Source organism: Brucella sp. RRSP16 (assembly GCF_052246815.1).
In the GTDB taxonomy this organism is placed as follows: Bacteria; Pseudomonadota; Alphaproteobacteria; order Rhizobiales; family Rhizobiaceae; genus Brucella; species Brucella intermedia.
Genome location: NZ_JBQQAM010000004.1, coordinates 1 through 110,079, shown reverse-complemented (window position 1 = coordinate 110,079; position 110,079 = coordinate 1). Strand labels below are relative to the sequence as shown.

Genomic DNA, 110,079 nt, shown 5'->3' with positions numbered 1-110,079 from the left:
TGCACACCAGCCGCCTTACGCAATTTCAGCGCCTGCACAATCAGACCGAAGACGGTGTTCGGTTGATTTGGATGGGCGGCATCCGCCACAATATCGGGGTGGGCAGGATCAAAGGTCTGACTTGCCGGATCGATGTAATAACCACCTTCGGTGATCGTCATGGAAACGATGCGAGTATCAGGTGATGTAAGGTAGGCCATCAAAGCCTTTCGCCCCTCCTCTGTCGATAGGGTTACATAATCGACCATGGAAGCGGTAATCCTTGCCCCCGCATAATCAGCTTCTTGTTCGACAACTGTGGTAAGCCAGTCTTGCGCCATGAGCGTATCACGCATGGCGTCGTCACTGCCACGCACCCCGGCCCCGACCAACGCCCAGTCGTACCCCTCGCCCATTCCAAACAGATCATCCAGGTAGACAGCCTGATGGGCACGGTGAAAATTCCCCACACCGAAATGCACGATGCCCGGTTTCAAACAAGTTGGGTCGTAGCCGGGTTTATGGACATTATCAAAGCCCTGAAGCGTTACGCGGGACAGCTTTGTCATGACGATTTCCTTCAATTCAATCGGGTACGAACTGGACTTTCATCGTGGCTGGATCACCGCCATGTTTGGTGAAGTGAGGCAGCATCTCCCTAAGGGGCAGCTGGTGCGATACAAGGCGTGCCATTTCGCCTTGGTCCTGCTTCAGGATTTCCAGGGCCTGCGGAATGTTGCGATTGAGCGAATGTGACCCTGCAATTCGAATCTGACGGCGGAAGATTTCAAAAGGCGCGACCGAAATCCGGGCCTCCGGTGCACAAACGCCAAACATCAGAACCGTCCCGCCATCAGCCGCGTAGCTCACCATGCTTTCAACGACCTGGGTAATACCGGTGGCATCCGCGACAAAATCAAAGCTGCGTTTAGGCTTATCCAGCATTTCCGAGCCCGAAACGACTGGCTCAAGCCCCAGGCCCTCCGCAAATGCCAGCCGGTGTTCGTTGATATCGGCTACAGCAACGTGCTTTACACCTCGTGCCTTCAGCGACAACGCAAGCAACAATCCTATAGGCCCGGCACCGAAGACGAGCGCGGTTTCGGTTCCGTATGGACCAGTCTTGAGATCTGCTGCGCCAAGTCCGTTGAGGACACAGGCAAGCGGTTCCGCGAGGGCCGCTACATTGAAAGGCAGATCCCCGATGGAATGGAGATGGCTTGCCTCGACAAGACTCATACTCGCAAAGCCACCATTGTGCGTTACGCCATAAGCTTTCAAATCCGAACAGAGATTGGTCAGCCCCTTGAGGCAGGCACGGCAATAACCGCATGGAATATTCGGATCGACCGCAACGCGGTCGCCCACCTTCACATTGGTTACGTCTTCTGCCACGGCGACCACAATGCCCGCATATTCGTGACCCGGCACCAACGGAAATGCGCTGGAACCGTAGCGGCCATGCAGGACATCAATGTCGGTATGACAGAGACCTGACGCCTTGACGTCGATCAAGGCGTGCCCAGGCTGCAATGCCGGTTCCGGTAAGTCGGTCAGGCCTGCTTCGCCGTGGCCGGTAAAATAGATCGCTTTCATTTTATGTCTCGGCCCCACCGCCTCATGCCATCCAGTTGCCGCCATCAACACCGAAAGTCTGGGCTAAGATATAGTCGCTGTCAGATGACGCGAGGAACACCGCCATGCCAGTAATATCTTCAGGCGTCGCAAACCGACCGATCGGCACAGATTTTGCCACCGCAGCCTTTTTCTCACCCGGTTTCAAACCTTCCCATTTCGCAAAGTTCGCATCCACCACATCCCAGTGCTCGCCATCGACCACGCCGGGGGCAATCGCATTCACGTTGATACCGTATTTGACCAGAGCAAGAGCGGCCGACTGCGTAGCGGAAATGATGGCCGCCTTCGATGCGCAATAGAGCGTCACGAGCGCCTCGCCGCGACGCCCTGCCTGGCTGGCCATATTGATGATCTTGCCGCCGCGTCCGCGCTTGATCATCACATTTGAAACCGCTTTCATCATGAAAAGCGGTCCCTTGAGGTTGATACCCAACACACGCTCGTAGCTGTCTTCGGTCAATTCGTTGACGGGAGCCATGTCGAAGATCGCGGCATTGTTGACCAGAATATCGATACCGCCATAATCCGCGTCGATTTTCGCGACCACATCGTCGATCTGGCGAAGGTCAGTCACATCAAGCTTTACCGCCTTGACCGATGTACCGATACTGCGCGCGGCTTCTTCCGCCCGGTCAATGTTGATGTCGGCGATGACGACCTTCGCGCCCTCGCGCGCGTAGGCTTCGGCAAATCCAAGCCCAATACCGCGCGCCGCACCAGTGATGAGGGCCACCTTGTCTTTCAGTCTCATGGGGATACTCCGGGATATTGCAGCCTGCTCCTACAGGTGCGTTTTCTTTTCCGTCAGCAATAATGGATGCCGTTCAAAGCGCTCCAGAGCCTTGCCGTCAGGTGTAAACAAATGCGCATCGGTCGGGTCAAAACCCAGCTTGGCCGTTTCGTGTGCACGTGCCTCGCTGCCCCCGCCTGCCTCCGCAACAACCAGTCCGGTTGCGCTTTCATTTTGTACATAGAGATAAGTCTCACCGCCAAGGCGTTCTACAACCATGATCTCTCCCTCGAGAATACCATCAGAGGTCGGGTGAAGATGTTCCGGACGAATGCCGAGAACCAAGGGCGCACCCGCGTTTACTCCTACGCCTTTGACGGGCGCTTTGACCGAACGGCCATTGGCGAGTTGGACTGTGACCCCATCGGCATCGACTATGCTGGCGTTGACTTCGATGAAGTTCATGGTCGGTGAACCGATAAAGCCGGCCACAAACCGATTGACCGGATGGTGGTAAAGCTCCAGCGGCGATCCCACCTGCTCCACCTTGCCATCACGGAGAACCACGATCTTGTGCGCAAGCGTCATGGCTTCCACCTGATCGTGCGTGACATAGATCATTGTTGCATTGAGGCGGTCGTGCAGACGCGCCAACTCGATACGCATCTGCACGCGCAGCGCTGCATCGAGATTGGACAGCGGCTCGTCGAACAGGAATATCTTCGGTTCGCGCACCATCGCGCGTCCGATGGCAACGCGCTGGCGCTGCCCCCCCGAAAGCTGTTTCGGCTTGCGGTCGAGCAACTGATCGAGTTGCAGCGTTTTTGCAACTTCTTCAACCTTGCTCTCACGTTCAGCCTTGGCGACACCGGCGAGTTTCAGCGCAAAACCCATATTGTCGCGAACGTTCATATGCGGGTAGAGCGCATAGGTCTGGAAAACCATGGCAAGACCGCGCTCGTCCGGCGGCGTATCGTTGATACGCTGCCCGTCAATGGTGAGATCACCTCCAGTAATTTCCTCGAGCCCGGCGATCATGCGCAGAAGCGTTGACTTGCCCGAACCGGACGGCCCAACGAAAACCACAAATTCACGGTCGGCAATATCCAGATCGACCCCTTTGATAACATCAATATTGCCGAAGGACTTGGTGGCGTTTTTAAATGAAAGTGTAGCCATTTCATTTCCTCTATTTCACGGCGCCGAAGGTGAGGCCGCGCACCAACTGGCGCTGCGTGATCCACCCGAAGACAAGTATCGGCGCGATGGCGAGCGTGGACGCTGCCGAGAGTTTTGCCCAGAACAATCCTTCCGGGGATGAGAAGGAGGCGATGAAGGCGGTGAGCGGGCCCGCTTGCGAAGCCGTAAGGTTGAGGCTCCAGAACGCTTCGTTCCAGCATAGAATGATGGAAAGAAGCGCGGTCGACGCTATACCCGGAAGGCTTAGTGGTAAAAGCAGATAGCGTATCTGCTGGCCGACTTTCGCCCCGTCCATGCGGCTTGCTTCCAGGATTTCTCCCGGCACTTCCTTGAAAAAGGAATAGAGCATCCAGACGACAATCGGCAGATTGGACAGGGTGAAGATGATGATAAGGCCCGTGCGCGTATCGAGAAGTCCGCTATCACGCGCGAGAAGATAGATTGGCACCAATACGCCGACGGCGGGCAGCATCTTGGTGGAAAGCATCCACAAGAGAAGGTCTTTAGTGCGCTTGCCGGGGAAGAATGCCGCGGCATAAGCGGCTGGCACCGCGATAATAAGCGAGAGAATGGTCGCACCAAGACTTTCAACGATGCTGTTCATGGCATAGCGGAAATAATCGGCTCGCTGATTGACCGCTACGAAATTCTCCAGTGTCGGCTCAAAGAATAGTCTTGGGGGCGCCACCGCGTCGATTTCCGTCTTGAATGCAGCGAGCAGCATCCAGAGAATCGGGAAGAACATCAGTAGCGCCACAATCCAGCCGATAACCCCAGCCGAGACCGCGGCCTTGTTGATCCTGCGTTTTGCAGCCATCGGTCAGCCCCCTAACTATCCAGATTTCGTGCAACGGTCCGGATCAGGAACGCTGCAACGATGTTGGCCAGGATGATTGCGATAACGCCAGCTGCGGAAGCGCCGCCGATATCCCACTGAAGAAGTGCTTTAAGATAGATGAAATAGGTAAGCGTCGTTGTGGCGATACCCGGCCCCCCTGAAGTGGTGACGAGAATTTCCGCGAAGACTGAAAGAAGGAAAATCGTCTGGATCATTATGACGACCGAAATCGGGCGCAGCAGGTGCGGCAACACGATGTAAAAAAACATGACCGGCCCCTTGGCACCGTCAAGTCGCGCGGCCTCCATCTGTTCCCGATCAAGGGACTGCATTGCCGTCATCAGGATCAGCGTCGCAAACGGCACCCATTGCCAGGACACGATCAAGACGATGGATGCCATTGGAAACTGTGAAAACCAGTCGATGACCGGCAATCCGAAACTGCGCGAGATGAAGGCGAACAGCCCATTCACCGGATGCATCAACAGGTTTTTCCAGATGAGCGCCGACACGGTCGGCATAACGAAGAACGGTGCGATGACCAGAAGCCTCGCTATGTTTTTTCCCCAGAATTCCTGATCGAAGATGACGGCGAAGAGTACGCCGCAAACGACAGATATCACCAGAACAGAAACAACGAGAATAAGCGTCTTGGCGATCGCCGACCAAAGCGTGGGATCGGACAGCAGGAAGGAATAGTTCGAGAAACCGGCAAAGCCGGTAATGAACGGGTTGATAAGATTGTAGTACTGGAACGAGAACCACAGTGTCATCGACAGCGGGACGATCATCCAGAGCAGAAGCAGTATGACTGCCGGAGCGAGCAGTGGTCCCGTGCGGACACTGCGACGCGACTTGACGGCAAAGCGTGACTTTGTGCCTGCGGCCAACGTTTGGTTTGCTGGCATTCGAACCAATCCTCCCCTTCCCGTTTCGGATTCGCCACGGCGAACGTCTACGAAAATCAGACCAGTCGTTTCTCCTCCTACCGAAGACGACAGGCCGCTAGAGCATCTCCAGCAAAAGCATGAACGATTTTGCGTACGGGAAATGCGCAAAGCAAACAGTCAGAGCGGTTCCAACGGATAACGTCAGAACCGCTCTTTTGGCCGTTACTTGATGTAACCCGCTTGCGTCATGATCTGTTCGACCTGACGCTGCGCGCCATCGAGCGCTGCATCCACGCTCTGCTGACCGGCGACAGCCGACGAAATCGCCTGACCAACCAATGTCCCGATTGCCTGAAATTCAGGAATGGCTACGAACTGGATGCCGGTATAGGGAACCGGGTCCTTGGTCGGCTTGGTCGGATCGGCAGATTCGATAGCTTTCAGTACTGTGTCCGCAAACGGAGCTGCCTTCTTGTATTCCTCATTGGCATAGGTGGACTGGCGCGTGCCCGGAGGAACGGCAACCCAACCTTCGGACTTGCCTACGAGCTCAACGTACTCTTTCGACGTCGCCCATTTCAGGAACGATTTTGCAGCATCGACCTTCTTGCTCGATGCCGGAATTGCAAGGTTCCAGGACCAAGCCCAGGACGAACCATTCGGCGTTGCCTCTACCGGTGCCTTGGTGAAGGCAACCTTGTCCGCAACCTGGCTCTGCTTAGGATCATAAATCCGGCCTGCCGCCGAAGTGGCGTCAATCCACATGGCGCAATGGCCAGTCGAGAAAAGCGCCTGATTTTCATTGAAACCGTTCGAGGTAATTCCGGGAGGTCCAGCTTCCTTCATCAGGTCGACATAGAAGTTGATTGCCTTCTTCCATTCGTCTGAATTGATCTGTGGCTTCCAGTTTTCATCGAACCATCGGCCTCCGAAAGTGTTGATCAGCGTACCGAGATAGGCCATGTTTTCGCCCCAGCCCGGCTTTCCGCGCAGGCAGAGACCATATTGTTCTTTCGACTTGTCAGTAAGCTTGGTCGCGAAGTCTTTTATTTCCGCATAGGTTGGCGCATCGGGCATCTTGAGCCCAGCCGCATCGAACAGGTCCTTGCGGTATAGCGTAAACGAACTTTCGGCGTAGAACGGAACCGCGTAGAGCTTGCCATCAACCGTCAGACCGGCGCGAACCGGCTTGATGAGATCGTCATAACCGTAATCCTCGCCAAGATCGTCGACCGATAGGAGCCATCCCGCCTTGCCCCAGATCGGGGTTTCGTAGCCGCCAATGGTCAGGATATCGAACTGGCCGCTCTTGGTAGCAATATCGGTCGTCACGCGCTGACGCAGCACGTTTTCCTCAAGAACAACCCAGTTGATTTTATTGCCGGTCGCTTTCTCCCACTCCGGCGACAGTTTCTGCATGATGATCATATCACCATTATTGACTGTGGCCACGGTGAGCTCTTCCGCCCACGCAGTTCCAGCCATAAGTGCGACCCCTGCAGCAGACGCGATAAGCCCTGCAACATAAGATTTGGTCCGCATTTCGTCTCCTCCTTTACGAATGCATAGCAAAATTCTTACATATGTAAAATTTATGGCGCGAGCTTTCACGCCTTGTCAAGCACGGTTTTCAATTTTGCGTTGTGAGGAGAAACGACCGCGGTGTGAAGAGGGGGCTAAGGCTGAAAAAGCGGACATTTCACCTACCAAATTCACGAGTTACTGTTTTAGCATACTGGAATAGCCATGGCATCATTCTCGGCAAAGACATTTGTCGGCTTGACGTTTTGCCCTGCCTTTGACAGTTTGACCGGATATCGCCTGAGCGAGAATGAAGGCGAACAGAGCTGGAGGAACATCCTGAAATCGTTGATGAAGCAGCAATCAGGATCAGATTCTGTCCTGAGAAATCAGCGCGTTCCATTTGCATTGCCGCTTCGCCAAAAGCAGCCTTGCCGCATGCAGCCAAACCTACGACGATTGACGAACAGGACATAGAGACGTGCGCAAGACGATACGCACCATGGAAGATTTTTCGGAATTCGTAGGGCTTTCGCGTCCGACGGTGTCGAAATACTTCAGCGATCCATCGTCCGTTCGACCCAAGACCCGGGAGCTGATAGAAGCGGCAATCAAACAATCGGGTTTTCGTCCCAATCTTTTCGCAGTGAACCTCAATCGGCGTCGCACGACAATTCTGGGTATAATCATCCCCAACCAGCTCGACCATTTCTACATGGCGATGACAAAACGGTTGCAATCCCTCGCGGAACAACGCGGCTATCTGGCAATTGTTCTCTCTTCCGATGGCAAGCCCGAACTTGAGAAGCAGGCGATCGAAACCTTGCGATCTCTGAATGTCGCCGGCGCCATTATTGCGCCGCTCGGTGAAGCATCGCAGCATTCAACGTTGGCGCGCCTCGCCGAAGATGTTCCGATTGTATATGTCGACTCTCCGCTCGACAGCACCTCACCCTTTGTTGGGACCGATAATCTCAAATCCTTCCACCTAATTGTCGATTACCTTTGCCGCTCGGGCAGCGAGCCGTGTTATTTTTCCATGCCCATGGTCAATAATAATGCTGTCAAGCGGCAGGAAGCCTATCGTCTGGCAATGGAAAAGCTCGGTTATGAGCCGCGCATCATCGATCTGGAGGAAAGCCGCAGCTGGGATTTCGAACGTTATGCATTCGAGCAGACCGCAAGAATTCTGCGCGAAAAGGGCAGACTTCCGACCAGCACCGTTCTGTGCTCAAACGACCGCATCGCCTTCGGCGTAACTAGCGGCCTCTGGCAGGCCGGCCTTAAAATCGGCAGGCTCAAGGATTGTGACGTTCGCGTCGCGGGTCACGATAACAATCCGCTGTCGGAATATACCTGCCCTCCACTCACAACGGTGGCTCAGGACTATAACGAGATCGGACGTCTGGCGATTGAACTCTTGTTTCGGACGCTGGGCGAAACAACAGATGACCGGCTGGAACTGCCGGAAACCCAGCGCGTCCTGCTGAATGCAGAAATCAAGCTGCGCATGAGCGCATGAAATGGCGGGTTACCCCGCCATTTCAATTCTCTATTCTCAATTCAGGCCGAGCGTGCCGCGCAGGGTGGAGAGATCTTCGGCAAGCGTTGTTACCGGACCAGCCAACGCCTTCCGATCATCTTCCGACAGCTTGTCGTAGGACTCGTAGCCGTCGCCCTTCTTGTACTTGGCGAGAATGTCATCGACCGTCTTGAAGTTGATTTCCACCTTCTTCACGAGGTCCGGATTTTCCTTTTCCAGCAATGGCTTGAAAAGCTCGACAATCTTTTGGGCACCGTCGACATTGGCCTTGAAATCCCAGAGGTCGGTGTGACTGTAACGATCCTCCTCACCGGAGATCTTGGTTGCCGCCACTTCTTCGAGCAAGGCAGCAGCACCGCCAACCACCTTCTCTGGCGGCACGGTGAGGTCTTTCACCCGCTTCTGAAGTTCCAGCACATCAGCATAGAGCTTGTCTGCAATGGGCGCGAGATCTTCGGTCGAATTCTGCGCGAACAGGCCGTATTCGATACGGTGGAATCCGGTGAAGTCTTCCGACTTCTCACCATTTTCATGGTCATCCGCACGACTGTCGATCGAAGCGTCGAGATCAGCGAAGAGTTCGGCAATCGGTTCGATCTTTTCGTAGGAGACACGGGTGGAGGGATAAAGCGCCTTAGCCTTTTCCAGATCGCCTGCCTTGACCGCATCGGTAAACGCCTTGGTGTCCTTGACCAGAACGTCGAGGTTTTCCTGCACATAGACCTTGTAATCAGCGATCGGCTGAACGAGGTCCAGCGGTGAAACTTCGGCCTTCGCAGCGCCGAAGCTGAGCGTAAGGGCAACGGCACATGCCGATGCAAGCAATGGCAGACGATACTTCATATTTTGCCTCTCCACGTGGACGCATTTCAAAAAATGCGCGTAAAATCAAAATGTTCTGGTAGTTTCCTTACCCGCGGGCATTTTGCGGACCGCTGGCCTCCAAAAGTGCGCGCGCGTAGTAGTCCTTGTGATCCTCAACACCTGGCAGCGCGAAGAAATACCCACCCCCGATCGGCTTCAGATATTCTTCCAGCGGCTCACCGTTGAGCCGGTTCTGAACCGTGATGAAGCCCTTTTCCAGATCGGCCTGATAGGCGATGAAAAGCAGACCCATATCAAGCTGGCCCGATTTGCTGACGCCATTGGAATAGTTGAACGGACGACGCAGAATGAGGTGCTGCTCGGCATTTGCATCGCGCGGATTTGCCAGGCGGATATGCGAGTCGAGCGGCGTGATTTTGCCGTCGGCGTCCTTCGCATAATTGGGAACATCGGTTTCGGTTTTTCCGTCGAATGGCGCTCCGCTATCCTTGCGCCGTCCGAAAATCGCTTCCTGTTCCTGTAGCGGCGTACGATCCCAGCGTTCGACAAAGTTCCGTATGATGCGCACCGCCATATAGCTGCCATTGGTTGCCCAATCCGGCTCCGCATTTTTTTCGCCCACCCAGACGATGCGGTTCATCAATGCCTCATCAGATGGATCGGGATTGGCAGACCCGTCGCGGAAGCCCAGGAAATTCCGCGCACTTTCTTTCGCCTTCGGCGAATGCGGCGGCTGCACAGGAACCGTCCCTTCCTGTTTCCAGCGCACCAACAAAAGGTCGGGCATGTTCTTCATGATGTCGCGCAGGGCGTGAATGTTCGTGTCCGGCGTATTTGAACAGAACTGAATTACGAGGTCCCCGTGGCAAATGTCCTTTTGCAGGGCATCGTTGGGAAAACTCGTCATGCGCTGCAGAAGTTTCGGCTTCAACGGTTTCAGGCCAAAACGGTCATCGAACAGAGACGAACCAAGCGCAACCGTAACAGTGAGATTGTCGGGTGTGACGACCGGGCCAAGAATGCCGGAATCGGAGGGCGGAAATTTTGCATCGAGTTCCGGCGGCGTCCCGCCTTTCATCAGAAATTCGGTCCTCTCGGTGAGCAGCCGGAACATGCGCTCAAGTTCGGAGCGGTCCCGTGCCAAAACGTCGAAAGAAGCAACGAGCCCGGCCGCGGGACGCGGCGTGACGATGCCTGGCTGGTGCTTTCCGTAAAAAGCCTGGCTTTCGTGAAGCTTCTCGCTCTCAGGCGCATTGGTCACGTTCTCAGAAGAAAGCGCTTGTGCTGCCTGAGGTGCAAGCACGCTTCCAACAGTTCCGGCAACACCGGCGGCTCCCGCACCCAGCAGCAATGCGCGCCGAGCGGACGAAACAGGTTCTTCAGACGTTATCGTATCGTTTTTAAAAAATTTTCTGGTCATCAATCTACTCCCAGCTGATCGCGGAGTTTCGTAAATTGCGCAGCAAGTTGTGCCGCGCCGTCCTTGAATTTCGCCTTTTCATCAGGCGACAGTGCGTCATACGCCTTGAAACCATTGCCCTGAGCGTCCGCACCGAGCAGCGACTTGATCGAAGCAGCGTCCTTGTCGATGCCTTCGAATGCCTTTTGATCAACCTTTTCGACAATGGGGCGCAGGACATTGGCAGTCTTGGCGGCGCCTTCGAGAAGGCCCGACAAAGCCTGCAGATCAGTATGTGCATAGCGGTCCTCACCTTCATCCGACGCTGTTGAAGCGAAACGGTTAAGGGCGGAAGCAGTGCCCGCCATCATGCGGTCCGGTGAAATGCGAAGTCCGCGAATGCGTTCTTTCAAGACGGTGGCGTCCTGCTCAAGCTTGCCAGCCACAGCTGCCAGTCCATCGACGGATTTCTGTTCGAACAGACCATATTCGACACGGTGCAAACCACCGAAGCCTGCGTCCTTCTCGCGCTTTTCGAAATAATCGGCACGGGCATTAATGGCCGTATCGAGATCGGAAAATGCTTCCGAGACGGGCGCAATGCGCGCATAGGCGGCGCGCGCCGGACCATAGGCGGCTTGTGCGGCTTCCAGATTACCGCTCGCTATTGCGGCGGAAAGCGCCGCAACAGCTTTCTGGAATTCAGCAACCTCGGTTGTGAGATAAATCTGATATTCAGCCAGTGCACCGATAAAAGCTGTAAGGGGCAGTTTGCTCTTTTCCGCTTCGCTGGCAGCGGTCGCAGTTACGGTCAGCTTGCCCCGAGGATTGGAAAGAAGCCCGCAGGTAATCTGGTATTCGCCTGGCGCCAGCTTCGCTGTGATTGTCTGCTTGAAGCCCGGCGCAATATTCTCGCGCTCTTCGAGAACCATCACACCATCGAGGATTTCCCACTCGACCGTGCGATCCGACTTGTTGATGATTTCAAAAACCGAGCGCCCGGCCGGGACGGTCAATTCGTTCGGCTCGCAGCTTTTTGCATTGATCGCGACTTGTATCTTGTCGCCAGCTCCTGCATGCCGCGCTTTGTCCGATACACGGGATGCATAATAAAATGCCCCACCGGCAGCGAGCAGCAGCAGCACGGCGACGGCCAGTCCTATGCGGACCAGATTGCGCGACATCGGTTCTGTAGGCTTCGGGTTCGTCATGAAAATCTCTTTTATTGTGCGCTTGTCTTGATCTGGCTTGCGGCCACTGATCCGCTCGCTGGCATGAGGAACAGGATGAGTGCCGGAACGAGGAAAGCCACATAGGCGACCACTTCGCTGACAGTCGGCGTTGCGATATATCCGAAAACCCCAGCCAGAACTGAGCCGAGCGTACTGTCTAGCGGGAGAATGTCGCTCGCGTCGAAAACGACTGCCTGGAAGTGGTTCCAGATACCTGCCTCATGCAGCGCCATGACAGAATTGGCCAGAATGCCCGCCGCGATGATCAGGATGAAAACGCCCGTCCAGCGAAAGAAGCGGCGGAGGTTCAACTTCAAGCCGCCTTTAAAGATGCCGTATCCAACCGCCGCTGCAAGCAAAACGCCGAGCAGCGCGCCCACAGGCGCCGCCGGGCCTTCGCTCTGCTGGAAAGCAGCCAGCAAAAAGAAAACGGATTCAAGCCCTTCACGCGCCACCGCAAAGAAGACCATGAGAATAAGACCAAAGCCCTTGTGCGTCGGGGTTTGGAACGCCGCATCGATGGAATGATGCAGTTCCACCTTGATGGAGCGCGCCGCCTTGCGCATCCAGAACACCATTGAAGTGAGGACGAAAACCGCAATCAGACCAATAATGGCCTCGAAAAGCTCCTGCGCTTTCTGAGGAAATTCCGCGCTCAGAAGCTGCAGGATAGCGCCAACAGTCAGCGACATGGCCAAAGCCAGCAGAATGCCAATCCAGACCACAGGCATCCAGGCGCTACGCCCGGTTTGATGGAGATAAGTGGCAATAATCCCGACGATCAGCGCAGCTTCCACGCCTTCGCGGAACATGATGAGAAAAGGTACAAGCATTCCGACTATCCAAAAGACAGAGAAATCGGCCTGTCCGATGGTCGCTTCTCTTCAAACCCGGCATGAAGCCTTCGTCATTTGGTCATCTTTTATATCCGCACTGCCAGCCCTGCAAGTTAAATGAAGTTGACCAGCGCAGGAATGTTTTAGAATTATTCTAACCATTTCAGAAGCTTATAACTGTGACTGGATGATAGAATTGTATAAGGCATTGAAAATGCACCTAAGTCATCTCCGCGTAACCGGATAGCAGATGCAGTGGGCAGAGATAAACTGGCCTCGATCCGGAGCAGGCCACGGATCACGACTTCCTCTCTCCCTTTCGCCCAACCTTTATCTCTTCGAGATTGAGATTGGTATCGTCGTCGTTTTTGCGATCCCGGTGGTAATTCGCGTCGAGATGAAGCGATGCTATCGTTTGTTGTGTGATCGCTCCCAAGAAGCTTCGAGCCTCGGAATCGATCTTGGAGTCGAGCGAGACCACCACGACGAAAGATTGTTTCGATTTGAAGCACGACTTGTCCGTTGAGGAACACAAATATTGACCAATGACCCGCTGGGAACGGTCAAAATGGGAAAAGTTTCAGAATTTTCCGAAATGGTCAAAAATTTCGTGTTTCAGGGGTTGAAGATTGGAGCAAGGTGATACATATCACAGTCACTTACCGCTGTGCCTCCTCCCATTGCGCGCGGTAAGTGTTCCCCTCTGGAGGTTTGCCTATAAGGCACCTTCATAACTTAGCCGGACTTCCCAGTCCGGCTCTTTTTTTGCCTGAAATCCGGCTAGCGTCTCATTTCACCGCATAGATGCAACCAGCACATCTTTCTGTTTTAAAAGAACAATCCGGGAGAGACGCCTCGACCCGAGCGGCTTTCCAAGCAGATTAACTGAAATCCAGTTAATCAATAAATTCTGCCTGTCCATGCGCAAAAAAAGCGCCGCGTTTCCGCGGCGCTTCTTGTCGGCAAAACTGCGCTTCAACTTATCCGTAGGCAGCTACAGGCGGGCATGAGCAGATGAGATTTCTGTCACCGCCCACATTATCCACGCGGCTGACCGGTGGCCAATATTTTGCTGTCGCGTCGAAATCGCCATTGATAGCGCTTGCCGGGAACACTGCTTCCTCACGGGTGTAAGGATGTGTCCATTCGCTCGCCAGCGTATCGCCTGCCGTGTGCGGTGCATTGGCAAGAGGATTGTCGTCCGCAGGCCAGACACCATCGGCAACCTTTTTCGCCTCAGTTGCAATGGCAATCATCGCATCGCAAAGACGGTCGATTTCCGACTTCGGTTCAGACTCGGTCGGCTCGATCATCAGCGTACCGGCAACCGGCCAGGACATGGTCGGCGCATGGAAACCGTAGTCGATGAGGCGCTTGGCCACGTCTTCCACAGTCACGCCAGCGCTATCCTTCAGAACTCGCGTATCAACAATGCACTCATGCGCCACACGATCATGTGCGCCGGTATAAAGGATCGGATAAGCGTCCTTCAAACGATGCGCAATGTAGTTGGCATTGAGGATCGCAGCCTCGGTCGCCTTCTTGAGACCAGCGCCGCCCATCATGCGGATATACATCCACGTGATGACCAGAATGGATGCGCTACCGAAAGGCGCCGCCGAAACAGCGTGCTTGGAACCGATATCCACATGGCCCGGCAAATAAGGCACCAGATGCTTGGCAACGCCAATCGGGCCAACGCCCGGACCGCCACCGCCATGCGGGATGCAGAAGGTCTTGTGCAGGTTCATGTGACAGACGTCAGCGCCAATGTCGCAAGGACGGGCGAGCCCAACCAGCGCATTGAGGTTCGCACCGTCGAAATAGACCTGACCGCCATTTTCATGGACGATTTCGCAGAACGCCTTGATGCCTTCTTCGAACACGCCATAGGTCGAAGGATAGGTGATCATGAAGGCAGCGAGATTATCACGATGCTTCTCGGCCTTGGCTTTCAGATCGTCGATGTCGATATCGCCATCTGGACGGCAATTGACCACGACAACGCTCATGCCAGCCATCGAGGCGCTGGCCGGATTGGTGCCATGTGCAGACGATGGAATAAGGCAGATGTTGCGATGACCTTCGCCCCGCGACTGGTGATAGTGGCGAATTGCCAGCAGACCAGCATATTCGCCCTGGCTACCTGCATTTGGCTGTAGCGAAACGCCAGCAAAGCCGGTGACTTCACAAAGCCAAGCTTCGACATCCGCCGTCATCCTGGCATAGCCTTCGGTCTGTGCCGCAGGCGCAAACGGATGCAGATTAGCAACCGTGTTCCAGCTCACCGGCATCATTTCTGCTGCCGCATTGAGCTTCATGGTGCATGAGCCAAGCGGGATCATTGCGCGGTCAAGCGCCAGATCCTTGTCGGCCAGACGACGCAGGAAGCGCATCATCTCGGTTTCGGAACGATGCGAATGGAATACTTCCTGCGTGAGGAAGCCTTCACCGCGTCCCTTGCCGGGCACGAGAACCTTGTCACCGTCGACCAGCTTGGCACCAAACAGAACGGCAAGCGCTGCAAGATCTTCCTCGGTCGAGGTTTCATCGAAGGTTACGCCGACCGTGTCCGCATCGATGACACGAAGCAGACGACCGCCCTTGTCAGCTTCGTCAGCAATGGCCTTCGCCTTTCCGGCAACCTTGATGCTGACCGTATCGAACAGGCTATCGCCTGCGATTTCGACACCCGCGGCCTTGAGGCCGGAAGCAAAGCGGGCAGCAAGACCGGCAACGCGGGTGGCAATCGCCTGCAAGCCTGCCGGGCCATGCCAGATCGCGAAGGATGCGGCCATATTGGCAAGCAGGGCCTGCGCAGTGCAGATGTTGGAGGTCGCCTTGTCGCGACGGATATGCTGCTCACGGGTCTGGAGCGCCAGACGATAGGCCGCACGGCCATGCGCATCGACCGACTGGCCGACGATGCGGCCGGGAATGATGCGAGTCAGAGGTTCCGACACAGCCAGATATGCTGCATGTGGGCCCCCAAAGCCCATCGGTACGCCGTAACGCTGCATGGAGCCAACAGCCATGTCCGCGCCCCACGTCGCAGGCGCTTCCATGATCGTCAGCGCCAGCGGATCGGCAACGGCAATAACGAGTGCGCCCTTGGCCTTCGCATCGGCAATCACCTTGCTGAAGTCGCCGTAGACGCCGCGTGTATCCGGCCACGGCACGACGATGGCAGCAGTATTTTCATCGAGAGTGCTGCCGGTTTCGATCTGCCAGCCGAGCGGTTCAGCGCGGGTGTTCACCACATCAACCGTCTGCGGATGCAGTTCGCCTGCAAGCAGGATACGGCTTCGCTTGTCGCGGTGATGACGGCAGGCAACGCCAATGGCTTCAGCAACCGCAGTTGCTTCATCGAGAAGCGAGGCGCAGGCGACCGGCAGGCCGGTCAGTTCTGCAACCAGCGTCTGGAAGTGGAACAGAAGCTCAAGACGACCCTGGCTGATTTCCGACTGGTACGGCGTATAGGCGGTGTACCAGGCAGGGTTTTCAAACAGATTGCGCTGGATGACCGGCGGCGTATGCACACCATGATAGCCCGCGCCGATGAAGCTCTTCTTCACCACGTTGCGGCCCATGATGGCGTTCAGCTCTGCAAGCGCATCGGATTCACTGAGCGGCGCCGGCAGATCAAGCGCACGGTTCAGACGGATAGACGCCGGAACCGCCTGGGTGATGAGGGTTTCCATGGAAGGAAGGCCGAGCGCCGCAAGCATTGCGCGCTCGTCTTCCAGTCTCGGCCCGATATGGCGGGCAACAAAGGGAAGAACCTGCTGGGTCATCGCGTTATCCTACCAGTTTGTCGTAACCGGCCTTGTCGAGGAGACCGGAAAGCTGGCTTTCATCCGAAAGCTTCAGCTTGAACAGCCAGCCCTCGCCTTCCGCAGCCTGATTGATAAGAGCCGGATCGCTTGCAACGGCTTCGTTGACTTCGACCACTTCGCCATCGACCGGTGCATAAACATCGGAAGCGGCCTTGACCGATTCCACAACCACGATGCCTTCGCCCTTGGTCGCCGTGCGGCCGACGTCCGGCAGCTCGACGAAAACGAGGTCACCCAGTTGTTCCTGTGCGTGGATCGTAATGCCGACAGTGGCAACGCCGTTTTCGACGCTGATCCACTCGTGATCTTCGGTGAACAGGATATTGGCCATGGAAATCATCCTTTGCGATAGCGATGCGGAGTAAAGGGAAGTGCCGAAACGTCAACGGGCACCTTGTTGCCGCGAACGTCAGCGAAGACACGTGTGCCGGGGGTAGCGAGGCTTGCCTCTACATAACCCATGGCGACCGGGAAACCTGCCGATGGGCCAAACCCACCGGAAGTAACGGTGCCGATCTGGCGACCGGATTCATCAAAAAGATCGGCGCCAGCGCGGACCGGCTGACGGCCTTCCGGCTTTAGGCCCACACGCTTGGCAGCAGCGCCCTTGGCAATGGCGTCCAGAACGGCCTTTGCGCCGTTGAATGCAGCTTTTTCCCGCACAGGCTTGGTGATCGCCCAAGTGAGGCCGGCCGAAACCGGATCGGTTTCCGGCGTGATATCCTGACCGTGCAGGCAGAGACCGGCTTCAAGTCGAAGGCTGTCGCGTGCGGCAAGGCCGATCCATTCGACGCGCTCGTCGGCAAGCAGCCTGGTTGCAAGCGCGCGGGCCTCATCGGCTGGCAGGCCAATCTCGAAACCATCTTCGCCGGTATAGCCCGAACGGGTCATGAACCAGCCTTGCTTCGGCTCGAAACCGCTCATAAAGGCAAGCTCCGCACCTTTGAGACCGGCATCATTAATGACGCTTTCAGCTTCGGGCCCCTGAAGGGCGAGAAATACCCGGTCAAGCGGATTGACGGTTACGTTCTTGCCGGAAGCAGCTTCGTTCAGATGCTCGATATCGGCATCGGCATTGCCAGCATTGGCAACGACCATGAAACGGTCTTCACCAAGGCGCGTGACGATCAGGTCATCCAGCACGCCGCCATTTTCGTTGAGGAAGAACGTATATTTAGACTGGCCTTCCTTCAGCACAGTCGGGTCAAGCGGACAGGTTTCAGCAAGAAGTGCGGCAGCGTCCGCGCCCGAAACCTCGATCAGCTTCATATGAGAAATGTCGAAAAGGCCCGCATGTTCACGCGTATGAAGATGTTCCTTCATGACGCCCAGCGGATAGGTTATCGGCATGTTCCAGCCGGCAAATCCGCCGAAGCGCGCGCCAGCCTGTTCATGCAGATCCTGCAAAGGCAGGGTATTCAAATGTGCGGTATCGCCCATAACAACTCCAGAGTCGCACGTGTGCCTCCGCAAAATGCGGTTGCTTCGTGCCCCTCTGTCTCAGGCCTGAGAGACTCGCATGGCTAAAGCCATACTTACACCTTCGGCGCAGGGTTGCCCCCGACTTTCCAGAGTTGTCTTACCGGTCTGCGGTTCCTTGTACCTGAGAGATTTCGGGCGATTTCCCCTTCGGCGGCCAATTGGCGCTCTCCCGCAGACAGACAGTGCAAGAACGTCATACGATATGGCATCCCGACACCCGACAAAACTCCCTTAACCCAATCCGGGGCGCAAGTCATGTGGAATTGTTGTCTCTAACCGACGATTTCCCGGACTTTTGCGACAAAATTCGAAGCCTCCGGGATACCCGGATCTATACTTCATTATACAAGGCTGTCACGACACGAAGGACATCGCGCAATTAGGCGCGTGAGACGAATTAACAGACAGTTGCGCCGCTACAATTTGTGGGAGCAACTTTCTGGACGGTAAATTTTTAAAGAATTTTTAACCGGTTAGCCGCCGAAGCAGCCTGAATCGAGCCGATTTCCCCAATTCGGCATGAGATTGTGATCGCATGATGACCGAGCTGCGCAAAAGACGTGCAACTGACAAGCTTAAACGCATTGCAGCTATGCAAATCTGTCTCTCCAATTCGAAATGCTTCGAGCCTATATGCTGGTTGCAACAAAGAGATAAGATTTTTACTAGGTGAGAGAAATGAACCTGATCCGCTCGTACAACAACTGGCGCCGTTACCGTAACACTGTAAACGAACTGAGCCGCCTGAGCCCACGTGAACTGAACGACCTCGGCATCCTGCCTTCGGAAATCCCGTTCGTCGCACGCAAGGCCGCTGCTCGCTAATAGCGCACCGGAAGGCATTGGCCTTCTTCAAGGATCGCGAGTCCCCATAATTGCGCGGTCCTACAGTTTCCAGAATATCGCCGGGGTGTTTTCTCCTCCTCCCATTCCCTCGGTGATACAAGACCGGATATCCTCCTCCCAAGTCCGGTCTTCCCCATAAAACACCCGTCGCTTCCTCCCGCGACGGGTGTTTTCGTTTGGCGATTACCGCGCCGCGACCACCTCTATCTCGACCTTGAACTCCTCACGCGTGAAACCGGAAACGATCATCAGTGTCGAGGCTGGCGCGGGCTGCGGGAACAGCCGGTCGCGAACATCCATATATGGGTGCATATAGGCTCGGTCGGTGACATAGGCATTGATACGCACCACATTGGATAGGTCCATGCCTCCATCGCGCAGGATGCGGCTTATATTTTCAAAGCAGAGTTCTGCCTGAGCGCCGGCGTCTTCCGGTACATTTCCGTCCGGCGCGATGCCGAGCTGACCGGAACAGAAAACCATTTCTGCACCGGCTTTTAACTTCACGCCATGGCTGTAGGCGGCAAAAGGTGCGGCCATGTCGGCGGGTAGCAGATGTTTCAAAGTGCTCATCGTATATCCTCAAGCTTTCGGCGCAGCGGCCAGCATTTCTTTCAACCTTGCCGCCCCGGCAGCAACATCTGCTTCGCTCGGACTAATGCCCGCGGCCAGGAGCCGACGCGCGATCATATGATCTGCCGGGCGATTGATGGAATCGACAGCGACAAGCCTGTCACCGGCAAAGTGAAAGATGGAGAATGCATTTTCTTCCGGGTTTCCCGAAAGGATATGCCGGTCGGCATCAAAGGACAGGCCTGCCGTCTGCAACTTCATATCGCCCTGATCCGACCAGAACCATGCAATTTCCCTAAACGGCGCCTCGCGGCCCACAATGGTACGAGCGACATGCTTTGCCTGATCTGTCGCATTTTGCACCGATTCAAGCCGCACCCGACGACCGGCCTGAAAATGATCATAGCTTACGCAATCGCCGATAGCGTAGACGTGGCCCGCAGACGTGCGCAGGTTCTCATCCACAACAATGCCGTTGTCGATCGCAAGCCCAGCCATAACAGCAAGCTCCACGTTTGGCACCGCACCCGTACCGATCACAACCATATCGGCCGGGAATTTGGTTCCGTCTGCAGCTTCCACGCCTGTCACGCGACCATTTTCACCCTCAATGGCCGTCACGCCGAGACCCGTCAAAACTGTGATACTGGCGGCGCGGCTCCGCGCTTCCACGTGGGCGGAGATGTGCGTTGCAACCGAACGCCCCAGCACACGAGGTGCTGCCTCGATCAGAACCGTTTTTTTGCCAAGCGCGATCGCGCTATGAGCCATTTCCAGACCAATAAAGCCGCCGCCAATAATGACCACATTCTCAACACTGGGCATTGCTGCCGCGATGCGGCGGGCATCCTCCATCCGGCGGAGCGTGAAAACACCGTCAAGCTCGACACCTGACAAATTGGGAATGCGAGCACGCGCACCGGTCGCGAAGATCAGTTCCGACCAGCTCAGGACTCGCCCGTCATCAAGTGTGACCGTCTTGTCTGCAATAGATACGGCATCGACGCGATGGCCAAACATCATCTCGATATTATTGTCGCGATAGGCCGATTCCGGACGCAGAACCAGACCGCCCCCTTCCGGCGCTTTCAGATAGGATTTCGACAGTGGGGGCTTATGATAGGGAATATCGGTTTCGTCATTGATGAGAATGATTTCGCCTGCATAGCCTTCCTGCCGAAGACTGATCGCAGCCTGCGAGCCAGCATGGCCAGCCCCAATGATAATGCATCTTTCGTCCATAGGACCTCCGGAACTTTCCGCACATCATAAACCTGTCGCGGCCCGTCACGTGACCAAATAGCCACGGATTCACACCTTAATTGCACGCAATCCGTATATTTAAAACATTTAGTTTGACCGATCGGTCAGATTGTTTAGTAGGATGCACTCAAATCTGGTTTGACGCGCATCTTGTTCCGAAAACCGTTTCACACTTTTCGGGATGCGCTCTAACGCCCTTGGCCCGAGCGTGTAGGAGTTGCAGTCTTGAAACGATATTGGTCCGATTATACGAGCGAGGCATTCTCCCGCCTCGAGCGTGAGAAGCTCGTGGCGGTTCTGCCGGTTGGTGCAATCGAGCAGCACGGACCACACCTTCCGCTGGCCGTCGACGCTGCCATCGTTGACGGCATGGTCAAGGAAACCATCGCCCGCCTGCCTGAAACAAGCCACGCGCTTTTCCTGCCGACGCAAGCCATCGGCAAGAGCAATGAGCACAGCCGTTACCCTGGCACATTGACGTTTTCAGCCGAGACCATCATTCGCATGTGGTGCGAGATCGGCGCTTGCGTGGCAGGAAGCGGTGTCCGCAAGATGGCGCTGCTCAATAGCCATGGCGGCCAGATCAGTGTCATGGATATCGTAGCGCGGGAGCTTCGCATCCGTCACAACATGCTTGTTGTAAGCATCAACTGGTTCGGCCTTGGAATGCCGGAAGGTGTATACAGCGATCACGACCTGAAGCACGGCATTCATGCCGGCGACATGGAAACCTCAGTGATGCTGGAGATGCATCCCGATCTCGTCGATATGTCGAAAGTACAGGATTTCCGAACGCTTACGGAAACTTTTGCAAGTGATTTCCAACATCTTTCGCTGAGCGGCGGCGCCAAGCCTGCCTGGCAGATTCAGGATATCAATCCTTATGGCGCTGCTGGTGATGCGACGCTCGCGACCGCGGAGAAAGGTCGAGCGACGATCGATTTTGCCGCCGAGCGCCTGGTAGAGGTTCTGGCGGAAATTGAACGAGCGCCGCTCTCCTGGCTCGACAACAAAACAGCCTGGTAAGGACAATGAGCGTGGCCCCCAACTCGCAAGCTCCATCCTCCCTGATCGAGATAGACGGCGTCTACAAGCAATATGGTACCGGCGTGATGGCCGTGAGCGACATGTCGCTCAGGATCGAACAAGGCCAGTTCGTCAGCTTTCTCGGCCCCTCTGGCTGCGGCAAGAGCACGGCGTTGCGCATGATCGCCGGCCTGGAATCGATTTCAGCCGGAAATATCCGTATCAACGGCCACGCTCCCGGCAAGGGGCCTATCGGCGCGCAGGATATCGGTTTCGTATTTCAGGAGCCGACGCTGATGCCGTGGGCCAGCGTCTTCGACAATGTTTATTTGCCGTTGCGACTGTCCGGCATTGCCCGCAAGGAAGCAACCCCGCGCGTCGAAGAAGCGCTGGCACAAGTGGGCCTGTCCCGCTTTGCCACGGCATTTCCGAGGGAACTGTCCGGCGGAATGAAAATGCGCGTTTCCATCGCTCGTGCTCTGGTTACGCGTCCGCGTCTTCTGTTGATGGACGAGCCATTTGCGGCGCTGGATGAGATGACGCGCTTCAAGCTCAACAATGACGTTCTGCGACTTTGGCAGGAACACGGTCTGACCGTGATTTTCGTAACCCACAGCGTTTATGAGTCGGTTTATCTGTCCAACCGGGTAGTGGTGATGGCTGCCCGACCGGGCCGCGTTGTGGCCGACATACCGATCATCGGCCCCTACCCACGTGCCGAAAACTACCGCACAACCGATGCCTACGCGAGATATTGCGCCAAGGTGTCCGACGCGCTGACCGCGACACTTTCCTCCGAAGATATCGATCATTGAGGACAGGACGATGAATCCGATACAAACCGAACTGCCTGTCCTGAATGTCGAACAGGATCGCCTCGCCCGGCGCGAACGCACCTTGCGCATTGTCATGCCGACGCTGGCGATCATAATCGCCCTTGGCATATGGGAAGGTCTCGTCCGTTACTATCAGGTGCCGCATTACCTGATCCCTGCACCTTCGCTGGTTGCTCAGACGCTTATAAAGGACGGGCCATCGCTGATGGCATCCATGTGGTTTACGGTCAAGCTGACCCTGATCTCGCTCGGCTGTGCAATTATCGGCGGCATTCTGCTCGGCATGATTTTCGCCCTCTCCCGCCCGATAGAAATGGCGTTCTTTCCATTCGCCGTTATCCTTCAGGTAACGCCGGTCATCGCTATCGCGCCGCTGATCCTCATCTATGTGCGTGATACTTTTTCAGCCCTGCTGATCTGTGCATGGATCGTGGCGTTCTTCCCGATCCTGTCCAACACGGTGATTGGATTGCGCAGCGCCGACCACAACCTCCGGGATCTTTTCCGGCTCTACCGTGCTTCGCCATGGCAGCGCCTGCGCTATCTGCTGGCGCCAAGCGCATTGCCTTATTTCATGGCGGCGCTGAAAATCGCCGGCGGCCTGTCACTGATCGGCGCAGTTGTCGCTGAGTTTGTTGCCGGTACGGCAGGTCAGAGCACAGGGCTCGCCTCACGCATTCTGGAATCGAGCTTCCGCAACGAAATTCCGCGCATGTTTGCGGCACTTTTCCTCGTATCGCTGCTCGGCATCGTGATCTTCCTCGTGACAAGTTGGCTGTCGCGCCTTGTGCTCGGACGCTGGCATGAAAGCGAGATCCGTCGTGAGCGCTAGAATGTTGCAAGGGGTAGCCATAGCCGGTCGCACCGGGCACTACGACATCCAGATCGAAGGCACCCGTATCGCCTCGCTTGTGCCGTCCCAGGCGAGGGGTGGTGGTTTGGTCACGCCGCTTTTCGCAGATGTCCATGTCCATCTGGACAAGACATTTACGATCCGGCGCATTGCTGAAAATGGCGGCGCCAAGGTGGATTGCCTGTTCGACGCAATCGACCTGATGAACGCTGACCGGAAGAACTGGAGCGAGGCGGATATTCGCGCCCGCGCGACCCGAGGCCTTGAAGCCGCGTTTGAACAAGGCGTCGGCGCAATGCGCAGCCATGTTGACTGGACGACACCGGAAGCGCCCACTGCCTGGCCCGTTCTCAACGAACTGCGTCAGGAATGGAAAGACCGTCTCGACCTTCAGCTTGCAGCGCTCGTCCATGGCGATCTTGTGCTTGATGCCGGTTCGCAAATCGCGGCCCGCGTTGCAAAAGATAGCGGCGTGTTTGGCGCTTTCTTCTATCGCAATGCCGATCTTGAAGCCAAAGTTGAGGAGATGTTCCGTGTTGCCGTGCAGCATGACCTCAACCTCGACTTTCATGTCGATGAAGGGCTGGAGGTAGAAGCGGACGGCTTCTCGCTGATCGTATCGGCCACCGTGCGCCATGGCATGGCTGGTCGGGTGTTGTGTGGCCATGCCTGTTCACTATCGCTGCGCGGGCCGGACGAACTGCAGCGGATTCTTGATGCCGCCGCCAATGCAGGCACCGCGCTCGTTTCCCTGCCAACGTCCAATCTCTATCTACAGGATCGGATCGAAGGGAAATCTCCGCGCCTGCGCGGTGTCGCGGCTCTCAAGGAAGCGCGAGCAGCGGGCATGGATGTCATGCTCGGCTCTGACAATGTCGGTGATGCATTCTACCCTTATGGCAATTATGACCCACTCGCCATACTGCGTCTTGCAGCGCCGGTCTGCCATGTCGAACCGCAGGAATGGCTCGACAGCATCACTACCCTGCCCGCCCGACTTATTGGCAGCCAGCGCATACAGCCCCTTCAGGTGGACGGCTTGGCCAGCTTCATATGGCACGATGCCGAAGACCTTACCGATCTCATCAGCCGTCCGCAGGCCCGCCGCGTTGTCTGGCGCGACGGTACAAAAATTTAATCGGAGAACCCCATGAATTCTGCCGCACCACAGCGCATCTATGACTGGGCCGCATTCCGGGCCGAAATCGACGGAATCCGCATCTACGATGACCCGAAGCAGGTCGAACTGCGCTCTCGGGATTATTTCTGGTACAGCCCCATCCTCACCGAGGATATCGGCCATTATGTCGGCGATCTCGTCGTCATTCCGAAGGATCAGGACGAAGTACGCCGCGTTGCTGCTGCTGCCGCGAAACTTCGCATCCCGATCACCGTTCGCGGCGGCGGCACCGGCAATTACGGCCAGTGCGTTCCGCTTGAAGGCGGCATCATCCTGGACATGACCAAGATCGACCGCATCATCTCCATCGAACCCGGCAGGGTTCGTGTTGAAGGCGGGGCTCGCATTTCGCGTCTTGACGATGCCGTGCGCGAGACCGGACAGGAATTGCTGATGTATCCGTCCACCCGTCGCATCGCCACGATTGGCGGCTTTTTCTCCGGCGGTTCAGGCGGCATCGGTTCACTGCGCCACGGCATGCTGCGCGACGATGGCAACGTTTATTCCGTCAAGGTCCTGACCGTCGAACCGGAGCCAAAAATCATCGAATTGACGGGACCCGACATCCATAAAGTCCAGCATGCCTATGGGACCAACGGTATCATTCTGGAACTGGAAATCGGCCTCACCAAATCGACCGACTGGATACATACCGCAGCGTTGTTCGACAGTTACGAGGCAACGCTCAACTTCTGCCTCAAGGCACTGGAAGCCAATCTGGACTGCTATCTTCTAACGACAGTAGATCGTCGTTTTGCGCGCTTCTACACCAAGTTCGGCGAACTCTTCCCTTCCGACAAGGATGCGGTTTTCGCCATGATCGCACCGGAAGAGATGGCCCGTTTCGAGGCGCTCGCCACGGAATTTGGCGGGAAGATTTCCTTCGCCATGACGCTGGACGAATTGCACAAGAACGGTCTCCAGCCCGCTTACGAATGCGGCTGGAACCATACGACCTTGCAGGCGCTGAAGGCCGAAGAAGGCTGGACCTACCTTCAGGTCGCCTATCCGCGCCCATTCGACGTTGATGTGGTGACCCGCCAGATCGCGCGCTACGGCGAAACACAATATATGCATCACGAAATGGCCCGGCTCGAGGGTGAAGTACAGATTTTCGCACTTCCGCTTGTCCGCTTCGAAGGCCGTGACGAGATGTATCGCCTGATCAAGGAACTGGAGCAGGTCGACGGCTGCGACATCTACGATCCTCATGCCTACACTATCGAGGATGGCGGCATGAAGGAGATCGACAGCGTTCAGATCGAGTTCAAGAAACTCGCCGACCCGTACGGCCTGCTCAATCCGGGTAAAACACGCGGCTGGACCGCCGACATGGCTTTGACTGATTAAAACAAGGGGAACCAATATGAAAAAAACTCTGATTGCGGCGCTGGCCGCGCTCTCCGTGGGCCTTTCCGCACAAATGGCCCATGCGTTCGACAAGGTGACGCTTGGCACCAACTGGTTGGCGCAAGCCGGTCACGGCGGCTTTTATCAGGCCGTAGCCGATGGCACTTACGAGAAATACGGCCTCGATGTGCAGATTGACATGGGCGGGCCACAGGTCAACAACCGCCCGATGCTGGCCGCGGGCCGTCTCGACTTCCTGCTGACCGGCAACCTGCTTCTGTCGTTCAACAATGTCGCCAATGGCGTGCCGACAACGGTTGTAGCCGCCTTCTACCAGAAGGACCCGCAGGCACTGATGGTGCATGAAGGTCAGTACAAGGATTTCAAGGACCTCGCCAATGCGCCGACCGTGCTGATGGGCAAGGATGCGCAGTTTTCCTTCTGGCCGTGGCTGGTGAAGGAGTTCGGCTTCAAGGACGAGCAGCTTCGTCCCTATAATTACAGCCTCGCCCAGTTTCTTAACGACCAGAAGGTCGTGCAGCAGGCTTATGCTACCGCGGAACCGATCTATGCCGAAAAAGAAGGTGCGAAGGTCACGACCTACCTCCTCGCCGATTATGGCTACAGCACTTACGGCAACACGATCGAAACCCGGCAGGACCTGATCGAAAAGAACCCCGACCTCGTACAGCGTTTCGTCAGCGCTTCCATTGAGGGCTGGACCAATTTTCTCTATGGCGACCGCAGCAAGGCCTATGAATTGATCCTGAAAGATAATCCGGACATGAGCAAGGAAACGCTCGATGCGGAACTGGAGCGGATCAAGAACCTCCAGCTCATCGACAGCGGAGACACGCTCGAAAAGGGAATCGGCGCTATTTCGATGGATCGCGTCAAGGCGTTTTATGAACTTGCTCGCAAGGCAGGAATTGTCAGCGGTGACGAACTCGACATGAGCAAGGTTGCGACCGACGCCTTCGTTAACAAGGGCGTAGGGCTCGACATCAAGAAAAAGCTGGGCCTATAAGCCCCTTATCAATCGCGGCAGGTATGGATGAATAACAGCGACGAGAATGAAGACACCGAACTGACCGGACGGGACAAGGTCCTCGGCCGCAGGCGGCGCATTCTCGGCGCAATACGGGCTGCCGCGATCGATGAGTTCGCCGAGAAAGGCCTAGCGGGGGCATCCACGCAAGGCATTGCGCACCGCGCCGGTCTCACCAAGCCGCAATTGCACTATTACATTTCCAGCAAGGAAGAACTCTACGAGGATATCATCGTCTATATCCTCGATGAGTGGGAAGAAATATTCCTCGGCGCCAATACCGAAGACGATCCTGCCAAGGTGATCCGGCAATATATTCGCGCCAAGCTCGAATACAGCCAGAAGAATCCCAAGGCTTCTCGCCTTTTCACCACCGAAATTGCCAATGGTGCGCCCTATCTCGGACGCCACTGGGCCAAACATCAGTCAGCGACCCAAAACGCTGTCCGCCTCATCCAGTCATGGGTGGACGATGGGCGCATCAGGCCTGTCGACCCGCTGCTGTTTCAGATGCATATCTGGGCCGTGACCCAGCATTATGCCGATTTCGAAGCGCAGGTGCGCAGCATGATGGAGCTCGACAAGGACGAACCGCTGGATCTCGAACGGATCGAGAAGGAAGTTTCTGCACTCTTTCTGCGCGCCTGTGGGCTGGAATAGGACATTCCTGAACGAGTTTCGTCAGCGTAGCCCTTCAAGTTCCGCAATGCGGGCGGCACTGTCCTTTTCCAGCATTCGGGTCATTTCGCGAATGACCGTTTCCGCCAGCACAAAGAGCGCAGCCGAAGAATCCCATGCGGACGGCACGGCTGTGCGCCCCGCCAGAACATGACGGGCCACGCGTGCTATCGGCGAAAGCCACTGGTCGGTGACGAGAACGACCTCGACACCGCGTGACCGCGCCTTTTCGGCAAGCTGCAAAAGACTGTCCTGATAACGGCGAATATCGAAGACCACCAGAACGTCGCGCTTTCCCATATCGAGAAGGCGGTCACGCCAGACGCTCTCCTGCCCGCCAAGATGAAAGACATGGGGACGAATGATCGTTAAATGTGCGGCCATATATTGCGCGATGGGATCGGTGAAGCGGCCGCCGATCAGGTAGATGTTTCCCTTGGCGTCGGTCAAGGCCGAAACAGCCTGCCTCAGCTGCTTTTCGCCTAGATGCCGGAAGCTTTCACGGATATTTTCCAGCGTATGCTCCACCGCCGGATAGGCCGTATCCGGCCCGGCTCCCGGCTGTTCATTGCGATGATGCGGAGACTGTAACTGGGCAGCGAGTTCGTCCTGCAACCGCGCCTGGAAATCGGGATAATTCTGAAACCCGAGCCTGTTTACAAAGCGAAGGATCGTTGGGGAACTGACACCGGCCAGAGCGGAAAATTCCGCGACGGTTTTCAGCCCCAGCATTGGATAATTGGCGATCAGCGTCTGCGCGGCGCTTCGCTCGCCTGCTGGCATCGTATCGATCCGCTCGTTGATCAGTTCCGCAACGCTTGCATACACAGACAGAGTACTTCCCTTAGCGACTGCCCTTTTCAAATTTGGGCGAAATTGTGTTTGACAAATAATCATAGGACGTATCAAATAATCCGCAATAGCGCATAATTGGAAAAAACGTAACATAAGTTACAGCGCGGGGAACGAACAGAATGACGGACGAGCGAGAACATCGCACGGCTTCGTGCGAGCCTGTTTCTGTCTTCAACAAGGAGGGGGAAAGTCCCTATCTTCTTGTCTGCGAACATGCGTCCAATTTCATTCCAGAGACTTTCGACGGACTTGGACTGGATGCCGATGCCTTGCGGGCACATATCGCCTGGGACCCCGGCGCGGTGGAAGTTGCCAGACGTCTGGCTTCGTCTCTTAACGCGCCGCTTGTCGAAAGCCAGCTTTCGCGCTTGCTGATCGACTGCAACCGACCGCTCGACGCCCATGATCTTATTCCGGAAATCAGCGAGACGACCGTGGTTCCCGGAAACCATGCACTCAACTCCATGGAGCGTATGGCACGTATCGATCTTTCGCATCGTCCATTCCACACTGCTGTTGAACAGATCATTTCAAGGCGTGCGCAACGCGGGCTTCCATCATGGATCGTGACGATCCATTCCTTCACACCCATTTATCGGGATGTACCCCGCCCCTGGCAGATCGGCATCATCCACGATGAAGACGACCGGATCGGCAAGCCACTGATTGAGGCCCTGCGCAAGGACGATACCCTCCATGTGGGCGTAAACGAGCCCTATTCGCCAGCGGATCGTGTCTATTACACATTGGAGCGGCACGCCCGGCCGCGCAATGCACCCTGCGTGATGATCGAACTGCGCAACAACGAGATTGCCGATGGTTCGGCGCAGACCGCCTGGGCCGAAAAACTCGCGACCATATTGGAGGACATAGCAAAAGCAATTGGTCCTCAAGACACTGAACAGGGAGCCTGAAGGAGCCGGAAATGCCGAAGCCGATCAGACTGTTCGTCAAATATGTTGATGCAATGAATTATTATACCGGGCGTTTTGCGATGTATCTGTTCTTCGCACTTGGCGCCTGCCTCCTTTATTCCACTTTTTCCCGTGTGTTTCTGGGCGTACCGGTGAATTGGGTACTGGAGATGTCCCAGTTCCTCCTCTCCGCCTATTATCTGCTCGGCGGCGCCTATGCCATGCAGCAAGGCGCGCATGTGCGCATGGATCTTTTCTTCGACCGCCTTTCTCCGCGAAGAAAAATGATCACGGACATGATCAGCATCCTGTTCATCATCTTCTATCTGGGCGTGATGGTTGCGGGCGGAATTTCAGCGACCAATTACGCCATCGTTTACAACCAGAAGAACTATACCGCCTGGGCGCCGCTTCTCTGGCCGATCAAGCTCATCATGACCGTCGGTATTTTCCTGCTGCTGCTGCAATGCGTCTCCAATTTCTTCAAGGACTGGGCCTCCCTGCGCGGAAAGCCGATCAGCACGATTGCGGGTCCTGCCATTGAGGAAGGACATCACATATGAGCTCTGAATTCATTACGCTCTTCATGTTTGCAACCATGATGGTGCTGCTGATGACCGGGCAGCGCGTATTTGGCGTGATCGGTTTCGTCGGTTCGCTCGCGGCACTCCTGCTTTGGGGCAAAGGCTCGTTCGAGATGCCCTATAATGCCACCTTTGCAGTACTGAACTGGTATCCGCTCATCACGGTGCCGTTCTTCGTCTTCATGGGTTATATGCTCTCGGAATCGGGCATTGCCAGCAATCTCTACCGGATGTTCCACGTCTGGTTCGGCGGCATTCGCGGCGGTCTCGCGCTGGGCACGATTGGCCTGATGGTCATCATTTCCTGCATGAACGGCCTCAGCGTCGCGGGCATGGCAATCGGCGCCACCGTGGCGCTGCCCGAACTGCTGAAACGCGGCTACAACAAGGTGATGGTTACGGGTGTCATCCAGGCGGGCAGCTCGCTCGGCATCCTCATTCCACCGAGCGTCGTGCTCGTTCTTTATGCGATGATCGCCCGGCAGCCGGTTTTGCAGCTGTGGCTCGCAGGCATCGGCCCTGGCCTTCTCATGGCAGCGCTCTTTGCGATCTACATTTATATCCGCTGCCGTATCCAGCCCGAACTCGGACCAACATTGCCCAGAGAAGAGCTGGATAAGATCACGTGGCGTGACCGTTTCGTCACCCTGCGCGCAGGCATCTTGCCGCTTGTGGTCTTCGGCGCGATGATGGGCCTGTTCCTCACCGGCGTTACCAGCCTTGTCGAAAGTTCCGCCGTCGGCGCCTTACTTGCAACGCTTGCCGCACTTTTTACCGGACGCCTGAACAAGGCGGTATGGGAAACCACGACACGCAACAGTCTCACCGTCACCTGCATGTTCCTCTGGATCATTCTGGCGGCGCTGTGCTTTTCGTCGGTCTATGACGGTCTCGGCGCGGTGAAAGCCATTGAAAAGATCTTGCTCAACACCTTCGATCTTTCGCCGTGGACAATCCTGGTACTAATGCTGTTTTCATTCATCATACTGGGCATGTTCCTTGATGATACGGCCATGCTGGTCATCGTAGCGCCGCTTTACATACCGCTGGTCAAGAGCCTCGGCTTTAACGCCATCTGGTTCGGCGTGCTCTACACCATCACTTGCCAGATCGCGTATATCACGCCGCCCTTCGGCTACAATCTCTTCATGATGCGAGCCTTGGCGCCGAAGGAAGTCACGCTGATAGATATCTATCGATCGATCGTGCCGTTCTTCTTCCTCATGGTGCTGACCATCATCATCCTGATGATTTTTCCGGAGATCGCGATGTGGTTGCCCAACTGGTACACAGGACGATGACGACAATTACGGGAGAATGCGCATAACCGGTAACAAGAGCCCCAATGGCCAGACCGGAACAAATAAAGGGTGAACTCAAACAAGAGTGGGAGAATGGGCATGAATGAGAATAGCAAGCTTAACAAACGCGATTTTCTCAAGAAGGCCGGGCTGACGTCTGTAGGTGCCTTGGGGGCAAGCACACTTGCAACGCCTTACGTCAGGGCACAGAGCCCGATCAAATGGAGGTTGCAGACCTATGCAGGCCCGGCCCTTGCCGAGCACGTCATCAAGCCCTCGATTGACGCGTTCAACAAGGCTGCCAATGGCGAAATGGTGATCGAACTTTACACGGCCGACCAGCTTGTGCCGCAAGGTGAGTTGTTCCGTGCCGTTCAGTCCGGCACGATCGACGCCGCGCAAAGCGACGACGACTCCATGGCGTCGCCGGTCGACGTTGCGGTGTTTGGGGCCTATTTCCCCTTCGCATCGCGCTACAGCCTTGATGTGCCCGCCTTGTTCAACTGGTATGGGCTCAACGAAATCTGGGAAGAAGCATATAAGGAAATTCCGGGTGTAACGTGGCTTAGTGCCGGGTCCTGGGACCCCTGCAATTTTGCTACAACCAAGCCGATCCGCAGTCTGCAGGATCTGCAAGGATTGCGTGTCTTTACCTTCCCGACCGGGGGACGTTTCCTGACCAAATTCGGCGTCGTTCCGGTGACTTTGCCATGGGAGGATATTGAAGTAGCCATCCAGACCGGCGAACTGGACGGTGTGTGCTGGTCCGGTGCGACGGAAGTATATACGGTCGGCTGGGCCGACATTAACAAATACTACCTCACCAACAATATCAGCGGCGCTTGGGCAGGCTCCTATTTTGCCAATACGGAAAAATGGAATGCCGTGCCGGATCACCTCAAGCAGCTGTTCAAGCTGGCCATGGATTCATCGCATTACTACCGCCAGCATTGGTATTGGTGGGGCGAAGCGCATTATCGCACCACAGGAGGGAAGCTGGAACTGACCAGCATTCCCGAAGCTGAATGGAAGCAGGTGGAAGATGCAGCCATGCAGTTCTGGGATGAGATTGCGGCCAAGAGTGCACGAACCGCGAAAGTGGTCAAAATCCTCAAGAAATACCAGAAGACCATGCGCGATGCAGGCGCACCGTACCGTTATGCCTGACGAACAAGGGCGCCGTGCTTTCGCGCGGCGCCTCTCACTTCATTCCGTGGGAGCACAGCAAACTAAATGGCCGGACAACTGACATTCGATGCATTGAAAAAGGCAGTCGCGGAAGATGAAATCGATACGGTTCTTGCGTGTTTTGTGGACATGCAGGGACGCCTGATCGGCAAGCGCTTCTACGGGCAGTTCTTCGTGGAGTCCGGTTACGACGAGACCCACGGCTGCAATTATCTTCTCGCAGACGATATCGATATGGAGCCGGTCCCGGGCTATGAGGCCGCCGGATGGGATAAGGGCTATGGCGATTTTGTCATCAAGCCGGACCTTTCGACCTTGCGGGTCGCCACATGGCTGGAAAAGACAGCCATCGTGCTTTGCGACGTGCTCGATCATCACGACCACCAGGATCTGGCGCATTCTCCGCGCGCCATCCTCAAGAAGCAACTCGCCCGCCTGCACGAGCGCGGCTATCGCGCCTATTTTGCATCCGAGCTCGAATTCTATCTGTTCGATGAGACCTACAAGACGGCCCGCGCCAAGCACTGGCAGGACATGGAAACGGCTTCGCCTTATGTGCAGGATTATGTCATCCACCTGACCACCAAGGAAGAACCGGTTCTTCGCGCAATGCGCAATCAACTAGCGGCGGCGGGCATTCCGGTCGAAAACTCGAAGGGTGAATGGGGCCCGGGGCAGGAAGAGCTGAATGTGCGCTACGCCGAAGCGCTCGAAATGGCGGATCGCCATGTCATCATGAAAAACGCGATGAAGGAAATCGCCGAGGCGCAGGGCAAATGCATCACCTTCATGGCCAAGTATGATTACAGCAAGGCGGGAAGCTCGAGCCACGTGCACAACTCCATCTGGAGCGCCGACGGCAAGGAGCCGCTCTTCTTCGATCCGAAAGCGCCTTACACCATGACCCCGCTGATGCGTTCATGGGTAGCTGGGCAACTCAAATACGCCACCGATTACACCTATTTCCTGGCGCCCTATATCAATTCCTACAAGCGTTTTCAGGCTGGCACTTTTGCGCCAACGAAGATCATGTGGAGCCAGGATAATCGTACGGCAGGGTTTCGCCTGTGCGGCGAAGGCACGAAGGGCATTCGCATCGAGTGTCGCATCGGCGGTGCCGATCTCAATCCATATCTGGCCTTTGCAGCCCTTATCGCAGCAGGTTTGAAAGGAATAGACGAGCAGCTGGAACTTGAAGAACCTTTCGTCGGCGACGCCTATAGTGCCGTGAAACTCAAGGAAATTCCCTATACGCTTCGCGAAGCCGCTCAGGCTCTCAAGAACTCCGCGTTTCTCAAGGAGGCGCTCGGTGAGGCCGTGGTCAACCATTATGTGCATACCGCCCATTGGGAGCAGATCGAATACGACCGGCGCGTGACCGACTGGGAGCTGCACCGCGGTTTCGAGCGCTACTGACCCCGACATAATGCCAGACTTCAAAGGAAACTACAGATGAGCGGCACAGCCAAAATCATCTCCCCGATAGACGGCTCTGTATATGCCGAACGTCCTTTCTTGAACGAGACCGCAATCGCCTCGGCCGTCGCCGCTGCCCGCGACGCGCAGGCCGGATGGGTTCAATTGAGCATAGCGGAACGCGCACGTTATTGCCGGTCAGCCCTTGATGCCCTCGCCGGAATGCAGGACGAGATCGTGCCTGAAATCGCATGGCAGATGGGACGGCCAACGCGCTACGGCGGCGAAAATGGCGGCGTTCAGGAACGCGGCCAATATATGATCGACATCGCCGAGGAGTCCCTCAAGGCCTATGTGCCAGCGCAGAAGGACGGCTTTCGTCGGTATGTCAAACATGTACCGCTCGGCGTCGTGATGGTAATCGCGCCATGGAATTATCCTTACCTCACCGCAGTCAACACGATCATCCCCGCGCTGATGGCCGGAAACACGGTGATCTTAAAACATGCGACGCAGACGCTTCTGGCAGGTGAACGCTTTGCAAAAGCGTTCGAGAAGGCCGGGCTGCCCAAGGGCGTGTTCCAGAACGTCGTCCTTGATCACGCGTCAACGGAAAAGCTGCTTGCATCCGGCGCAATCGACCATGTGAATTTCACCGGGTCGGTCGGCGGCGGGCGGGCCATTGAGAGGGCTGCTGCAGGCACCTTCATGACGCTTGGGCTGGAGCTTGGCGGCAAGGACCCGGCCTATGTGCTCCCCGACGTCAATCTGGATCATGCCGTCGCCAACCTTGTGGATGGCGCGTTCTTCAATTCCGGCCAGTGCTGCTGCGGAATTGAGCGCATCTATGTTCATGAAGCCATCTATGACCGCTTCGTTGACGGTTTCATTGACCTGACGAAGCAATATGTGGTCGGCAACCCTCTCGACGGTTCAACGACGCTTGGCCCGATGGCGCAGGCGCGTTTCGCCGATCTCATCCGCGAGCAGAAAGCCGAAGCCTTGCGCAAGGGCGCAAAGGCCCACATCGATATGAGCGTCGAAAATGATCGCGCTGGTTCCCCTTACGTCGCGCCGGAAGTGCTTACCAATGTGGACCACCAGATGAGCGTCATGCGTGAGGAAAGTTTCGGCCCCATCGTCGGCATCATGAAAGTGCGCAACGATGAGGAAGCCCTAGCACTCATGAACGACAGCATCTATGGCCTTACGGCTTCGCTCTGGACTGCCGATACGGACCACGCAACAGCCCTCGGCGATCGCATCGAAACGGGTACGGTTTTCATGAACCGCTGCGATTATCTCGATCCTGCACTTGTCTGGACCGGGGTGAAAGACACCGGCAAGGGCGCCGCACTGTCGCCCATCGGCTACGGCAATCTCACGCGACCGAAATCCTTCCACCTGCGCGAGAAAATCTGACCTGATTTGAGTTCTGGAAAGCAATCGACATGACCACTTTGACTGCCAAATGGAATTTCCCCACCACCGTGCTTTTCGGCCCTGGCCGCATCAAGGAACTGCCTGCGGTCCTCAAGGGTGCTGGCATTGAGAACCCGCTCTTTGTGACCGATCCTGGGATGGCAAAGCTTCCCGTGGTGGCCTCAACACTCGCTATTCTGGACGAAGCTGGCGTCAAATACGGAGTGTTTTCCGATGTGAAACCCAACCCGGTCGAAAGCAATCTCTACGCGGGTGTCGAGGTTTTCAAGAGCGGCAAGCATGATGGCGTCATCGCATTTGGTGGCGGTTCGGCGCTGGACCTTGGCAAGCTGATTGCCTTTCAGGCAGGACAGACACGGCCGGTCTGGGATTTTGAAGACATAGGCGACTGGTGGACCCGTGCGGACAGCAAGGCCATTGCCCCAATCATCGCCGTGCCAACCACTGCGGGCACCGGATCGGAAGTTGGCCGTGCAGGCGTTCTGACCAACGAAACGACCCACACCAAGAAAGTCATCTTTCACCCCAAGATGCTTCCGGTCACGGTCATTGCCGATCCTGAACTTTCAATGGGGATGCCGCCTTTCATTACGGCGGGCACAGGCATGGATGCGCTGGCGCACTGTCTTGAAGCCTATTGCGCACCGGGCTTTCACCCCATGGCAGATGGTATCGCGGTCGAGGGCATCCGTCTCGTTTTTGAAAACCTTCCAAAGGCTTACGCCGACGGCAAGAATGTCGAAGCCCGCGCCAACATGATGGCGGCTGCGGCCATGGGTGCGACAGCCTTCCAGAAGGGTCTGGGCGCAATCCACTCCCTCTCCCATCCGATCGGCGCTCTCTACGATACACATCACGGCATGACCAATGCGGTTTTCATGCCTTATGTTCTGATTCAGAACCGGTCGGCCATCGAAACGCGCATCGAAAGGCTCGCCGATTATCTTGGTATCGAGGGCGGGTTCGACGGGTTTCTGACGGCCATCATGAAACTGCGCAGCGACCTCGGTGTCCCCAATGCACTGCCTGAATTCATCAAGGGTCTCAGCATGGACAATGCCCGCAAAGATCTGATCGCTGAGATGGCAATAGTAGATCCTACTGCCGGCGGCAATCCGATTGAATTGACAAAGGAACGCGCGTTGAAGTTGCTAAACGCCGCTATCGAAGGTAAGGTTTGAAACACTAAGTTCGGGATAAAATCCATCCTGCAACAGTGCGAAGCGATTTGCGCAGGATACTGCGCAAAAACAAAATGGATAAAGGTAAGCATCGCACCACCTACGGCGGGGGGCGATGCATTGGGGAGCAGGTTCTTGGGGAGGAGCCTGCTCCCTTTCCTTTGCAAAAGTCAGCCATGCAAGAATCCAGACCCGACTTTTAACCGGACGAAAAATGGGAACAAAGGAATAGTTTCAATCGTTCAACCTCGTTATATTAACAAGGAGGGTTGCACATGAATATATTCAAGCAGACCTGTGTCGGGGCCTTCGCCGTGATTTTCGGAGCGACATCGGTTGTACCGACAATGGCGGCACCCATGAATCTGGAGCGCCCTGTCATCAACGACAATGTGGAGCAAGTGCGCGATCATCGCCGACCGCCGCGCCATTTCCGGGGCCATCGGCACAATCGACCCGGCCACTGGAACGGTCACCGGGGTTATCGGCATCATCGCCACGGCTATCGTCGCCATAGCGATGGGTGGTGGTATCCGCTGGCGGCTTTTGGCGCAGGCGCCATTGTTGGCGGCGCATTAAGCCAGCCGCGCCACGTCTACCGGGCACCAAGAATGTCAAACGCGCATGTTCGTTGGTGCTATAACCGCTTCCGGTCCTATCGCTCCTGGGACAATACGTTCCAGCCCTATAATGGGCCACGTAGACAGTGCTTTTCGCCCTACTATCGTGGATAATCGCAAAGCGCCCTCCGGGGCGCTTTTTCATGCAATCCGCAATACGCCGAAGCGGATTGGGACGGAATTTTCCGAATTTTGCTTCGGCCACCGCTGGACGTCTCATTCAAACAGGAATAAGCAAGCCTGCGTCATATCAACGTCGCGAGGAAATTTTTCTTCGTTACATTCTTTCGCGGCGAGAAGGACAATATTCAGAACACCGATCTTGGAAGAAATGTGCTGATTTTCTCCAAGACCAGTTCAGTCCCAGCCGACGGCCACTCTTTAGCCGCGTGCATTGCGCGGGCAGGTTGATTTCGGCGCAAATTCGAGTTTGAAAATGTCGCATACTACCGCCGCAAGCCCTGCACCTTCCAACGCACAACGCGTCGCGATGACAGCCCTCATCGTTGGCGGCATCGCTATCGGCAGTTCGCCGATATTTGTGCGCCTTTCCGAGGTGGGGCCGCTGGCAACAGGCTTTTGGCGTCTAGCACTTGCAGTTTTACCGCTGCTGTTCATGGATGGTCGCGAACGGCGCGACGAAAAGGATGCGGCACCGCTCACACCAACCGACTGCCTGCGCCTCGCCCTGCCCGGCCTGTTCATCGCTTTCGACCTCGGCGCGTGGCACTTGTCGCTGCACATGACATCCGTTGCAAATGCCACGTTGCTCGCCAATATGGCGCCGATTTTCGTGACACTCGGCGCATGGCTGCTTTTCAAGTCGCGCGTGAGCACATCCTTCATGATCGGCCTTGCCGTCGCTGTCATTGGCGTCATCGTGCTAAAGGGCGGGCCGGGCGAGCTTCTCCAATCGCGATCGTCCGGCGATGCGATGGCGCTTCTGGCCGCAGTCTTCTATGCTGGCTACATCCTTTCGGTGGGTCGCTTGCGCAGCCGCTTTTCTACCATGCGCATCATGCTATGGAGCAGCGCGATTGCCGCCGTATTTTCATTGCCGATCGCCTATTTCATGGAAGGCCAGATACTGCCTGCGACGCTCTATGGATGGCTTATCCTCGCGGGCCTTGCATGGGTGACCCACGCCGCAGGCCAGAGCATGATCGCCTATGCGCTTGCCTATCTTCCCGCGTCGTTCTCGTCACTCACCTTGCTTCTACAACCGGTCGTCGCGGCGTTTCTTGCCTGGACTATCCTGTCGGAACCTATCGGCATGTTGCAGGCTCTGGGCGGTATCATCGTGATATCGGGTATTCTGATTGCTCGAAGAGGATAGGATATGAAAAAGCCCCGGAGAACCGGGGCTTTCTTACTGAGCTGATTATTCAGCCAGCCATTCCTTGATGCGGTCCGGATGATCCGCGATATATTTGTCGACGGCCTTTTCATAGGATGTTTCCTGCGCGTCGAACATTGCAGCCTCAAGCTCGCTGATCGGAAGACTCATCTTGGTGAGCAGCGAGGCAACTTTCGGATTTTCTTCCTTGAAGCCCTTGCGCGCAATTGCGTCGATATGTTCCGCACCACCAAGTGCACCTTCGGGATCAGCAATGTAACGCAGCTTGTACTTGCCAAACATCCAGTGCGGGCTCCACGACGTTGCCACGAACCAGCCGTCGGAACGTGTGGCGCGGTCGACTGTGGTCAGCATGGCCGCTTCACTGGAAATATTGAGCTTGTAGTCCAGCCCATATTTCTTGATCGCCTCCTGCGACAGGCGCGTAAGGCCGGCGCCCGGATCGATGCCCTGAATTTCGCCCTTCAGCTTTTCGCGAACTTCCGGCTTCTTCAGGTCCTCGATGGAACTGATCTCGCTTTCGGGAATGTAAGCCGGAACGATCCAGCCAAGCTTGGCACCTTCATAGAGCGGCCCGAGATTTTCGACCTTGCCTTCAATGCGCTTGTAGTAATCGGCGTGGGTTTCCGGCAGCCATGCCATCATCATGGCATCGATATCGCCACGGCTCACGCCCTGATAGAGTGGGGCCACGTCTGTCTGAACCAGTTCGACCTTCTGGCCGAGATTGTCTTCGATCAGCTTCTTGGCAAGTTTTGTGACGAATTCAGCATCCGACCATGGCGCCCAGCCGATTTTAACCGGCTTGCTGTCCTGCGCAAACGCTGCGCCCATGGTCATCGTTCCCGCCACAACTGCCGCCAGACCGAATTTGGTTAGTTTGCCTAACATAGCTTCTCCTTTTCGATTGGTATCAGTTCCCGTTGTTATTCTTGGTTATTATTGCTTGCGTCATGCTTCCTGCTTGCGAAAGGATGAGGCGGACTGGGTGTCCGCCGCCTTCCTTAAAGATGCAAGCCGTTTGAAAAACCCGGTGCCACCCTTGCCGAAGCTCTGGGTAATGCGGTCGAGAATGACTGCCAGGATGACCACTGCCAGACCGCCTTCGAAGCCGAGCCCCACATTGAGGCGCTGAATACCGGTCAGAACAGTATTGCCGAGACCGCCTGCGCCGATCATCGATGCGATAACCACCATTGAAAGCGACAGCATGATCGTCTGGTTGATGCCGGCCATGATCGAGGGCATGGCGTTCGGAAGCTGCACCTTGAACAGGAGTTGCCGCGACGTGCAGCCGAAGGCCAGCCCCGCTTCGACAAACTCCGAATGCACCTGCCGAATACCGAGATTGGTCAGACGCACGACCGGCGGCATGGCAAAAATCACCGTCGCAATCGTTCCGGGCACGGCACCAAGACCGAAAAACATGGCAGCCGGAATGAGATAGACGAAAGCAGGCATCGTCTGCATGAGGTCAAGAACCGGGCGGACGATCGAAGCAATCGTGTCGCTGCGCGCCATCGCGATACCAAGCGGGATGCCGATTACGACAGCAATAACTGTCGAGGCCAGCACCAGAGAAAGGCTTTCCATCGTGCCGGTCCACAAATCCATGTGGATGATGAGCCCCAGCGCAAGAGCGGTGAAAATCGCAAATTTCCACCCCACGCGCCACAGCGATAGCAGTGCTAGCACTGCAACCCCGCCGACAGGCGGCACAGCAAGCAAAGCATTCTGGATACTATCGGTAACAAAACCGATAGTGGCTGCGATCATATCGAGCGCGGGCGTAAAGTGGTCAAGTATGTAGTTGACCACAACATCCGCCCATTCGCCGACACTGAAATTCAAATCCATATTTTACCGTCCATTTCCGTATTTCTTCTGGATTGGACCCATTCTGCCCCTGTCAGGCAAAAGTCCGTTGGCGTGCAGGTATCAACCCGCGCGGCCAAGCGTTTCGAGCAATGCCGATTTACTGATGGCACCGACATAGCGGTTCTGGCGATCCGTAACGGGGACCGGCCATGGGCTTTCGGCCACCTGCGTCAACAACCCGGAAAGCGGCGCTTCGGCTTCGATGGCAGAGACGCCTTCCAGCCTCTCCCCACCTTGCGCTGCAACACCCTTCGCCAGCGCGTCACGGCTGACCATACCGCGATAGGTGCGGTCGGCGTCGATCAGCACGCCGAATGTCTTCCCGCTGGCATCGAACCTTTCAAGCGCTGTCGCCAGCTGCTCAGGTTCGAAGACGATCAGTTCGTCCTCGCGCGCCACATCAGCGGCCTTGAAAACGCGGGATACATCGACATTGCGGAAGAACGAACGGACGTAATCGTTAGCCGGTGCAGACACGATTTCATTGGGCGTTCCAACCTGCACCACCTTGCCGTGCTGCATGATGCAGATACGGTCGCCGATGCGCATGGCTTCATCCAGATCGTGGCTGACGAAAATGATCGTCCGGCTGTGCTCCGCCTGAAGGCGCTTCAATTCGTCCTGCATTTCGGTGCGGATCAGCGGGTCAAGTGCGGAAAACGCCTCGTCCATCAGAAGAATGGTCGGCTCGCTGGCAAGGGCCCGCGCCAGTCCGACGCGCTGTTTCATGCCGCCGGAAAGCTGGTCCGGCATGCTGTGAGCATAGGGCTCCAGCCCGACGGCTGCGAGTGCCTTCAGTGCTTTCTGGTGACGTTCCGCCTCACCCATCCCGGCTACTTCAAGACCGAAGGAGGCATTGTTCAGGACCGTGCGATTGGGCAGAAGCGCGAAGGATTGAAACACCATGCTCATGTCGCGGCGGCGAAGATCAATCAGCTCGCGCTTTGTCATTTTGACGACATCGCGGCCATCGACTTCGATGGAACCCGCAGTCGGTTCGATCAGGCGATTGAGCAGACGCAGAAGCGTGGATTTGCCCGAGCCCGAAAGGCCCATAATAACGAATACTTCGCCTTCATAAATATCGAAGGTCGCGTTATCGACGCCGATTGTTGCGCCGAATTCGCTGTGAATCTGGGTTTTTGATTTACCTGCGCGCAATTCCTGCATTGCACGCTCCGGATCATCGCCGAAGACTTTAAAAATGCCTTTCAAGCTTATTTTAGTCTCAGCCGGCGACTTCATACTTTCTTCCTTGTATAAAATACCATGCATCAAGTCTAACCCCGCTGTGCTGGCGGACTTAATCTCCTTTTTAACAATGATAGAACTTCATTCCAACGCAGATTCCTCGCACCGTATCTGCGATCCGCGAACGGTCCGCATGGAATGATTATCGATAGATTTCTTGATTCTATATAGGTCATTTCCCGACATGTCCACCCACTGCCGCGATTTCGTCTAAATGAACCGTCCAGCGACCGTCCCCTTGAATGATTGTTTTGAAGGGTCGCACGACGAATTTCGAGGATTGCCAATGCCGTCCAAAACAGAGGGCAATCGACCAGCCTGAAGACAATAGTAGTCCGCTTCCAGTCAATTGCCGGAACGGCCTGCGACAAATATGCAATCAGCTGCGACATCATCCGAATTAGTATAATTCGGGACAAAAACGACTATAATTGCAGAAAAATAGTGTGATTATACTTCGAACTGGAACTATCTAGTCTATACATAAAAACGGCGCAGATCGGGCAATCCGCGCCGCGATAGACATTCCGCTTGGGCGGATATTTCAGCGATACGCCATATATCCGACAAAGCCTGTGATCTTCCAGCGTGCTTTGTCGCGGCGGCAGAAATAGAGGGTCTGCCAGTTGAGGCGGTCGACGGAGCCGTCCTTCCTTGCGATCGTCCCTTCGAATTTTTTCCGCGCCAAAGCGACGTCGCCCGTAATATCGATGACACTCAGATCGGTCGCGCGGAAGATTCCTTCTGCCAGAGATTCGGCATATTCGACCGCCGCACTTTCCGCCGCCTGACGCAGCCATTCATCACGATAACTTGCAAGCGTCGGAAATCCTGCATCCCATTTGTCGGGATTGCGATCATTATGCGCGTGGATGCCGAGAAAGCGCACCTCGTCGAAATCATCGGCCACCAGCGACCAGTCCTGCGATACGAAAGCCTCGATATCGCGCCGCACGAGCATTTCCCAAATCTGCTCGCGATCCCTGTCACCGGCAAACGGGTTGACCGCAGACCTCATGCTACCCTCCTGACTATCTCAACTTTCCACGTGCGGCGACCGGCAGGATATCGATGACATCCTCGCCCGAAACCAGATGAACCTCGTCAAAGAGATTGGAAACGACGCAGACATGATCAGGAATGATCCGCACGCGCTCGCCAACCTTCAGGTCAGCGACATCGCCGGTCAGCTTGCCGTGCTCCTCGCTCAAGCCAACAACACGGGCGTCGGAACGTCCCCTCACCTCGCCAAAGTCGCTCAGTCCCAACGTATCGCTGGAAAGCGCCTTGGACCCGGCATCTATGATGGCGCGTTCTGCTGTCGGATGGCTGACGATGGTTGAAAGCACCGTAAATGCGCAGTCATCCACTGTCGCAGCCCCCTTCTCGACCTGATACCGGTCGAAATAGATATAAGTGCCGGGACGATATTCGGTGACAACACTGTCACTGGGCTTGCGCCACATATCGGGCGTGCCGCCGCTCGAAATCGTTTCGCAGGAAAGACCGTTTGCATCCAGCAGTTCGCGGGCCGAATAAAGCCATTGTTCAGCCTGGTCCGGCTTGCCCGCTGCGGGATAGGTCATAAGACCGCCGAAACCCAGTCCAGCGCTCTGGTCGATGATGCGAGCCAGTTCCAATGCTTCGGCTGGCGTCTGCACGCCACAGCGCCCCATGCCCGTGTCGCATTCGACAAGCACTTTCAGCGGATGTCTTTCAGTCGGACGAACGCGCCGCATCCTGCGAGGGAAGTTGAGTTATCGACCGTTACCGACAGTGTAACGCGTTGATGCAGTGCATGGAGGCGGTCGAGCTTTTCCCGCCCCAGAATATTGTAAGGCAGGAATATATCCGTCAGCCCGGCGTCGGCCATGACCTCGGCCTCGCCGAGTTTCTGGCAGGTGATGCCCGCTGCGCCAGCTTCCACCTGCATTTTGGCGAAGAACGGCAGTTTGTGCGTCTTGATATGCGGACGCAGTTTTACCCCTATCGCATCGGCATGAGCCTGCACCCGGGCAATATTCGCTTTCACCCGGTCAATGTCGATGAGGATCGCAGGCGTATCCACGTCGTGAATGGTTTTCGGTCCGGTCATGAATCAATCTCCCAGCGGCAGGCGCGGATCATCTATGGTCAGCGTATTGAGGCTATGCTTGATGCGACGCAGGCTTTCCAGCACCTTCGGCCCGCGCGCTTCCGCCGTGGCCGTGGCGATCATGTCAAGAATTGCGAGCAGCGCGAAGCGCGACGAGGTCGGCTTGTAGATATTGCCGTCTTCATTGGCCTGATAGGGAATGAGCACGTCCGCCGCCTTGGCCAGGTCGGAACCTGCAGGCGTGATCGCTACTGTCTGGGCTCCATATTGGCGCGCGACCAGCACGGCTTCCACGACCGAACGCGCAAAGCCGGAAACGGAAAAGGCGATTACCGTCGCCTCATGCGTGGTGACGGCAGCATACATGCGCTGCAACTGCCCATCCACCTGTGCGCTGACAGGAATACCGAGCCGAAACAAACGGTTCTGCATTTCCGTTGCCAGCATGGAAGAGATGCCGCCGGACCCTAGGCAAAGAACAGGGCCCCCGGCGGCGAGCCGTTCGGCCACTTTCATCAGTACGGCCATGTCCAGTCCGTCGCTGGCGCGTTGGATGGCTGCGACCGCCGCATCGGTCACAGCGGTCGCAATGCGGCTTTCACGCACATCGCGTGCGGGAATTTCAGCCGTCAGATACTGGCCGCCAATGGCCAGCGCCTGTGCCAGATAGAATTTGAAATCACGAACACCGTCGCAGCCGAGCGCGCGGCAAAAGCGCGTGACGGTAGGTTCGCTGACGCCAGCTCTGGCGGCGATTTCCGAAATTGCCGCCTTGGAAGCGTAATCCGGATCTGCCAGCACGAGCGCAGCCAGCCGCCGTTCGGATTTCGATCCGTCCTGCGCCACGACATGCAGCCGCGTGATGATGTCGGCAACCTTGCTCATGGGGAGTTCAAAGCGGGAGACCGCTATCCTTGTCGAAAAGATGTATGTGTTCGCTCTTCGCAGTTACAGGCACTTGTTCACCGGGCGCAAGATGCAAGCGCTCGCGAAACACAGCCCTTATGGGCTGTCCCGCTATCCGGCCATAGATATGCGTTTCCGGACCCGTCGGCTCGATGACTTCCACCGTAAGTGTCAGCCCCGTGCCACCCGGCGCGACTGTAAAATTTTCCGGGCGAATGCCAGCTTCGGCCTGCCGGTTTTCGGGCGATCCCGCCGAGACGGCAATTTCTTCGCCCTCTTCAGTGCGAAATATGCCTTCCGATACGGTTCCGGGAATGAAACTCATGGACGGCGAACCGATAAAGCTCGCCACGAACTTGTTGGCCGGGCGGTCATAAAGCTCAAGCGGCGCACCGATCTGCTGGATTTTTCCCTGATTCATAACCACGATCCGGTCGGCCATCGTCATAGCCTCGATCTGATCATGGGTGACGTAGATCACCGTCGATTTCAGGCGTTGATGCAGCGCCTTGATCTCGGTGCGCATCTGTACGCGCAACTGCGCATCGAGATTGGAAAGCGGTTCATCGAACAGGAACACCGACGGTTCGCGAACGATGGCCCGCCCCATGGCGACGCGTTGGCGTTGCCCGCCGGAAAGCTGGCGTGGATAGCGATCAAGATAGGAATGGAGGTTGAGAATGGACGCTGCCTTGTCCACTTTCGCTGCGGTTTCCTCCGACTTCTCGCCACGAATACGCGGACCAAAACCAATATTTTCACGCGCCGTCATATGCGGAAACAGCGCGTAGGACTGAAACACCATCGCGATATTGCGCTTTTGCGGCGGCAACTCGTTGGCCCGGTCTCCACCGATCAGGAGATCGCCGCCGGAAATCGGTTCAAGCCCGGCCACCATCCGCAGAAGCGTGGATTTCCCGCAGCCCGAAGGACCGACGAGCACGAGAAATTCCCCGCTTTGAATATCGAGATCGACACGATCGAGAACGGTCAATTGCCCGAAGGTCTTGGTAATGCCGCGCAGCGAAACCTCTTTCATCGGTCAGTGTCCTCCGAGAATATCTTCTATGAAAGGACGGCAGCCCGCAGTCAGCCCCGCATCGACCGGGAGGATGGCGCCGGTAATCCCCGATGCCCGGTCGGAAGCCAGAAAGGCTACCGTTTCCGCGACCTCACGGGTGTCAACGATACGCCCCAGAGGATAAAAACGCTGCAAGCGGTCCAGAACGCCCGCGTCCTGCGCGATACGATGATCCCATGCGGGTGTCCGTATCGACCCCGGACAGACCACATTGGCGCGCACGCCCTTTCTTCCGAACTCCACCGCGATAGCGCGCGCGAAGGCATTGATCCCGGCCTTGGCGGCCGCATAGGCCGGGTTTCCGAAATGCAGAAGTCCGTTGACCGACGAAATAAACACAAAAACACCGTGCCCGCGGGCAGCCATGGCCTGCGCCATCACATTGGAAAATCCGGCAACCGCAGTCAAATTGAGGTCGATCTCGGCGTCGATATTGCCCTGATCCAGCCCATCGAAAGTCTCGGCACGGGTCCAGCCAGCATTGTTGATCACAATATCAGGCAGGCCGGATTCCGCTATGATCCGCTTTGCTGCGGGCTCCAGCCCGTCACGGTCGAGCAGGTTGAAGGCGTGACGCGCATGGAAGCCATCGCCAGTCATTGCCTCCAGTGACGTATCGCATCCGATAACTCGGGCGCCGCGTTCGGAAAAAAGATGGACAAGCGCGTTTCCCACGCCGCCACCTGCCCCGGTAACCAGCACCGATTTCCCGGCAAATTCGCCTGCTTGCTCCACGCTATTCCCCTTTATGCGGCAGCTTTCTGCAACTGTTTATTCCCGTCAGCGTAAAAGTCAAAATGTAAGTTTGCAACAAAACTTTTCGCTTGAAACTGCTATCAATGCCGATAATGTAGGAAAATAACAAAAATAGATGGTCATCGCGCCAATGCGGGGCAAAACAAGGGAACGGGAAGATGTCTATCAACAAATGGAAGGCCGGCCTTCTGGCTGGATTGAGCATTCTGGCGTTGTCGTCAGTCGCAAATGCTGGTGAAGTACGCATGACGGTCGCGGAGTACAGCTCCAAGACAGGCCCGTATTTCGAGGAAGTGAAGAAAGCGTTCGAAGCTGCCAATCCCGGCATCACGCTTAATTTCGAAGTTGTTCCGTGGGATGTGCTCCTGCAGAAGCTGACCACCGACATTTCAGCAGGCACCAACGCGGATCTTTCGATCATCGGCACACGCTGGCTGATCGATTTCGTGCAGCAGGGCATCGCCGAACCGCTCGACGGTTACATGAACGACGAGTTCAAGGGCCGGTTCATCGAGACTTTCCTGTCGCCGTCCATCCTGGAGGGCAAGACCTACGGCCTGCCGATCGCGGCCTCGGCTCGCGCCATGTATTACAACAAGGATCTTCTTGCCAAGGCAGGCGTCGAAAACCCGCCTGCAACCTGGGACGAACTGAAAGCCGCCGCTACCAAGATCAAGGCGCTCGGCGGAGAGAATTACGGTTTCGGCCTGCAGGGCAAGGAAATCGAGACCGACGTCTATTACTATTATGCCATGTGGTCCTACGGCACCGAAATCCTCAACAAGGACGGGACGTCGGGCCTGAGCACGCGGGGGGCACTGGAGGCTGCCAAGCTTTACAAGTCACTGATTGATGACGGCCTGACCCAGCCCGGCGTCACGTCCTATGCACGAGAAGACGTGCAGAACCTCTTCAAGCAGGGCAAGGTCGGCATGATGATAACCGCGCCTTTCCTTTCCAACCAGATCAAGGAAGAAGCGCCCAATCTCAAATACGGCGTCGCAGCCATTCCAGCCGGACCGACAGGCGCGCGCGGCACCTATGGCGTGACCGATTCCGTCATCATGTTCCAGAACTCCAAGAACAAGGAGGAAGCCTGGAAAGTGCTCGACTTCCTGTTCCAGACAGAGTGGCGCGCCAAGTTCACACAGGGCGAAGGCTTCCTTCCGGTCAACAAGGAAGAGGCGAAGATGGATTATTATGTGAATAATGCCGATCTCGCCGCCTTTACCGCGCTTCTTCCTGATGCCCGCTTTGCGCCGGTCATTCCGGGCTGGGAAGAAATTGCCGACATCACCTCCAACGCCATGCAGAGCATCTATCTCGGCAAGGGCGAACCCGATGCCGTGCTGAAGGACGCCGCCGCCAAGGCGGATGCGATCCTGAAGAAATAACACTCCCCGCCTGCCCGGCAGAGCCTATGCTCCGCCGGGCGCTTTTTCTTCCCGGGATCCAGATTGCCGATGCAAAGCCGCACCCTGCCCTATCTCCTGATCCTGCCGAGCCTGCTTTTGGCTGCGGTGGTGATCTTCTGGCCCGTGGTGCATCTCGTTGAAATTGCCAGCCACGACGTCAACCGCTTCGGGCAGCTACGCGATTTCAACAACGGCGCAAACTTCACGGCGCTTTTCGCAACGCCCGACTTTCTCAATGCGGTCTGGCGCACTGCCGTCTGGACCGTCGCCGTGGTGGGCGGGGCGCTCATCGTTTCCATTCCGGTCGCCGTCATCCTGAACATGGATTTCTATGGGCGGTCGGTCGCCCGCGTCATCGTCATGCTGCCCTGGGCCGTTTCTCTCACCATGACGGCCATTGTCTGGCGTTGGGCGCTGAATGGCGAAAGCGGAATGCTCAATTCCGCATTGCGCAATCTCGGTCTCATCGACAGCAACATTCAATGGCTGGCGAGCGCCGCGACAGCCTTTCCCATGCAGATACTGGTCGGCATTCTGGTCACCGTGCCGTTCACCACCACGATCTTTCTCGGCGGGCTGTCCTCCATCCCAGACGATCTTTACGAAGCATCGTCCCTCGAAGGCGCCAGCCTGTGGCAGCAGTTTCGCGAGATCACCTTTCCGCTGCTCAAGCCCTTCGTGAACATCGCCATCGTGCTGAATACGATCTACGTTTTCAATTCCTTTCCGATCATCTGGGTCATGACACAGGGCGGTCCGGCAAACTCCACCGATATTCTGGTGACGCATCTCTACAAGCTCGCCTTCAGGCTTGGAAAGCTGGGAGAGGCCTCCGCCGTATCGCTCATCATGCTGGCGATACTGCTCGTCTTCACCGCGATCTATATCCGCCTTGCAATGCGGGGAGAACGTGCATGACCGGCTCAAAATTGAAACGCACGATCGTTGCCTGGGCCGTTCTGTCGCCGCTTATCGTGCTGACGCTGTTTCCCTTTGCGGTAATGTTTCTCACCGCCGTCAAACCGCCGCAGGAAGTTCTTTCTCCAACGTGGTGGCCAAGCAGCTTTCGCTGGCAGAACTTTTCGGAAATGTGGGTCCAGACCAAATTCGGGCAAGCGCTTCTGAACTCGCTTTACGTATCAGTCATTGCTTCCGTGGGCGCGATCATCATTTCCATTCCTGCAGCCTATGCGATGTCGCGCTTTCGCTTTGCGGGTCACGGCTTGTTCCGCCAATTCCTGCTCGTCTCGCAGATGATCTCCCCCATCGTTCTGGTGCTTGGCCTTTTTCGGCTGCTCGCCGCTTATGGGCTGATCGAAAGCGTTTCGGCGGTCGGCGCGGTCTATATGGCCTTCAATATCGCCTTCACCGTGTGGATGCTGCAGAGCTATTTCGACACCATACCGCGCGATCTGGAAGAAGCCTCCTGGATGGAAGGCGCCGGACGCGGCAAGACATTGATAAAAGTGTTCCTGCCGCTCTGCCTGCCTGCCATTGCAGTGACGGCTATCTTCACTTTCATCAATGCATGGAACGAATTCGTCGTCGCATTGACCATGCTGCGCAGGCAGGAAAGCTACACCTTGCCCATTCAGGTCTTCTCGCTGGTGGCGGGACGCTACACCGTCGAATGGCATTACGTCATGGCGGCAACCTTTCTTGCCACGCTGCCGGTCGCAATCCTCTTCATCTGGCTCCAGCGCTATCTCATCAAGGGACTGGCGCTTGGGGCAGTCAAATAACCGGAGAAAATCATGTCCAGAAAACAGGTCTTCGGCGCATCGCATGTGCCTCTTTCCCCCGCCGTCCGAGCAGGCGACACAGTCTATATCTCGGGTCAGGTGCCAGTGGGACCGAACGGCCAGATCGTCGACGGCGGCATAGAAGCACAGACGAAACAGGTGCTCGAAAACGTCAAGGCCGCGCTTGCGCTTGCAGGAGCGACCATGGAAGACGTGGTCAAAACTACTATCTGGCTGGAAGACGCGCGGGATTTCGGGCGTATGAACGCCGTCTATGCCACCTATTTTCCAAAAGAGCCTCCTGCACGAACCACGGTCGAGTCCAGGCTGATGATCGACATCAAGATCGAAGTCGAGGCCATTGCCTACGCACCGCAGAAATAAACCGCCCCTCGCCCAGAGAAATTTTCATGCGCATTTTCACCGCATCGCTTGCGACAGAAACCAATACATTCTCGCCGGTTCCGACCGACAGGGCCTCGTTCGAGATGGCATTCTACGCAGCACCCGGCAAGCATCCAGATACGCCGACATTATGCTCTTCGCCCATCGTGGCATTGCGCAAGCGCGCAGCGGCGGAAGGATTGACGGTCATCGAAGGCACCGCCACATGGGCGGAACCGGGCGGCCTGCTCCAACGGCAAGCTTTCGAGGAACTGCGTAATGAAATTCTGGATCAGTTGAAGGCCGCTCTGCCTGTCGATGCAGTTGTTCTCGGTCTGCATGGCGCCATGGTCGCGCAAGGCTATGACGATTGCGAGGGCGATCTTCTGGAACGCGTGCGCGCCATCGTCGGGCCCGATATTCTGGTCGCCAGCGAGTTCGATCCGCACAGCCACCTCACCCCGAAGCGGGTCGAAAACCTTAATATTTTCGCATCCTTCCTCGAATTTCCTCACACGGATTTCTACGAACGCGGCGAGCATGTGGTCGATCTCGCGCTGGATGCGCTGAAAGGCCGGATCAGCCCGGTCATTTCCACCTTCGACTGCCGAATGATCGGCGTCTATCCGACAAGCAAGGAGCCGATGCGCTCCTTCGTCGACCGCATAAAGGCGATGCAGGGCAAGGAGGGCGTCCTGTCCATTTCCGTCATTCATGGCTTCATGGCTGCCGATGTGCCGGAAATGGGAACCCACATTCTTGTCGTCACCGACAATGACCCGGCGAAGGGCAAATCCCTTGCGGAAAAACTCGGGCGTGAACTTATCGCCTTGCGCGAGCAGACCCTGATGACCATGTTCGACACCGATCAGGGCATCGACCGGGCGCTGGCCGCCCATGCAGCCAATCCTGCCAAACCTGCGGTGATCGCCGATGTATGGGACAATCCCGGCGGCGGTGTCGCCGGCGACGGAACCTATGTTCTTCGCCGCCTGATCGAACGGCGTATCGATAATGTCGGCGTTGCCACGATCTGGGACCCCATTGCCGTGACATTCTGCCATGCGGCGGGCGAAGGTGCGTTAATCAATCTGCGTTTCGGCGGCAAATCCGGTCCGCTTGGCGGTGAACCCATCGATGCCCGCGTTACTGTCCTGAAAACCCTCGCCGAAGGCTGGCAGAGTTTTGGGCCAAGCCGCGTGACGCTTGGACCTTCGGCAGTGGTGCGGATTGAAGGCACCGAGATCGACATCATTCTCAACACCAACCGGACGCAGACATTCGAGCCGGATATCTTTTCCAATATCGGCATCGACCCGATGAAGAAGGACATATTGGTGGTCAAGTCCACCAATCATTTCCACGCGGGTTTTGTGCCGATCGCAGCCGAGATCATCTATGTCGCGGCACCCAGCTCCTATCCGAGCAATCCGCGCACGACCAATTATCGTAAGCTCACCCGTGCTATCTGGCCGCGTGTTGAAAATCCGTGGTGAACAAACGAAAAAGCGCGGGCGTTACCCGCGCTTTTTTGATCAGAACGTCGATCTGATCAAAATCAGTTCGAAACGCAGTCTAATGAGCCAGATAGGTCGAGATAATCGGCACGTAAGTGACGAGCGCCAGCAGGATGAACAGCGCCATATACATGCTGAACGCCTGGCGGGTGAAATCTCCGACCCTTACCTTGGCGATGTTGCAGACCATCAGCATGACAGTACCGACCGGCGGCGTCAGCGTGCCAATCGAAAGATTGACGATGACGACGATGCCGAAATGTACCGGATCGATGCCCAGAGCCTTTACCGTTGGCATCAGGAGCGGAACCAGAACGATCATCAGGGCGGTACCCTCGATCAGCGCTCCGAGGATCAGCAGGATCACGTTGACTGCCAGCAGGAACGCATAAGGGTTGCTGGTGAAGGACGAGATCAGCTGCATCAGCGACTGGCCGGCCTGTTCGAGCGAAAACACCCATGCGAGCGCTGACGACGCCATGATGACGAGCATGACGGAGGCGGTCGATTTCGCCGTTTCTATCAGCGAATCCACCACATGCGAGATGCGCATTTCGCGATAGATCACAAAACCGATGATCAGAACCAGCGTCACGGCAACAGCACCGGCTTCCGTCGGCGTGAAGATGTTCATGCGGATACCGCCGATGATCGCAAACAGCAACAGGACAGCAGGCCATGCCGAGGCAAGCGTCGAGACGACTTCGGCGCCGCTCATCCGCTTTTCACGGCTCGGCTTGTAGCCGCGCTTTACCGACGTGATATAGGCCGCGATCATCAGGATGATGGCACCCAGGATGCCCGGCACGACACCAGCCATGAACATCTTGCCGATGGAAACATCCGCAATCAGACCATAGATGATGAGCGCGATGCCCGGAGGAATGATCGGCGTAATCAGCGAACCGGCAGCCGTTACCGCGCAGGAAAATGCCTTGTCATAGCCACGCTTGACCATTTCCGGCACCATCATGCGGGTAAGCATGGCACTGTCGGCCAGATTGGACGCGCTGACGCCGCCCATCAGGGTTGAAACCATGATGTTGGTGAGCGCCATGCCACCGCGCATGCGACCGACCAGAATTTCCGCGACCTTAATCAGACGTTCTGCAATACCGGTATGCGCCATCACCGTGCCAAGCATGATGAAGAACGGAATGGCGAGCAGCGATGTGTTTTGAGCCGGGCTGATGAAGCGCTGGACTGCAATCGCTATCGGCATCTGGTTGAAGAACGTAAAATAGGTGAAGACCGCAATCAGGATGGCCACGTAGAGGCGCATATTGAGCGCGATCAGCGCCAGCATGATGAGAACGATAGTCGTAATATTCATGCCTTGCCTCCCGCAAAAGCGGCGCGCAAGGATTTGAATGCGCCTGCAAACATATAAAGGGCGATAATACCGAAGCCGACCGGCACGGCGATATCGATCCAGTAGTAGGAAACGCGCAGCACGTCGGTCACTTTAAGCTGTGCCGCCACCGACAGCTTGTAGCCGGCATAGGACACGTAGAGCAGAAACAGCCCCGACAGGATGGCAACGACAGCGTTGATGATCTCGCGCAGCTTTTCCGAAAACAGCTCAACAAGCATCGGAATGGCAAGATGCTGGTTGCTGCGTTCCGCGGCAACGCTACCGAGCATCACGATCCAGATCATCAGCAGGCCAGCCATTTCCTCGGTCCATTGCAATGGCTGGTGCATCCAGTAACGCATGACAACGGCGATGTTGAACATCGCCAGCAGGATGAACAGCGGCACGGCAGCCAGCCATTCGATCAGTTTTTCAAACAATTTCATCGGATTGAATTCCATGAGCAGACCATGCCGCGGCAAAGCCGCGACATGGCGATATCCGAAAAGGATGGATCAGTTCAGTTCGGCTTTGATCTTGTCATAAAGACCAGGCGACCATTCCGGGAACTGGGTGTAGACCTTCTCTGCAAGAGCCTTGAAGGGAGCGCGGTCGACATCGATGACTTCGACTCCGGCTTCCTTCATCTTTTCGATCATTTCATTGTCTTTTTCGATCGTCAGCTTCTGGCTGTAGAGACCCGCATCATAAGCGGATTCATGGATCATCTTGAGCTGATCTTCCGGCAGCGTGGAAAAGAAGGCTTCGCCGCCCACGATGAGCGCCACGTTGGTCAGATAGCCGACCTTGCTCAGATATTTGGCTTCTTCCTGGAATTTCTGGCCGTACAGAACAGAAATCGGGTTCTCCACACCATCGATCACGCCCTGCGCGAGCGCCGGGAAGGTTTCTCCGAGCGGCATCGGGGTCGGCGTAGCGCCCATTGCCTCGAAGGTCTTGATCTGCATGACATTGTTCGGCACGCGGATCTTCATGCCCTTCAGGTCTTCAGGCGTGCGGATCGGCTTCTTGGAAATGATCTGGCGAATGCCATAGAGATAGTTCGGCATTACGATATGAATGCCCTTCTTCTTCAGCTCTTCGCTCTTTTCCTTGAACCATGGCCCGTCATAGACCTTGAAAAGCTGCGCCGGATCGTCGGTCAGGAACGGACCATAGAGCACGCCGAGATCAGGATCATACTCGGCAAGAAAGCCCACGTCGGAAATGGTCACGACATTGAGGCCCATCATGGCCTGCTCGGTCACGTCCTTCTTGGAGCCAAGCTGCGAGCTTGGATAAAGTTCGAGCGTGATCTCGCCGTTGCTGCGCTTGGCAAGATCGTCTTTCCAGTAATGCATTACCTCATCGAAAGGCTCGCCGGGGTTGTTTTCATAGGCAACCTTGATCGACACATTGGCAGCGTATGCAGCCATGCTTCCTGCCAGCAGCATGCTGGCGGCGATCATGCCGGTAACGAGTTTCTTCATCAGTATCCTCCCGTATGGGGTCATTAAACAATGGCCTTTTGGCCGGTTTCCTCCACTAGCGTCCGGCACCGTCCATGCGGCCCGGACATTTGCTTCGATTTCAGTCGCGTTCGATGATGATCTTCAAGACATTGCGGTCGCCGTCCCAGTAGGGAAGCGCCGCTTCAGCTTCATCGAACGGAAATATTTTGGAGATCAGCTTGTCGGCATCCGCTCCGAGCTTTTCCAGATGGGCGATGACAGCCTCGAAATCCGCGAGCGTCGCATTGCGCGATCCCATGATGTCGAGTTCCTTCAGGTTGAAGAACTGCGTCTGGTAGGTGACTGGGGCCTTGGAATAGCCGACATAAACCACCCTGCCCGCGAAGCCCGCCAGATCGACGGCCTGCGTGAAAGTGATCGGTAGGCCGACCGCTTCAAAAGCAACGTCCACGCCGTCATCGTCTGTCAGTTCCTGAACCTTCGCGACAACGTCCTCGCCGCCCGGAAGCGCATGCGTGGCGCCGAATTGCAGCGCCAGTTCGCGCTTTTCAGCACTTGGATCGATGGCGATGACCTTGGCGCCACGGGCGACTGCGCCGAGCAGCACGCCCATGCCGATCATGCCGCAGCCGAGAACAGCGACCGTGTCGCCTGCCTGGACCCGTCCGCGCTCGACGGCATGGAAGCCGACCGAAAGCGGCTCGACCAGTGCCAGATGACGCGGTTCCAGCGTATCGTTGAGGATCAGCTTTTCGGCAGCCAGCACGATCTGGTCGGCCAGACCGCCATTCTGCTGCACGCCAAGCGTCTTGTTATAACGGCACGCATTGAGCCGGCCCTTGCGGCAGGACGAACATTCACCGCAATTCGTGTAAGGCAGCACGATCACCCGCTTGCCGCTGGCGTAGGCGGCGCTGACGCCCGCGCCTGCTTCAATGATCTCGCCGCCGATCTCGTGCCCCGGAATACGCGGCAGCTGCACCAGCGGATTAAGCCCCTTGAAAGTGTTCAGGTCGCTGCCGCAGAGCCCAACATGCCGTACCCGCACTCTGACATGACCCGCCAGCAACGGCGCTTCGTCGATTTCTGCAAAACGGGTAACGTTTTCGCTCTCGATACGCAGAGCTTTGACCATCGAATTATTCCTGTCAGTCGTCATTGAATAAAGGGCTATGAAACGGGGGATCAGGTTACGGCGCCGACCTGCCACGGCACGAATTCGTTGTCGCCATAGTCATAGACTTCGCTCAACGTCTTCTCGCCTGATGCGACCGCGATGATATGTTCGAAGATGCGCGTACCGGACTGCTCGATGGTCTCATCGCCGGTGACGATACCGCCGCAATTGATGTCCATGTCTTCCTTCATGTGCTCGTACATTTCGGAATTCGTGGCGATCTTGATGCAGGGTGAAGGCTTGAAGCCGGATACCGAACCGCGACCCGTGGTGAAGCAGATCACATTGCAGCCACCGGCCACCTGCCCGGTCACGGCAACGGGGTCATAACCCGGCGTGTCCATGAACACGAAGCCGGGTTCAGTCACGGTTTCAGCGAATTCATAGACGGCCTTGAGCGGCATGGAGCCACCCTTGGCAACCGCACCGAGCGACTTTTCCAGAATGGTGGTGAGACCGCCGAGCTTGTTGCCATGGGATGGGTTGTTGTTGAGTTCGTCGCCATTGCGCGCGGTGTAGTCACGCCACCAGTCGATGCGCTGCAACAGCTTTTCCGCCACCGCTGGCGTTACTGCGCGGCGCGTCAGAAGATGTTCGGCACCGTAGATTTCCGGCGTCTCCGACAGGACGGTCGTGCCGCCATTGCGCACGATAAGGTCCGAGGCATAGCCCAATGCCGGATTGGCGGAGATGCCGGAATAACCGTCCGAGCCGCCGCATTCCAGCGCCACTTTTAACTTCGACAGAGGCTGTCTGGTGCGTACCGCGGAATTGACCAAAGGCAGCATTTCCTTGATCTCGGCAATCGCATGATCGATGGTCTTGCGCGTGCCGCCATGCTGCTGGATCGTCATGGTGCGCAGGCGCGAGCCTTCTTCCATGCGATAATGTTCGAGGATCGGCGCAATCTGGTTGGTTTCGCAGCCAAGCCCGATCAGCAATATTCCCCCGAAATTCGGATGCTTGGCATAGCCCTGAATGGTGCGCGTCAAAAGGCGATAGCCTTCCGACTTTGTGTTGAGCGCGCAACCGCTGCCATGCGTCAGCGCGACGACGCCATCAACGTTGTCGAAACCGTCGAGCCCGCCCATGCGATTGAAATAATCGGCGATGTAGCGCGACACCGTGGCAGAGCAGTTGACTGACGAAATCACGCCGATGAAATTGCGCGTGCCGACGCCGCCAGCGCCACGGTCGAAGCCCATGAAATGGCGGCGTTCCGCCTCCGGCAGCATGCCGCGTTCCTCAATATCGATGGAGAACTGATGCTCGTGTTCGGAGGGCAGCATGGCGAGGTTCTGCAAATGCACGTGCTCGCCCTGCGCAATGTCCTTCGTCGCAACGCCGATCACCTGCCCGTATTTCAGGACTTCCTTGCCTTCCGGAATATCGCGAACGGCAACCTTGTGCCCACGTCCGATCAGTTCGCGGGCCTTGATCCCCTCAAGGCCGATCGGATCGCCAGCGCGAACCGAAACGCGCGCCACCGCAACATCATCCGCAGGATGCAGCAAAATTACCGGCGCAACCGCTGTAGCAACGGAATCATTCATGTGTCTGACCTCACTCCCAAATCGCCCCGGCTAATCACTCGCTGGGTTCATTATCCATCCAACGCTGCTTGGATCGGTCCAGATGCGTTCGCATCGCTGCTTGCGCCTGAAGCGGATCCTTCGCCTCAAGCGCCGCATAGATCGCCTCGTGCTCGGCCAGAGCCAGAGCCCATGTATCGTTATCCTCGAAGCGCGTTCTGATATGCGACGTCAGCGGACTATGCCGCTCGTCGAAAAGGTCGCGCACGATGCGCACCAGCACGGAGTTCCCCGATTGCTCGGCGATGAGCAGATGAAACTGCCTGTCGAGTTCAATGGCCTTGCGCCCGGCATCGACATTCACCTTCATGGCGTCAATCGTTGCGCGCAGTTCGGCCAGGCTTTCAGGCGTCATGCGCGCACAGGCCATGACAACCACGCTGCCCTCGACCATTTCGCGCGCCTGCATGATTTCGAGCGGGCTCTCGCCGATGGAAGCTCCTTGTGAAAGCGAACGCTTTTCCGACTCTGCCGTGACATAGATGCCGGAACCCATGCGGATTTCGACATTGCCGGCGATTTCGAGCGCAATCAGCGCTTCGCGCAGCGAAGGCCGCGACACACCGAGCTGCTGTGCCAGCTCGCGCTCAGCCGGAAGCCTGCTGCCAGCAGGAAACTGGCCGTCCTGAATGAGGTTTCTCACCCGGTCTGCAATCTGCTGATAAAGCCTGCGCGGTTCCGCGGTCGCCGTAAAGTCGCTCATGATGCTCCCAATTCGCCTCTCCTCGAATTGGCCTTACCATATTAGCAAGCGAAACGAAGCGCAATATACGCAGAAACTCAAAGAATTGCGGCAAATTGCACATTTCCACATCTGCGCTGAAATCATTCGGCCCTTAAATCTTCCCACTGGCTTGACCAATTTACCCTGCATCGCTTAGTTAAAACCACTGATTTATGGGAGAAGGTCATGCACGAAAAGCCAGCGATCCTGCAGTTTGGCACCAGTCGTTTTCTGTTGGCTCATGCCGATTTCTTTGTTTCGGAGGCGCTTGCCGAGGGCAAAGCCATCGGGACAATCACCGTCGTGCAGACTACTTCAAATCCGCAGAGCAGCCAGCGGATCGCAGCCCTGAACGAAGCCCGCAGCTATCCGGTAATGATCCGCGGACTGGCTGATGGGAAACCCTTTGAGAAGGAATATCAGGCGCAAGGCGTCACCACCGCCTATTCCGCCCATCAAGACTGGCCTGCGATTCTCGACCTTGGCACCAGTGTCGATGTGATTCTTTCCAATACCGGGGACAAGGGTTTTGAGCTCGACAAGAGCGATGACAGTTCGCTTCTTGCCAATCCGGAAGCTTTACCGAAGAGCTTTCCGGCCAAGCTTCTGGTGCTTCTGCATCACCGCTGGCAGCACAATCCCGATGCGCCGCTGTCGGTATTTCCCTGCGAGCTGATCTCGCGCAATGGCGACAAGCTACGCTCTATCCTGATCGATCTCGCCCATGACTGGAAACTGCCGGACAGTTTCGTGCAATGGCTCGAAACCCGCTGCGTCTTCGCCAACAGCCTTGTTGATCGTATCGTCTCAGAACCCATCGAGCCGATCGGCGCCGTCGCCGAACCCTATGCGCTGTGGGCAATCGAGGAGGCCGATGGCCTGACGCTGCCTTGCGAACACAAAGATATCGTCCTCACCGACGATCTTGCACGCTATGAGCATCTGAAGCTCTATCTGCTCAACCTTGGCCATACATTCATCGCAGAACAATGGCTGAAGGGCGGTCGCCCGAAAGACGAGATAGTGCTGGAAGCCATGCAGGACGAAACGATCCGGCGTGAACTGGAAACGGTCTGGCGTGAGGAAGTCCTGCCGGTTTTCGCTGCGGACGGGCTTGGAGACCAGGCGGCGGCTTATATGGATTCTGTGCGGGAACGGTTTCTTAACCCCTTCCTCAAGCACCGTATCGCAGACATTGCTTCCAACCACGAGGAGAAGAAGCGCCGCCGCTTCGCGCCGGTTATCGATCGCGCGTCGGAACTCGGTCTCGACCTGGAGCAGCCACGCCTGAAAGCGGCTGTGGCCTCCTGAAACTACGCGTCGTGCTTTCCGAAAATCGGATTCGATTTTCGGGCCGATGCTGCCAGCCATTCGTTCAGCTCGACTTCGGCGCGTTCAAGCGCGCTGTAGTTCAGCAGTTTGCGCAAAAGCGCGACCGTTACCGCGCGCGCCCGCAGATTGAAACGCCCCTCATCCGGCTCGCTCTTCTCCTGATACACCCCAAGTTTTTCATAGAGTTGCTGCAATCTGTTCTGGACACTTCTCAATGACAGATTGCGGCGGCGCGCAATGACGCGATCCGTAAGCCCCAGCGCGATATCGATCAGAATCTCATATTCGCTTTCGCTGAAACCGCTGGCATGACCAAGGCTCTTTTGCTGGAGGCCGCGCACCTCACGGTCGATGACGCATTGGGCTTCGACGAAGATGCTGCGCAATGCCAGCCGCAGCTTGTCGTCCGATGCGGACTTCAAAACATAGCCGTAAGCCGCCCCTTCCGGCACGATGCGCGACACGCCGCGCACATAGGCTTCGTCGGCATAGTTCGACCAGAACAATATGCGCGTTTCGGGATTTTCCTTCCAGATGGTGCGCGCGGCTTCGATGCCGTTGCGCCCGTTCATCTGCAAATCCATGACGATATGGGCGGCCCTGTGCTGGCGCGCGAGTTTCTCGCCCGTCGACCCGTTTTCAGCTTCCAGCACATCGCTGCATTCCGGCAGCGCCGCCCGCACGGCCTCGCCGAGATAGGCGCGGTGCAACGGATCATCTTCCACGATCAGAACATGCATTTTATCCTCCGCCCTCCCGGCACATTTCCGCAGGCAGGTGAATCGTCACACTGGTGCCGCCGCCTTCCCCGTTTTTCCTGATAGCGAAACTCGCAGAAATCAACCGCGCGCGTGTGCGCATATTGTCGATCCCATGCCCAACGTCGGGACGCTGCGTATGGCGATCCATACCGATGCCGTTGTCCGCCACTTCAACATGCAGGCGACCGCCCTTGTTGCGGAACGCGACGCGCAACCGGCTTGCATGAGCATGACGGATTGCATTGTTGATTGCCTCCTGCACGATGCGAAACAGCGAGGTCGCGACCGTTTCTTCCAGCCGATCCGCCATGCCGCCGCTGCTGTCATCCAGCGTCCATTCGACGGACGATCCGCTGTCGCGCACCGAACGGCCCAGATGGTTTTCCGTCGCCTGCACGAAACCGAACAGCTGGAGGATCGAAGGCTTCGCTTCTTCAATGATTTGCCGAAGATCGTGCATGCAATGCTGGAGCCCCCGAAACAGCGGCTCGAGCTGCTCGCCGGAGAGGTCCGGGGCATGGGTGAGCCGCTCCACATGGCGCGCCAGTCGTGTCAGATCGGCGAGCGTCTGGTCGTGCAGGTCCATGCCGATGCGGTGGCGCTCGATTTCCAGCGCTTCCGTCAGTTTAAGCGCGCCGAAGCGCAAGCCTTCCTCCCGCGCTCGCGCTTCCGCTTCCACAATGGCGGACCGCTTGGCCTGCTCCGCCGCACGGATCGCGAAGAAATACGGGGTAAGCAGATCGGCAATCGACTGGGCATTTTCCACGTCCCGCATGGTGTAGCAGGCGGGAGTGAGACTGGAACAGCTGAGCGCGCCGATAATATCGCCCTGCGCCTTTAGCGGCACATGCAGGCGGCCCTTCAGATCGTGCTCGATAATGGGTCTGGAGAAAGCACCCGTAAAATGAAAGCGCGGATCGGTGCGCGCATCGTCAGTGAGAAGATGATCGGCCTCGCCGGAAAGCACAGTTCGAATGGGACTGCCGGAAAGCGGTGCGGGCGGATTGCGGCTCCAGTCCGTCGATATGCCGCTCTCATAGGCGATATGAAACTTGCCATCGAGCGTCTTGATGCAGACGTCCAGATGGTCATAGGGCACGATATGCGTGATCTCCGCCGCCACCGCCCGGATGATGGAATCGAAGTCGAGTTGTCCCGCCAGCAATCTGGAAATATTCAGATAGTGGTCGAGCAACCTTTGGGGGGCGAGTTCAAGCAAGCGTCTCTCCTCCAGAACGCAAACTGCTCATGAAGCTATAATACGCCGCGACATCCTCGGCGCGTCTTGCGGGTTTCCGCAATTTTGCTGCGGGAACCCGCAAGTCAGTTGCTTCAATGGGCCTTCACAGAAGGCTTCTCTTCTTTCATCCTCGCTTCACCAGAAAATTGCCCGCGATACAAGAGTGAAAAATCGCATCAGGCGCGGACTGGTGCCGTTGAGGAGCGGCGGTGCGGGAGGCTCGCGCCACAATCAATTCAGACGATCCGAAGTGCCGGGGCGCTGCGGGTCGCATACTGGCAACTGGGAGGAATGAATGAAACTCGCAAAAATCCTTTTCGCATCCGCAGCACTGGCAGGCGTATTGGCCGCAGGCAGCGCAATGGCCGACACATCATCGAAGAAGATCGCATTCTCGAACAATTATGCTGGCAACTCGTGGCGTCAGGCCATGCTGGAAAGCTGGGACAAGATCACCAAGGAAGCCGTGAAGGCCGGCGTGGTGGCTGCTGCCGACCCGTTCACGACGGCTGAAAACCAGGCGACCGAACAGGCCGCGCAGATCCAGAACATGATCCTGCAGGGTTATGACGCCATCGTCATCAATGCCGCCTCGCCAACCGCCTTGAATGGCGCGATCAAGGAAGCCTGCGATGCGGGCATCACGGTCGTTTCCTTCGACGGCATCGTGACCGAGCCTTGCGCATGGCGCATTGCGGTCGATTTCAAGGCGATGGGTGAAGGACAGATCGACTATCTTGCCAAGCGCCTCCCGGATGGCGGCAACCTGCTCGAAATTCGCGGCCTTGCCGGTGTTTCCGTCGATGACAATATCCATGCCGGCATCGAAGAAGGCGTGAAGAAACATCCGAAATTCAAGATCGTCGGTTCCGTCAATGGCGACTGGGCCGCAGACGTCGCACAGCGTGCCGTCGCGGGCATTCTCCCAAGCCTGCCGAAAATCGATGCGGTCGTGACGCAGGGTGGCGACGGTTACGGCGCTGCGCAGGCTTTCGCCGCCGCCAAGCGCGAAACGCCGATCATCATCATGGGCAATCGTGAGGACGAACTGCAGTGGTGGAAACAGCAGAAGGACACCAACGGCTACGAAACCATGTCGGTTTCGATTGCGCCCGGCGTATCCACGCTTGCTTTCTGGGTTGCCCAGCAGATTCTCGACGGCAAGGACGTGAAGAAGGACCTTGTGGTTCCGTTCCTCAGCGTCAGCCAGGAATCGCTCGACAAGGACCTTGCCAACACCCAGAAGGGTGGCGTCGCGAATGTCGAATATTCGCTTGAAGACGCGCAGAAGGTCATCGACGCCGCGAAATAAGCAGCGCGTTGCATCATCAGACGATTGGGGCGGGTTTCGTTCCCGCCCTTTTCCGTCACCTCTATTCAGCATTTCCAGCAGTCAGATGAACGTATGACAGAAGCAGCAGAGAAACGAGAGGTCGTCGCCGCGCGCAATATCCGCGTGCAGTTCGGTGCGGTGAAAGCACTGGATGGCGCCGAACTCGTGATCCGCGAAGGCGAGTGTGTCGGGCTTGTGGGGCACAATGGCGCGGGCAAATCCACCATCGTCAATGTCATCAATGGCGGGCTGTCGCCGCACGAAGGCAGCGTTTCCTATCACGGCGAAGCGGGACATGGCGTGGCGATGGCACGCAAGCACGGTGTGCGCTGCGTGTTTCAGGAACTGTCGCTGTTCCCCAACCTGACGATTGCCGAGAATGTCCGCATCATGCAACGCGACCTCGAAGGCGCGAACTGGCGCGGCAAGGCCGTTGAACTGATTTCCAAAAAGCTCAACGAGATTTTTCCGGGCCACAAGATCGACAGCAGCGCGACCATCGACGAACTGTCGATTGCCGAGCGGCAGATGGTGGAAATCGCAATCAACTTCACCGCTCCCGGCACTGCACCAAAACTGGTCATTCTCGACGAGCCGACCTCATCGCTCGATGCAGGCATTGCCGCGCAACTGATGGCCTATGTGCGTCGCTTCGTTGAAACCGGCGGTGCCGTTATCCTCATTTCGCACATGCTGGGCGAAATTCTCTCCACCTCCGACCGCATCGTGGTGATGAAGGACGGCAAGGTCGTCGCCAATCGCGCCGCCAGCGAATTTACCAATCGCAGCCTCGTCGAAGCCATGGGCAGCGTGGAGCGCGAGAAAGCGGCGCGCCGCGTCGCAAAGACGGATGCCACCGGCTCACCCGTTCTGTCCTTCGCAAAGCGCGCCTCCGACATAAAGCCGTTTCAGGCTTTCAAGGGCGAAGTCATCGGCCTCGCCGGTCTGGCAGGGCACGGACAGACCAGGATGCTGCTCGACCTTTACTATGCGCGGCGCCCCAATTGGATACCGGCCCGGACCTGCGAGATCGCCTTCGTCGCAGGCGACCGCAGCCTCAACGGCACTTTTCCGCTGTGGAGCATCCTGCACAATCTCACGGTCAGTTCGCTCGACCGGCTTTCGTCGCTGAAACTCGTCGACCAGACAAGGGAAGACGCGCTCGGCGGAGAATGGAAGGACCGCATCCAGATACGCACGCCTGATATGGGCAACCGCATCCTGTCACTGTCGGGCGGCAACCAGCAGAAAGTGCTGTTCGCCCGCGCTCTGGCAACCAGCGCGCATACGATCCTGATGGACGATCCGATGCGTGGCGTCGATGTCGGCACCAAGCAGGAAGTCTATGAAATTCTGCGCCATGAGGCGGAAAACGGGCGCACATTCGTCTGGTATTCTACCGAAATGGACGAAATCGAACTTTGCGACCGCGTCTATGTTTTCCGCGACGGTGCTATCGTTGCTGAACTGACCGGCGAAGACATTACGGAAAAGAACGTGCTTGCCGCATCATTCGAGGGAGGTCACGAATAATGCGCCTCTCCTCTTCCACCATCCGCCTGCTGACGCCGGTGTTCTCGCTGGTCCTGCTTCTGGCCGCCGTCTTCTACATGCAGCCGCGTGCCATGAGCTACACCGGGCTGAACCTCCTGTTCAATCTTGCCGTCCCGATCGCACTGGCAACCATCGCCCAGATGCTGATCATGGCCGTCAACGACCTCGATCTTTCGATGGGCACCTTCGTGAGCTTCGTGGTCTGCGTCGCCGCCACCTATCTTCACACCGCTCCCATCATCGGAGTGTTGATCCTCGCCGCCGCTATTGCGGCTTATGCGGCGCTCGGCGCGCTGATCCATCTGCGCAACCTGCCATCCATCGTCGTCACGCTGGGCATGAGCTTCGTCTGGGGCGGCTTCGCAGTCCTTCTGCTGCCATCGCCGGGCGGCCAGGCTCCCGACTGGGCGCGGTGGATCATGACCGCCAAGCCGCCTTTCATGCCGATGGCTATTGTCGCCAGCATTCTGATTGCGCTGGTCACGCATTTCATCGTGATGCGGTCGACCTTCGGCGTGCTGATGCGCGGCGCGGGCGGCAACACGCGCTCCATCGAGCGCGCCGGCTGGTCTGTCACCACGATCCGCGCCGGAACCTATGCGCTGGCTGCTTTCTTCGCGGTGCTTGCAGGTATTGCGCTGGTGGGCCTCACCACATCGGCGGACGCCAATATCGCGCTACGTTATACGCTTCTCTCCATCGCAGGCGTCATTCTGGGCGGCGGTGAATTCGTCGGCGGGCGCGTCTCGCCCATCGGCGCTGTCATCGGCGCGCTCACACTGACGCTTGCAGGATCGTTCCTCTCCTTTATGCGCATTTCACCGGATTGGCAGATCGGAGCGCAAGGCGGCATTCTCATCGTGGTGCTGGCCCTGCGCCTCTTCCTCAACCGCCTCGAAAAGAGGGAGAAAAAGCAATGAACGGTCTCGCCCTGCTTACCAGCCGCCCATGGATATGGTCGTTCATCGCGACCGTCGTCGTGTGGATCATCACCATTCTTTTCACCGGAGGCGCAGGCGCGCACGGGCTTTCCCACGCTGCCTTCACCTTTGCATCCTTCTCGGTGATCGTCGGCCTCGGCCAAATGTTCGTCATCACGCTCGGCCCGGGCAATATCGATCTGTCGGTGCCTGCCAACATGACGCTCGCCGCAACGCTGGCGCTGAAGCTGATGGATTCCCAGGAGGGAATGATCCTCGCCGGGCTCGCCGTGGCGCTGCTCATCGGCCTTGCCATCGGCATCTGCAATTATGCGCTGATCAAGCTCCTGCGCATTCCGCCCATCATCGCCACCTTGTCGATGAGCTTCCTGATCCAATCAACCGCCATCTGGAGCAATCGCGGCCTGCGCGTAAAACCGCCGGAAAGCCTGGCACAGTTTACCACAGCCTCGACCTTCGGCATTCCCAATGTCGCCATCGTGGCTCTGATCCTGTCGGTCATTGGCTGGGTACTCCTGAAAAAGAGCATCTACGGGCGCTGGATTTCTGCAATCGGCCAGAATCCTTTCGCGGCGCGCATGGCCGGAATCCCTGTCGATGGCACGCGCTTCATCACCTATCTGCTCTGCGCCGTTCTGGCCTCGCTCTGCGGCTTCCTGCTTGCCTGTTTCTCGGGCGGCGCGGCGCTGAACATGGGGGCGGAATATCTCCTGATGTCGATTGCTGTCGTCATCATCGGCGGTACAGCGGTTGCCGGTGGCGATTCCAACATCCCCGGCATCTGGGGCGCGGCCCTGTTCATGTTCCTCATCGTCTCGATGCTCAACACTTATGGTTTCGGCGCCGGTGTCCGCCTCGTCCTGACCGGGCTCACCATCATTGCGGTGATCATCCTCGCCAGTGGCCGTCGGGCTACGCGATAGTTTTTCCGGAGTAATTTTCCTTGCTACAGACTGTTTCGATTTACGAAATCCACGACGAACGTTTCAAGCAGATGATCGTGCCGAGCGCCGATCTGGACGAGCTTTATTGCGGCTGTCGCTGGGCGGAAGGTCCGGTGTGGTTCGGTGACCAGAACTGCCTTTTGTGGAGCGACATTCCCAACCAGCGCATTCTGCGCTGGGTGCCAGAAGGCGGAGTTTCCGTATTCCGCCAGCCATCCAATTTCTCAAACGGCAATACGCGCGACCGCGAAGGACGCCTCGTCACCTGCGAGCATGGGGGCCGGCGCGTCACCCGTACCGAACCGGACGGCAGCATCACCGTGCTTGCCGAGAGCTACCAGGGCAAGAAGCTCAATGCCCCCAATGATGTGATTGTGCGTTCAGACGGAACCGTCTGGTTCACCGATCCGACATACGGCATCATGGCCGATTATGAAGGCTACAAGGCCCTACCCGAACAGCCGACACGCAACGTCTATCGCCTTGACCCGAAAACGGGCGAACTCGATGCGATCATCACCGATTTCCATCAGCCGAACGGCCTTGCCTTCTCCCCTGACGAAACCAGGCTCTATGTTGCCGACAGCGCCTACAGCCACGACGAGAACGCACCGCGCCACATCCGCGTCTTCGACGTTGTGGATGGCGGCAAACGCGTCACCGGCGGCACGGTCTTCTGCACCATCGATAATGGCTTGCCGGACGGTTTCCGCTTCGATACGGACGGCAACCTGTGGACCAGCGCCGGCGACGGCGTGCACTGTTTCTCCCCGGAAGGCACGCTCCTCGGCAAGCTCAGAACGCCGCAGACAGTCGCAAACGTGACTTTTGGCGGCCCGCGCCGCAACCGGCTTTTCATCGCCGCCACGAAGTCGCTTTATGCGGTCTATCTCACCGTCACCGGTGCTCAATATCCCTGAAAAAAATTACGGCGGCTTTCCAGAATGAAAAGCCGCCGCTCATTATAAATAGAGTAATTCATTGAAATAACTGCATTTGCCGCACGCCCGTTAATGCGGGCGTGCCAATATTGTTTCTTGATCCAAAACGGATCTTTCCGGCCGAAAGCCAGAGAGACCCGCATATCAGGACCGAGAATGACGGAACAAATCAAAGAATGATCTCTTCTGTCCTTCTGCAATGCACCTGGAGACAAGGCTACGCCTGCCACTCGGTGCATATGCCCTGATGCGCTGAGGCTTTATAACGCCATCGTCAACGCCATGAAAACAGATTGTCAATAAATACAGTCAATTTACTGTGATTAAATTGAATAAAACGTGCAACTTATCATAATGTTAGTATTATTTTATAAGTATCTATATTAGCAATTTCTATTTTATAATCCTACTTGTTACCATATTTATTAGGATATCCACATGAAGCAGGATAATGACCGTCGCGGACTGCTGTTCAATCCTCTCACCCCCGTCAAGCCGAATATCTGAGTTTCACAGAACGTCGGTCCGGCGCTCGATAGCGGATATGGCACCCGTCGATGCCCGTGTGCTCGACGTCGACTTCTATGCCGAAGACCTCGGCGATGCGCTCTGCCCGCAACACCTCGCGGGGCGTGCCCAGCGCGACGAGGTTTCCGCGGTCCATGACCGCGATACGGTCGCAGAACATCGCGGCGTGGTTGAGGTCGTGCAAGGCAGCCACGACCGTCAGCTTCTGCCGGCTGACAAGATCGAGCAGCCCGATCTGGTGTCCGATATCGAGATGATTGGTCGGCTCGTCCAGCAGCAATATCCGTGGTTCCTGCGCCAGAGCGCGGGCTATGTGCAGTCGCTGTCGCTCCCCACCCGAAAGCGTGTGCCAGTAGCGGTCGGCCAGATGCGCCATATCGACATTTGCCAGCGCCTGATCAACGATTGCATCATCTTCCGCCGACCATGGCGACAGCGCGCCCAGATAGGGCGTCCGCCCCAGCTCCACCGCCTGACGCGCCGTGATGCGTTCCGTGGTGCCCGCCTGCTGCTCGACCAGCGCCATCCGGCGTGCGATCTCGCGACGGCTGAAGCTGCCGATGGGCGCGCCGCAAAGGTTCACTTCGCCGACGCGGCACCGGCGCACGCCAGACAGCAGGGACAGAAAACTGGTCTTTCCCGATCCGTTCGGCCCGATGATGCCAAGAAATTCACCTTCCGCCACGTTTAGCGAAATATTGCGCAAAATCTCGACATTGCCCGCCGACCAGCCGACATTGCGTGCTGAAAGGATCATGACGACGCCCTTCTTTGTCCGAGCAAGAGGGCGAAGGCGGGCGCACCGAACAAAGCCGTGATGACGCCAATCGGAAGCACCTGCCCCGGAATGATTATGCGCGACAGGATATCGGCAACGATCATGAAGATTGCTCCAATCAGAGCCGCCGCAGGCAACAGCCTGCCGTGCCGAACCCCGACCACCATTCGGGCGGCATGGGGAATGACGAGCCCGATGAAGCCGACAGAGCCGACGATGGATACCATGACCGCCGTCATCATGGCGCTGACGCCGATCAGCACCGCATAGACGCGCCGTACCGGTATGCCGAGCGAAGCTGCGGATTCCGTTCCGAAGGTAAAGGCATCCAGCGCCCGTGAATGCCACAGGCAGATGGCAAGGCCCACCAGACAGGCAGGCAGGGCAAGGATGACGTCCGGCCAGCGCACGCCCGAAAGATTGCCCAAAAGCCAGAACATGATGCCGCGTGCCTGTTCTGCATTTGCAGCCTTGGTGACGATGAATGATGTCAGCGCATTGAAAAGCTGTGAACCGGCAATGCCGGCGAGGATGATCGCGCTGCTGTCCCGCCCTGCCCGCAGCGCCAGCAGGGAAACAAGGCAGAAGGCAACGATGGCTCCGATGAAAGCGCCCAGCGAAAGCGATAGCACACCAGCGCCGATGCCCAGAATGGCGACGCCGACAGCCCCGGTCGAAGCACCCGCAGAAATTCCAAGAATGTAAGGATCGGCAAGTGAATTTCGCAGCAGCGATTGCAGGATGACGCCGGATATTGCGAGCGACGCGCCGCAACATGCGGCGATGACGGCCCGGCTGAGGCGATAACTCCAGACGATGCCCTCATCGATGGGTTCGAGCGCATATCCGGCGTTCCACACCCGGTTGGCCACGGTCTTGGCAACCACGTCGAGCGGTATCGCCGTTTCGCCTATCGCAGCCCCAAGCCAAAGGGCGACAAGAAGCAGGACAAGCGAAAAGACCAGGAAAGACACGCCGGAGCGTGCCCTTCCCTTGTGTTTCAAGCCCGTTGCTGTTGCCCGCGCCGTCACTTGTCGAGGTCCGAGGCGGCAATATCGGCGGCAAGCGTTTCGATGCCCTCGATCACGCGAAGCGATGTGCTCATCGATTGCGCATCCATGTCGAAGACATGCTTGTCCTTCACCGCAGGCATCAGCTTCGTGACAGCATCATTGTCGAGGAACTGGCGCTTGACGGCAATGTCATCAGCCGGATAGCGGCGGCGATCCAGCTTTGCGGCAACGATCATCGACGGGTTCGATTTCGCGATCGTCTCCCATCCGACTGTCGGCCATTCTTCCTCGCTGTCGATCACATTCCTGATGCCGAGCGCCGAAAGAATATAGGCCGGCGCACCGAACTTACCCGCTACATAGGGGTCAGCGTCAACCTGTGCGCTGGAGAACCAGACGACTGCAGAAAGATTTTCGCCTTTGGACGAAATTTTCTCACGCGCCGCTGCTTCGCGGGCCTTCAGGTCGGCGACGAGTTTCTCGCCACGGTCCTGCACGTTGAAGATTTCCGCCAGTTCGGTGATTTCCTGATAGACGATATCCATCTTGAACGCCGCAGTGCGAACGCCGTCGCCGCCACCGGAATTATCCTTGCCGACGCAATCGGATGGCGACGTGTAGGCCGGAATGCCAAGCTCCTCGAATTGTTCCGGCTTTGCCACAATGCCCGTGGGGCCTACATGCCACTGAAAATCAGCCGTCACGATTTCCGGCTTTTCCGCCAGAACGCTTTCAAAGCTCGGATCGTTATCGGCGAGCCGCTTTACCTTGGCGTTGGCCTCCTCGAAACCCTTGAGGACAGGGCCGAACCAGACCGCTGTCCCGACGAGCTTGTCGCCGAGACCGAGGCTATAGAGAATTTCTGCGCTGCTCTGGCCAACCGCGACGGCGCGGCTTGGTGCCTGCTTGAAGGTGACATCACGGCCGCAGTTTTTCAGCGTCAGCGGATATTGCGTTTCTGCTGCCCGTGCAGCCGGACCGCTTGCCAGAAATGCGACCGCGCAGAGGGCGGCACGAAACGGCGTATTGCCTGGAATTTTCATAGGAATCCCCGAAAATGATAAGAGAAACGAGCCCTGTCAGGCGGCGGAAAAAATCCGGCGCGAAAGACGGACAGGCATATCCGGGGACATGTCGAAATCATGCGATGACGATGGAAGGAAGCGTCCTGCGACGCGGAAAACTGTCATAACCGGCTCCTGCTCCGGGCATCCCCGCCCGTGACAATGGACAACACTAGACGGCAGGTCTCCTGGCTCGCGAATATCTGCTGTTCATCTGCCTTCCCGCGCTTCTCCGGCGCAGTGGCATGACGCTTTCAACGTCACGAGGATGAACGGCAATCCGCTTACAGTTGCGGGGGCAGCCACGGTCTTGGCCCCTTTTCGGGTCGTCCTCACCGTGTTCCCTATTAATCCCCTTCGCTCTCGGTCGGGGAACCGTCGTTACACTATTACGTTGGCCCGCTGCCGCCGTCAAGCAGGTCTCGACGGCTATTTCCGGCGCGCGATCTTCAAGCGATTCGAAAGCGTGTCACTTAAATTGCGGCCAAACTATTGTCGCATATGCTGGCCTATTGAATTTGTTTTCGCTAATCTCCATGTAGTTTGCTCCTGCTAGGAAAGCGGGACTTTGGGGAGGTCCGCCGCAGGGCGGCAATATATTCCGTTGGGAGGACATATGCGTAGATTTATTCTGGCCCTGACGTCGGTAGCGGCGTTGGCTATGGCAGGCTCTGCTTCCGCAGAAGACTACAAGGTGCTTGCGCCTGCTGCTCCGGGCGGCGGCTGGGACCAGACGGCGCGCACGATGCAGAGCGCGCTTCAGGACGAAAAGATTTCCGGCAGCGTGCAGGTCATCAACGTTCCCGGCGCTGGCGGCACCATCGGCCTTGCGCAGTTCGTGAACCAGAACAAGGGCGATCCGAGCCAGCTGATCGTGGGCGGCTATGTCATGGTCGGCGCGATCCTGACCAACAAATCGCCGGTTACCCTGGAACAGATCACGCCGATTGCCCGCCTTACCGGCGAATATGAAGCCATCGTCGTTCCGGCTTCTTCCGACATCCAGAACATTGGCGACCTTGCCGCGAAGCTCAAGGCCGATCCGGGCTCGGTTTCGTGGGGCGGCGGCTCCGCCGGCGGCACAGACCACATCACCGCAGGCCTTTTTGCCAAGGCCGCAGGCGTCGATCCGACCAAGGTCAACTACATTGCCTTTTCTGGCGGCGGCGAGGCGCTGGCGGCCATTCTCGGCAATCAGGTGACCGTCGGCATTTCCGGTTACGGTGAATTCGAATCGCAGATCAAGGCCGGTACGCTGCGCATCATCGGCATTTCGAGCGACGAGCGCGTGGAAGGCATCGACGCACCGACCTTCAAGGAAGGCGGCGTGGACGTTTCGATCCAGAACTGGCGCATGGTCGGCGCGGCTCCCGGCATCACTGCCGAGCAGGAAGCTGCCATCAATGCCGATATCGAGAAGATGGTGAAGTCGGAATCCTGGCAGAAGGCGCTGAAGGACAAGGGCTGGGCGGATACCTACCTTGCCGGTCCGGCATTCAAGGAGCAGCTTGCCAAGGACGTTGCCGCGACTGAAACCATCCTCAAGGAAATCGGTCTCGTCAAATGACAGGATCAAACCAGCATGAAGAGCGCCGCCCCGAAAGGGCGGCGCCAGACCTCGCTGCACTCGTCATCGCTCTCGTTCTCGCAGCTGTCGCCATCGCCATTGCCTGGTCGACAACCTATGGCAACGATGTGACGAGCTATTCGCCGGTCGGCCCGAAAACCGTTCCCTATGTCGTCGCAGCCGGATTGTTCGGCCTCGCGATCTGGACCGTGTTCGAGGCGCTTCGCGGCGATTTCCCCGAACGTGAGCATCAGGAAATCGGGCCGATGGCCTGGATAATCGGCGGTCTGTCCCTCCAGATGCTGACGATGAAGACTGTCGGCTTTTCCCTGTCCACCGGCCTGCTTTTCGCAGCGACCGCACGCGGCTTCGGCTATCGCAAATTCTGGATCAGCGTTCCCGTGGGCATCGTCTTTGCCTTCGTGATCTGGTTCATCTTTGCACGCGGCCTGCAGCTATCGTTGCCGTCTGGCTGGCTCGAACAATTCGTTTAGAGCATTCCCCGTTTCGGCTGAAACGTCGGAAATGCCCTAAGTCCTCGTGATATCGCATTATCCTACGCAAAACCGCTTCGCGCATTTGCTGGAAATGCATTCTTGTGTTGTCGCATTATCCTACGCAAAACCGCTTCGCACTTTTGCTGGAAATGCTTTCTTGTTTTGTCGCATTATACCACGCAAATCGCTTCGCGCATTTGCTGGAAATGCTTTAAAGGCTGAGTGCCCTCATGGATACTGTCGCACTTCTCGCCAACGGACTTCTGGTGGCGCTTGAACCATCGAATCTTCTTTATGCGCTGATTGGCGTAACACTCGGCACCGCCGTCGGCGTGCTGCCCGGCATCGGCCCGGCACTCACCGTCGCGCTGCTCCTGCCCGTTACCTACAAGCTCGACCCTTCGGGCTCCCTCATCATGTTCGCGGGCATCTATTATGGCGGCATGTATGGCGGTTCGACCACGTCGATCCTGCTCAACACGCCGGGCGAAAGCGCCTCCATCGTCACCGCACTGGAGGGCAACAAGATGGCCCGGGCCGGGCGCGGCGGACCAGCGCTGGCGACAGCCGCCATCGGCTCCTTCATCGCGGGCCTGATAGCCACTCTGGCACTCGCCTTCGTCGCGCCATGGGTCGTGAAATTCGCCCTCTCCTTCGGGCCATCGGAATATTTCGCGCTGATGCTGCTTGCCTTCATGACAGTTTCAGCGGCCTTCGGCGATTCCACACTGCGCGGCCTGACATCCCTGTTCATCGGCCTTGCGCTCGGACTGATCGGCATCGACCAGTTGACCGGTCAGGCGCGTCTCGTCATGGGAACGCCGAACCTGCTCGATGGGATCAATGTCACCACATTGGCAGTCGCGCTGTTCGCTATCGGCGAAACACTCGCAGTCGTGTCGAAGAAGCTTCGGCCAGAAGATGAGGTCATCGCCGTCAAGGGTTCCGTCTGGATGACGAAGAACGACTGGAAACGCTCGTGGATGCCGTGGCTTCGCGGCACCGCAATCGGCTTTCCAATCGGCGCCATGCCAGCGGGCGGCGCCGATGTGTCGAGCTTCCTTTCCTATTCGGCGGAACGGCAGTTCTCGAAACATCCGGAAGAATTCGGCAAAGGTGCAATCGAAGGCGTGGCCGGACCGGAAGCGGCCAACAATGCTTCCGCCGCCGGAACTCTCGTGCCGCTCCTGACGCTGGGCCTGCCCACTACGGCCACGGCTGCAATCATGCTTGCCGGCTTCCAGCAATTCGGCCTGCAGCCGGGCCCCCTCCTCTTTGTGACCAATGCCACGCTGGTTTGGGGTCTGGTGGCGAGCCTTCTCGTCGCCAACCTCATGCTGCTGGTTCTCAACCTGCCCCTCATCGGCCTGTGGGTGAAGATGCTCACCATCCCGCGTCACTGGCTTTATGCGGGCATTCTGGTTTTCGCGACGCTTGGAACAATCGGCGCGAATGCCTCCACCTCGATGCTGTTCGGCCTGCCGGTCTCATTCGAGCTGGGTCTGCTTCTGGCGTTCGGCGTGCTGGGCTATGTGCTGCGGCGCTTCCATTATCCCATCGCGCCGGTTGTCGTTGGTCTGATCCTCGGGCCGATGGCCGAGAAAAGCCTTCGTCAGGCATTGCAGATCAGTCAGGGCAACCCGATGGCCCTGGTACATTCATGGGTATCGATCGTGCTGATCGCGCTTGCGATTGCCGCAGTCGTCGTCCCGATGATCATGCGCCAGCGCGGCAAGGGCGAATTGCTGAGCCAGATGGCGACGGACGAAGACTGAGAAAACAAAAGCCCGGCACTGCCGGGCTTTTTACTCAGATACGCATACGCCTACTTGGATTGCTTAACCCTGGATGCGGCGGAACTGGTCAACGTCGATGCCAAGCGTCTCAAGGTCCTGCGCAGTGGGCTTCTGACCAGCGCGCACAGCGGCAGAGGCACGAACGGCGCTACCGAATTGCGCGAATGCACGACCGAAACGATTATTGAAGCGGGTAAACATTTTTTTCTCCATCGCGGACAGTTCTTCGTCCGCACTCATCAGATGGGGATCGTTCCGCCTGCTTAGAAGATCGCCCTTTGCATGCCAGCCATGCAGTTTCGGCATGTTCCTTTCCACCGGGCTTGATTGCAATCAATGCTGCCGGCTTGCTTGCTTGCGAAGCTCTTTTCAACCCAAAGGAAGGAGCCTTGGAATGTCGAATACCCCCCATACGCTCGGTGAAGAGTTTCCCGGTCAGCTCGAAGCCATCCATGCCCTGAAGGCAAAGAACGCGCGTTTTGCCCAGATTCTGGAAGAATATGATTCAGTGAACGACCGCATCCATCGGGCGGAAACGAAGATAGAACCGGTAAGCCAGGAAGAAGAGACGAACCTGCGCAAGCAGCGTCTTGCCTTGAAGGACCGCATTGCCGAGGCACTCGCCGAAGCCTGACCCATCCCTCAAAGGGATAAGGCCCGACGACAGCTCAGGAGGGCTTGCCCCCGACTTTACAGTCGACTTTGCTGTTGTCCGGGCCGACGGAGTTTTCCATCTTTCCCACCACGATCAAGACAGCGACGGCGATGAACGTCGCCATGATCGCGATATGCCAGAGGCCGAGACCGCTGGCGAGGCCGACGGAAGCTGCGAGCCACATCCCTGCGCCTGTCGTGATACCCGTTATTTTTCCACGTGCGAAAATGATGAAACCGGCCGCCAGAAAGGCAACGCCGCTGGTGATCGCCTCCACGAGACGCGAAGGGTCCATCCGGATATTCTGATCGTTGAATACCGGCACGTTGACGAGTTCCAGCGAGACGATCGTGAAGGTAGCCGAGGCGAGGCAGACGAGCATATGCGTCTTCAGTCCGGCTGGTCGCCTGCGCCATTCCCGTTCAAGGCCAATGATGGACCCGAGCAGGGTTGCCAGCAGCATTCGCGCCAGTACCACCGGCAAACTGACTATATTGTCGTGCGTGAATTCAGCCCAGAATTGTTCCCAGAATTGTTCCATGCCCGATAACGGGCATGGTGGGGTTTGGTTCCGCCGGGATTATTCGCTTACGGCTCACTCGGCCGAAGCCGGAGGAACTGTTTCAGTCGTCGCGGGCGGCAAGGAATTTTCGCCGTTCGGCGTGTTCTCATCGGGAGAAATGACGGCACCGTAGATTTCGACCAGCACCCAGACGGCCAGCGCCGCCGCGATACTGACCAGCAGCACCATGAGAACGGGCTTACCTTCACGTCCTTGCCTTGCCTCAGTCGGGTTGACCTGTTTCATGGATCAAATCCTCCTGTTGGTTGCAGCGGCTTTAAAACTGGCCGCTATAGACCTAATGGAAGGCTGGGAAATTGGTTCCAATTCAGCGAACCGCCACGCAGGCCTTGCGTGGGCGCTTCTCTAAACTCGCAGCTAATATGTGAGGGCAATGGTACGGTCGGTTGGTATAAAACCGCTTCCTTGTACATTGTTTTTGTTGCGTTATTTTCGTTACACGTCCGAAATTGTAGCACATATTGTTACACAGAATATTGCACGATTTGTAACACGTTGAGGTACGCAATTTAGCATCTTGACTGAAAACTCCGATGAGAACAAAGTAGGAACATATAATGAAAGCAGGAGAAACCTTATGAACGCTCTTGTCCAAAGCTATGACGCCGAAATCGAGGAAGTTCTCGCGTATCACGGCGGAGACGCGCACGCGGCCATTGAGGCGCTCTTGAAAGACCGCGACTTCCTCATTCGTGAAGTAGAGCTATCGCGTCTCGCTGTCACCCATGGCCAGCCTGTCGACCTCTTTAAGAGGGCAGCCTAATGAAAACGTTCCAGGTCGCACTCCCCGAATCTTACGCCTTGAAGTTTGCACGTCGCGAGGTGCATCGTGATGCTGATCGGCTCGGTGCTCGCCTGCCTCATCGCATGGCCCGCAAGTCTGGAGTTGGTTTCTGCGTTTTCAGTTTTCCTACCGAAAGGTGCATGAGCGCATTTATGCGTCGGCATGGCGGCAAACCGTTCGGCGATGGGAAATGGGAGAAGGTTCTGGTTCGATAAACCCGCGAATGCGCACAGGAAATCCACAGGTGATCCCATAAGTTTCCACAGCGCTGAGTTCGCGATTGACTCTCCTCTCAAACAAGAACATTTTAGGAACATCGGCGGGCGGCGCTGATGAAATCCAGACATGCTTGGTGGCGTGTGTGTCTGCTTCAATGGAGCAGAACAATGAGTACGGTTGCGCAGGAAAATGAATACGACGACGAAATTGAATTGGTTCTCGCCTACCACAAGGGCGATGCGCGAGCCGCGATAGAGGCGCTTCTCAAAGATCGGGATTTTCTCGTTAAAGAGGTCGCCATAGCCAGTATGGCTGTCAGTCATGGCTATACCCGAGGATGGAAGCCGACTGTCTTCGTGAAATGAGCGGCAGATCACGCGGCGAACCGCCGAAAACCCTGATTAATAAGCATTACCCGTTTCAGGTCGTATTGTATCTGACAGACGAATTACGCCAACGGCTTTTGGAAGTGATCGCTGATGAACATCGGCTGGGCGCCTATCACCTGCATGGCTACCAATATCATGAAGGATACCATTTCTCGATCGTGAAATTTTCGACGATGGAAGGCCAGCATGAGTTCATTCGGCTTTATGGCGGCGTGCCTTACGATCCGACGGACAAGAAATCCAAGCCGTGGGAGACGTATTTTGATCGATGAAAATACGACCTCCTTTTCTGCGAGAAATGCCAGCGTCGACACGGATCATGGATCTGGTCCAGTGGTACGAACTATATGGTTATTGCTGTCGCTGCGGACATATCGGATCGGTAGATCGGATGATCCTTCTTCGAAAGTTTGGAACACATACCTTCTTCATCGACCTACATGGACGCCTGAGATGCAAGGCATGCACAGCAAAGGGCGATGCGCAGTTTGGAATTACGAAGATGCCGAGGTGAGAATGGCCGAATACAAGAACGACAACGCCCAGGTTGCGAAAGCCGGAAGCCTGTTTGTGCACTGGTGTGATGCCAAAGGCTGTAAGGAGTGGGGAACCTTTGGTTATAAATTGTCGAATGGCCAGCTATGGTTCTGTCGCGCCCACAAGCAGGAAGGCGAGGATGCGCTGGCTGGACGCCGGAAATAACGGCGCTATTCTCTGCTACGAGGAGGAGCGCATGTGCAATCTATACAACATCACAACGACACATGAGGCCATGCGCCGCCTGTTCCCCAAGTTTGGAGATATGACGAACCGCATCAATCCGCAGATGGATATCTTTCCCGACTATCCAGCGCCAGTTTTGCGGAACATCAAGGGCGATGCGCCAGAGTTAGCAATGCTTCGCTGGGGCATGCCCACGCCTCCGATGTATGTGAAGGGCGAAGCGGACAGCGGGGTAACGAACATCCGCAATCTCACATCGCCTCACTGGCGGCGCTGGCAGAGCGTCGAAAGCCGCTGCGTTGTCCCGGCCACGTCTTTCTCAGAATACGGGCAAGAACCAGACCCGAAGACCAAACGAAAGCCGCTTCACTGGTTCGCTCTCAATGAAGAGAAGCCGCTCTTTGCGTTCGCTGGCATCTGGACAAGCTGGAAAGGCGTGCGGAAGAAGAAGGAAGGACCGGTTGAAGTCGATATCTTCGCGTTCCTGACCACTGACCCGAATGCCGTGGTGAAGCCGATCCACCCAAAGGCAATGCCAGTTATTCTCCGCACCACAGAGGAAATCGACACATGGCTGCGGGCTCCCTGGAACGAAGCCAAGGAAATGCAAAAGCCTCTGGCCGACGCTGATCTTATCGACCTGACGCCGAGTAATGACAACGAGGAAGCGCAGCCGAGTTTGTTCTAGGCGCCACTACAAGTTCGCAATCCCCGCCCTACCTTCGTCAAAAAATGAGGAAGGGTGCTTATGGCGAGTTCAAAGAAAATCTCCGGTCCGAAAAGCGACGGCAAATATCCTGACCGTAATATTGACTGTCAGACAGCAATCGCGTTCCGCGTCGTTGAACTGATCGAGGAAGCTGAAAACTCCGGCTGGACAGCCATCGAAGCCGCGAAAGCTATCCAAGAGGTGTCACGCGGACTGTTCGTCGGACACGCCGGCAAGGATCGAAACGAATAATTGGGAACAACCAGGACGCTGCCCGGTTTTAAAAGGTCTCCTAGAATAAAGTCGCGTCATCAAGAGCCTGCATGTTAACTGACGCTACCCCGCCTTCAATGAATAGGCGGGGTTCTTTTTTTTGAGCGACTGGGGGCTTTTGTGATTTGTATTAACGGCTAATAGCGCCCAAGGTTAACCAATAGTTGTGGGGGTTTCTACTAGCGCAAGCTAAAGGGAGACCAAAATGCCGTTTTTTAGCGAAGCGAGCCGCATATATAATCCTATTGAAGTGAATTTCATGCGAAGCTGCTTCAGTCACGCTTCAACCATACTTGAAGAAAGCGACCAAGATTACTCCGCTGCCGACCTGGCATCGTGCACTATCATGCTTTACCATAGTGGGCTCAGAGATCACGCTTATCTTAGTGAGCTATCAGCAAGGTTGGCTCACCAACGGTTCGAGAGACGCCACGAAATCGAACAATGTCCAGCTGCCAACAGCAACGGCCCAAAGCGGATGGCTCCTGCGCAATCCGTTGAATACGATCCATTCGCCTAGGCGGGAACAAAAGATCGAAGTTAGAGTTTCACGCGAGGCAGACTAAATAACTGCCGCAGCGCCAGCACATCCTGCACCACAACGTCGCTGACGCAGCCCTGCCGTTCCTCGCCCCTCGGCAGGGCAAGTTCTTGGGGAGGGGAATATGCCTTGGGGAAAACTAGTAGACGTTCAGCTTTACGGTATCGGAAAATACCGCGTGGTACCGGACACGCCGACAGCAGCGCGATGTCTGTTGAACGATTGGCCTGAAGGCGGACGCGGAAAGGAATACGAGGAAGCCTTGCAGGCTTGCCTGGCCGACCTTGAAGGGCTGCCCAACACCGCCAGAAAATCCTTCGTGAGAGCCGCCAAGGCGGCCGGACTGACAATCCGGCCCTTCCAGTGGCACTGAGATCGTTCAGGCTATCCGAGACGCTCTGAACGATAGCGCGAACCAAGTCGTGAAACCATCAACGGGAACGACGGTGTAACTTGGCATCGTCCTAAGATTCAGCTTGCTTGATAGGCTCGCACGTTGTCATGCCCCGTAAGGCAAGCGAAGGTAGTTCAGCGACCGACAGGAACAGTCAACGAAAAGGCTCCCAGCCAATCGGCAACCGACAAGAGCCAAGCGATCATCCCAGGGAAAACGAATACGAACAGAACCTGCTTTGTGTGCTCGATACGCGGTCCGAGTAGGGCGTGCAGGAAAAGACCCACGCCCAGAAGAACGCCGATGAAACAAGCCGCGCCTGTCATACCGAAGGAAGCACCCGCTATCCAAATCGATGCCATCAGATGCACACACATCCGTGCCGTCCAAACGTTCTGGTGTCCGGCACCGTTGATCGAGGCCATATCGACCATCGCGTCACTGAATAACCAGAGGTATCCGGCAAATTTGATTTCGACAGTACCGGGGAGCAGAGCCACCACCGGCACCAGCGCCAAGTGGTAAAGAAGGCCCATGCAGTCGCCTAAGAACAGGCTTTTATGCTTGGATGCGAACATCGCGATCCATCCGCACATCGAGAGCAGGGGAAGAAATTTAATGTAGTCGGTGAACATGGGACGTTCCTCGTCTCCGTGCCGCAGCACTTAGTTGACAGAGGCGCTCAGCCGATCCGACGATGCATCTAGGTGAAAAGACGCAGCATCGACGGGCGGGCTGTTACGCTCGCTTCCGTCGAGGTCCGCGGCCCCGCTAAGGGCTGGAAGAACCGTTCCGAAGAACAGTGGTCGGGGCTCACCAGATACCGACCTGCCATTTTCGACACCATTTATATGGACCGTGGCAACTTTGGCGTCAAGAATCGTGGGGAAATGCGGCCTTCCTTAGCGACTGCCGGTTGATGGGCCGTACCTTTCCAAGAGTAACGTAAGCTGAATCAAGCCATCCATGAGCCGATACGACCTGACCGACTTCTAGTGGCGCGTGATCAAACCGCTTTTCCCCGACAAGCCGCGCGGCGCGATATTGAAGACGTGCACAAACAGAGGCCGCCCCTCAGAAGATTGCTCATCGCGAAAACGTTCTTTTCATAGATAAGCACCCATAGAGTGCACGCTACTGGCTACGCTTTTCTTCTCGTTTCCAAAGTTTTGAGGCGTTCGGCGAAATAAATGATTTTGTTCAGGTCATACACTCGACTAGCCGCATCCTTTTCCCCAAACCGATAGCAAGCCTTAAAGATGTTGCCGAGCGCGAAGGACATGCCTTTGTGTTCGATCAGGTCGTTTAGCTCGGTCGCGTGAGGAGGTAGCTCGTAGTAGCTTGTGCTGCCGCCGTCGGAAGTGACGGGAGATGCGGATGCGCGAAGCCCCAGGTCTGTTAAGTGAACCGGCTTTGGCATGGGCTGCTTTCTGGTATCCAGTTCGCCACGAGCAATTTCACGGTCAATTCGTGCGTCTGGAACCATTAGACTTCCTCCCTCACATTCCGCTTCGGCTCTTCGAACTTCTCAGTCACCGGCCCGCCTGCAAGCAGTCCGCGAACTGACGAAAGCTTATCGCGAACAAGCGGGCGAAACCGACGCGCCGCAAACGGCGGGTTGTCATAACCGAACTGAGGGCAAACTCCTCGATCGACGCCTTTCAGCCGAACGCCGATGAAACTGCCCTGCGTGTAGTGTTCGAACGGGCCAATCCAGGCGATCTCGTAAATCTCGCCTTCCTTGATCTCCAGGAACTGCTCGAACCCGACGGAGCTATCGATGCAGACGACCTTCTGGCCTACGTGGAAGTTGGTCATGCCGCCGCCCTCCAAGCCCCTAACCGCCGAAATTCAATCGGCACGCCATGGCTACGCGCTCGCGCCGTTCCTTCCGCCATGCCTCGGCTCATCCCGAAATTCTCATAGACCACGCATTTCTCCGCCACCCGATACCACGCGAGTCCAGCCTCAATGCCGAGTTCTCGTTCATCAGGCCGCAAATCGTCCAGCACCTGCGTATGCAGCAAGTGGCTCGCAATCGGTGCTTCGCCTCGCCGCAAGCTGTCCAAAAGGCACGCGCGGGCGTATTTGGTGTTGCGCTCCACGTCGCCGCTGTAAGGGCTTTCAATGATGACGAGCGGCTTGCGTGCCTGTTGCTGGGCAACTGACACATTGTCGTTATAAGGTTTTGGCAGGCAACTTATAACTGCCCCACCGGCCCCCATCTGTCGTCCTTCAACCGCCGCTCGCGCAGCGCGGTCTTCTGCTTCTTCAAGCATGGTTTCTCCTCGTGTTTGTGGTGAAAGCGCCGCTCCGTGGGCGGAGCGGTGGTTGGTTAGCGACGGATTAGCTCGATCCAATGGGAGCCTTCCCCGTAAAGGCGGTTCATGCTACTAACCGTTTCGATAGCCACATTCTTCGTCATGCCGCCGAGATGCCGAAAATCGTGGCGGCCCTGAAGATGTACTCCGTTGGATTTGAAGTCCCACGCAATTTCGTATGCATTGATGCCAAGCACATCGCGCAGCCATTTAATCATGCCACCCTCCTCTCTCTCGCTACGTTATCATTTGCGGCCACCGGCATACGCGCCGCGCCCTTGACCATTTCGGGCCGTAGCGTCAGCCGGGAAACTTCACCGTGTAGCTTCGAGTAGGTGATAACCTTCGCCGATCTGCCTGAAAGCCAGCCCCCGCCAGCAGCATATGCGTCTGGAGCCGCCAGCGTTTCGTGGCGCTCGACATACATCAGTCCGGACTTGCGCCCTTCGTCGGAATGCAAATGGCCGATGTGCGCATAGGCATATTTGCTCCGGCCGTACATTTCTCGAAACATGCCAGCCAGCGTCGCATCGACATTATTGACGCCTCGCTTGTGGCCGTGATGCGCGAAGATCGCTGTTCTGCCCCACTCGTACGCGTAATAAAGGCTGGGCGAGTTATCGACGGTGATGCGGGGCTCGTTCTCGTACATCGCTGCAAGCATTTCTCGCAGCCATGCCGAAGAAGCCGGGTCGTGGTTGCCCTGGGCCATAATGATGTGCACATGCTGATGCTTCTGCAAGAGCATGTCGATCACACGCCGCACGGTGCGGATGATGACGCGAATGATCTTCTGCAGGCGTGAATCTGAATCCAGTACGTGCTTGCTGGCGGGCGTAACCGTTTCCATGCTGTCGTAATGAGCAAGGTCACCGAGTTGCGCCAAAACGGCAGTATGCGCGTCAGGCGCAAGATCAATCGCGGCAGCGAACCAGTCCGTAACAAGCTGCTCTGCAATCTCGATATCGTAATCAGCGCCGGTTTCTTCGCGCCATGCCAGCATCCCGAAATGAGCGTCCGTCAAGCAGAAGAAATTGAGAAGGTCGGCATTGGTGCCTCGCGGAGCGGGCATAATGCTGACACGAGGCAGGCTTTCGGATAGCGCCGACACCATGGCATCCAGCACTGCCCGTTGTTGCTGCGCGTCAGCCCGCTCCATAATGTGCTGCGTAATCACCCGACCTTCGGCATTAACGAGCGTCGTCTTGCCTTTGACGGCAAGGCCAGCCGTTGGCTCGTAAGCCGGGCCAGCCTCTTTCGTCTGGCGCATGTAAGTGCCGTTCGGCGTCTCGGTCAGGCTTTTGATCGCATAGCCGGGCAATGTCGGTGACGGACCCAACAGCCCAATCTCAGCGGCCCGCTTTATGCTTTCGTGGAACGCCGACTTCTTGATGCCAAGCGCAGCGGCAGCCTTAACCAGCGTACCGTGCTCGCGGTAAGCCTCGGCACGCCGCAGGAGTTCTTCGTGTGAAAGCTTCATCAACTTCCTCGCAATTCATGAATCGTCGGGCCTTTGATCTCTAATGTCGAAACAGGTCCGCCCGGCTTGTTGTCGTCGAAAACTCCGACAACCAATCGGCCCGTGTACCAAGCGAACGTATCCAAATCGGTACGGCCTGAGAAAAGGAGCGGGCCGTCCTCGAACTGATGGTGGCCATGAACGACATGGCGGCTGCCGTGCCCGCCCTCGTAGCCATCTGGATAAAGCATCCACTGCATTGTCTTTGGCGTTTGCTCATGCAGAGAAATTGTTTCATCCACGCCAGCATGAACAAACACCCGGTGTTCATCGACGTGAATTAGCGGCAGCGATTTCAGCCAATCGATGTGTTCTTTCGGAACAAGAGTGAGGGCGTCCGAAATGGAACCACCTTCCTTAGCGCCGTAGGACATCAGTGTTGCTCCGCCGCCGTTTGGCATCCACCATTGCGCAGCGAGACCAGTGGCAAAGAGGCAGGTCAACATGATTTCTTCATGGTTGCCCTGCAAACAAATCCAGCGCCAGCGTGCCGGGTCATCCGGACCTTTCATCAGGCGCTCAATGATTTGCGCACTCTGCGGCCCGCGATCGACATAATCGCCTGTAAATACGACAGTGCCGCCGGAGTGACTGCTTTGCTCGATACGTTCGATTGCGTCTAGCAATAGGTCGTACCGCCCGTGAAGGTCGGCAACCGCGAATGTTCTACTCATGCCTCACCTCGCGCTTTTGCGAGTGTCTTATCGGCGTAGGCCAGCCAACAATCAAAACCCGCTTGCCCTTCCAATCCTGCAAGGCGGCATTCTGTCGATAAACGGTGAAGAGCTTCAACCAGCCCCTCAATGAGCTCGTCGCGAGCGGCAAGCTGCCCCGCGGCGAACGGGCCAAACGCCAATTCGTTCATCTTGGCAGCCAAGTCAGGGTTTTCTTCCAGTTGCTTCATCGCCAGCGCGACATCAACAACTATGGGCGCACCCGCGCCCTGTCTGTCATGGGACATACAGTCTCCTCGTGTTTGGTTTGGTCGCCGTGGTGAGCGGCGCAAAAGGAAGGATGGAATGTCTCGATAAATGTGGTGTTAATGGCAGACTGCGGCATTTTAGAACTGCTTGGACAACTATTGGTAGTTGACGATTCGACCCGCCTCTGACAGCTTCTGGTTAACTTGGATTTACCGCTTTGGGGGACGGGACATGAGTACTTTCGAAGAAAGTCTTAAGATCATCGCTGATCGCGTGAAGACGCACTCAAGCACCATGGCAACGGAAGAGGCTGTCAAAACTGCAGTCGTCCTGCCATTCCTCCGCGCATTGGGATACGATGTTTTTGATCCCAACGAAGTCATACCCGAGTTCACTGCTGACGCTGTTGGTAAGAAAGGTGAGAAAGTCGACTATGCAATCAAAATCGATGATGAGATTCGGATTTTGATCGAATGCAAGCCGATTACCTTTACATTGGAGAAAAAGCATCTAGACCAGCTATATCGCTACTTCAGTGTTACAAATGCAAAATTTGCAATTTTGACGAATGGTCGGACTTTTAATTTCTACACCGATCTGGACGCGCCAAACAAACTCGACACACGACCGTTCTTTGTTTTTGATATTGCTGACTTTAACCCAGCAATTGCTGTCGAACTCAAAAAATTTGAGAAGGCCAGCTTTAACGTCGATAGTATTCTGGCGACTGCTGAACGATTGAAATACGCGTCCGGAATTAAAAAAGCCATCAACAGCCTGATCGAAGAACCCACCGAAGACTTCGTTCGTATTGTCGCCGCGGATGTTTATGATGGCCGTCTTACCGCTCCCGTAAAAGAAATGCTCACAGCAGTAACGAAGTCGGCTTTTCGTGACGTCATCATGGACGCCGTTAAGAGCCGTCTATCCAACGCGCTCGCGGGCACCGAAGAAGTCATGGAGCAAATCGAACAGCCCTCGGACGATCCGGAGATCGTTACGACAGAGGACGAAATTGAAGGCTTCATGGTTGTAAAGGCCATCTGTCGTGAAGTAGTCGCGGCAAAACGCGTTTTTATGCGGGACGCAAAATCGTACTGTGCCGTGCTACTGGATGACAACAATCGCAAGCCGCTCGTACGCCTGCACTTCAATCGTTCGACGAAGTATATAGGTATATTCGATGGAGATGCCGAAGACCGCATCATCATAGAAAGCCTCGATCAAATCTATGAGTATGCTGACCGCATCAAAAATGCTGCGCTGAAGTATACGCAGGTGCAGCCAGCATAGACGAGACATGGCTGATTACCGTCAGATATCGCAAGATTATGCCCGTGCGGCTGTAAATACGTCCGTTCTGTTAAATGGAGGTGGCGCCGTTGCGTTTATTAGCCAACTCGGATCGCTTGTAGCTGCGGGTTTTGGGCCAGTGGTGTTCTGGCCCTTGGCTCTCTGGGCGACTGGCGCTTTTTTCGCCGGGTTGACTTATCCCCTCGCTTTCCTTTCCACGCGGCATGTGGACAGAAGTGAGCGGTCGAGCCTATCGCTCGTTAAAGACAAAGAAACTCTGATCGCTGATCGTTACATGTACGGAGGCTTAGCAATCTGCATCGGATCACTAATCTTATTTGGGTTAGGATGCGCTCGCCTCGCTTATGAATTCAAACTACTTTTTGGCTGATCACACAATCCCCCGCCTCGGCACCGCGAGATATTGCCGACGCCCTGCCCACCAGCTACAAGCGCGAATGATTTCATTTCCTTGGTGGGTTGCCGCCCTCGTCTATATGTCAATCTACTGGCCGATTACCGTGATGATAGCGGCGGCTATAGCCATAACGGCATTCGTGGGAACGAAGAGCGTGGGCTGGCGCGCTTTCTGGAGTGTTCTCGCATTCCTCATCGTGGCGCCAGTTATCTGGTTCTACACGCTTGCATAAATAGGAACCACGGCCCAGCGGGGCTGATAGCTCTCTTTAAGCCGTCTGCATTCACATGATCCGGAGAGCGCTTGAACCTGAAAAGCAGCTGTTAGCTGCTCGCGCCTCGAACTTCCCAAAAACAAAAAGAGCGGCCCGAAAGCCGCTCTCTCAAAAACTGGTTACTTGGCCCATCGGCCTTCGTACTTAAACTCGGTGGCCTTTTCGAGCTGTTCCTTGGTGGCGTTCATTTTCGCCGACCATTTCTTATCATTCTCAGAATAGACAATCTCGATGGCATCCGGATCAACGACTACATACTTTTCGCCGACGCCCAAAAAGCCGCCAACCGATACGATATAGCCTTCGACGTCACCGTCGCCCATCACTACATCCTGGATCTTGCCGATGCTCTCATCGTTAGAATTCGTAACATCAAGGTTAAGAATATTACTAGTAATAACGTCGGTAGGCTTTGCAGTAACAAATACCTCTTCTTGCGTTGCGGTAGCGCTCTGCGCATTTGCAAAAGAAACAAGTGCAGCAGTTGCAACAGCAGCTAACAAAATACGACGCATATTTTATTCTCCATTCATATTTGGCATTTGCGAACGTATAATGCGCATGCGGTATCTTTTGTTCCCACTTCTTAGGAATTAATTTCTACTTCTCGCCGATTTTGGCTGCATCAGATTATCAATCCGCTCGGTAAGCCCGTCGATACGGTGTGCCACGCTTTCGATGGCCCGCATGATCTGGGACGTCTGTTCCTGCATGCCCGCCTTGGTGGCGAATGTCTCTGCCGCGCGCAGCTTGTAGTCGGAAAGCTCCTGCCGCGTCAGACTGGCAAGAGCGGTCGCAGCTTCGGCCTTTGCCGCGTTGCGCGTCTCAGCTTTCGCTATCTGGTTTTCGACGTATTTCCAAAGCCCAAACAGAAAGCCCATCAGCATCACGATAAAGCCGACAACGGCCATGATTTCAGCGCCGGTCATCCAATAATCCCCCTTGCTGCCACACCCAGCCACACGTAGGCCAGCCATACCTTTGCGTAGGCATACCGAGCGCTCACGGCCGCACCCCGCACAGCTTTTCCAATTTGGTGTTCTCTGCGAGGATCTGACGTTTCGTGCCGTCGGTCAGGCTGTCTTCAACACTCGGGCGGACAGGCCGCGCGACGTCGCAGTAGCTACCGGCTGTCACGCATCCACCGAGACAGAGCAGCGTCAACATTACCGCCGCCAAGCTTGCTGGTTTCATCTTCAATTTTCCTTGCTTTGTTGGCAGCCTTCAGTCGGTCGGCGGTAGCGGCAGACGAGTTGTCCGCCCTGCCCTTGAGGTAAGCGCCCGCCAGAATCGCAAGGGCCGCAGCGATTGCCACGGCCCAGCCTGTGATCTTGGAGCGGAGTGTTAGGAGCCAGGTCATGTTGGCACTCCCGTCAGCATGATGGACGCACTGCCGTCGCGTTCGCGGCGGATCAGATAGCCATCGCGTGTCTCGGTAATTCCCTGAGCGAATGTCAGCTTGGCGTCGCGCCATTCGCGTGTCTTGGCGCCGTACTGGACCTGCGCGGTATCAGCGCAGGTGTCGTATTCGACCACTACCGTTATCTTGCTCACACCGCCACCCTCTTCAGTTCGAGCCTGCCGCTCTTCCAAAGCCAGAAGCCCGCGCCTGCAGCGATCAGCAAAAGCGCGACCGTCGCGAATGCCCACGGGTTAGCCACAGCGCCGATGAGGCTGGTCGCCATCGTGCCCGCACCACCGGTCAGCATCACCTTCACAGCAGGGCTTTCGAGCAGAGGCACATCGTCAGGCTTGCCGTCTTCGGCAACGGCCGGCTTCATTTCGCGGGCAGCAATGAGGCTATCGAGGAAGTTGCGGTAGTAACCGGCAATGAGGCTGGCCTTATCGCTGCCGTTGACGATAGCGCGGGCGCCTACAGGGTCTTCCTTGCCGGCGCCGAAATAGTCAGCCAGCCTCTTGCCAGTGAACTTGCCGTTGATCATCCCGTCGAACAGGATGCGAATAGCCGTGGCCATCTCCAGCGCGGCGTCGGGGTTATCGCCAAGGCCGTACTTCTTATAGTTGTCTTTGCCGGTGATCTGGGCCAAGGCGCGACCACGGAACCGCCAGCCGTCGTTAGCGCCGGTATTGCCCATGCGACCGCCATAGACCTTATTGGCGAGTCCCTGCGGGTTTCGCACATAAGGCTGGGCGCTCTGCACAGTTGAGAACCGCGACGGCCACGTCTTACGGATCTGCGCAACAGTTGTGTAATTGAGGTTTTCCTCGATCGGCTGCATCTTTCCGCCGGTCTCATGGAATGCCGTCGCGAGCACGTAAGCCGTCTGCTCGTCAGGCAGGCCTCGGCGCTCAGCTTCGGCCAAAATGGCCGACGTGCCGTCGACCTGCGCCTGGCTCAAGCGCCCGCCAAAAGGCGCGCGCCTCGCATACGCGAAGAACGTTGTTTTGTTCATGGGGATGTCCTGTAATGGAGTTGGCAGCTCAATCAGTGCTATGCGAGCACGGTTCGTTCTGAGGCGTAATGCCAATTGATCGAACGGAAGCGCTTCCCGTTCGTTATTCCGATGCCGTTAATCTGATCATCGGAGGAATGGCTATGATTAGAAATGGTTTCGACATGCGCCGGGAAAGCAACATGACGTGGTGCGTCTATGACGTATTCAACGGCGAGATTGTCTCTATCGATGGCCACAAACAGTCCGGTCTCAGCGAGAGTGATGCCAAGGAGGCCGTCGATTTGCTGAACCGGAAGTATATCGAGCGCCACCAGGAATGCGGGTCTGGTCGACTGCCTTGAAGACATCACGGGATCATGCGCTTTGTTAGCGTAATTGAGCCACAAGCCAGTGTTCACCGGCGACGAGGCGCTGTACAAACCCACCGGTAATTGGCGGGCGATATGAACCACTGAATGTTGGATAGACAATGTACAAATCTGCAGCTTTGTCAGCACTGATAACCGTATTGGCCTCCTCTCTTCCTGTACATGCACAAAGCATAGAAATCGGCCCAAATGGCATCCGCTTATTAGAACCCGAAAGTGATCGCCCGCGGTATCGCGAGGGTATCAGCGAACGTCGTGCAGCGCGCATCGCTCAGAGAGAAGGTATGGACGAAATCGACAGCGTCTCACGTAGACGCAATGTCTACATCGTCCGCGGAGTGGATCGTTACGATGATGAAATGCGGGTAGTCATCGACCGGTATTCAGGCGAGGTATTGCAAGTTCGCTGACAAACAGCCCCGGCTAGTCCGGGGTTTTTTCTTGAGGACTCTTACGTCGATGGGTTGCCTGACGAACGAGCAAGGGGCATTACCGCCTGACCCCTTCCCCAAGACAAAGGTAGTTCAGCAAATGCTAGTAAGATGGTCCGGCTTCGGAATGGTATCGGTTTTTGTACTAATCGCAGGGATGCTGGGAGCGACTTTCCTGCTGCGGCCCTATTTCATGCAGAGCATGGCGCTTCATCCAGCCGCTTACGTCGCCAACGGTATCGGTCTAATCGTCGGCGCTGCTGCAAACCTTTTTCTGGTTGCAGTTTTCAGAAAGATTTCCGCCGAAACGTATCATAGCTTCATGGGCATCAGCATGATTGGTTGGTCAGTCATCGGCTTAGTCGGCGGGGCTGCGCTCGCGGCTTACGGCTGGACGCTTTAAGCGCCGCGCCAGTAGGCACGGTTTTGTCCATTGGTGGTTTCCTTATTTTGTGAGATGATCGATTAGCGCTGCTGAAGCCCCCGCTTCAATCATGCGCGGACCCCGGTGATCGCGACACGGCACCGGGGTTTTCTTTCGGCTACATACGGATTGTTTACAATCTAACTTCTAAATGTCGACTGGGCGCTTATCGTTGCTTTCAGCTAGATTTCCCAAGGCGCCTGCCCCGGTTAATGAAACCTTGCCGGGGCTTTCCATTTGAATGAACATTCTCGCTCCTCTTGGGTTAGCCCTTAAGGAGGTACCAATGGGCTCATTCATTTACGGTCACATCGAATGGATATTCTGGGCTTTCATGGCGCTAGCTGCTGCCATCGTTATAACAGTCTTCTTTTATTATGACGGGAACGGAAACCGACGTTGAAAAAACCGCACCGCATGCAGGGCGGATCGTCAGGTTTTCGGTATCGGTTAGGCAAGTGAGAGAAGCTCAGCCGCCCTTTCTTCTCCGAATAAATCCGTCGCCATCTGAACGAGCAGAGGCCAAAGCTCATGATCGGAGCGGAAGGTGCTTGCGGTCAGAAAGATTTGCCGGGTGCGGAACGGCTGAGTTGCCATCGCCGCGTTGACCTGTTCCGCCTCGGCATCAGTCATGCGCTCCCAGAGCGTGACGGCGGGTATGACCACAACCGACGGACTTTCAATGGCCTCCGGTGGCGGCGGAGTTGTAAGCGTGCCATCCGGTGTTTGCCACAACGCAATACGCCGTGCATCTGCCCATTGTTCGTCGGTAACAGGAACCGCATCCAATGGAATATCAGAGTTCCGGTTTCCGTCTTCGGTCGGCGGATAAGTCACCTCGTCATAATAGAAGAGCGGGAAACCTTCCGGGCCGAACTTGATGAATTTGTACTGCATGAATGCTCCTTAGATCAAAAAGCCCGTGGCGAAGTTTCTGAAGGCCTGCATCATCGGATTGCCTTGTACAGCGTCCAGAACGAGCTTGAACTGGACGGTTCCACCTGCGGCAAGCTGGAGTGCTGCGGAAAGGGTACCGGCGCGATAATACTGCTGCACACTCTGCGGGTTCATGGGATAAACCATTTCAGAATAGACGCTGCCATTGACGAATATCTGGACGATAAACTGCCCTCCGTATCCGTCCCCCATCGTCGTACCCATGGAAAAGAAATACATTCCGGCTTCGGGAGCCGTGAACGTTCCGCCACTCCAGCAATTGCCAACGTTCAGAGGAGATGCCGTGAAGCTGAGATTGGTCGTGCCGTTATAAACCAGCTGATTGGCAGCCAGATGGGCTTTGAAAACTGGTTTACCTGCGCTGATTGTTCCACGCATCGCGGGTACTGTCTGATCATCGAGAAGCGTTCGTGCAGCGGACGTCAATGGCGTGAGCGCCGCACTATCGTCAGCATTAAAATATGGCATCTGGTTTGCTGAGGCCGTGCCAGACAAGTTCATAAGTGCAGTCGCTGCGGCAGTGGTGTCGGATAACTGGATATCCGCGTTCGCGTCCGTTCGCAGGAACTTGTTAGCCGCAAGCGCGACCGCTTTAAGTGCTCCATCTGCATCCGTCTGCAATATCTGGCGCGCCGCCAACGTCAGCGCCGCCAGCTTGTCGAGACTGCCGTTCGGGTCTTGAACCAAATCGGCCAACTCGTATTCGCCAGTTGGCCCGCCTACAGGCACCTTGCCTTCCTCGACGCCCAGTTCTGCAATATTCGACAGGACGCCATTGCCGAGCAGTTCAATGAGCATCGTCGTCTGGGCGGTAACACGTGCACCATCCGGCAAATAACGAGCCCGATATGGCGCGTTTGTCAGGCTCGTGCCAGTCCATGGTTCGGTCAGGGTCAGCGAAGTATTGCTATCGACGCTGGCGATGATTGCCGTCAGGTTCTGGATTTGCAGCGTATCGCCGGCGCGGAAAGCCGCTGTCGCGAACATTGTCCCGGTGCCGGTGACGGTCGTTGAGCCATTGGCGAGCGTTATCGTCCCGGTCACATAATCGGGCAAAACAGCCATGAGTTATCTCCCCGCGCAGTGAACGCGGTTTCTTTCGGTTGGAGTTTGTAGAAGGTCAGCGCTTCCAGACGAGCGCCCGGATAGTCCCGGAGAACGCGCTTACGATGGGAATACCGGTGCCCGCATAGCGGAGTTCGTAATTATTGTTCCCGCTGACCGCGCTCGTGTCGATCATGGTGATGTAGTCTGAGAATGTCGCGCCATTGGACGAAGGCGATTGCGCCGAGGCCACCGTTACCCCAGTTGTGACATTGATCAGACTGATGGTGACAGACGAGTTTGACGAGCTTGTCCACGTGATCGACCAGCCGAAAGTGATCAGACAGGTATTCCCCTGCGGATTGATCGTCAGAAGACTACAGGCCGGGGTGTTCTGATTGCCGGGGTTGGGTGATGATCCAGAAGCATTGAAGACTTGTGTCACAGACCCAAAGTCCAGATTGCTGGTTTTCACCTGCAAGTTGCCAATCTTCGCGGAAGTGATTGTAGCATCCCCGATTTGGGCAGTGCCGATCTGGACATTGACGATCTTCGCCCAATCCATGACGAAGCCTTCGCCGTACATAACGTTGTTCTGGATGACGAATGGCTTGAAGAACTCGGTGCCGTTCGAGAACACGATCTGTTCCGCTATCAGGGCAATACGCGCCTGGGTGCTGGTCACATCAAGGAAGAGGCCTGCGCTCTTGTAGCTGTCGGTTGTTCCACCGCGGACTTCCATGCCAATGCGGGAGTTCCAGCCGCTCGGTGCCACATAAGTCCCCATACGGAATGTCGCGTTCGCAGACACTTCACCGATATTGGACGATAGCTGAGTGATAAGGTTGGCTTGCGCCGCCACATCATCCTCGACGCCATCAACGCGGACTTGCAGCAACTGAATAATGCTTGCCCCGGTATTGTCCCAGAGCTGGGCATTGATCCGGGTCAGCTGCTGGCCAATGGCACTATTCGGACCCGTGGCAACGATGATATCCTCCTGCCACATCGCCTGCGCATTGCCAAAGGTGCTCGATAGCTGGCGGGTCAAACGCTGGATGTCCGAATAGTTGCTGTTGTGATTATCCGCCGTCAGGGTAGCAAGTTCTTCAGCCTGCCGGATCAATTCGCGAACCTGCGGCCCGATCCAGCCGAGATAACCCTTCAGGTCATCGGCCAGTCCCTCATAATCGATAGGGTTCTGGTCGCCCTGCGCGTTCAGGGTGCGGAACGGTTTTGCCGCCGACCAAGCCACAGACCGTCCATTATCAACACGCAAGCGCGTGCGCACAAACCAATCTGTGAGCGAAGTCAGGCCTTCGACCAGAAGAACATTCACAACATCCCAGGTGACGAACCGTTTGAACACCTGGCTTGGATCGTTTGCGGGCCAGTATTCGATATCAACACCGACGACCGAGATATCATCAATCGTATCCCAGAGCAGCCGCGCACCCGGCAACTCTCCGGCGCCGTCTGCCTTAACGATTGTCGGGATAACATCGAAGTTCTGCACCTCGGCCAGATACTGCGGTGGTGGAACCACGATAATGACAGGCGGATCAGTTTCGTAAGCCGTCGGGTCAAAAACGCCGTTGCTGATCTGTTGCAGCGCAATCGAAATATCACGAGCGCCGTCGGTATTGATCCCGCCAAGCTGCCGCGTCAGAACCTGATATGTGCGGTCTCCATACTTGGCACTGTTCCAGCGAACCCACCGGCCTTCCTTGATCGTATCGAGGAATTTCGGGTGAACGACGATTTCAGCCGATGCCTGATAACGAGCGCCACGAATGGCGATATCGGCCAGCCTGTCTACCTGCCGCACATCGGTTACGGCAGCGTAAGGAATGGCACTGGCTAGCGTTTCCCGATCTTCAGCCAGCGCCCCTTCATCGATACGGGTTGCCGCGTCCTTGGTTTCGTAGAAGTCATCCGGCGAGACATAAGAGGCCGCAACGGTATTGATGAGTTCGGTACGCTTGCGCTTGGCACTGAACCGCAACGGTGCACCGCGCTTGATATCGTCGTCGGTGATGGTTGCAACGATGGCCTGCGGAGCGCCAGCAATCGGAAATTCGCCGTCAACACGCTCCACCCACGAGCCGCACATGGCTTCAAGGATCGGCGTCAGGTTCGCGTCGTGATTTGCGCCGGGGCCGTCCTTAGCAATCGCGTGAGCACGATAACGCTTCGAACCGTCCGACATGACTTCGTCGCAGATGTTCGCCGCCTGGGTATACTCCGCCAATGGCAACCGGCTGGCACGAACGGCCTTGCCGACCATGCGCTGCGAGCCGTTGAAAAAACCGCGCTCCAGATTGTAGATCTGTACGACCGGATTATCGGAATATTCCCACGTGCTCTGATCGTCCCAGCGATGCGCGCCTGATCCGCCCATCGTGCTGTCTTTGCGCCAGTCGTAAAGCGGCGCACCGACGACTTCGAACAACAGCTTTGCCGGTGAAGTCAGGCCGTCGCCGTTCTTGCGAAGCTCGGAAAACGCGACGGCATAGGCAACGCCTGCACCACGATGGTTTGCAGTCCACCGGCCAGCCGGGCGCGCATTGTTGATCAGCGTCGGCTCTGCCTGCTGATCCATCGTGCCGTAGAAAAACTTGACGCGGACATTATCGTGATCGTCGCCGCTTGTTCCTTCATTCGGCACAAGCCAGTAGCCGTTGGCGTCCTGCTGGCTCAAGATGCGCCATTGGCCATTGTATCGAACACGCGGAACAGCCGTGATGCGGAAGCTCGACAGAACGAACACGTCCTGTATCAGACGCCCACCCGACCCGTAGCTGTTGCGGTAAATGTGATGGCCTTCAGTCGCGCAGGTACCGAGAATGACCGAGCGCGGGATATTGGCGCCGTACTGGGTTTCAAGTTCCGATGCGCGGCTCTGGGTCTTCGGAGGAAAAAGCGCATTGACCGCATATTTGAGTGCAATGCCAAAGGCGGTCTGCGCGATACCGGCGAGGATCGGGCTTGCAGCAGCCCATGCCGCCACGCTCGACACAAGACCGCCAATCGCGGTGAAGATAGGCGCTAAAAATGGCATGCGACAGCCTCTATCGGGCGCAACAAAAAAGGCCCGCCGCTGGCAGACCTTCAAAAGCGCAAATTGTCGAAGTGGTTACAGGCCGACCTTGTAGGCCTGCTCGATGTCGGTCACGGACAAGAACGCGAGCCCATGCGGCTGTTTCACGGCGAAGCCGGAGCCGCAAATGTACCCGGCCACGTATTCGTCATTGATGCGGATAACGCCCACATCGCCACGGCGGGCAGAGAGCCGATTGACCGGCTCAAGCTGGAGATAGGTTTCGAATACGTCCTTGACGTTCTCACAGCCATTGGCGCGCATCTTCCGGGCTGCCCCGGCTTCGGTCTTGTACTTGCCACGAAACTCCGCAAGCGGGTCTTCGCCGGTTACGGCCTTGATGGCATCGGCGGCAGTCATGAGGCAGTCCGAAACGCCCCATTCCGGCGCGATCGATACATGAGCCGTCGCAAGGTCTTCCAACGCCCGATCCCAGCCGGGAACCCTAGCCGAATTTGATTTTGAAGAACTCATTCTTGATCCTAGCGGCGTATTCGAAAAGCATGTCACCGGGCGACACAAGCTGCTGGTCCTCATGCGAGGCGTAGCGGTAGCCCTCGCGGAAGTTGTCGACCGCGCCCGTTTCAATGTGGCCTTCTAACCAGACCTCATCGCTTTCTTCGCGGTGGTCGATGTAATCGACATAGCCGTACCAGGTCGGCTCGGCATGAAGGAAAGCGTTGTTGTCTGGGTCGAAATAAAAGTCGTAGAACGTGACAGGTCGATTTTTATAATCTTCTTGCTCGATCAATCCGAGCTTATCCGGCGTCAGGCCGAAATCGGCGGCAGCGGGCAGGCGCATGGTGACTGGCTGGGCCGCAGTGCCGAGCGCATACATCGGCTCATCAATGTCGATGATGGTGTTGCCGTGATAGGTCAGGCCGCCATAGTCGACGCTGCCCTTACCAGAAAAAAATCCGTAGATACCGGTGCCGAACTCGAACTTCACGGCAGAGGCGATCTTGCCCCTGCCCTCGTTGAGCAGTTGCTGTAGACGTGCGGGAAAGGCCATGAGTTACCGTCAAACCAATGAAAGGGTGGATTCAACCGCGCCCAACTGATAACTGGCCGGCATGATTAGAAGCGTTTGCATGTTGATTGTCGGTTTTGGCGCCTTGATCCAAGGCGTTCTTCGCCTTGGAAACCCTGCCCAGGCAGTAGAAAAAACGGGCTGGTTATATCAGCAGTTCGGAGACCAAGGCGTGGCTATCGGCATGATCGCCATGGGTGCCGTCGCGTTGGCCATCGGGGCCATTATGTTCAACAACACCTGGATTCGTGCTATTCGCGCTCGGCGACAGCGGTGATCTGCCTATCTCGGCACCTCAATGAGCTGAAAAGACGCATCGGGAAACTTGCCTTCGCCAATTTCCCATGTCCGCGGCATGAGCCGCATATTCATAACAGGGTCTTTGAATCGCACCGTCGCGCCGACAGTGATGTATGACGGCAGAAAGGGCTCAACTTTCACCTGCACGCTCGTGCTAGCCGCTGTGGCGTCGGCAACGATGCGGGCGATAAAGTTGTAGTCGCCAATCGTGAAGCCCACCAAGTCGCCGTTCGTCAGCTTCAACCCCACTGCGGCCCCGTTTAACGTAAGTGTATTGCCGTTGATCGCGCCCAGTGAAGCCGTACCGCCAATCGCCGGGTTGCTTGCGTCGCCCCAGTAGGCTTGAGGAATGCAAACATGCTTGGGGGTATAGTGCACCGTCACCTGACCGCCGCGGCACCGATCGATGAAGGCCTCGAGCCTCTGGCGCTGCGCGTTCGTCATCGCTTTTATTTTCGCCGTCCACGTCCAGAACGGGTCGCCATTTTCAATCGCCGATATCGCCCGATCCCCATACTGAGACATAGAGACCGGGCGATTCAGCACCGGGAAAGTTGGCTGATAACGAAGGCCGACAGGAAGAAGTTCAGCCATTACTTTACCATCCCTCTTGAATTTACCTGCCGCAGATCGCGCGCGGTCCGGACGGCACCCGACTTATCGTAGGAAGCCAGCCCCTGCTTGACGTTGCGCTGCGAGATGCGTTCGACCTCGGCCTGCCAGTTGCCGTCGCGATCCACAAAGACACGAACATCGGCAATGCCGGCTTGGGCCTGCTGCGACGCAGCAGATGAGCGCAGGATCGGCATGGATGGCGCGCGTAAAGGTGAGCCGCCGTCCTTCAATCCGATAACACGCCCGCTGTTGATGGCTTCCAGCAAAGCACGGTTGCGCTTTGTCGCGGCCGCATTAACGACGAATTCCTCGTCGCTCAGCATCGCCGGGATTTTGTCGCCACGTGGCCCGCCAGGACCGCGAACAATGCCACCGCCTGCGCGCTTTACCGGACCACCGTTTTTACGGAAGATGCCACCCAGTACACCGAATAAATCGAAGCCGCCTTTGTCCGTATCGAAGATATTCGCAAGGCCGATATCGATTAGCTTTTGTGCAATGCGGCCAAGAGCGTTCGCGAAAATCTCAGCTGACTTTGCGCCGTTTAGAAAGTCATCAGCAATCCCGCTAACTAGATCCTTCTGGAAGGCCGCCATATCTTCAGCGGTTTCCTTGATCCGGTTCTGCGCCTCCGCAAGCTTATTAGCCTCTGCGCTAGCTAATGCCCACTGGTCTGCAGTCTGGGCAATCTGCGCCCGCAGTTCGGGCGTTAGCGCCACGCCCGCCTTTTGCGCCGCATTGAGCAGTTCCTGCTCAGTACGCGCCTTCTCCATGGCATAGCCATAGTCGTTGATCAGCGGGTTGATCTGGCGCTGTGCTTCGGTCTCTGCGACAAGGGCGGCTGTGCGGTCGGCGATACGTTGAATGTCGCTGTCGAAACGCTCGGCGGGAGTTTTCTTCGTTCGACCCTTTTTCTTATCGTCTGGTGTCGTTGCGATACCGCCGCCGTAGCCCGATGGGGTTGAGGCGAGGATTTCTTGAGCTCGTTTATGCTGTTTTTCTAACCTATAAGCAGCATCATCCGCAGCCTGAGCTTCCTTTTTAGCGACCGCGGCCCAGGATTCTAGCGGCGAAAATTCCAGCCCCCATTCACGAAGGGCCTGCATTTTAATAAGCAATTTGTCAAATGCGGCATCTGCCGTAGTAGCGGTTGCTCGCGCTGTCTCAAGTTGCAGGCTGATCTGCTTTACCAGCTCAGCTTGATATGCCTTCGACGCCGAAGCCGCACTTTTCAGCGCCTCCTCGTTCGAGTTTATCGCAGAACTAAACGCCTTCGCCGCCCGGTCGCCCGACGACATGTTGTTATAGAGCAAATAAACCGCTCCGGCCGCGGCACCGGCCAGAAGCCCTATCGGGCCGAGAGACGCGCTGAACGCAGCAACAACACTGGTTCCGGTGCGCAGCGCGGTCAGAAAAGAACCGAGTGCGACGACAGCCTGACCAACCCCGACAACGACGCCAGCAATCGCCCGTCCAGTGAAGGCGGTAATCAGTACCGTTGCAAACGCTGCAACGACGTCGGCAATTTCTTTGAAGTTGTCAGCAACATACTGCAGCGCGTGAACCAACTGCGCACTTGCGCCCGCCGATTTGTCGGCGTTGCCGATATAGGCCGTGAATTCATTGTTGAGCTGAGTGAAGGCGTCTGCAATTGTCGCGTTCGTTGCCTTGAACTGCGCTTCAATTGGCTTCTGCGCGTTCAGAATGGCCTTGAATACACGATCGGAAGTAAGTTTTCCCTCTTCACCTAGCTTCTTAAGCCCGGCGATAGAAACCTTAAATTCGTCAGCGATTGCCTTCGCAATGACTGGCGCGTTTTCACGCAATGACCGGAGTTCGTCACCCTGCAGCACGCCCGAGCCTAGTGCCTGACCAAGCTGGATAAGCGAGGCTTGTTGTTCTTGTGCTGACGCGCCGCCGGCCTTCATCGCCTTGGCGACTAGATTTGTGGCGAGCGCGATCTCTTCTTCTGACTTAGCAACTCCAGACGCAGATCTGATCAGACGAGCATAAAGCTCTGTATACGTCTCCAGACTGGTGCGTGCTTCATTCGCCCCGTCCTTCAAATCATTCAACGACCAAGCACCAACACCCGCTGCGGTCGCGGACGCACGAATGAGGTTTCCCGCCTGTGTCCACGCGTCCGCATACTGCATCAACTCGCGCGTACCCAAAGCTGCAGTAATGCCGGTTAGGGGAGCGGCGAGATCTCGCATCGTACCCTTGCCGATATTGCCAAGCGCCGCATTTATGCGCTGCACGCTTGCGTTTGCTGACTTCTCCATCTGGCCCAACTGGCGCGTGAATTGCCCACGCTGCCGATTGATCGCGTTCTCTAGCTTCTTGAAATCGGCTGAAAATTGGACGACAAGAGATTCAAGGTTAGTGGCCATGGTGGGGAGGCTCCATGAGAGTATGTTTTTTGGTGATTGCTGCCGCCGTTATGGCAATTCCCGCGCAGGCTAATGAGCAGAACGATGCGTTCGCGCGGGCCGCTCTGGAGTGCTGGAACCCGCCTGCTTCTTTGAAATTGGCAAGCAAGATTGTTCTCTCTGTCGAACTGGATAAAGATGGGGATTTGTCGGATGTGACTGCCAAAGAGTTCCCGAAAGACGGGATTGGAAAGGCTGGCGTGGAATCGCTCAACCGGGCCTTACAACGATGTGCGCCGTACAAGTTGCCGGGCGGCACATATACTTTGACCATCGATCCGAAGGCCAAAGGCGCAAAGTCGCTGAATCCGTTTAAGTAGATTTGCGGCGTCACTTTACCAATCATGCCGACACGAGCCATACTCCTTTGCGAGGAGGAATATCTATGAAAGCGATAACTACAGTTTGCGTAGCAATGTTGGCTTTGTCCGGTTGCGCCAGCAATCAGGCATCGGACACGGCGAACAAAGAACTAAGATGCCAACAACTGCTTAGCCGGGCCAACTATGCTGGAATACTGGAAGCTGAACGCGCTCAGGCGCAGGCTGAAGCGACACAGTTGGGTTGCTACTAGAAAGCAACCCTACCCCTCGCTCACCCACTCCCAAAGCTCGTCTTTTTCCGCCTGGCTCAGCCCGCCATCGTCGGTCGAGTTGGCTTTGACGTAACCATCGACGGCAGCCATGAACTGCCACATGGACATTTGCCTTACTTCTTGCGGGGTAAAGCCGAGCGCCGCGCCGTTGCCGTAGACCGCGGCAAATCTGACTTTTCCGTTGGGGAGACTGTCAAGCTGTTCTCCGTCCGATTTGCCGCGGCTTGCTCCCCCACGGGCTCCTCCGGAACGCCTTGAATGCCAGCCTGCAGGATGATGGTCGCGAAGACGATATTCTCGGCAGGCGGGCGCTTTTCGATGTAGGTTCGCACGAGTTTCGTGGCGGCAGTCGGTTCCAAGCCTCCACCAATCAGACCCTGCCGGATAACATGAGCAATATCGCCGACGCGGCACTGTTTGGTGAATAACCGCTCCAGAATGACCCAGGGGCCGGCGTCGCAAGCCTCCTGCAAGGCTTCCAATTCACCCCAACCTAGGCGAAAGGTATAAGTACCATCCGCCCAGTCGAGTTCAACTTTCGCGTCCCTGCTCATTACGGGGCCGTCGCCGCCGAAGTGCGGACCATCTCGCCGTCGGACTGCAGCGAAACGTTGTTCGTCGCGCGCTCTCCATTGTTGGCGCCGATTTCAAGGTTTTCGACGTGCATCTTGCCGGTATACGTGTAGGTCTTGGCTGGGAAAACAATCTCAACCTGTACCGGTACAGAATCGATGCTCTCCCAAGCATCCAGCCACGTTTCCACGGATTCGGAAGCCAAGACACCCTCGCCGCTGATACTCATTGAGAGCGATGCGGCGTCACGACCGATCCAGTCGACCTTGTCGGGGTCTTCACAATCGGGAATTGAAACTTCATTGAGGTTTTTCGAAAGTGTGATCGACTTCTGCGTGAAGCCGCACGGCGCAGTGTAAACAATCGGCGATGCGTCATTGCCGATCTTAACGCGGACCTTGCCGCCTTTGATCGTCGTAGCTTGAGCCATTGCGGCCTCCATACGAAAAAGACCACCCAGAAGGCGGTCTATAGATAGATTTTTGGGGTGGTCGGCGTGGAGGCCCTAGGGCTGCTCGATGATCGCCGTGTAACGGATCGACGCATGATTGATCGCGCCGTCCTGTATGTAGTCAGTTCGCCAGTAGTCGAATGTCACGAGGGCATTAGATGCCAAAGCAGGCTCCCACCCTCGTGTTGCGAGACGCACTGCGTTTGCGATGTCGCGCATCTGCTTTTTGGCTGGCTCAATCGACCAGACATCCAGTTGGAAAATGATATCGTCAGCGAAAATGCAGTCGGCGTTTGCCTGCTGAGCGCTCGACGCGCCGATGCTGACATACGGAAAGATCGAGGGTGAGACTTGCCCTTGGTCATTCGTCGGCGGGTTATCGTAGCTGCGCTGACCAATCAGCGAGACAAGCGCGGGAAAGCTGCGCAATCGCTGAATAATTGCGCCCTGAAGTTCTAAAACCGGGTCCATTAGCGGTCCGCCGCGATCTGTTTGGCTGCCTTGGTGATTGCGCGCGACACTCGGGACCGTGCACTTCGCCGCTTAGCTCGCCATGAGACGTAAAAGAAGGGTTGCGCCTTTGACCCAGGGTTGAATGTTCCGGGGAACATGCCGCCGTTCACGTGTGGCGCGCTGCCGAATTCGACCAGATGCGCGTACCGGACCCTTGAATTGCCGGCGTAAATCGTGATTGTCAGCTTGCCGTCATTCGACTTAACACTGCCAATGCGCTGGCTGTACTTGGGCGCTTGGCCCCACGTCCACCCAATGCTTTCCATCAATTCACCGTCATCGACGGGAACCAAGTTTTGCATCATGTTGACGATGTCCTGCGCGCCTTGCTCCATAGCGGCTTTGACAAGTGTTTCAGCAACTTCCGGGAATTTCTTGAGCTTTATCTGCAGGCGGTCCAGACCTTTTATCTTAACCGCCATCACGTTTCCTCGCCTTCAATCGCTAGCATCTCAACGTACTGCCCGCGCTCGTCGGGATTTACAACCGTCTTGATACCGAAAACCCGGTTCGGCTTGTCCCCTGTCTTCCACGCCCGTGCGTCGTATGCCCGCCACGATGCCGTTATCTGCCTTGCCGCGGTGCTGCCGCGGATGGTCAGATTGTACGGCTGCATGGACTGCATTCGTGCGGCCATGACGCTTTCGGAATTGCTGCCGTATCGCGGTTCCAGCCTTCCGGGCACGGTAAACTGGTCAACCCATTCGCCGCGTGTTCCGCCGAAACCGTCATCCACTTCCTGCCTGACCTGAAATGTCAAACGGCAGTTCAGGCTGCCGGCGCCTGCGCGCTTCGCCATGCTTCGGCCTCGTCTTTCGTAGGGGTTGGAAGTCGCTCGGCTTTGCCAGCGGCAACAGCGCGATTAGCGCAAGGTGTGGTCACTAGCCCGACGTAGCCCGCCGGGTAGCGGATCGTTACCGCAGGCTTTGGAATGAAGTCGTAGGTGGCTGTGAAGTGGAGCCAGGGCATTGATTACTCCGTAAGAAAAGGGCGCCGTAGCGCCCTAAAATCAGTACCCTCTTCTGATGTAATACCCACCGCGATAGTGGTGACGATGGTGATTACGCCAGCCGTCATGTCGGTAATAGCGGTGTGAATGCCACCGTGGCCCACGGTAATGGCGGTGGTGCGAGCGCCAATGATGGCGCTTATAGTAATGCCGCTTCTTCCAGTGTTTCCGCGAATGATGTCCACGATGATCCCGGACCTGCTCAACATTGGAGCTAATGTCCGGCTTTGCAACGTTGATTGTTGGTGCAGCTTGCGCAGCACCTGCCCCGATCAGCAGCCCGACGCCCAGAACCCCAGCAATAAGTCCCTTAACAAGCTTCATTCTGCATACTCCTTTCAAGACGCATCCTGAAGGATTATGCATGAACTTGCGATGAACGGCACTACACCCTCAACAGCCTGTACGGATCAAGCAGCCAGCGCGCCGACCGGTTTTCGAACAGCTCGGCAGTCGATTGTCGCTCGCGGTTTTCGTAAAGATCGCCAGCAATAAGCAGCACGGCCGCATCCACTTCGGCTTCAGCCCCTGTCGGCACCGTGTCGCGGTTCATATATCGCAGAGCCGACCCTTGAGCGGCGGACAAATAACCTTCAAGCTCTGCATCCTCATCATCGAATTGAATTCGAAGATGCCGCTTCAGTCGGTCAAGATCCACCGCCACGTTCAAAGCCCTTCCGCTTGGCAGGCTCATCTGCGACGCAACCCAGCGTTCGAGCCACCTCAGCCATGCGACCCTTCACAGTTTCGCCAACTTCGAACTGGCGGGGATAAACCTCACCTTCAGACACCGCCCTGAATGCCTTTGAAACACGCACTTCCATCAGCGCCTCCTATATGAAGGGCGCCCGGAGGCGCCCTGTTATGTATTGGTTAAGGCGTCGGTGCCGTTGCGATCTTATGGTAACGCAGGGCCGTCGGATCAGTCACGCCGCCGCCAACGCGCTTCGTGGTGTAGAACTGCACGAAAGGCTTGTTGGTGTACGGATCGCGAAGGATGCGAATACCCATGCGGTCAACCACCAGATAGCCGCGCTGGAAATCACCGAAGACAACCGGGATGGCGTCAGCGGCGATGTCCGGCATTGCAGCAAGCTCGCTGACCGGGAAGCCAAGGACCGTTGCTGGCTGGCCCAGAACCAGACCCGGCTGCCAGATGTAATTGCCCTGACCGTCCTTCAGCTTACGGATAGCGCCCTGCGTCTTGCGGTTCATTGCAAAACGCGCATTCGGGGTGCGCTCGCTAGGCAGGTCATAGACCAGATCAATAAGGCCATCGGTCGTGAGACCAGCTGCGTCACCGCTATTCACCGTCGGGATTGCGCCCCACGGGTGCGAATTCGCCGCCGTATAGGTCAGCAGACCCTTGGGCTTGTCGGTGCCATTTCCGGAAACGAACGCAATGCCTTCCTGATAGGCGAACTCGGTCTCGACTTCACCGGCAAGCCAGTTTTCGAGATTGATTTCGGAATCGTCCAGCAGGCGCTGCGTTGCCGCAGGATTCGCGTAGATTTCGCCGGTGTTGAACTTCACCTCGGCGAACTTTGCAGCCGGGGTTTCAGGACGCTCAGCGGCTTCACCTACCCAGCCCGAAGCCGTAGCGCGGTCGTTGTAGAGCTTGGAGAAGCCATTACCAGAAATCTGAATGACCGAAGCGATACCGCGCATCGGAGAAACGATCTTCAGCTTGTCGGTGATGGTGCGGTCCCATTCGGTCGGCGCCGTATAGCCGCCATCTTCTGGAACGGCGACGCTCATCGCGGCCTGTGGGTTGGCCTGAATGAATGCGTCGATGCTTGCCTCATCGCCTTTGCGGAAGAAGCGGTCAAACGCCTTGGTGTATTCGGCGTTCTTGATGTCGCGAGCCGGGTGCGACGCACCTGCCGTCTGCAAAGCAGCGAGCTTCTGGGCCTGCTCGTCGAGAGCCGCCTGAAGATCGCTGACAGTGGCATTGATGCGATCAACCTTTTCGGTTCGAACGACATCTTCCGTGCCCTTCTTTACGTCATTGAGCGCAGCGCTGTGTTCTGCCTTGAACGCTTCAAATGCGCGGCCCTGCTCTTCGATAAGAGCTTTAATTTCGGTAGCGTCCATTCGGACTACCTCCTGAGAATTGATAAATTGCTGGAAAGTGCCGCACGAATGGCGGCTTCGCTTGTCGTGTCCTCGCCAGCATCGCGCTTGGCGTTCTCGGCGGCATCACGCTCGCCTCGAATTTCATGGAGAAGTTGAGTACGCGAGCGCCGCGTCTCACCTGCTGCAGCTAGCGCCCGGTCAATCCGGCGCATTGCTGCGATATGTGCGGGAAGTTCAGCTTTTGCGTCGGGCTTGCCGATTCCAGCGCCCTTCTCGTCCGCAAATCCCTTTTCAATGGCCTCGTCGGCAGATAGCCAAGTGCCGTCCGACGCCTTTGACGGGCCATCCAATAGAGAAAGTACGACGTCTTGCGCCAGTCCGGTTCGGGCGGCGTAAATATCCGCCATTGAACTATCGAAGGACTGAAACAGTGTCGCAGCGTCGGTAAAATCGTGCGTATTGCCGACAGCAAGGCCCCAGGCTCGGTGGATCATCATCATCGAACCGGTAGACATGATCACCCTGTCGCCAGCCATCGCGATGATTGATGCCGCAGACGCCGCATAACCCATCACATTGACAGTGACCTCGCCGGGATGGCTTGCGAGGAGATTGTAAATCGCCAATCCCTCGAACATGTCGCCGCCCGGCGAATTCACGTTCACGGTGACCGGGTTTTTCCCGATAGATCGAAGCGCGGCGGCGGCTCGCTTGGCCGTAAACCCGCCCCCGCTCCAATAATCTTCACCGATCACGTCAAAGATCGAAATAGTGTTCGGATCGTCTGCTTCTGCCGCTTGGGGAGCACTCTCCCACCGCTCCAAGGCGGAGAGAGGCACATCCCACTGATACGACTTAGGTCGCGCAACGGCTGCAACCGGCGTTCTGTTAAGGCTCATTACGCGTTCCTGAAGGAGGGCGGCCAGTTTCTGGCTGCGTCATTGGATTTTTGAGGCTGTCCGCGTCTGGATCGTCGCTCTGGCTCAAGCCCACATAATCGCGGGCTTCATTCTGTGACATCCACGGTCTAGATCCACCGGAACCCAAGGCTTTCGCGAGGAATTCGGCCTGATCTTTAATCGAACCGCGCAGCAATTCGCGCTCATCGAAGTCAGCCTGATACGATCGACGCTCTTCTCGGGTCAGCAGGCACCGAGAAACCGCCTGTTCCCAAGCGGTGAACCACGGCGCCAGTCCATAACGAACGAAAAGCTGGCCAAGGGTTTCAATACCGCTGCCCCAAGACGTGTCGTCCATCATCAACAGAGGTCGCGGCACTCCAAAAGCACGTGCAACTTCCTCAATTTGATGATTTCTTGTCTCGATCTGCTGGCTATCTCTTGCCGTCTGAGAAAACGGCTCGGCCTTCATGCCTTCTTCCAAGATCAGCCATTTGTGCGCGTTCTCCGCGCCAGAGAACTTTTCTTTGAGACTGGTGTCGAGGTTTTCGAACTCCGGGTCACCGAGTTTACCTGGGTGCGTGAGCGCGCCGCCGACCATCGTACCGTTCTTAAATAGGCGAGCCGCGGCTTTTTCGGTCTGCATGGCTAGGCCGATGGCCTCTTTTGCCTGTTGGACGCGAGAAAGTCCGACAACGCCATCGTCCGTCATATCGCGGAGATGGAAAACCTCCGACTGGGGCAGCTCGACATATCGACCACCCTTCAAGACGACTTTGTAGATGACGGTCAGGTCGTCTTTCTGCTCGACGGTGACATTGGTTGGGTGCAGGGGCTGCAAAGCCACCACACGTTTGCCGTTTCGAACAATACGAGCGAAAGCATTGCCGTAGGTCAGTGCATGTGACTGCAGCTGCCGACGGAATTCATACGCCGTCTGCCAGTTATTCGGTTGCGTAAGAAGTACATCAAACAGAGAATGATCATCGGCTGGGTGAAGTCGCCCCTTCCCGTCCTTGTGCATTAGGTAGAAAGGCAGCATCCCGATACTGCCCGAGATGAGGTCGACACAGCGAAAAACTGTTGTGTTGAACAGAGCAGCCTTGGGCGTCACCGCCATGCCGCTCGCGGTTTCTGCACCGCCACCAAGAAAGGCGGCTAGCCTTGGATCATCCAAGCCGTCGAAATATTGCCAGTCAGCTCGCGGCGCTCGTTTCGGCGCGACCGAAGGCGCTGCCTCCGGTTTGGACCGGAACAGGTCTAAAATACCCATATCTTTCCTTGTTCCGATTAGCCGGCCATTCGGATGCCGCGTTTCTTGTAGACGGACTCTTTCGGCATAACCGCGCCGTCCATCGCCACACCAACCGCCATTGCCAAAGCGACAGCAGCGTCGATGCGCACTGACGCCTTCGTCTTCACGAACCATCGGTTGTCTTGCGGGTCATGATCGAAGGTGGCGCCCATCAGGGCGGTCATAAGTACCGGATTGCGCCGCATGCGAATGCGACCGTCGATAATCATGTCTTCGAGTGCCAGAACCGATCCCGGCATCCACAAGCCTTGCGGCGGCGGTAAGCCAGCAGCTTTCGCCGCTTCTACCTTTGCTGGCTCGGGACGTGCCCGAACCTTACCGCCCTGCGGGTGTGCGACATGTTCAATGTCCAACCCGAGCGCTTCGACTTCCTCGCGGAACTTGTCGTAGGCATATCGGTCGTAGGCGATGGCCTTGATATCGAACGCTTGATCGAGTTGCTGGACCCGAGAGGCTACGAAGTCATATCGAATTCGCTTGCCGGGCGGGGCATTCAACCAGCCCTGCTTTACCCAAAGCGCATATGGCGCCTTGTCAGCCTGTTCTCGCGCTTCCAGCGTATCGGCTGGCGTCCAAGCCTCAACCCACGCATCAAACGTCGGCAGATTGACGGTAGATCCATCCTCGCGCTCCATTTCCTTGAATCCAGTAGGCACGACGCATGCAAGCACGGTCATGTCCTTGCTACCGGACAGGTCTACGCCCATGAAAACGGGTTTGTCAGCGTGTTCGACTTCAGGATCGAAATCGTCCATTACGCTTTCGACGGTCTCGCGTGGCATCCATGCCTTGTCGGCATCGGTCCAGCAGCAGAAATGCAGGCGCAGAATGCCGTTCAGCTTGCCCGGCATTTGCTTTGCCTGCGCGACAACACCGGCCAGATATTCCTGTGTCAGGATAACGCCGAGAAGCGGGTTAGCCTTCTTCCAGCAGGTTTCGTCCTTGAGCGGATCGTCGCCCTTGTCCAGCGCGCAGACATAGGAAAATGTCGTGTCGTCGATCACCTCGCCGACATAGGTAAAATCCTCATCCGGCGTCTGTGTCCCTGCTGCAACCTTGACCGCATGCTCGTGCTCTTCCCAGCAAATGCTGTTTCGGTCGCTGCCCGAGTTCGTAATCATCAGCAGCAGCGGCTGACGACGAAACTTAAAGCCGCGCTCAAGCATTTCCATCGTCGAGCGGTCGGGATGCTCATGCACCTCGTCGCAGAGCGCAAAATGCGGTCGCGGACCAGAGCCAGACTTGCCGGAATCCTTCGAGATCGGGCGAAAGAAAGATTGCGACTTGTGATGCGCAATGTTGAACTCGCGCCCGATACCGCCGCTGAACTTCAACCGTTCGACCAGTGCCGGAGCGGCGCGAACCATTTTAACGGCATCCTGGAAGAGAATTCCCGCCTGCTCCTTCTTGGCAGCCGCAGCATAAATCTGCGCGCCAGCCTCCTTGTCCGCGATCAGACCGTATAGACCGACACCGCCAGCAAACGGCGACTTACCGTTGCCCTTGCCTTCCTCGATGTAGGCGCGACGAAAGCGCCGCGAACCGTCGGCCCGTTTCCAACCGAAGAGCGAACCAAGCTTGAAAGCCTGCGAGGCATGCAACTTGAACGGCTTGCCTTCAAACTGGCCTTCAGAAAGCTTCAGCCGCCCTTCGAAGAACCGAAACACGCGATCAGCAGCATCGTCGTCCCAGTACAGCCCGCGCTCGTGCCCGTGTTCGAGATCGTCGAAATGGCGGCGACAAGCATTGCGAACGTGAGGGCCAGCAACTTCTCTGCCATCAATGACAGATCGCGCATAAGCGCTCACACGCTCAAGCGCAGGTCTATCAGTCAAGCAGATCATCCTTTTCTTCGCCCTCGTCGGGCGTTGCCACCTTCGAGGCATCGGCAGGCGTAGCGCCCATCTGGCCAAGCATCTGGCGAAGCAAATTCATCGCCTGCACGCCTACCTCCTGCCCGGCCATGATGCGTCCCTGAATAGTCGAGGCCATACCGACCAGTGTTCGATGCGATTCATTCAGCCACGGCAGCTCTTTGGCGAAAAGCTTCCAGGCCGACTTCGCCTTGATATCGGCGCTATCCTTCAACCAGACGGGAGGAGCGCCAAGCGGGCCGTTTGCGGCTGGGTCTGCGCGGTTTTTGTACCGCCCGGCATTGATTTTGTCGCGACCCTCGACCTTTGCTTTGCCGAGGGGATTTCTCGGCTTTGCCATGGAATGAAATCCTTATGGGGTCATGTTTTGAATTGCAGATGCGTGCGCTGTCGGTCCCCGCTGGTCCTGTGACTGCGGACTTGGGCGCTTTTTGATCCCCCCGTCTATGCCGGGATACCTTCGGGGATATAGTGAACTGGCGTTCCGTCCATAACTGATATGGCGCTCTGAAGGGTTTCTATCGTTTTTGCTTCCTTCAAATACCTGACAGGCAGCTTCACATGCCCGCACCCAGGCAAAACCGGCAGATAAACGATAGTTTCCAAGTCATTGTGGAAGAGAGCCAGTATATCGGCATCACGCCGATCAACCTCACGCTTCCGGCTAGCGTTGCCGCCGCGTCGGTCCACGGATATCCTGCATCTCCATTCAGCGCGTTGGCGCCTAATGATAGATGATGATTTAACCTGAATTCGATACGTCTTGTGGCCTGCTATCATAAGGACGTCGAACCCAGACGTATCTGAATGAATAGCGTGGTATCCATTCTTGGTGATATCAGCGCAAACCAGAAACTCTGCATACCTACCAAGCCTCGAATAATCAGGGCGGTTATCGTTGTCCGCTAATGGGGCGGAGATGCAATTTCCAAATAGATCCAAGGTCTCGACTCCTTGCCGACCTCATATGAAAGAGGCGGGGAGCCGAAGCTCACCCGCCTGAACCATGCAAGAGGTCGAGAATTGCATGGTTATGCTATCGGCCACCCGTCCGGTCCGAACCGAATGACATCTTGGCCGAGCTCTTCACGCTGTTTGATGCGGTCATGGCAGGGAGCGCAGAGGCTTTGAAGGTTATCGGGATCAAAGAACAGCGTTTCGTCGCCCCTATGTGGCCGGACGTGGTCACATACCGTGGCAGGCGTGACATCCTCTTGCTGCAGGCAGTAGACGCACAATGGATGCGCGGTCAGTTGCCGCTCACGTAAGCGTTGCCAGCGGGATGTCTTGTAGAGCTTGCGGTAAGCACTGGCTTCTGTGCTGCGACGGTCAGGACGCGAGCGTGTCAACGACTTTAGCTGCATTGCTTCCAATGCGCCGAGCCTTGGTCAGGGCGTATGGTTCATCGCGGTCATTGACCAACTGGAGTGCTCCCCATTTCACCGGACAGGTCGGCTAGTTTGATTTAGCCCTGATGAACTGCCGAGGGGAAGCCATCTTGAGCGCGGAATGTGGATGGATTTCATTATAGTCCTCGATCCATC

General features: G+C 56.6%; 121 protein-coding genes, 1 pseudogene and 2 riboswitches (1 of these 124 only partly in view). Of the genes and pseudogenes, 47 read left to right on the top strand and 75 right to left on the bottom strand.

The window, feature by feature from the left end; translation table 11 throughout:
• From ACS5UA_RS08010 to ACS5UA_RS07980, 7 genes are all read right to left on the bottom strand, one after another.
• Positions 1-548: the 5' end (the start) of a mannitol dehydrogenase family protein gene (locus ACS5UA_RS08010; protein ID WP_006471540.1), read on the bottom strand. 937 nt of this gene lie to the left of the window's left edge; only the first 548 of its 1,485 coding nucleotides appear in the window; the start codon lies at positions 546-548; the stop codon falls past the left edge of the window.
• Positions 549-564: 16 nt separating this feature from the next.
• Positions 565-1,575 (bottom strand): zinc-dependent alcohol dehydrogenase family protein, encoded by a 1,011-nt coding sequence (locus tag ACS5UA_RS08005; protein ID WP_006471538.1) that lies wholly within the window; start codon positions 1,573-1,575, stop codon positions 565-567.
• 22 nt (positions 1,576-1,597) lie between these two features.
• A complete protein-coding gene (locus tag ACS5UA_RS08000; RefSeq protein ID WP_006469111.1) occupies positions 1,598-2,368 on the bottom strand; it encodes an L-iditol 2-dehydrogenase in 771 nt (256 codons plus the stop codon).
• A 30-nt stretch (positions 2,369-2,398) separates the two neighbouring features.
• Positions 2,399-3,526 (bottom strand): ABC transporter ATP-binding protein, encoded by a 1,128-nt coding sequence (locus ACS5UA_RS07995; RefSeq protein ID WP_006469112.1) that lies wholly within the window; start codon positions 3,524-3,526, stop codon positions 2,399-2,401.
• A gap of 10 nt (positions 3,527-3,536) precedes the next feature.
• Positions 3,537-4,364 (bottom strand): carbohydrate ABC transporter permease, encoded by an 828-nt coding sequence (locus ACS5UA_RS07990; protein ID WP_006469113.1) that lies wholly within the window; start codon positions 4,362-4,364, stop codon positions 3,537-3,539.
• An 11-nt stretch (positions 4,365-4,375) separates the two neighbouring features.
• Positions 4,376-5,293 (bottom strand): carbohydrate ABC transporter permease, encoded by a 918-nt coding sequence (locus ACS5UA_RS07985; protein WP_021587282.1) that lies wholly within the window; start codon positions 5,291-5,293, stop codon positions 4,376-4,378.
• A 204-nt stretch (positions 5,294-5,497) separates the two neighbouring features.
• Complete coding sequence (locus tag ACS5UA_RS07980; RefSeq protein WP_063621096.1) at positions 5,498-6,817, bottom strand: ABC transporter substrate-binding protein; 1,320 nt, start codon at positions 6,815-6,817, stop codon at positions 5,498-5,500.
• A gap of 481 nt (positions 6,818-7,298) precedes the next feature.
• On the opposite strand from ACS5UA_RS07980, the gene ACS5UA_RS07975 reads away from it, so the two are divergent.
• Positions 7,299-8,318: a LacI family DNA-binding transcriptional regulator gene (locus ACS5UA_RS07975; RefSeq protein WP_006471994.1), complete on the top strand. Its 1,020-nt coding sequence runs from the start codon at positions 7,299-7,301 to the stop codon at positions 8,316-8,318.
• 36 nt (positions 8,319-8,354) lie between these two features.
• Here ACS5UA_RS07975 and efeO (ACS5UA_RS07970) read toward each other — a convergent pair whose 3' ends face one another.
• The 7 genes from efeO (ACS5UA_RS07970) to gcvT all read right to left on the bottom strand — a co-directional run bounded on the left by efeO (ACS5UA_RS07970) (position 8,355) and on the right by gcvT (position 17,907).
• Positions 8,355-9,182, bottom strand: a complete 828-nt coding sequence (gene efeO, locus ACS5UA_RS07970; protein ID WP_006471993.1) for an iron uptake system protein EfeO — start codon at positions 9,180-9,182, stop codon at positions 8,355-8,357.
• 67 nt (positions 9,183-9,249) lie between these two features.
• Complete coding sequence (gene efeB, locus ACS5UA_RS07965) at positions 9,250-10,584, bottom strand: iron uptake transporter deferrochelatase/peroxidase subunit (RefSeq protein WP_021587283.1); 1,335 nt, start codon at positions 10,582-10,584, stop codon at positions 9,250-9,252.
• Entirely contained in the window at positions 10,584-11,774 is a 1,191-nt protein-coding gene (efeO, locus tag ACS5UA_RS07960) for an iron uptake system protein EfeO (protein WP_031346991.1), read from the bottom strand. The genes efeB and efeO (ACS5UA_RS07960) overlap by 1 nt, the downstream gene beginning before the upstream one ends.
• An 11-nt stretch (positions 11,775-11,785) precedes the next feature.
• Positions 11,786-12,628 (bottom strand): iron uptake transporter permease EfeU, encoded by an 843-nt coding sequence (gene efeU / locus ACS5UA_RS07955; protein WP_006469121.1) that lies wholly within the window; start codon positions 12,626-12,628, stop codon positions 11,786-11,788.
• Between the two features lie 983 nt (positions 12,629-13,611).
• Complete coding sequence (gene gcvP / locus ACS5UA_RS07950; RefSeq protein ID WP_006469125.1) at positions 13,612-16,425, bottom strand: aminomethyl-transferring glycine dehydrogenase; 2,814 nt, start codon at positions 16,423-16,425, stop codon at positions 13,612-13,614.
• 4 nt (positions 16,426-16,429) lie between these two features.
• Complete coding sequence (gcvH, locus tag ACS5UA_RS07945) at positions 16,430-16,798, bottom strand: glycine cleavage system protein GcvH (protein ID WP_006471988.1); 369 nt, start codon at positions 16,796-16,798, stop codon at positions 16,430-16,432.
• A 5-nt stretch (positions 16,799-16,803) separates the two neighbouring features.
• The gene (gene gcvT, locus ACS5UA_RS07940) at positions 16,804-17,907 is read right to left on the bottom strand and encodes a glycine cleavage system aminomethyltransferase GcvT (RefSeq protein ID WP_006469127.1); all 1,104 of its coding nucleotides are present in this window, start codon (positions 17,905-17,907) and stop codon (positions 16,804-16,806) included.
• A gap of 140 nt (positions 17,908-18,047) precedes the next feature.
• Positions 18,048-18,131: riboswitch (glycine riboswitch) on the bottom strand.
• 496 nt (positions 18,132-18,627) lie between these two features.
• Here gcvT and ACS5UA_RS07935 point away from each other — a divergent pair.
• Positions 18,628-18,774, top strand: a complete 147-nt coding sequence (locus ACS5UA_RS07935; protein ID WP_002965914.1) for a DUF1127 domain-containing protein — start codon at positions 18,628-18,630, stop codon at positions 18,772-18,774.
• A gap of 204 nt (positions 18,775-18,978) precedes the next feature.
• Here the strand turns inward: ACS5UA_RS07935 and ACS5UA_RS07930 are convergent, their stop codons facing one another.
• Together ACS5UA_RS07930 and ACS5UA_RS07925 are read right to left on the bottom strand one after the other, a co-directional pair.
• On the bottom strand, positions 18,979-19,368 hold the full coding sequence (locus ACS5UA_RS07930) for a RidA family protein (RefSeq protein WP_006469129.1): 390 nt from the start codon (positions 19,366-19,368) through the stop codon (positions 18,979-18,981).
• Positions 19,369-19,377: 9 nt separating this feature from the next.
• A complete protein-coding gene (locus ACS5UA_RS07925) occupies positions 19,378-20,610 on the bottom strand; it encodes an NAD(P)/FAD-dependent oxidoreductase (RefSeq protein WP_006469130.1) in 1,233 nt (410 codons plus the stop codon).
• A 246-nt stretch (positions 20,611-20,856) separates the two neighbouring features.
• Between ACS5UA_RS07925 and ACS5UA_RS07920 the strand changes: the two genes are divergently transcribed.
• The 7 genes from ACS5UA_RS07920 to ACS5UA_RS07890 are packed head-to-tail and all read left to right on the top strand — an operon-like array spanning position 20,857 to position 27,584.
• On the top strand, positions 20,857-21,657 hold the full coding sequence (locus tag ACS5UA_RS07920; protein ID WP_006469131.1) for a creatininase family protein: 801 nt from the start codon (positions 20,857-20,859) through the stop codon (positions 21,655-21,657).
• Between the two features lie 5 nt (positions 21,658-21,662).
• On the top strand, positions 21,663-22,472 hold the full coding sequence (locus ACS5UA_RS07915) for an ABC transporter ATP-binding protein (RefSeq protein ID WP_006469132.1): 810 nt from the start codon (positions 21,663-21,665) through the stop codon (positions 22,470-22,472).
• A gap of 10 nt (positions 22,473-22,482) precedes the next feature.
• Positions 22,483-23,325 carry an ABC transporter permease gene (locus ACS5UA_RS07910; protein ID WP_025090014.1) on the top strand — a complete coding sequence of 281 codons (843 nt, stop codon included), beginning with the start codon at positions 22,483-22,485 and terminating at the stop codon, positions 23,323-23,325.
• 1 nt (position 23,326) lies between these two features.
• Entirely contained in the window at positions 23,327-24,484 is a 1,158-nt protein-coding gene (locus ACS5UA_RS07905) for an amidohydrolase family protein (RefSeq protein ID WP_075041854.1), read from the top strand.
• A 12-nt stretch (positions 24,485-24,496) separates the two neighbouring features.
• Positions 24,497-25,876: an FAD-binding oxidoreductase gene (locus ACS5UA_RS07900; RefSeq protein ID WP_112702396.1), complete on the top strand. Its 1,380-nt coding sequence runs from the start codon at positions 24,497-24,499 to the stop codon at positions 25,874-25,876.
• Positions 25,877-25,892: 16 nt separating this feature from the next.
• Positions 25,893-26,903 carry an ABC transporter substrate-binding protein gene (locus ACS5UA_RS07895; protein WP_075041852.1) on the top strand — a complete coding sequence of 337 codons (1,011 nt, stop codon included), beginning with the start codon at positions 25,893-25,895 and terminating at the stop codon, positions 26,901-26,903.
• A 27-nt stretch (positions 26,904-26,930) separates the two neighbouring features.
• Positions 26,931-27,584 carry a TetR family transcriptional regulator C-terminal domain-containing protein gene (locus ACS5UA_RS07890; RefSeq protein ID WP_075041851.1) on the top strand — a complete coding sequence of 218 codons (654 nt, stop codon included), beginning with the start codon at positions 26,931-26,933 and terminating at the stop codon, positions 27,582-27,584.
• A gap of 21 nt (positions 27,585-27,605) precedes the next feature.
• On the opposite strand, the gene ACS5UA_RS07885 is transcribed toward ACS5UA_RS07890, so the two are convergent.
• Positions 27,606-28,550: a MurR/RpiR family transcriptional regulator gene (locus ACS5UA_RS07885; RefSeq protein WP_266019133.1), complete on the bottom strand. Its 945-nt coding sequence runs from the start codon at positions 28,548-28,550 to the stop codon at positions 27,606-27,608.
• A 26-nt stretch (positions 28,551-28,576) separates the two neighbouring features.
• On the opposite strand from ACS5UA_RS07885, the gene ACS5UA_RS07880 reads away from it, so the two are divergent.
• From ACS5UA_RS07880 to ACS5UA_RS07840, 9 genes are all read left to right on the top strand, one after another.
• Positions 28,577-29,371, top strand: a complete 795-nt coding sequence (locus tag ACS5UA_RS07880; protein WP_075041850.1) for an N-formylglutamate amidohydrolase — start codon at positions 28,577-28,579, stop codon at positions 29,369-29,371.
• Positions 29,372-29,382: 11 nt separating this feature from the next.
• Positions 29,383-29,934, top strand: coding sequence for a TRAP transporter small permease subunit (locus ACS5UA_RS07875; protein ID WP_075041849.1), 552 nt, complete (start codon positions 29,383-29,385; stop codon positions 29,932-29,934).
• On the top strand, positions 29,931-31,256 hold the full coding sequence (locus ACS5UA_RS07870; protein WP_006469140.1) for a TRAP transporter large permease: 1,326 nt from the start codon (positions 29,931-29,933) through the stop codon (positions 31,254-31,256). Before ACS5UA_RS07875 ends, ACS5UA_RS07870 begins: the two co-directional genes overlap by 4 nt.
• Before the next feature lie 99 nt (positions 31,257-31,355).
• A complete protein-coding gene (locus ACS5UA_RS07865) occupies positions 31,356-32,423 on the top strand; it encodes a TRAP transporter substrate-binding protein (protein ID WP_006471985.1) in 1,068 nt (355 codons plus the stop codon).
• Between the two features lie 66 nt (positions 32,424-32,489).
• Positions 32,490-33,860: a glutamine synthetase family protein gene (locus ACS5UA_RS07860; protein WP_006469141.1), complete on the top strand. Its 1,371-nt coding sequence runs from the start codon at positions 32,490-32,492 to the stop codon at positions 33,858-33,860.
• A gap of 36 nt (positions 33,861-33,896) precedes the next feature.
• On the top strand, positions 33,897-35,282 hold the full coding sequence (locus ACS5UA_RS07855; RefSeq protein WP_006469142.1) for an aldehyde dehydrogenase family protein: 1,386 nt from the start codon (positions 33,897-33,899) through the stop codon (positions 35,280-35,282).
• A gap of 29 nt (positions 35,283-35,311) precedes the next feature.
• Positions 35,312-36,484 carry an iron-containing alcohol dehydrogenase gene (locus ACS5UA_RS07850; protein WP_006469143.1) on the top strand — a complete coding sequence of 391 codons (1,173 nt, stop codon included), beginning with the start codon at positions 35,312-35,314 and terminating at the stop codon, positions 36,482-36,484.
• 275 nt (positions 36,485-36,759) lie between these two features.
• Positions 36,760-37,218 carry a BA14K family protein gene (locus ACS5UA_RS07845; protein WP_006471984.1) on the top strand — a complete coding sequence of 153 codons (459 nt, stop codon included), beginning with the start codon at positions 36,760-36,762 and terminating at the stop codon, positions 37,216-37,218.
• Between the two features lie 322 nt (positions 37,219-37,540).
• Complete coding sequence (locus ACS5UA_RS07840; protein WP_021587287.1) at positions 37,541-38,440, top strand: DMT family transporter; 900 nt, start codon at positions 37,541-37,543, stop codon at positions 38,438-38,440.
• A gap of 45 nt (positions 38,441-38,485) precedes the next feature.
• On the opposite strand, the gene ACS5UA_RS07835 is transcribed toward ACS5UA_RS07840, so the two are convergent.
• From ACS5UA_RS07835 to ACS5UA_RS07800, 8 genes and pseudogenes are all read right to left on the bottom strand, one after another.
• Entirely contained in the window at positions 38,486-39,352 is an 867-nt protein-coding gene (locus ACS5UA_RS07835) for a glycine betaine ABC transporter substrate-binding protein (protein ID WP_006469146.1), read from the bottom strand.
• Between the two features lie 60 nt (positions 39,353-39,412).
• Positions 39,413-40,318, bottom strand: coding sequence for an ABC transporter permease (locus ACS5UA_RS07830; protein ID WP_006469147.1), 906 nt, complete (start codon positions 40,316-40,318; stop codon positions 39,413-39,415).
• Positions 40,319-40,399: 81 nt separating this feature from the next.
• Positions 40,400-41,584 (bottom strand): glycine betaine/L-proline ABC transporter ATP-binding protein ProV, encoded by a 1,185-nt coding sequence (gene proV / locus ACS5UA_RS07825; RefSeq protein ID WP_006471982.1) that lies wholly within the window; start codon positions 41,582-41,584, stop codon positions 40,400-40,402.
• A 550-nt stretch (positions 41,585-42,134) separates the two neighbouring features.
• On the bottom strand, positions 42,135-42,608 hold the full coding sequence (locus ACS5UA_RS07820) for a hypothetical protein (protein WP_006469149.1): 474 nt from the start codon (positions 42,606-42,608) through the stop codon (positions 42,135-42,137).
• 13 nt (positions 42,609-42,621) lie between these two features.
• Positions 42,622-43,685: pseudogene (locus ACS5UA_RS07815) on the bottom strand (D-TA family PLP-dependent enzyme).
• A 3-nt stretch (positions 43,686-43,688) separates the two neighbouring features.
• Positions 43,689-44,570, bottom strand: a complete 882-nt coding sequence (locus ACS5UA_RS07810; protein WP_006469151.1) for a MurR/RpiR family transcriptional regulator — start codon at positions 44,568-44,570, stop codon at positions 43,689-43,691.
• 7 nt (positions 44,571-44,577) lie between these two features.
• Complete coding sequence (locus tag ACS5UA_RS07805) at positions 44,578-45,630, bottom strand: ABC transporter ATP-binding protein (RefSeq protein ID WP_006469152.1); 1,053 nt, start codon at positions 45,628-45,630, stop codon at positions 44,578-44,580.
• Positions 45,631-45,633: 3 nt separating this feature from the next.
• Positions 45,634-46,407, bottom strand: a complete 774-nt coding sequence (locus ACS5UA_RS07800) for an SDR family NAD(P)-dependent oxidoreductase (RefSeq protein WP_063621103.1) — start codon at positions 46,405-46,407, stop codon at positions 45,634-45,636.
• A gap of 179 nt (positions 46,408-46,586) precedes the next feature.
• Between ACS5UA_RS07800 and ACS5UA_RS07795 the strand changes: the two genes are divergently transcribed.
• From ACS5UA_RS07795 to ACS5UA_RS07775, 5 genes are all read left to right on the top strand, one after another.
• Entirely contained in the window at positions 46,587-47,822 is a 1,236-nt protein-coding gene (locus ACS5UA_RS07795; protein ID WP_063621104.1) for an ABC transporter substrate-binding protein, read from the top strand.
• Positions 47,823-47,891: 69 nt separating this feature from the next.
• The gene (locus tag ACS5UA_RS07790; protein WP_006471981.1) at positions 47,892-48,761 is read left to right on the top strand and encodes a carbohydrate ABC transporter permease; all 870 of its coding nucleotides are present in this window, start codon (positions 47,892-47,894) and stop codon (positions 48,759-48,761) included.
• The gene (locus ACS5UA_RS07785; protein ID WP_075041848.1) at positions 48,758-49,585 is read left to right on the top strand and encodes a carbohydrate ABC transporter permease; all 828 of its coding nucleotides are present in this window, start codon (positions 48,758-48,760) and stop codon (positions 49,583-49,585) included. The genes ACS5UA_RS07790 and ACS5UA_RS07785 overlap by 4 nt, the downstream gene beginning before the upstream one ends.
• A gap of 12 nt (positions 49,586-49,597) precedes the next feature.
• Positions 49,598-49,969 carry a RidA family protein gene (locus tag ACS5UA_RS07780; protein ID WP_025089990.1) on the top strand — a complete coding sequence of 124 codons (372 nt, stop codon included), beginning with the start codon at positions 49,598-49,600 and terminating at the stop codon, positions 49,967-49,969.
• Positions 49,970-49,995: 26 nt separating this feature from the next.
• Positions 49,996-51,465, top strand: a complete 1,470-nt coding sequence (locus tag ACS5UA_RS07775) for a M81 family metallopeptidase (RefSeq protein WP_063621108.1) — start codon at positions 49,996-49,998, stop codon at positions 51,463-51,465.
• Between the two features lie 79 nt (positions 51,466-51,544).
• Here ACS5UA_RS07775 and ACS5UA_RS07770 read toward each other — a convergent pair whose 3' ends face one another.
• The 6 genes from ACS5UA_RS07770 to ACS5UA_RS07745 form a co-directional block, all read right to left on the bottom strand.
• On the bottom strand, positions 51,545-52,819 hold the full coding sequence (locus ACS5UA_RS07770; protein ID WP_443101249.1) for a TRAP transporter large permease: 1,275 nt from the start codon (positions 52,817-52,819) through the stop codon (positions 51,545-51,547).
• Positions 52,816-53,286 (bottom strand): TRAP transporter small permease, encoded by a 471-nt coding sequence (locus ACS5UA_RS07765; RefSeq protein ID WP_241083937.1) that lies wholly within the window; start codon positions 53,284-53,286, stop codon positions 52,816-52,818. The genes ACS5UA_RS07770 and ACS5UA_RS07765 overlap by 4 nt, the downstream gene beginning before the upstream one ends.
• A 69-nt stretch (positions 53,287-53,355) precedes the next feature.
• The gene (locus tag ACS5UA_RS07760) at positions 53,356-54,330 is read right to left on the bottom strand and encodes a C4-dicarboxylate TRAP transporter substrate-binding protein (protein WP_006471979.1); all 975 of its coding nucleotides are present in this window, start codon (positions 54,328-54,330) and stop codon (positions 53,356-53,358) included.
• 100 nt (positions 54,331-54,430) lie between these two features.
• Positions 54,431-55,447 (bottom strand): zinc-binding alcohol dehydrogenase family protein, encoded by a 1,017-nt coding sequence (locus tag ACS5UA_RS07755; RefSeq protein ID WP_063621112.1) that lies wholly within the window; start codon positions 55,445-55,447, stop codon positions 54,431-54,433.
• Positions 55,448-55,497: 50 nt separating this feature from the next.
• Positions 55,498-57,042 carry a UxaA family hydrolase gene (locus ACS5UA_RS07750; protein ID WP_006469163.1) on the bottom strand — a complete coding sequence of 515 codons (1,545 nt, stop codon included), beginning with the start codon at positions 57,040-57,042 and terminating at the stop codon, positions 55,498-55,500.
• A gap of 34 nt (positions 57,043-57,076) precedes the next feature.
• A complete protein-coding gene (locus tag ACS5UA_RS07745; protein ID WP_006469164.1) occupies positions 57,077-57,784 on the bottom strand; it encodes a FadR/GntR family transcriptional regulator in 708 nt (235 codons plus the stop codon).
• A gap of 207 nt (positions 57,785-57,991) precedes the next feature.
• Between ACS5UA_RS07745 and ACS5UA_RS07740 the strand changes: the two genes are divergently transcribed.
• A complete protein-coding gene (locus ACS5UA_RS07740) occupies positions 57,992-59,116 on the top strand; it encodes a mannitol dehydrogenase family protein (protein ID WP_443101248.1) in 1,125 nt (374 codons plus the stop codon).
• 2 nt (positions 59,117-59,118) lie between these two features.
• Here ACS5UA_RS07740 and ACS5UA_RS07735 read toward each other — a convergent pair whose 3' ends face one another.
• Together ACS5UA_RS07735 and ACS5UA_RS07730 are read right to left on the bottom strand one after the other, a co-directional pair.
• On the bottom strand, positions 59,119-59,877 hold the full coding sequence (locus ACS5UA_RS07735; protein ID WP_063621116.1) for a response regulator transcription factor: 759 nt from the start codon (positions 59,875-59,877) through the stop codon (positions 59,119-59,121).
• Between the two features lies 1 nt (position 59,878).
• On the bottom strand, positions 59,879-61,117 hold the full coding sequence (locus ACS5UA_RS07730; protein ID WP_063621118.1) for a GAF domain-containing sensor histidine kinase: 1,239 nt from the start codon (positions 61,115-61,117) through the stop codon (positions 59,879-59,881).
• Between the two features lie 316 nt (positions 61,118-61,433).
• On the opposite strand from ACS5UA_RS07730, the gene ACS5UA_RS07725 reads away from it, so the two are divergent.
• From ACS5UA_RS07725 to ACS5UA_RS07705, 5 genes are all read left to right on the top strand, one after another.
• Positions 61,434-62,450, top strand: a complete 1,017-nt coding sequence (locus ACS5UA_RS07725; RefSeq protein ID WP_063621120.1) for an ABC transporter substrate-binding protein — start codon at positions 61,434-61,436, stop codon at positions 62,448-62,450.
• A 93-nt stretch (positions 62,451-62,543) separates the two neighbouring features.
• Positions 62,544-64,004, top strand: coding sequence for an ATP-binding cassette domain-containing protein (locus ACS5UA_RS07720; RefSeq protein WP_063621122.1), 1,461 nt, complete (start codon positions 62,544-62,546; stop codon positions 64,002-64,004).
• Positions 64,004-64,945, top strand: a complete 942-nt coding sequence (locus tag ACS5UA_RS07715) for an ABC transporter permease (protein WP_063621124.1) — start codon at positions 64,004-64,006, stop codon at positions 64,943-64,945. The genes ACS5UA_RS07720 and ACS5UA_RS07715 overlap by 1 nt, the downstream gene beginning before the upstream one ends.
• Positions 64,942-65,889 carry an ABC transporter permease gene (locus ACS5UA_RS07710; protein ID WP_063621126.1) on the top strand — a complete coding sequence of 316 codons (948 nt, stop codon included), beginning with the start codon at positions 64,942-64,944 and terminating at the stop codon, positions 65,887-65,889. The genes ACS5UA_RS07715 and ACS5UA_RS07710 overlap by 4 nt, the downstream gene beginning before the upstream one ends.
• 71 nt (positions 65,890-65,960) lie before the next feature.
• The gene (locus ACS5UA_RS07705) at positions 65,961-66,830 is read left to right on the top strand and encodes an SMP-30/gluconolactonase/LRE family protein (protein WP_063621175.1); all 870 of its coding nucleotides are present in this window, start codon (positions 65,961-65,963) and stop codon (positions 66,828-66,830) included.
• On the opposite strand, the gene ACS5UA_RS07700 is transcribed toward ACS5UA_RS07705, so the two are convergent.
• The 4 genes from ACS5UA_RS07700 to ACS5UA_RS07685 form a co-directional block, all read right to left on the bottom strand.
• Complete coding sequence (locus tag ACS5UA_RS07700; protein ID WP_138725209.1) at positions 66,818-67,081, bottom strand: hypothetical protein; 264 nt, start codon at positions 67,079-67,081, stop codon at positions 66,818-66,820. The genes ACS5UA_RS07705 and ACS5UA_RS07700 overlap by 13 nt on opposite strands.
• Positions 67,082-67,341: 260 nt before the next feature.
• Entirely contained in the window at positions 67,342-68,136 is a 795-nt protein-coding gene (locus tag ACS5UA_RS07695) for an ABC transporter ATP-binding protein (RefSeq protein WP_063621128.1), read from the bottom strand.
• Complete coding sequence (locus ACS5UA_RS07690) at positions 68,133-69,188, bottom strand: FecCD family ABC transporter permease (RefSeq protein WP_100652645.1); 1,056 nt, start codon at positions 69,186-69,188, stop codon at positions 68,133-68,135. The genes ACS5UA_RS07695 and ACS5UA_RS07690 overlap by 4 nt, the downstream gene beginning before the upstream one ends.
• The gene (locus ACS5UA_RS07685; protein ID WP_063621132.1) at positions 69,185-70,213 is read right to left on the bottom strand and encodes an ABC transporter substrate-binding protein; all 1,029 of its coding nucleotides are present in this window, start codon (positions 70,211-70,213) and stop codon (positions 69,185-69,187) included. The genes ACS5UA_RS07690 and ACS5UA_RS07685 overlap by 4 nt, the downstream gene beginning before the upstream one ends.
• A 182-nt stretch (positions 70,214-70,395) precedes the next feature.
• Positions 70,396-70,629: riboswitch (cobalamin riboswitch) on the bottom strand.
• A gap of 221 nt (positions 70,630-70,850) precedes the next feature.
• Here ACS5UA_RS07685 and ACS5UA_RS07680 point away from each other — a divergent pair.
• From ACS5UA_RS07680 to ACS5UA_RS07670, 3 genes are all read left to right on the top strand, one after another.
• The gene (locus ACS5UA_RS07680) at positions 70,851-71,801 is read left to right on the top strand and encodes a Bug family tripartite tricarboxylate transporter substrate binding protein (protein ID WP_006471974.1); all 951 of its coding nucleotides are present in this window, start codon (positions 70,851-70,853) and stop codon (positions 71,799-71,801) included.
• The gene (locus ACS5UA_RS07675; protein ID WP_443101247.1) at positions 71,798-72,295 is read left to right on the top strand and encodes a tripartite tricarboxylate transporter TctB family protein; all 498 of its coding nucleotides are present in this window, start codon (positions 71,798-71,800) and stop codon (positions 72,293-72,295) included. The genes ACS5UA_RS07680 and ACS5UA_RS07675 overlap by 4 nt, the downstream gene beginning before the upstream one ends.
• A gap of 233 nt (positions 72,296-72,528) precedes the next feature.
• Positions 72,529-74,073: a tripartite tricarboxylate transporter permease gene (locus ACS5UA_RS07670; RefSeq protein WP_006469180.1), complete on the top strand. Its 1,545-nt coding sequence runs from the start codon at positions 72,529-72,531 to the stop codon at positions 74,071-74,073.
• Between the two features lie 63 nt (positions 74,074-74,136).
• On the opposite strand, the gene ACS5UA_RS07665 is transcribed toward ACS5UA_RS07670, so the two are convergent.
• Positions 74,137-74,400, bottom strand: a complete 264-nt coding sequence (locus ACS5UA_RS07665; RefSeq protein ID WP_075041846.1) for a hypothetical protein — start codon at positions 74,398-74,400, stop codon at positions 74,137-74,139.
• 88 nt (positions 74,401-74,488) lie between these two features.
• Here ACS5UA_RS07665 and ACS5UA_RS07660 point away from each other — a divergent pair, with 88 nt between their 5' ends.
• Positions 74,489-74,728 (top strand): YdcH family protein, encoded by a 240-nt coding sequence (locus tag ACS5UA_RS07660; RefSeq protein ID WP_006471972.1) that lies wholly within the window; start codon positions 74,489-74,491, stop codon positions 74,726-74,728.
• A gap of 34 nt (positions 74,729-74,762) precedes the next feature.
• Here the strand turns inward: ACS5UA_RS07660 and ACS5UA_RS07655 are convergent, their stop codons facing one another.
• Complete coding sequence (locus ACS5UA_RS07655) at positions 74,763-75,290, bottom strand: MgtC/SapB family protein (RefSeq protein WP_006469183.1); 528 nt, start codon at positions 75,288-75,290, stop codon at positions 74,763-74,765.
• A 54-nt stretch (positions 75,291-75,344) separates the two neighbouring features.
• Positions 75,345-75,557, bottom strand: a complete 213-nt coding sequence (locus tag ACS5UA_RS07650; protein WP_063621138.1) for a hypothetical protein — start codon at positions 75,555-75,557, stop codon at positions 75,345-75,347.
• Between the two features lie 352 nt (positions 75,558-75,909).
• Between ACS5UA_RS07650 and ACS5UA_RS07645 the strand changes: the two genes are divergently transcribed.
• The 7 genes from ACS5UA_RS07645 to ACS5UA_RS07615 all read left to right on the top strand — a co-directional run bounded on the left by ACS5UA_RS07645 (position 75,910) and on the right by ACS5UA_RS07615 (position 79,343).
• The gene (locus ACS5UA_RS07645) at positions 75,910-76,095 is read left to right on the top strand and encodes a hypothetical protein (protein WP_063621140.1); all 186 of its coding nucleotides are present in this window, start codon (positions 75,910-75,912) and stop codon (positions 76,093-76,095) included.
• 407 nt (positions 76,096-76,502) lie between these two features.
• Positions 76,503-76,700, top strand: a complete 198-nt coding sequence (locus tag ACS5UA_RS07640; protein ID WP_063882901.1) for a hypothetical protein — start codon at positions 76,503-76,505, stop codon at positions 76,698-76,700.
• Positions 76,673-76,996, top strand: coding sequence for a hypothetical protein (locus tag ACS5UA_RS07635; RefSeq protein ID WP_128005841.1), 324 nt, complete (start codon positions 76,673-76,675; stop codon positions 76,994-76,996). Before ACS5UA_RS07640 ends, ACS5UA_RS07635 begins: the two co-directional genes overlap by 28 nt.
• 244 nt (positions 76,997-77,240) lie before the next feature.
• The gene (locus ACS5UA_RS07630) at positions 77,241-77,426 is read left to right on the top strand and encodes a hypothetical protein (RefSeq protein WP_025089967.1); all 186 of its coding nucleotides are present in this window, start codon (positions 77,241-77,243) and stop codon (positions 77,424-77,426) included.
• 31 nt (positions 77,427-77,457) lie between these two features.
• On the top strand, positions 77,458-78,135 hold the full coding sequence (locus tag ACS5UA_RS07625; protein ID WP_350303271.1) for an SOS response-associated peptidase: 678 nt from the start codon (positions 77,458-77,460) through the stop codon (positions 78,133-78,135).
• A 60-nt stretch (positions 78,136-78,195) separates the two neighbouring features.
• Positions 78,196-78,408, top strand: coding sequence for a hypothetical protein (locus ACS5UA_RS07620; RefSeq protein WP_006471965.1), 213 nt, complete (start codon positions 78,196-78,198; stop codon positions 78,406-78,408).
• A gap of 686 nt (positions 78,409-79,094) precedes the next feature.
• Entirely contained in the window at positions 79,095-79,343 is a 249-nt protein-coding gene (locus ACS5UA_RS07615) for a DUF982 domain-containing protein (protein ID WP_350303266.1), read from the top strand.
• A gap of 155 nt (positions 79,344-79,498) precedes the next feature.
• On the opposite strand, the gene ACS5UA_RS07610 is transcribed toward ACS5UA_RS07615, so the two are convergent.
• From ACS5UA_RS07610 to ACS5UA_RS07575, 8 genes are all read right to left on the bottom strand, one after another.
• Complete coding sequence (locus ACS5UA_RS07610; RefSeq protein ID WP_006471964.1) at positions 79,499-79,999, bottom strand: hypothetical protein; 501 nt, start codon at positions 79,997-79,999, stop codon at positions 79,499-79,501.
• Between the two features lie 506 nt (positions 80,000-80,505).
• On the bottom strand, positions 80,506-80,850 hold the full coding sequence (locus ACS5UA_RS07605) for a hypothetical protein (RefSeq protein WP_006469195.1): 345 nt from the start codon (positions 80,848-80,850) through the stop codon (positions 80,506-80,508).
• Positions 80,850-81,182, bottom strand: a complete 333-nt coding sequence (locus ACS5UA_RS07600) for a hypothetical protein (RefSeq protein ID WP_006471963.1) — start codon at positions 81,180-81,182, stop codon at positions 80,850-80,852. The genes ACS5UA_RS07605 and ACS5UA_RS07600 overlap by 1 nt, the downstream gene beginning before the upstream one ends.
• A complete protein-coding gene (locus ACS5UA_RS07595) occupies positions 81,179-81,643 on the bottom strand; it encodes a DUF7768 domain-containing protein (RefSeq protein ID WP_350303265.1) in 465 nt (154 codons plus the stop codon). The genes ACS5UA_RS07600 and ACS5UA_RS07595 overlap by 4 nt, the downstream gene beginning before the upstream one ends.
• Before the next feature lie 56 nt (positions 81,644-81,699).
• Positions 81,700-81,903, bottom strand: a complete 204-nt coding sequence (locus ACS5UA_RS07590; RefSeq protein WP_443101246.1) for a hypothetical protein — start codon at positions 81,901-81,903, stop codon at positions 81,700-81,702.
• Positions 81,900-83,165: an oxidoreductase gene (locus ACS5UA_RS07585; RefSeq protein ID WP_350303264.1), complete on the bottom strand. Its 1,266-nt coding sequence runs from the start codon at positions 83,163-83,165 to the stop codon at positions 81,900-81,902. Before ACS5UA_RS07585 ends, ACS5UA_RS07590 begins: the two co-directional genes overlap by 4 nt.
• A complete protein-coding gene (locus tag ACS5UA_RS07580) occupies positions 83,165-83,878 on the bottom strand; it encodes a metallophosphoesterase (protein WP_313709208.1) in 714 nt (237 codons plus the stop codon). Before ACS5UA_RS07580 ends, ACS5UA_RS07585 begins: the two co-directional genes overlap by 1 nt.
• A complete protein-coding gene (locus ACS5UA_RS07575; RefSeq protein ID WP_350303263.1) occupies positions 83,875-84,165 on the bottom strand; it encodes a hypothetical protein in 291 nt (96 codons plus the stop codon). Before ACS5UA_RS07575 ends, ACS5UA_RS07580 begins: the two co-directional genes overlap by 4 nt.
• A 193-nt stretch (positions 84,166-84,358) precedes the next feature.
• Here ACS5UA_RS07575 and ACS5UA_RS07570 point away from each other — a divergent pair, with 193 nt between their 5' ends.
• Complete coding sequence (locus tag ACS5UA_RS07570) at positions 84,359-85,420, top strand: type I restriction endonuclease (protein WP_122003688.1); 1,062 nt, start codon at positions 84,359-84,361, stop codon at positions 85,418-85,420.
• Positions 85,421-85,878: 458 nt separating this feature from the next.
• On the top strand, positions 85,879-86,070 hold the full coding sequence (locus tag ACS5UA_RS07565; protein ID WP_162997429.1) for a hypothetical protein: 192 nt from the start codon (positions 85,879-85,881) through the stop codon (positions 86,068-86,070).
• Positions 86,071-86,231: 161 nt separating this feature from the next.
• On the opposite strand, the gene ACS5UA_RS07560 is transcribed toward ACS5UA_RS07565, so the two are convergent.
• From ACS5UA_RS07560 to ACS5UA_RS07540, 5 genes are all read right to left on the bottom strand, one after another.
• Positions 86,232-86,627, bottom strand: coding sequence for a PRC-barrel domain-containing protein (locus tag ACS5UA_RS07560; RefSeq protein ID WP_025089957.1), 396 nt, complete (start codon positions 86,625-86,627; stop codon positions 86,232-86,234).
• A 78-nt stretch (positions 86,628-86,705) separates the two neighbouring features.
• Entirely contained in the window at positions 86,706-87,041 is a 336-nt protein-coding gene (locus ACS5UA_RS07555) for a hypothetical protein (protein ID WP_350303262.1), read from the bottom strand.
• 194 nt (positions 87,042-87,235) lie between these two features.
• Positions 87,236-87,472: a hypothetical protein gene (locus ACS5UA_RS07550; RefSeq protein ID WP_350303261.1), complete on the bottom strand. Its 237-nt coding sequence runs from the start codon at positions 87,470-87,472 to the stop codon at positions 87,236-87,238.
• Positions 87,469-87,666, bottom strand: a complete 198-nt coding sequence (locus tag ACS5UA_RS07545; RefSeq protein ID WP_350303260.1) for a hypothetical protein — start codon at positions 87,664-87,666, stop codon at positions 87,469-87,471. Before ACS5UA_RS07545 ends, ACS5UA_RS07550 begins: the two co-directional genes overlap by 4 nt.
• Complete coding sequence (locus tag ACS5UA_RS07540) at positions 87,663-88,526, bottom strand: chitinase (RefSeq protein ID WP_350303259.1); 864 nt, start codon at positions 88,524-88,526, stop codon at positions 87,663-87,665. The genes ACS5UA_RS07545 and ACS5UA_RS07540 overlap by 4 nt, the downstream gene beginning before the upstream one ends.
• A 143-nt stretch (positions 88,527-88,669) precedes the next feature.
• Here ACS5UA_RS07540 and ACS5UA_RS07535 point away from each other — a divergent pair, with 143 nt between their 5' ends.
• The 3 genes from ACS5UA_RS07535 (at position 88,670) to ACS5UA_RS07525 (ending at position 89,731) form a co-directional block, all read left to right on the top strand.
• Positions 88,670-88,870, top strand: a complete 201-nt coding sequence (locus ACS5UA_RS07535; protein WP_063882922.1) for a hypothetical protein — start codon at positions 88,670-88,672, stop codon at positions 88,868-88,870.
• A gap of 128 nt (positions 88,871-88,998) precedes the next feature.
• Positions 88,999-89,307, top strand: coding sequence for a PepSY domain-containing protein (locus ACS5UA_RS07530; protein ID WP_266019067.1), 309 nt, complete (start codon positions 88,999-89,001; stop codon positions 89,305-89,307).
• A 148-nt stretch (positions 89,308-89,455) separates the two neighbouring features.
• On the top strand, positions 89,456-89,731 hold the full coding sequence (locus tag ACS5UA_RS07525) for a hypothetical protein (RefSeq protein ID WP_025089950.1): 276 nt from the start codon (positions 89,456-89,458) through the stop codon (positions 89,729-89,731).
• Between the two features lie 471 nt (positions 89,732-90,202).
• Here ACS5UA_RS07525 and ACS5UA_RS07520 read toward each other — a convergent pair whose 3' ends face one another.
• From ACS5UA_RS07520 to ACS5UA_RS07500, 5 genes are all read right to left on the bottom strand, one after another.
• Positions 90,203-90,649: a hypothetical protein gene (locus tag ACS5UA_RS07520; RefSeq protein ID WP_244634782.1), complete on the bottom strand. Its 447-nt coding sequence runs from the start codon at positions 90,647-90,649 to the stop codon at positions 90,203-90,205.
• A 9-nt stretch (positions 90,650-90,658) separates the two neighbouring features.
• Positions 90,659-91,774, bottom strand: coding sequence for a hypothetical protein (locus ACS5UA_RS07515; RefSeq protein WP_350303257.1), 1,116 nt, complete (start codon positions 91,772-91,774; stop codon positions 90,659-90,661).
• Positions 91,775-91,829: 55 nt separating this feature from the next.
• Positions 91,830-94,814: a hypothetical protein gene (locus ACS5UA_RS07510; protein WP_350303256.1), complete on the bottom strand. Its 2,985-nt coding sequence runs from the start codon at positions 94,812-94,814 to the stop codon at positions 91,830-91,832.
• 75 nt (positions 94,815-94,889) lie between these two features.
• On the bottom strand, positions 94,890-95,327 hold the full coding sequence (locus tag ACS5UA_RS07505) for a DUF6950 family protein (protein WP_350303255.1): 438 nt from the start codon (positions 95,325-95,327) through the stop codon (positions 94,890-94,892).
• Positions 95,299-95,865, bottom strand: coding sequence for a hypothetical protein (locus ACS5UA_RS07500; RefSeq protein ID WP_350303254.1), 567 nt, complete (start codon positions 95,863-95,865; stop codon positions 95,299-95,301). Before ACS5UA_RS07500 ends, ACS5UA_RS07505 begins: the two co-directional genes overlap by 29 nt.
• Before the next feature lie 79 nt (positions 95,866-95,944).
• On the opposite strand from ACS5UA_RS07500, the gene ACS5UA_RS07495 reads away from it, so the two are divergent.
• Positions 95,945-96,160: a hypothetical protein gene (locus ACS5UA_RS07495; protein WP_113341752.1), complete on the top strand. Its 216-nt coding sequence runs from the start codon at positions 95,945-95,947 to the stop codon at positions 96,158-96,160.
• A gap of 5 nt (positions 96,161-96,165) precedes the next feature.
• On the opposite strand, the gene ACS5UA_RS07490 is transcribed toward ACS5UA_RS07495, so the two are convergent.
• On the bottom strand, positions 96,166-96,777 hold the full coding sequence (locus ACS5UA_RS07490) for a hypothetical protein (RefSeq protein ID WP_122003565.1): 612 nt from the start codon (positions 96,775-96,777) through the stop codon (positions 96,166-96,168).
• On the bottom strand, positions 96,777-99,191 hold the full coding sequence (locus ACS5UA_RS07485) for a tape measure protein (RefSeq protein ID WP_443101245.1): 2,415 nt from the start codon (positions 99,189-99,191) through the stop codon (positions 96,777-96,779). The genes ACS5UA_RS07490 and ACS5UA_RS07485 overlap by 1 nt, the downstream gene beginning before the upstream one ends.
• 14 nt (positions 99,192-99,205) lie before the next feature.
• Between ACS5UA_RS07485 and ACS5UA_RS07480 the strand changes: the two genes are divergently transcribed.
• Positions 99,206-99,550 carry a hypothetical protein gene (locus ACS5UA_RS07480; protein ID WP_350303252.1) on the top strand — a complete coding sequence of 115 codons (345 nt, stop codon included), beginning with the start codon at positions 99,206-99,208 and terminating at the stop codon, positions 99,548-99,550.
• Positions 99,551-99,938: 388 nt separating this feature from the next.
• Here the strand turns inward: ACS5UA_RS07480 and ACS5UA_RS07475 are convergent, their stop codons facing one another.
• The 15 genes from ACS5UA_RS07475 to ACS5UA_RS07405 form a co-directional block, all read right to left on the bottom strand.
• Positions 99,939-100,379, bottom strand: coding sequence for a gene transfer agent family protein (locus tag ACS5UA_RS07475; RefSeq protein WP_443101244.1), 441 nt, complete (start codon positions 100,377-100,379; stop codon positions 99,939-99,941).
• Positions 100,379-100,828, bottom strand: coding sequence for a phage tail tube protein (locus tag ACS5UA_RS07470; RefSeq protein ID WP_266076930.1), 450 nt, complete (start codon positions 100,826-100,828; stop codon positions 100,379-100,381). The genes ACS5UA_RS07475 and ACS5UA_RS07470 overlap by 1 nt, the downstream gene beginning before the upstream one ends.
• A gap of 75 nt (positions 100,829-100,903) precedes the next feature.
• Positions 100,904-101,320: a DUF3168 domain-containing protein gene (locus ACS5UA_RS07465; RefSeq protein WP_100652363.1), complete on the bottom strand. Its 417-nt coding sequence runs from the start codon at positions 101,318-101,320 to the stop codon at positions 100,904-100,906.
• A complete protein-coding gene (locus ACS5UA_RS07460; protein ID WP_368649790.1) occupies positions 101,320-101,784 on the bottom strand; it encodes an HK97 gp10 family phage protein in 465 nt (154 codons plus the stop codon). The genes ACS5UA_RS07465 and ACS5UA_RS07460 overlap by 1 nt, the downstream gene beginning before the upstream one ends.
• Complete coding sequence (locus ACS5UA_RS07455; RefSeq protein WP_368649789.1) at positions 101,784-102,161, bottom strand: head-tail adaptor protein; 378 nt, start codon at positions 102,159-102,161, stop codon at positions 101,784-101,786. The genes ACS5UA_RS07460 and ACS5UA_RS07455 overlap by 1 nt, the downstream gene beginning before the upstream one ends.
• A complete protein-coding gene (locus ACS5UA_RS07450; protein WP_368649788.1) occupies positions 102,131-102,331 on the bottom strand; it encodes a hypothetical protein in 201 nt (66 codons plus the stop codon). Before ACS5UA_RS07450 ends, ACS5UA_RS07455 begins: the two co-directional genes overlap by 31 nt.
• 40 nt (positions 102,332-102,371) lie before the next feature.
• Positions 102,372-102,695: a hypothetical protein gene (locus ACS5UA_RS07445; RefSeq protein ID WP_162997414.1), complete on the bottom strand. Its 324-nt coding sequence runs from the start codon at positions 102,693-102,695 to the stop codon at positions 102,372-102,374.
• 61 nt (positions 102,696-102,756) lie between these two features.
• Positions 102,757-103,065, bottom strand: coding sequence for a head-tail connector protein (locus tag ACS5UA_RS07440; protein ID WP_122003556.1), 309 nt, complete (start codon positions 103,063-103,065; stop codon positions 102,757-102,759).
• Complete coding sequence (locus ACS5UA_RS07435) at positions 103,019-103,195, bottom strand: hypothetical protein (RefSeq protein WP_162997412.1); 177 nt, start codon at positions 103,193-103,195, stop codon at positions 103,019-103,021. Before ACS5UA_RS07435 ends, ACS5UA_RS07440 begins: the two co-directional genes overlap by 47 nt.
• A 49-nt stretch (positions 103,196-103,244) precedes the next feature.
• Positions 103,245-104,465, bottom strand: coding sequence for a phage major capsid protein (locus ACS5UA_RS07430; protein ID WP_122003555.1), 1,221 nt, complete (start codon positions 104,463-104,465; stop codon positions 103,245-103,247).
• 5 nt (positions 104,466-104,470) lie between these two features.
• Positions 104,471-105,346, bottom strand: a complete 876-nt coding sequence (locus ACS5UA_RS07425) for a head maturation protease, ClpP-related (RefSeq protein ID WP_122003554.1) — start codon at positions 105,344-105,346, stop codon at positions 104,471-104,473.
• Complete coding sequence (locus ACS5UA_RS07420) at positions 105,336-106,619, bottom strand: phage portal protein (RefSeq protein ID WP_313709196.1); 1,284 nt, start codon at positions 106,617-106,619, stop codon at positions 105,336-105,338. Before ACS5UA_RS07420 ends, ACS5UA_RS07425 begins: the two co-directional genes overlap by 11 nt.
• A 17-nt stretch (positions 106,620-106,636) precedes the next feature.
• Positions 106,637-108,496: a terminase large subunit gene (locus tag ACS5UA_RS07415; RefSeq protein WP_368649787.1), complete on the bottom strand. Its 1,860-nt coding sequence runs from the start codon at positions 108,494-108,496 to the stop codon at positions 106,637-106,639.
• Positions 108,489-108,875, bottom strand: a complete 387-nt coding sequence (locus tag ACS5UA_RS07410) for a hypothetical protein (RefSeq protein WP_368649786.1) — start codon at positions 108,873-108,875, stop codon at positions 108,489-108,491. The genes ACS5UA_RS07415 and ACS5UA_RS07410 overlap by 8 nt, the downstream gene beginning before the upstream one ends.
• Positions 108,876-109,566: 691 nt before the next feature.
• Positions 109,567-109,899, bottom strand: coding sequence for an HNH endonuclease (locus tag ACS5UA_RS07405; RefSeq protein WP_350303246.1), 333 nt, complete (start codon positions 109,897-109,899; stop codon positions 109,567-109,569).
• Positions 109,900-110,079 lie beyond the last annotated feature (180 nt).

Excerpts from the sequence above, each read along its gene's own strand:
- ACS5UA_RS07465 (WP_100652363.1), bottom strand. The coding sequence starts at position 101,320 with ATGGACCCGGTTTTAGAACTTCAGGGCGCAATTATTCAGCGATTGCGC.
- ACS5UA_RS07425 (WP_122003554.1), bottom strand. The coding sequence starts at position 105,346 with ATGAGCCTTAACAGAACGCCGGTTGCAGCCGTTGCGCGACCTAAGTCG.
- ACS5UA_RS07455 (WP_368649789.1), bottom strand. The coding sequence starts at position 102,161 with ATGGCGAAGCGCGCAGGCGCCGGCAGCCTGAACTGCCGTTTGACATTT.
- ACS5UA_RS07595 (WP_350303265.1), bottom strand. The coding sequence starts at position 81,643 with ATGCTTGAAGAAGCAGAAGACCGCGCTGCGCGAGCGGCGGTTGAAGGA.
- ACS5UA_RS07610 (WP_006471964.1), bottom strand. The coding sequence starts at position 79,999 with ATGTTCACCGACTACATTAAATTTCTTCCCCTGCTCTCGATGTGCGGA.
- ACS5UA_RS07615 (WP_350303266.1), top strand. The coding sequence starts at position 79,095 with ATGCCTTGGGGAAAACTAGTAGACGTTCAGCTTTACGGTATCGGAAAA.
- ACS5UA_RS07460 (WP_368649790.1), bottom strand. The coding sequence starts at position 101,784 with ATGGCGGTTAAGATAAAAGGTCTGGACCGCCTGCAGATAAAGCTCAAG.
- ACS5UA_RS07650 (WP_063621138.1), bottom strand. The coding sequence starts at position 75,557 with ATGAAACAGGTCAACCCGACTGAGGCAAGGCAAGGACGTGAAGGTAAG.
- ACS5UA_RS07405 (WP_350303246.1), bottom strand. The coding sequence starts at position 109,899 with ATGCAGCTAAAGTCGTTGACACGCTCGCGTCCTGACCGTCGCAGCACA.
- ACS5UA_RS07500 (WP_350303254.1), bottom strand. The coding sequence starts at position 95,865 with ATGGCCTTTCCCGCACGTCTACAGCAACTGCTCAACGAGGGCAGGGGC.
- ACS5UA_RS07520 (WP_244634782.1), bottom strand. The coding sequence starts at position 90,649 with ATGCAGTACAAATTCATCAAGTTCGGCCCGGAAGGTTTCCCGCTCTTC.
- ACS5UA_RS07740 (WP_443101248.1), top strand. The coding sequence starts at position 57,992 with ATGCACGAAAAGCCAGCGATCCTGCAGTTTGGCACCAGTCGTTTTCTG.
- efeU (WP_006469121.1), bottom strand. The coding sequence starts at position 12,628 with ATGCTTGTACCTTTTCTCATCATGTTCCGCGAAGGCGTGGAAGCTGCG.
- ACS5UA_RS07925 (WP_006469130.1), bottom strand. The coding sequence starts at position 20,610 with ATGGACGAAAGATGCATTATCATTGGGGCTGGCCATGCTGGCTCGCAG.
- ACS5UA_RS07480 (WP_350303252.1), top strand. The coding sequence starts at position 99,206 with ATGAGAGTATGTTTTTTGGTGATTGCTGCCGCCGTTATGGCAATTCCC.
- efeO (WP_006471993.1), bottom strand. The coding sequence starts at position 9,182 with ATGAAGTATCGTCTGCCATTGCTTGCATCGGCATGTGCCGTTGCCCTT.
- ACS5UA_RS07930 (WP_006469129.1), bottom strand. The coding sequence starts at position 19,368 with ATGAGCACTTTGAAACATCTGCTACCCGCCGACATGGCCGCACCTTTT.
- ACS5UA_RS07510 (WP_350303256.1), bottom strand. The coding sequence starts at position 94,814 with ATGCCATTTTTAGCGCCTATCTTCACCGCGATTGGCGGTCTTGTGTCG.
- ACS5UA_RS07975 (WP_006471994.1), top strand. The coding sequence starts at position 7,299 with ATGGAAGATTTTTCGGAATTCGTAGGGCTTTCGCGTCCGACGGTGTCG.
- ACS5UA_RS07760 (WP_006471979.1), bottom strand. The coding sequence starts at position 54,330 with ATGAAGAAACTCGTTACCGGCATGATCGCCGCCAGCATGCTGCTGGCA.
- ACS5UA_RS07865 (WP_006471985.1), top strand. The coding sequence starts at position 31,356 with ATGAATGAGAATAGCAAGCTTAACAAACGCGATTTTCTCAAGAAGGCC.
- ACS5UA_RS07890 (WP_075041851.1), top strand. The coding sequence starts at position 26,931 with ATGAATAACAGCGACGAGAATGAAGACACCGAACTGACCGGACGGGAC.
- ACS5UA_RS07735 (WP_063621116.1), bottom strand. The coding sequence starts at position 59,877 with ATGCATGTTCTGATCGTGGAAGATGATCCGTTGCACCGCGCCTATCTC.
- ACS5UA_RS07630 (WP_025089967.1), top strand. The coding sequence starts at position 77,241 with ATGGCCGAATACAAGAACGACAACGCCCAGGTTGCGAAAGCCGGAAGC.
- ACS5UA_RS07555 (WP_350303262.1), bottom strand. The coding sequence starts at position 87,041 with ATGACCGGCGCTGAAATCATGGCCGTTGTCGGCTTTATCGTGATGCTG.
- ACS5UA_RS07795 (WP_063621104.1), top strand. The coding sequence starts at position 46,587 with ATGTCTATCAACAAATGGAAGGCCGGCCTTCTGGCTGGATTGAGCATT.
- ACS5UA_RS07620 (WP_006471965.1), top strand. The coding sequence starts at position 78,196 with ATGGCGAGTTCAAAGAAAATCTCCGGTCCGAAAAGCGACGGCAAATAT.
- ACS5UA_RS07980 (WP_063621096.1), bottom strand. The coding sequence starts at position 6,817 with ATGCGGACCAAATCTTATGTTGCAGGGCTTATCGCGTCTGCTGCAGGG.
- ACS5UA_RS07885 (WP_266019133.1), bottom strand. The coding sequence starts at position 28,550 with ATGTTACGTTTTTTCCAATTATGCGCTATTGCGGATTATTTGATACGT.
- ACS5UA_RS07710 (WP_063621126.1), top strand. The coding sequence starts at position 64,942 with ATGAACGGTCTCGCCCTGCTTACCAGCCGCCCATGGATATGGTCGTTC.
- ACS5UA_RS07655 (WP_006469183.1), bottom strand. The coding sequence starts at position 75,290 with ATGGAACAATTCTGGGAACAATTCTGGGCTGAATTCACGCACGACAAT.
- ACS5UA_RS07665 (WP_075041846.1), bottom strand. The coding sequence starts at position 74,400 with ATGCCGAAACTGCATGGCTGGCATGCAAAGGGCGATCTTCTAAGCAGG.
- ACS5UA_RS07590 (WP_443101246.1), bottom strand. The coding sequence starts at position 81,903 with ATGATTAAATGGCTGCGCGATGTGCTTGGCATCAATGCATACGAAATT.
- ACS5UA_RS07485 (WP_443101245.1), bottom strand. The coding sequence starts at position 99,191 with ATGGCCACTAACCTTGAATCTCTTGTCGTCCAATTTTCAGCCGATTTC.
- ACS5UA_RS07935 (WP_002965914.1), top strand. The coding sequence starts at position 18,628 with ATGAACCTGATCCGCTCGTACAACAACTGGCGCCGTTACCGTAACACT.
- ACS5UA_RS07695 (WP_063621128.1), bottom strand. The coding sequence starts at position 68,136 with ATGATCCTTTCAGCACGCAATGTCGGCTGGTCGGCGGGCAATGTCGAG.
- ACS5UA_RS07850 (WP_006469143.1), top strand. The coding sequence starts at position 35,312 with ATGACCACTTTGACTGCCAAATGGAATTTCCCCACCACCGTGCTTTTC.
- ACS5UA_RS07835 (WP_006469146.1), bottom strand. The coding sequence starts at position 39,352 with ATGTTAGGCAAACTAACCAAATTCGGTCTGGCGGCAGTTGTGGCGGGA.
- ACS5UA_RS07670 (WP_006469180.1), top strand. The coding sequence starts at position 72,529 with ATGGATACTGTCGCACTTCTCGCCAACGGACTTCTGGTGGCGCTTGAA.
- ACS5UA_RS07905 (WP_075041854.1), top strand. The coding sequence starts at position 23,327 with ATGTTGCAAGGGGTAGCCATAGCCGGTCGCACCGGGCACTACGACATC.
- ACS5UA_RS07575 (WP_350303263.1), bottom strand. The coding sequence starts at position 84,165 with ATGTCCCATGACAGACAGGGCGCGGGTGCGCCCATAGTTGTTGATGTC.
- ACS5UA_RS07780 (WP_025089990.1), top strand. The coding sequence starts at position 49,598 with ATGTCCAGAAAACAGGTCTTCGGCGCATCGCATGTGCCTCTTTCCCCC.
- gcvT (WP_006469127.1), bottom strand. The coding sequence starts at position 17,907 with ATGGGCGATACCGCACATTTGAATACCCTGCCTTTGCAGGATCTGCAT.
- efeB (WP_021587283.1), bottom strand. The coding sequence starts at position 10,584 with ATGACCAGAAAATTTTTTAAAAACGATACGATAACGTCTGAAGAACCT.
- ACS5UA_RS07635 (WP_128005841.1), top strand. The coding sequence starts at position 76,673 with ATGGAAGCCGACTGTCTTCGTGAAATGAGCGGCAGATCACGCGGCGAA.
- ACS5UA_RS07855 (WP_006469142.1), top strand. The coding sequence starts at position 33,897 with ATGAGCGGCACAGCCAAAATCATCTCCCCGATAGACGGCTCTGTATAT.
- ACS5UA_RS07720 (WP_063621122.1), top strand. The coding sequence starts at position 62,544 with ATGACAGAAGCAGCAGAGAAACGAGAGGTCGTCGCCGCGCGCAATATC.
- ACS5UA_RS07490 (WP_122003565.1), bottom strand. The coding sequence starts at position 96,777 with ATGGCTGAACTTCTTCCTGTCGGCCTTCGTTATCAGCCAACTTTCCCG.
- ACS5UA_RS07705 (WP_063621175.1), top strand. The coding sequence starts at position 65,961 with ATGATCGTGCCGAGCGCCGATCTGGACGAGCTTTATTGCGGCTGTCGC.
- ACS5UA_RS07535 (WP_063882922.1), top strand. The coding sequence starts at position 88,670 with ATGATTAGAAATGGTTTCGACATGCGCCGGGAAAGCAACATGACGTGG.
- ACS5UA_RS07880 (WP_075041850.1), top strand. The coding sequence starts at position 28,577 with ATGACGGACGAGCGAGAACATCGCACGGCTTCGTGCGAGCCTGTTTCT.
- ACS5UA_RS07505 (WP_350303255.1), bottom strand. The coding sequence starts at position 95,327 with ATGAGTTCTTCAAAATCAAATTCGGCTAGGGTTCCCGGCTGGGATCGG.
- ACS5UA_RS07770 (WP_443101249.1), bottom strand. The coding sequence starts at position 52,819 with ATGAATATTACGACTATCGTTCTCATCATGCTGGCGCTGATCGCGCTC.
- ACS5UA_RS07870 (WP_006469140.1), top strand. The coding sequence starts at position 29,931 with ATGAGCTCTGAATTCATTACGCTCTTCATGTTTGCAACCATGATGGTG.
- ACS5UA_RS07565 (WP_162997429.1), top strand. The coding sequence starts at position 85,879 with ATGATTTCATTTCCTTGGTGGGTTGCCGCCCTCGTCTATATGTCAATC.
- efeO (WP_031346991.1), bottom strand. The coding sequence starts at position 11,774 with ATGACGAACCCGAAGCCTACAGAACCGATGTCGCGCAATCTGGTCCGC.
- ACS5UA_RS07440 (WP_122003556.1), bottom strand. The coding sequence starts at position 103,065 with ATGAGCCTGCCAAGCGGAAGGGCTTTGAACGTGGCGGTGGATCTTGAC.
- ACS5UA_RS07810 (WP_006469151.1), bottom strand. The coding sequence starts at position 44,570 with ATGAGCAAGGTTGCCGACATCATCACGCGGCTGCATGTCGTGGCGCAG.
- ACS5UA_RS07785 (WP_075041848.1), top strand. The coding sequence starts at position 48,758 with ATGACCGGCTCAAAATTGAAACGCACGATCGTTGCCTGGGCCGTTCTG.
- ACS5UA_RS07530 (WP_266019067.1), top strand. The coding sequence starts at position 88,999 with ATGTACAAATCTGCAGCTTTGTCAGCACTGATAACCGTATTGGCCTCC.
- ACS5UA_RS07445 (WP_162997414.1), bottom strand. The coding sequence starts at position 102,695 with ATGAAGCTTGTTAAGGGACTTATTGCTGGGGTTCTGGGCGTCGGGCTG.
- ACS5UA_RS07435 (WP_162997412.1), bottom strand. The coding sequence starts at position 103,195 with ATGGAAGTGCGTGTTTCAAAGGCATTCAGGGCGGTGTCTGAAGGTGAG.
- ACS5UA_RS07605 (WP_006469195.1), bottom strand. The coding sequence starts at position 80,850 with ATGGTTCCAGACGCACGAATTGACCGTGAAATTGCTCGTGGCGAACTG.
- gcvP (WP_006469125.1), bottom strand. The coding sequence starts at position 16,425 with ATGACCCAGCAGGTTCTTCCCTTTGTTGCCCGCCATATCGGGCCGAGA.
- ACS5UA_RS07560 (WP_025089957.1), bottom strand. The coding sequence starts at position 86,627 with ATGCGTCGTATTTTGTTAGCTGCTGTTGCAACTGCTGCACTTGTTTCT.
- ACS5UA_RS07475 (WP_443101244.1), bottom strand. The coding sequence starts at position 100,379 with ATGAGCAGGGACGCGAAAGTTGAACTCGACTGGGCGGATGGTACTTAT.
- ACS5UA_RS07600 (WP_006471963.1), bottom strand. The coding sequence starts at position 81,182 with ATGACCAACTTCCACGTAGGCCAGAAGGTCGTCTGCATCGATAGCTCC.
- ACS5UA_RS07495 (WP_113341752.1), top strand. The coding sequence starts at position 95,945 with ATGTTGATTGTCGGTTTTGGCGCCTTGATCCAAGGCGTTCTTCGCCTT.
- ACS5UA_RS07420 (WP_313709196.1), bottom strand. The coding sequence starts at position 106,619 with ATGGGTATTTTAGACCTGTTCCGGTCCAAACCGGAGGCAGCGCCTTCG.
- ACS5UA_RS07680 (WP_006471974.1), top strand. The coding sequence starts at position 70,851 with ATGCGTAGATTTATTCTGGCCCTGACGTCGGTAGCGGCGTTGGCTATG.
- ACS5UA_RS07715 (WP_063621124.1), top strand. The coding sequence starts at position 64,004 with ATGCGCCTCTCCTCTTCCACCATCCGCCTGCTGACGCCGGTGTTCTCG.
- ACS5UA_RS07625 (WP_350303271.1), top strand. The coding sequence starts at position 77,458 with ATGTGCAATCTATACAACATCACAACGACACATGAGGCCATGCGCCGC.
- ACS5UA_RS07775 (WP_063621108.1), top strand. The coding sequence starts at position 49,996 with ATGCGCATTTTCACCGCATCGCTTGCGACAGAAACCAATACATTCTCG.
- ACS5UA_RS07915 (WP_006469132.1), top strand. The coding sequence starts at position 21,663 with ATGAGCGTGGCCCCCAACTCGCAAGCTCCATCCTCCCTGATCGAGATA.
- ACS5UA_RS07805 (WP_006469152.1), bottom strand. The coding sequence starts at position 45,630 with ATGAAAGAGGTTTCGCTGCGCGGCATTACCAAGACCTTCGGGCAATTG.
- ACS5UA_RS07985 (WP_021587282.1), bottom strand. The coding sequence starts at position 5,293 with ATGCCAGCAAACCAAACGTTGGCCGCAGGCACAAAGTCACGCTTTGCC.
- ACS5UA_RS07525 (WP_025089950.1), top strand. The coding sequence starts at position 89,456 with ATGGTATCGGTTTTTGTACTAATCGCAGGGATGCTGGGAGCGACTTTC.
- ACS5UA_RS07745 (WP_006469164.1), bottom strand. The coding sequence starts at position 57,784 with ATGAGCGACTTTACGGCGACCGCGGAACCGCGCAGGCTTTATCAGCAG.
- ACS5UA_RS07725 (WP_063621120.1), top strand. The coding sequence starts at position 61,434 with ATGAAACTCGCAAAAATCCTTTTCGCATCCGCAGCACTGGCAGGCGTA.
- proV (WP_006471982.1), bottom strand. The coding sequence starts at position 41,584 with ATGAAGTCGCCGGCTGAGACTAAAATAAGCTTGAAAGGCATTTTTAAA.
- ACS5UA_RS07450 (WP_368649788.1), bottom strand. The coding sequence starts at position 102,331 with ATGCCCTGGCTCCACTTCACAGCCACCTACGACTTCATTCCAAAGCCT.
- ACS5UA_RS07470 (WP_266076930.1), bottom strand. The coding sequence starts at position 100,828 with ATGGCTCAAGCTACGACGATCAAAGGCGGCAAGGTCCGCGTTAAGATC.
- ACS5UA_RS07895 (WP_075041852.1), top strand. The coding sequence starts at position 25,893 with ATGAAAAAAACTCTGATTGCGGCGCTGGCCGCGCTCTCCGTGGGCCTT.
- ACS5UA_RS07860 (WP_006469141.1), top strand. The coding sequence starts at position 32,490 with ATGGCCGGACAACTGACATTCGATGCATTGAAAAAGGCAGTCGCGGAA.
- ACS5UA_RS07685 (WP_063621132.1), bottom strand. The coding sequence starts at position 70,213 with ATGAAAATTCCAGGCAATACGCCGTTTCGTGCCGCCCTCTGCGCGGTC.
- ACS5UA_RS07550 (WP_350303261.1), bottom strand. The coding sequence starts at position 87,472 with ATGACCTGGCTCCTAACACTCCGCTCCAAGATCACAGGCTGGGCCGTG.
- ACS5UA_RS07570 (WP_122003688.1), top strand. The coding sequence starts at position 84,359 with ATGAGTACTTTCGAAGAAAGTCTTAAGATCATCGCTGATCGCGTGAAG.
- ACS5UA_RS08005 (WP_006471538.1), bottom strand. The coding sequence starts at position 1,575 with ATGAAAGCGATCTATTTTACCGGCCACGGCGAAGCAGGCCTGACCGAC.
- ACS5UA_RS07790 (WP_006471981.1), top strand. The coding sequence starts at position 47,892 with ATGCAAAGCCGCACCCTGCCCTATCTCCTGATCCTGCCGAGCCTGCTT.
- ACS5UA_RS07515 (WP_350303257.1), bottom strand. The coding sequence starts at position 91,774 with ATGGCTGTTTTGCCCGATTATGTGACCGGGACGATAACGCTCGCCAAT.
- ACS5UA_RS07820 (WP_006469149.1), bottom strand. The coding sequence starts at position 42,608 with ATGAGGTCTGCGGTCAACCCGTTTGCCGGTGACAGGGATCGCGAGCAG.
- ACS5UA_RS07900 (WP_112702396.1), top strand. The coding sequence starts at position 24,497 with ATGAATTCTGCCGCACCACAGCGCATCTATGACTGGGCCGCATTCCGG.
- ACS5UA_RS07995 (WP_006469112.1), bottom strand. The coding sequence starts at position 3,526 with ATGGCTACACTTTCATTTAAAAACGCCACCAAGTCCTTCGGCAATATT.
- ACS5UA_RS07645 (WP_063621140.1), top strand. The coding sequence starts at position 75,910 with ATGAACGCTCTTGTCCAAAGCTATGACGCCGAAATCGAGGAAGTTCTC.
- ACS5UA_RS07540 (WP_350303259.1), bottom strand. The coding sequence starts at position 88,526 with ATGAACAAAACAACGTTCTTCGCGTATGCGAGGCGCGCGCCTTTTGGC.
- ACS5UA_RS07990 (WP_006469113.1), bottom strand. The coding sequence starts at position 4,364 with ATGGCTGCAAAACGCAGGATCAACAAGGCCGCGGTCTCGGCTGGGGTT.
- ACS5UA_RS08000 (WP_006469111.1), bottom strand. The coding sequence starts at position 2,368 with ATGAGACTGAAAGACAAGGTGGCCCTCATCACTGGTGCGGCGCGCGGT.
- ACS5UA_RS07580 (WP_313709208.1), bottom strand. The coding sequence starts at position 83,878 with ATGAGTAGAACATTCGCGGTTGCCGACCTTCACGGGCGGTACGACCTA.
- ACS5UA_RS07585 (WP_350303264.1), bottom strand. The coding sequence starts at position 83,165 with ATGAAGCTTTCACACGAAGAACTCCTGCGGCGTGCCGAGGCTTACCGC.
- ACS5UA_RS07755 (WP_063621112.1), bottom strand. The coding sequence starts at position 55,447 with ATGGTCAAAGCTCTGCGTATCGAGAGCGAAAACGTTACCCGTTTTGCA.
- ACS5UA_RS07840 (WP_021587287.1), top strand. The coding sequence starts at position 37,541 with ATGTCGCATACTACCGCCGCAAGCCCTGCACCTTCCAACGCACAACGC.
- ACS5UA_RS07875 (WP_075041849.1), top strand. The coding sequence starts at position 29,383 with ATGCCGAAGCCGATCAGACTGTTCGTCAAATATGTTGATGCAATGAAT.
- ACS5UA_RS07845 (WP_006471984.1), top strand. The coding sequence starts at position 36,760 with ATGAATATATTCAAGCAGACCTGTGTCGGGGCCTTCGCCGTGATTTTC.
- ACS5UA_RS07660 (WP_006471972.1), top strand. The coding sequence starts at position 74,489 with ATGTCGAATACCCCCCATACGCTCGGTGAAGAGTTTCCCGGTCAGCTC.
- ACS5UA_RS07910 (WP_025090014.1), top strand. The coding sequence starts at position 22,483 with ATGAATCCGATACAAACCGAACTGCCTGTCCTGAATGTCGAACAGGAT.
- gcvH (WP_006471988.1), bottom strand. The coding sequence starts at position 16,798 with ATGGCCAATATCCTGTTCACCGAAGATCACGAGTGGATCAGCGTCGAA.
- ACS5UA_RS07640 (WP_063882901.1), top strand. The coding sequence starts at position 76,503 with ATGAGTACGGTTGCGCAGGAAAATGAATACGACGACGAAATTGAATTG.
- ACS5UA_RS07675 (WP_443101247.1), top strand. The coding sequence starts at position 71,798 with ATGACAGGATCAAACCAGCATGAAGAGCGCCGCCCCGAAAGGGCGGCG.
- ACS5UA_RS07430 (WP_122003555.1), bottom strand. The coding sequence starts at position 104,465 with ATGGACGCTACCGAAATTAAAGCTCTTATCGAAGAGCAGGGCCGCGCA.
- ACS5UA_RS07410 (WP_368649786.1), bottom strand. The coding sequence starts at position 108,875 with ATGGCAAAGCCGAGAAATCCCCTCGGCAAAGCAAAGGTCGAGGGTCGC.
- ACS5UA_RS07750 (WP_006469163.1), bottom strand. The coding sequence starts at position 57,042 with ATGAATGATTCCGTTGCTACAGCGGTTGCGCCGGTAATTTTGCTGCAT.
- ACS5UA_RS07765 (WP_241083937.1), bottom strand. The coding sequence starts at position 53,286 with ATGAAATTGTTTGAAAAACTGATCGAATGGCTGGCTGCCGTGCCGCTG.
- ACS5UA_RS07830 (WP_006469147.1), bottom strand. The coding sequence starts at position 40,318 with ATGGATTTGAATTTCAGTGTCGGCGAATGGGCGGATGTTGTGGTCAAC.